Source organism: Thermotoga sp. 38H-to, from assembly GCF_011057665.1.
In the GTDB taxonomy this organism is placed as follows: domain Bacteria; phylum Thermotogota; class Thermotogae; order Thermotogales; family Thermotogaceae; genus Thermotoga.
The window spans coordinates 1-115,343 of the sequence record NZ_LNFZ01000004.1; the positions used below are offsets into that span (position 1 = coordinate 1).

Consider the following 115,343-nt stretch of genomic DNA (forward strand, 5'->3'; position numbering starts at 1 on the left):
GGGAGAAGAAGTCACAAAGAGATTCAGGGAGATCCTTGGAAGGATAGAAGAGATCAACAGCATGATAGAGAACACAGCTGCCACTGCGCAGGAGCAGGGGGCAGCTGCAGAAGAGATGGCAAGTGCCATGGACAACGTCACAAAGATCGTTGAAGGGGTTGTGGAAAGCCTGAACAGGATGGAGTCTCTCATAGAAAACCAGACCGAGTCTGCTGCCAGAGTCTCAGAGGCTGCCGAAAAACTCTCTTCCCTCTCTGAACAGCTCTCAACGCTCGTTCAAAAGTTCAAGGTGTGAGGTGAAAAAATGCAAGCACGATGGATAGGGAATATGATGTTTCATGTAAGAACGGACTCGAATCATGATGTTCTCATGGATGCAAAAGAAGAGGTCGGGGGAAAGGACGCTGCTCCCCGACCTCTTGAGCTCGTTCTCACCGGACTCATGGGATGTACTGGCATGGACGTGGTTTCAATTTTGAAAAAAATGAAAGTGATTGATCAGATGAAAGATTTCAGGATAGAAATTGAGTACGAACGCGCGGAAGAACATCCTCGCATATTCACCAGAGTGCACCTGAAGTACATCTTCAAGTTCGATGGAGAGCCCCCGAAGGACAAGGTTGAGAAAGCCGTTCAGCTCTCCCAGGAGAAATATTGCAGTGTCTCTGCCATTTTGAAGTGCTCTTCGAAGGTAACTTACGAGATCGTTTACGAGAATTGAGGTGGTATTCATGTGGGAATTCTACATGCCCACAGATGTCTTTTTTGGAGAAAAGATCCTCGAAAAAAAAGGAAGCATAATAGATATTCTTGGAAAAAGGGCCCTGGTGGTGACCGGTAAATCTTCTTCGAAGAAGAATGGATCCCTTGATGATCTGAGAAAGCTTCTCAACGAAACAGGAATATCCTACGAGATTTTCGATGAAGTCGAGGAGAATCCGTCTTTCGATAACGTCATGAAAGCTGTTGAGAGGTACAGAAACGATTCTTTCGATTTTGTCGTGGGACTCGGTGGAGGAAGTCCAATGGATTTCGCCAAAGCGGTGGCCGTGCTTTTGAAAGAAAAAGATCTTTCCGTTGAAGATCTGTACGATAGAGAAAAAGTGAAGCACTGGCTTCCAGTTGTGGAGATACCGACCACCGCCGGAACGGGTAGTGAGGTCACGCCGTATTCCATTCTCACCGATCCAGAAGGAAACAAAAGAGGTTGTACACTCATGTTCCCGGTGTACGCGTTTCTCGATCCCGGATACACCTATTTCATGTCTGATAAACTGGCTCTGTCAACTGGAGTTGATGCGCTTTCCCACGCGGTCGAGGGATTCCTCTCCAGAAAGAGCACACCGCCCTCTGATGCCCTCGCGATCGAAGCCATGAAGATAATACACAGGAATTTACCGAAGGCCATTGAAGGAAACAGAGAAGCCAGAAAGAAGATGTTCGTGGCCTCCTGCCTTGCTGGAATGGTGATTGCGCAAACTGGAACCACATTGGCGCACGCTCTGGGTTATCCTCTGACAGTGGAGAAGGGAATAAAACACGGAAAGGCGACAGGTATGGTGCTCCCGTTTGTCATGGAAGTAATGAAAGAAGAAATTCCAGAAAAAGTGACCACGGTGAACCACATATTCGGTGGCAGTCTTTTGAGATTTCTGAAAGAGCTTGGGCTTTATGAAAAAGTAACAGTCTCCTCTGAAGAACTGGAGAAGTGGGTCGAAAAGGGTTCCAAAGCGAAACACTTGACCAACACACCTGGTACTTTCACTCCCGAGAAGATCAGAAACATATACAGGGAGGCCCTCGGGGTGTGAGGAGTTTCTTTCTGTGTTTTTTGTTTGTTCTTGTGTTTATAGCGAATCTCTACAGATTGTTCCCGGATGATTATTACGATTTCATATCCAAAAATTCCAACGATCTCGATCCTCTTCTCATTCAAAGTATCATATGGGTGGAGAGTAGTTTTGATAAAAACGCGGTTTCTTCGCTTGGGGCCTTTGGTCTCATGCAGATCATGCCTTCAACGGCCGTCTGGTTGAAAAAGAAATTTTCTCTGGAGGAGGATTTCAAGGATCCAGAGGGAAACATAATCTACGGAATCGTTTATCTGAGATTTTTGAAAGATCTGTACGGGGATCTCGACAAAGCTATCATGGCTTACAACATAGGGCCAACTGCTCTGGACGAAGGAAGAAATCTGGACAGTGCGAGAAGATACTTGAAAAAAGTGAAGAGGACCTATCTCATATACCGTTTCCTCTACAATGAGAGGTGAGAAAGTGAGAGTGGCAACCGCTCAAGAGATGAAAGAGATCGACGAATTAACGATAAAAGAATACGGCGTGGATTCGAGAATCCTCATGGAACGAGCAGGGATTTCTGTTGTTCTCGCGATGGAAGAAGAACTTGGGAATCTTTCTGATTACAGATTCCTGGTTCTTTGCGGGGGAGGAAACAATGGAGGAGACGGCTTTGTCGTAGCCAGAAATCTCCTCGGTGTGGTAAAAGATGTCTTGGTTGTCTTTCTTGGAAAGAAAAAAACTCCCGATTGTGAATACAATTACGGTCTTTACAAAAAATTCGGAGGAAAAGTAGTAGATAAATTCGAACCCTTCCTTCTGAACGAATTCGATGTGGTGGTTGACGCCATTTTTGGAACGGGCCTGAGAGGGGAAATCACAGGAGAGTACGCTGAGATGATAGATCTCGTAAATAAATCGGGAAAAATAGTTGTTTCTGTTGACATCCCATCGGGAGTAGATTCGAACACAGGTAAGGTTCTTGGAGTAGCGGTGAAAGCGGATCTCACGGTTACCTTTGGAGTTCCAAAGATAGGTCACATTCTCTTTCCGGGAAGAGATCACACGGGAAAACTCAAAGTCGCCAACATAGGTCATCCTGTTTACCTGATGGATTCGATCAATCGATATGTGATAACGCGGGAAATGGTTCGCTCTCTTCTGCCAGAGCGTCCCAGAGATTCCCACAAGGGAACCTATGGAAAAGTGCTGATAATAGCAGGGTCCAGATTGTACTCCGGAGCTCCCGTGCTTTCTGGAATGGGGGCCTTGAAAGTGGGAACAGGTCTTGTGAAACTCGCAGTTCCTTTTCCACAGAATCTGATCGCTATTTCGAGATTTCCAGAACTCATTTCCATTCCTGTGGATACAGAAAAAGGTTTCTTCGGTCCACGGAATATTCAGGAATGTCTGGATCTATCAAAAGATGTGGATGTGGTAGCCATCGGACCGGGTCTTGGAAACAACGAGCACGTGAGAGAATTTGTCAACGAGTTTCTGAAGACACTCGAAAAACCGGTTGTCATCGATGCCGATGCCATTAACGTTCTGGATACCTCAGTTCTGAAGGAGAGAAAATCCCCTGCGGTACTAACCCCACATCCTGGGGAGATGGCAAGACTCGTGAAAAAAACTGTTGGGGACGTTAAGTACAATTACGAACTGGCCGAGGAGTTCTCAAAGGAGAACGGTTGCGTGTTGGTTTTGAAATCTGCTACCACCATTGTAACGGACGGTGTGAGAACTCTGTTCAATATAACGGGAAACACGGGCCTCTCAAAGGGGGGAAGTGGAGACGTTCTAACAGGGATGATAGCCGGCTTTATGGCACAGGGACTTTCTCCTCTCGAAGCTTCCGCGGTTTCTGTGTATCTCCACGGTTTTGCCGCAGAGCTTTTTGAGCAGGATGAGAGAGGTCTCACCGCTTCTGAACTGTTACACCTCATACCCGAGGCTATAAGGAGGTTGAGAGAATGAATGTTCTGGAAAAAATCGTGAGGGATCTCATCAGTGAGAAAAGAATCACCGAAGCAAGAAATTTGCTCTCCCTCTTTCCAGAAGAGTTTCCCCATCTTGAACTGGAAGTAGAGTATGCTGCCAGGAACTGGAAGGCTGTGAAAAGGCTCTATGAAAACTTGCCGGATGAATTCAGAGAGAAATACAAAGAGTACTACGAGTACGCAATGAACCAACTGAATATAGACTATTCGAAAGAAACAGAAGAAGCCCTCAAGGAGATGGAGCGAAAGAATTTTCAGGGAGCTGCCTCCATACTCGAATCGATCGTCAAAGACTATCCTGAACTCGTGGAAGTAATAGCTCTGAGATACAAGCTTGCTCTTCAGAGAAACGAAAAGAGGGCGATTGAAAAGTATCGAAAGCTTCTTTTGAGCCTTGACAGAACGCACCCCGCTCTGATCGAAACCAAAGTTTCCTCTCGGAGGATAGGTGTTTTCGAAGTGTTCACACTTTCTCTTTTGGTTGCACTACTTGTCACAACGATACTCGCTTTTTACATCCTTCCCTCACGCATAGAAGTGAATGTGCCATCCTCTGAGAGTGAGGTAAATATTAAACCTGTCGAACAGCGTATCGAAGATATCTTAGCGAACATCGTTGTTCTCACAGAAAATCTGGGAAAGATAAACGATTCCCTTGAAGAGAATTTCAGCGTCTTGCAAGAAAACATGAGCTCCATCTCTGAGAACATAGAATCTCTTAGAGAGGCTCTGACGAATCTGGAATCCAGACTCTCCAGGATCGAATCCGCTGTAGCAAAAACTTCGAGCGAAGAACCTTCAGTATCTGTTGTTTACGTTACCGCACGGGAAGATCGAATAGAAAGAGCGAAGGGTCTGTGGTTTCTGGGTTACATGTTCTATCTGAGAAGAGACTACGATGAAGCCATTAACAGGTTTGAAGTTGCCATAAAGGAAGTTGGGGAAGACGACGTCTATTTCAAAGATGATGTTTACTATTACAGGGCTTTGAGTTACTACTACAAAGGCGATACATCGACCGCTCGTTCGCTCTTTGAGGAATTCATAAAGCTTTTCCCAGATAGCGAGTACGCGGACGACGCGGAGTACTTTTTGAAGAGGCTGTGAAGAGTGAACTTTTCTACAGGAAACTTGAAAAGTGTGATCTCTGTCCCAGAAATTGTGGAGTGAACAGACTCAAGGGAGAAAAAGGAGCCTGTGGAGTAACAAGCTCTCCCGTTGTTTCTTCCTGGGGGCCTCATTTTGGAGAGGAAAGAATACTCGTTGGCCGTAATGGAAGTGGAACCGTCTTTTTCACCTACTGCAATCTCAAATGTGTCTACTGTCAGAACTATGAAATCAGTCAGCTGGGTATAGGAGAAGAAATAACAGTTGAAGATCTTTTGAAGATATTCATGAAACTTCAGGATATGGGTGTGGAAAATCTCAACCTGGTGACTCCCACTCACCAGGTACCTTTCATAATCGATGCCCTCGAGAGAATGGACAGAAAAATTCCCGTTGTTTACAACTGCGGGGGGTACGAATCCGTCGATACCATAGCTTCTCTTGAAGGGTTCGTCGATATCTACATGCCGGATTTCAAGTACAGTGATCCTGAACTTGGAGAAAAACTCTCTGGTGTGAAAGACTATCCAAGATTCGCTCTGGAAGCCCTGAAGGTTATGATCGATCAGGTGGGAGAACACGTGATGAGAAACGGTGTTATGAAAAAGGGAGTTCTTGTGAGACACCTTGTTCTTCCCGGTTTCCTTGAAAACAGCTTTGGTGTGATCGACCTGCTTTCAACACTGGAGCCAAAACCACTTGTGAACATCATGGCGCAGTTTCACCCGTCGTACAGAGCGAAAGAATATGGACTCAATAGATTCATCACCAGAAGCGAATATCTGAAAGTCGTGGAATATGCGAAAAAGAAAAAGCTCAATCTCATAGAAGTAGAGAGGTGGCTGATGTGGTTGTAACAGAATACGAACTGAAACCTCAAAACTTTCCCAGATTCCCTCTCGACTGGTCTGAAATATTCGGCAGGAAAGCGAAGATAGTGGTTGAGGTTGGTTTTGGAAACGGGGAATTCCTGACAGAACTTGCAAGAAGGCATCCGGAAAAAGACTTCGTTGGTTTTGAGCTATCCATCACTTCCTTCGTAAAAGCACAGAAAAAGTTCAAAAGGTACAATCTGAAAAATGTTCGACTTGTGAAGGTAGATGCCAGGTTTGGTCTGAGAGAACTGTTTCCCGACAGCAGTGTGGAAAAGGTCTACATCAACTTTCCATGTCCATGGCCAAAGAAAAGACACGAAGATCGAAGAATCACCAGCTATGACTTTCTCCAAACGCTCTCTGCTGTCCTGGAGATGGATGGCACGGTGGAGTTTGCAACCGATGAAGAATGGTACGCACGGGAAGTTTTAGACACTTTCGAGAGTTCAGAGTATTTTGTCGTAGATGTGTTCGAAGAGAACTTCAGAAGAGATGTAGAAACCCGCTACGAAAGAAAGTGGAAGTCTCAAGGGAAGAAGACCTATCTGATCGTCGCAAGAAAAGTGAAGAGTGGAATTGTAAAAAGACTGATGGAGGGTGAAAACAACATGGCTCACAGTGTGTTCGAAGGCAATGTCACCTGGGAAAAGCTGAAAGAACTGGAAGGAAAGGTGTTCAAAGATGAAAACAAGATCTTCGTCGTGAAAAAGGTGTACAGAGACAACGATTATCTTCTGAAGGTGATCTCCACTGACGAAGGAGGTTTCCAGCAAATGTACTATCTCAATCTTTCCGGAAGAGACGGCAAATGGGTTTTGAAGTTGGACGAAGGTTCTGATCCCTACAGAACACCTGCCCTGAAATGGTCCCTCAGGAGAATCATCGAGGAGTTAACCGCTCAGGGCTCTTTTTGAAATCTCTCCTATCACTTCATCGATCAGGCTCTTCAGTTGTTTGTTCCCTTTGAGGAGGGAATCTTTGACTCTTTTGACACTGTCTAAAACAACAGGGTGTGACCTGTTGAATTTCTCCGCTATCGTTCTCAGAGAACTATTCAGATGGTTCTTGGCCACGTACATACCAATTCGTCTGGCTGTGAGAGCCTTAACGTTTCTGTTGTTGGAAAGGATCTCTTCACGTGAAACACCAGTTACTTTTGCAACGATCTCTATGAGTTCATCTATTGGATCCATGGCTTTTACTCTGTTTGGCTTTATGAAGTCTTTCAGGAGCAAGATGGCTTCTCTCAGATCGACCTCTTTTCCCGTCGTTTCCTTGTAAACCAGAAGCTTTATAATGGCTCCTCTGAGTCTTCGCAGGTTATCGTCCACGTTCTCTGCGACAAAATTCAGAACTTCTTCAGGAAGTTCACCATGCTCGATTTCAAGCATCTTTTTCGCAATGCTCTTCCTCGTTTCCTCGTCGGGGGGCTCTAACTTCGCCACGAGCCCCATTTGAAATCTGGAAACCAGCCTATCCTGAAACTCACTCAATTTTTGAGGTTCTCTGTCTGAACAAATGACGATTTGTTTTCCGGAATCGTGCAGTTCGTTGAAGGTGTGGAACAGTTCCGTCTGAACCCCTGTCTTTCCTATGAGAAACTGGACATCGTCTATGAGAAGAATATCAACCTTTTTTCTGTATTTCTCCCTGAATTCATTCAGCTTTCCTTCCTTCATACTGTCAACAAGGTCGTTCAAGAATTTCTCACTGGTGATGTACATCACCCTCAGATCTGGTTCGTTCTGGACAACGTAGTTCCCTATCGACTGAAGAAGGTGCGTCTTCCCAAGTCCGACACCACCGTATATGAAGAGTGGATTGTATCTTCCTGGATGTTTTGCCACTTCGAGAGCGGCGTGATAAGCAAACGAATTTCCCGGACCAACGACGAAATTTTCGAAGGTGTAATCAGGATTCAGTGGTGTGAGAAGCACCGCTCTTTTCTTCACAAGAGGTTCGCTGTAAGAGGAGTGAGGTTCAAAGGCTTCGTAAGTGATTTCAAAAGTGGCGTCGTTTCCGAGCACAACTTTCACGGCTTTTGAGAGAACAGAATGATACTTCTTCTCCAGCCATTCTTTTATGAAAAGATTACCGACCGAGAAGACAACCTTGTTACCCTCTATCGATCTCACATCAAAAGAACTGAACCAGAGTTCCCAGCTTTTTCTGTTTACCCTGGTCTTTATTTCCTGGAGTATTCTCTCTTTCATAATGGAGGACCCCCAAACGAGGAGTGACTGGATTAATTATCCAACAGATACACTCGAAAAATCAACGGAGAAAAAGAAACAGATCTGAAAAATTTCTAAAGGGGTGGAACCCCACCCCTTACTTCACTCTTCCACGCTGATAGCTCCGGTTGGACAGCTGTCAGCGGCGTCCTTTGCGCAGGGAAGATCTGTTTCAGGCTGAAGGACCTTTGCCTTTCCATCGTCACTGAGCTGGAAAACGTCAGGACAGAGGTTCTCACAAACTCCACATCCAATGCAGGCATCTGCGTCAACTCTTACCTTCATGTTTCGTCCCTCCTTAAAAGGTTTTTGCACGATATTTATTATAACATCGAAACGAGTACCTCATACATCCTTTTCAATTTTTCCATAAAGTCTTTCACAAAAGATTCCATGTCAAAGTCTTCTCCGAAGAACTGATCGTATCCTATTCTCAATGTGAGAAAGGCCTGTTCCATAGGATTCTGCGCAGGTTGAATTCCCTTTTTCTTCCTCAAAACCACTCCCATTTCATGGAGCAGCGAGATGTGTTCTTTATCTACCCACTCTGGATCTTCAAGAAACACATCAATTCCCTCGTTTCTCAGGATGATCTTCAGCCGCGATTTTAAAAGTTTCATCATCTTTTCCAGATTTTCGTCAGATACCCTGTTTTGAAAGAGAAAGAACTCCATGTTCTTCACTTTTTCCTGAAGGAATATCTTCTGAAGCCAGCTTTCATTTCCGGTAGATCTCAAAACCTTCACCTTCAGTGGCATCCTGAATATTCCCGCGGAAATCGAATCCACCTTTTCGAACAGCTTTGTGTAGAAAGTGACCATGGATTCTGGTACATTTGTCTCCACCCTGTATATGCACGGTTCTCTATCGAAGGGATCTTCAACGGAGAGATTCAGCAGTCTTCTGTCGGACGAATCAACCATGAGAAACAGCGATGGAAACCGATGTCTCTTTATTCTGAGCACAAAAGCATGGAGATGCACGTTGTCAAGCTTACTCTCGTAGTCTTTAAGAGGGTTGTGTACCGATGTTTCCTTAAGAAGAAGTTCCAGTTCTTTTTTCATGAGAGGACCACCACCGCATCTTTTCCGTACATCTTTCTCGCTTCCTTGAGAAATTCTTCGTTGTGATACCTTGAAAGCACGAAAAGGATTCTTCTCCTTGCGATCGGAACGTCGGTGTGACCATCCGTGAAGACAACTGTTCCTTCCGACCTGAGGACCCTTTCTGAGTAATCGATCGCTGGTTGAAGATCGGTGCTTCCTCCTCCCACGATCTCCAGATCCTTCCACTTTCCGGATCTGTACTTCATAGCCGATGTGACGCTTCTGTCAACCTGAACGAGCCAGAGTTCTTCTCCTGCTATATTCGAGATCTTCTCGAGCTCGGAAATGAACTGGTTTAACTCATTCTCCACAATACTTCCGCTGGTGTCCACCACAGCAGCTATTCTTGGAAGGTACTCGCTTCTCCAGCCGGGAAGGTGATCGTACCTTCTGTTTGGCTTCAACGGAGTTGTGTAGCGATCCGCTTTTATCGAAACACCAAAGAACCTCCTGAGGAGCGTCTTCCAGTCCAGTTCTGGATTTTCAAGAGAGAGCGAAACTTCTCTTTTTACTCCGGAGGGAAGAGTATCTCCAAAGAGGTTGAAAGCTTTTTTGGTTCTGTCTTTTGTGAGATCGAGGATCATCTCAACTGGAACGTCTTCCTCGAACAGTCCCGAGTGGTCGTCGACGTTATCCCGAAACTCTGCCACCACTTCCACATCGTACCTTCCGAGTCTTTCCATCTCCTCCAGGATCCATTTGTGATAAGCTTCAGTGTTTTCAAACATCATCCACTCCGGTGGTATTACGAAGAGAGTATCGTTGTCCGTTGCGTGACCCTCTTTCACGAGTACGTCGAGCGGTATCCCAAAGGCTGCAAGCTCCGGGATGTATTGGTTTATAGCGGCATCCATGGAAAGATCCCATATCTTTCTGTCTCTTTCGTCCTTAGGCTTTATTCGAAAGTGCTGGAGAACGATGTGCATGACCTCGTGTATCAGAAGGGCTTGAACCATTCTCAGAGGCTTTTTTTCTATTGCCTCCGGATTGTAAAGCAACATCACGTCTCCGGTTGTAGAGAAAGAGAGCTTCAGATTTCTTATGTTCTTCGATGGCGCCAGCCTGACACCGAGAAGAACGTAATAATAGAACGGTGACTCTTTTCCTATGTTCAGCAAAGCCTTTTTGAGGATATCTTCACCCTTCATAGTTCGTTCACCATTTTTCTCATGTCTTCTCTTTCCAGCATCTTTTCAAGTATTTTATCGAAAATCCAGGACCTTTCTCCTTCTTTCTGGGCTTCATCGACCAGAAACCTTAAAACACCGTAAAAGGATTCCCTGGGCATGGTTTCAGAAAGTCTGACCAGATTCTTCGATACGTCGTCCAGGTGTCTTTCAAGAGTTCTCACGTCCGCTTTGCTGAAGAAATCGACTATCCTGAGAACAAGGGTGTTCGAAGCGTGTATATCTTCCAGATTTTCCATCCTTCCATCAAAGAGAACACTTTCCACAGAAGGAACTTTCGCTCTTTGAAAGAACGAATCATAAAAGGCCTTTGCAGCCTCTGGACCCACGATTCCCGCCGCAACAATGTAGCCGTACCTCTCCTTTTCCTCATCTGTCAAGGTTTTCAACACATTTGAGAGTTTATGCCAGCTTCTTGGAGAAGGTTTCAGAGAGGTTTTCAGAGAGAGACTTCTTTCGGAGAAGAGAAACTCAGGGTAGTTCCTTATGAAGTCTCTCACTTCTTTCGATAAGCTGTTCTTCTCAGCCCATTCCAACCACTCGGAAACGTCCGGGTTCACTTCCAGAATGAAGAAGCGAGATATGAACGCGGGATCTGTGATGAGATCGGCCTGGTCGTACTCTTCCTCTGGGGGATTCATAGCCGCCATGACCCACGTTCCTTCAGGCAATATATGGTTGTGAATTCTTCTATCCACGAGAAGCTGCATGATAGCATTTCTGACAGAACGATGGGCCCTGTTTATCTCATCAAGGAAAAGAATCGTATCACCGCCCTCTGGCCACCAGTCTGGTTTTAAAAAAACGGTTTTCTCTTCCGAGCGAGCAGGAAGCCCTATCAAATCACCTGGTTCCATCTGAGAAAGAACCAGGATGATCAATTCTCTTCCGGTCTCCTTGGCTATGTCTCTGGCGATATCCGTCTTCCCCACACCGAAATGCCCTACCAGAAGCGGTATCTCACCGGCCATCATGATCTTTTTTGCAAGGTACTTTGCCTCTTCTACACGCACCGTTTCACCTTCCTTTCTCCATTTTCAAATGATATCATGTATTTCTGGATGGGGTGGTAAGGTGAAGATACTTGGAATCGTACTTACGGCGATCGTTATTTTTATTGTTTTCATCTTGGATCTGGTTGAGAAAAGGAAAAAGGTCGATGTGGAAACCGTTTGCCGAACTGTAAAAAGATACTACGAAAGCAGAAGATATCAGATCTTCCATAAAACGGTGAACGGTTGTGAAGTGTTTCTGATCAAAAAAGGCCTCAGAAAGATCATCATCTGTGTAGGAGGCGTGAACTTCGATGTGGTAAAAGAAATCCTCTACATGGCGTACATGAACAGAGCACGTGACATCAGAGTGGTCTATTCTTCCATCACGAAGGAATCTCTGGAAGCGTTCGAAAGAATGAGGAGAAATTCGAAAATACACAAAACGAAGGTGAAAGTGAATGATTTACGTCATTTTGAGTCTGTTGTCTTTTAGCCTTCTTGTTTTCCTCGTGCTATGGAGAAGGAGGAGAAAAAAAGACCTCAGAGACCTTCTTGAGGTGGGTCTTAAGAATCCGTATCAGTTTGAAGAATTCGCTAAGGAATATCTGAAAGAGCACGGTTTCAGATCGGTGAGAACGACGCGAAAGAGCAAGGATTTCGGAGCGGATATCGTTGCGAAAAGGAAAGGAAGCACGGTGATTTTCCAGGTGAAAAAGAGAAATTCCACCGTGGAGAAGGAGGTCGTGAAGGAACTCGTAGCAGCGGCCTATATCTACGGTGCCACAGAGGTTGGCATCTTCACGAACAACGAGCTTTCCAATAGCTTGAAAGAAGAACTAGATGGACTGAAAAGATCAGGCGGATTCATAAAGAAGGTTCATGTTATAAAAAACATCAATCCTGAGGAGTTCTGAAACGAACGATCCATATATCCGGTTCGCTTCCTTTACTGTACACGGAAAAGGCTACGAGTTTTCCATCTTCAGAGAAAGCGGGATAGAATGTGTCGTAAGGGATGTTTTCGGTGAGGCACCACACCTTTCCAGAAACCAGATCCTTCGCATAGATTCTGAAAACCCCGTCTCTGTTAGAGGAAAAGATCAGATAGTTTTCAAACACGTCCGGATCGAATTCGTTGTAAGGACTGTCCTCGAGAACCGTCACCGTTCCATCGGGAAGCAATTCGTATATTCCGAAGTTTGACTCTTTGAGTCCCACGAACACGATACCCTGCTTCCCCTTGACCGGCGTGAAAACCCAGTCGAACGGAAGATAGTACGTCTTTTCCTTCATTGCTGTCAGGTCTTTTACAACCAAATGATTCGAAGTTGCATCTTCCTGAACGTAAACCACCATGCTGTTGTCGATCCAGTTCGGATTGTACGAAGCGTACCTGCCGCGTGAGATGAGTTGTATCTTCTTTGAGTAATCAGGTGAGAGCGGCATGTGGTAAATGTTCCAGTTTCCATGGAGTGAGCCCTGAAAAAGCAGGTATCTTTCGCCCGGTGATATTCTCGGAAAGTACTCACTGCTGTCGTAAATGGGCATCGGAATGAGTTCTCCGTTTTGCCTGTCGATCAAGAACAAATTCCTGTTGCCGGAGAGTCTTTCAGAAGAGAAAACCAAGTATCTGCTTGAAAAATCGCAGTACTCATCGAGTGCGGGATGATAGGTGAGCCTGAATACGTCTGGAAATTCGTTTTTGGAAAAGAGGTAGAAAGAGACTTTCTCCAGAGGAAAGGAAGCACATTCCATCAAGAAATCCCTGTAGTATTTGTAGCCTCTGGGATTGTACTCGTACCTTGCAACTTCACCCCCGTGTTTCCACTCTCCCACATAGAGGTTGCCCGTTGCGTCGTAAGAAAGGAAAAACGTCATCGAAAACGTTGCAGTCGAAGAGGTTGTGATCGTTGCCTCTTTCGGCAGAAGCTCCAGAATCTTCTTCTGAACATCTGCGAGAACGGAAGAAGCCTCTTCGGTGCTGAACATACTTAAATTGAGGGTTACAACAGAGAAAGAAAACAGGGGTATAATAGCAAAGATAAACAAAAACATCTTTTTCATTGATCTCTTACCTCCGGAGGAGATATTTTGTTCGAAGATGCCGTTGTTTCACTTCTGATCTTTATAATAGTATACCTCTTCATCATTCTGGAAAAACACCACAGAGCGGTCATCACCATGCTCGGAGGAAGTGCTGCCCTCTTTCTTGTGTTCAAAGATCCCATAGAAGCGCTGGTAAGGTATGTGGATTTCAACACGATATTTCTCTTGATTGGAATGATGATCTTCGTGTCCGTTACAAAAAGAAGTGGCCTGTTTCATTTTTTGGGACTGTACTCTATAAAACTTTCCAGAGGAAGCGTGTTTTTCTTCTTTGTTTCAATAAATTTCCTTGTGGCTCTTCTCTCCTCTTTTTTGGACAACGTAACAACGATTCTGGTGTTCGTCCCTGTAACTCTGGTAGTTTGCGATACGGTGGATTTGGATCCCGTTCCCTTTGTGATATCGGAGATCATATCTTCGAACATAGGTGGTACCGCTACGATGATAGGAGACCCTCCAAACATCATGATCGCTTCCGCGGCAAAACTTCATTTCCTCGATTTTGTGATCAACGTGGCGCCCGCTGCTGTTCTGACTCTCATCGTTACCCTGATCTTTCTTTCCGCTGTTTACAGAAGAGTTATATTCAGAAAAATACCGGTAGAAGTGGTCAAAGGCTTCGATCCCCGTAGGGCCATCGTTGACAAAAAGCTGTTTTATCTCTCCATAATACTGACTCTGATCGTTCTTGTTCTCTTCTCTTTTCAGAAACCGCTTGGACTTGAGAGTTTCGAGGTTGCTTTGCTCGCTGGTTTCCTCTCGCTTGCCTTCTTAAAGAAAAAAGATATAGAGGATGTGTTCAAAGAGATCGAATGGGGTGTTATCTTTTTCTTCATAGGTCTTTTCCTCGTTGTTGGTGCCCTTGAAGATGCCGGTGTTCTCGAAAGAATATCAGAATTCGTTATCAGGCTTTCAAAAGGAAAGATGGAAAGTACCTTGATATCTGTCCTGGGAATATCCGGGTTGAGCTCCGCTTTCGTTGACAACATACCGTTCACTGCCACCATGATTCCAGTGATAAGGAAACTCGCAGTTTTGGCTCCGGAGACGTTTTCTGATCTAAGACCCCTTTGGTGGGCTCTCTCTCTGGGAGCATGTTTCGGAGGAAACGGAACCCTGATCGGTGCGTCCGCGAACGTGGTAGGAACTTCTCTCATAGCAGACAGAAAGCATATAACTTTTTGGGAGTATTTCAAGATAGGTTTTCCTGTGCTCATACTCAGTCTTCTTGTGTCAGGAATCTACCTGCTGATCAGATATTGAGATGGGATCGTGAAGGTGAAAGACGTCTGTAATTGGATCCTGTGTACACTTACGTGGATACACCGTTGGAAAAAGCTCTGAAGTTGATGATCAACAACATACAGGAGATGCCGGTTTTTGATGAAAAGGGGGATAGCTGGAGATCTCAACTCTCTCGAAATTCTCCTTGCTTTATGAAAAGGGTGGGAAAAATGATCATAGGAAATTGTCTGATACTGAAGGATTTTTCTTCTGAACCTTTCTGGGGAGCTGTGGAGATCGAAAACGGCACGATAAAACGAGTGGTCCAGGGAGAACTGAAGGTCGATCTGGATCTCTCCGGCAAACTTGTCATGCCGGCTCTTTTCAACACGCACACTCACGCTCCGATGACTCTTCTGAGAGGAGTTGCAGAAGATCTCAGTTTCGAAGAGTGGCTCTTCTCTAAGGTGCTTCCCATAGAAGACAGATTGACAGAGAAGATGGCCTACTACGGTACGATCCTTGCCCAGATGGAAATGGCAAGACATGGTATCGCCGGCTTTGTCGATATGTACTTTCATGAGGAGTGGATTGCAAAGGCAGTCAGAGATTTTGGAATGAGAGCCCTCTTGACACGGGGACTTGTGGACAGTAATGGGGACGATGGAGGACGACTCGAGGAGAATTTGAAACTCTACAACGAGTGGAACGGTTTTGAGGGGAGGATTTTCGTTGGATTCGGTCCTCACTCACCTTACCTTTGTTCTGAAGAATACCTGAAGAGAGTCTTCGACACTGCGAAGTCTCTGAACGCTCCAGTGACGATTCATCTCTATGAAACCTCCAAAGAAGAGTATGATCTGGAGGACATTTTGAACATCGGGTTGAAAGAAGTGAAGACCATTGCGGCCCATTGTGTTCATCTTCCCGAGAGATATTTCGATGTCCTGAAAGATATTCCGTTTTTCGTTTCTCACAATCCTGCGAGCAATTTGAAACTCGGAAACGGAATAGCACCTGTTCAGAGAATGATAGAGCATGGGATGAAGGTCACCCTCGGCACGGATGGAGCGGCGAGCAACAACTCTCTGAATCTGTTCTTCGAAATGAGGCTCGCGAGTCTTCTTCAGAAAGCACAGAATCCGCGCAATCTGGATGTGAACACATGCTTGAAAATGGTGACGTACGATGGAGCCCAAGCGATGGGGTTCAAAAGCGGAAAGATTGAAGAAGGCTGGAACGCCGATCTTGTGGTAATAGACCTCGATCTCCCTGAAATGTTTCCAGTCCAGAACATAAAGAACCACCTCGTTCACGCTTTCAGCGGTGAAGTTTTCGCCACGATGGTTGCTGGAAAGTGGATCTACTTCGATGGAGAGTACCCGACCATAGATTCAGAAGAAGTGAAAAGAGAGCTGGCCCGTATAGAAAAAGAACTCTACTCTTCCTGAAGCACTCTCTTTATTCTTTCTTCGAGTGTCTCTATTCTTCTCTTCATGTCCTCCAGAGACCTCAATATCTCTCTGAGATAGAGTTTTCCCTGTGGGGTGATCCTGTAAATCTTTCTTGGGGGGCTGACCGTTGTATCCCATTCGGTGCTGAGAAACCCGCTCTCTTCGAGATCGGCGAGTACACGGTAAATGTTGCCCATGTGACCGATTCCAGGTATCTCAATACCAAACTCTGCGAGCCTCTCTGCGAGCTCGTATCCATGAGAAGGTTTCTCCGCTACGAGTAAAAGGATGGTACTGGCAAGCCACCAACCTCGGAATCCTCTCCCGCCTCTGTGTCTCATCCTGCGCTCACCTTCCTCGCAGCGCACCACAGTCTTCTACTGTAGCTGGTCAGAGGTGACTTGCTGAGGAGATCTTCATAAAAAGAAAACACAAAGCCCGTTTCACTCAGTGCAGACGCGATTTCTTTCACTCTGTAGCCTCTTTCTCTGTGTATCTCATCGAATCTTTCCCACAGCCCCTCTTCTTTTCTTTCGAAAACAGTCACATAGAAGGTGGCAATGGATTCCTCCAGATCGAACTCTATAGTTTGAACTTCGAAAATATCCTTTCCATCCTGCTGAATGTACACAGGCCCTTGGTGATTGGCCATCAAAAGCCCGTAAACGGTGTTCATATCGAAAAGAAACGTTCCACCTGTTTTCAAAGCTTCATGAACTCTCTCAAAAGTTTTCTTCAAATCTTTGTAATCCAGCAGATAGTTGAGGCTGTCAAACCAACAGGTGACGATATCGAATTCTTCGTGAAAATCGAGTTCTCTCATGTCTCTTTTCAAAAAAATTACAGGTACGCTTTCTTCCTTTGCCCTTTCTCTGGCAAACTTCAGCATCTCGGATGAAAGATCAACTCCCACCACTTTGAAGCCCTGCTTGGCGATTTCCACAGCGAACGTTCCTTCGCCACAGGCTACATCCAGTACTTTTTTTCCTCGAATGTGAAAGTTTTCCAGAAATTTGGTGAAATTTTTTGCTATTCTTCTCGAGAACGATGTATACGGCCCCTCGTGAAAAACTCGTGCGAATCGCTTGTAAATATTTCCCACCTCCCGTGTTTCTGTAAAATCATAACATATCTTCGCATGATAAAATCTTTCGGGAGGGTGAAACGATGCTGAATATATATCTGAAGTCCAAAATTCACATGGCTAAGATCACGAGAAAAGAAGTTTACTACGAAGGAAGCATAGAGATAGACGAAGAGCTGATGGAAAAAGCGGGTATTAGCGAGGGAGAACTTGTACTGGTGGTGAACGTCAACAACGCCGAGAGATTCGTAACATACGTCATAAAGGGAAAGAGGGGAAGCCGTGAAATAAACCTCTACGGTGCGGCCGCAAGACTCGGTGAAGAAGGTGACAGAGTGATCATCATGGCTTTCACCTTCAGTGACAAACCTGTGAAAGCGAAAACGATCGTTCTCAACGAGAAAAACGAAATCGTTCAGGAGAAATAAAAGTCATGAGAATGGAAGTCACCAGGGAGAATTTCTACAGAAGGCTGGACAAATTTCTGAGGAACCAGCTGAAAGACGTACCCCTTTCGGTGATATACAAACTCATCAGAAAGGGAAAGGTGTATGTCAACAGAAAACGCGTGAAGGATCCTTCTTTCGATCTGGAAGAAGGAGACGTGGTAGAGCTCCGGTATGTGAATCTGGAAAATCTTCCGAAGAGATCTGAGAAGAAAGACCTCACACCAGTTCCCATGAAACTCGACGTGCTCTACGAAGACGATCACTACCTTGTGCTGAACAAGCCACCGAACATAGCCATACATCCAGGAAAAGGTGTTCATGTTGCGACGTTGATAGAAGGACTCCTTTATTACGGTCAGGAAAAGGGGTTTTCACCGTTTCTCGTTCACAGACTCGACAAAGAAACCTCTGGGCTTCTCGTTGTTGCCAAAAACAGAGAGGCCGCGAGAATTCTCACGGAACTGTTCAAGGGCAGAAACATAGAGAAAGAATACGTCACGCTCGTAAGAGGAGTTCCAGAGAACAACATGAAAATCACCATTCCTCTCGATGGGCAGGAAGCGGTTTCTGAGATCGTTTCGGTGAAACCTCTGAAAGATGTTTCGCTTCTCCGCGTGAAGATACACACGGGTAGAAAGCATCAGATAAGAAGACACCTTTCGCAGATAGGTTTTCCCGTTGTGGGAGACGACACCTACGGTGACAGACATTTCAACAGAGAGTTTCGAAAGAGATACGGTTTAAAAAGACAGTTCCTCCACAGCTATAGAATGAAGTTCATCGATCCGTGGACTGAGGAGGAAAAGGACTTCAGGGCACCCCTTCCAGATGATCTTCTCAGCGTTCTGAACCTTTTAGAAGAGAGGAGTGATGAATGGTTAGAAGAATTTCTTTCCTGATTCTCATTCTCTCGTCTCTTCTTTTGTTTTCTAAGGAAGTGCTCTTCAACACTTACAACAACACCGGCATCGTTTCGTTAACGAACAGAACTTTCCCTTTTGAAACTTCACGCGACCTGGAACCCTTCAAAGCCTCTCTTGAGACAATTTACACTCCTCCGAAGGTTCGGGGTATCACCATTGATCTTCCAGACAGCACGACCCTTGTCCTGAGCAACGGTGTGACGATCGGAGTCGATGTGGGGGATATCCGAATTCCCGAGGATGTTTTCGCCGAGCTTCTTGAAAGCACAGATCTCACGTTCGTTTACGACGCATTTCCCGTTGAAGTCTTTTCACGCGACAGGGTCGTTGTAAAGGGATCTATTACAAAAGAGAAGCTCGAGTACTATCTTTCCTTCTTCTTCGAAAAATTCGAGGTTCCAAGGAGAATAGAGGGTACTATAGACGTCACCCCAGAGCCCCCTGAGGTGAGATATACAAAGGTGTGGCATCCTCTTATCGGAACGGTGGTCTTTCTGAATGTGACTGACGATTCTACCTTTGTCACACTCTGGAATGGAAAGGAAGGCAAATTGTGGTTCCATACTTTGGAAGCCACAAAACTCGAGGTAGAAGTGGTGGACTTTCTGGGACAATCCACCAGTCTCTCATTCGAAACTCTCCCTGTTTCTTTCGCGGAAAGATCGTACCAATCTTCTGTTGAGTTCGGTCGAAGCCTCATTCTACCACCTCTTGTGAACTGGTATCTTCCATCAATCGGAGAAAAACTCACCGTGTTTTCTCCAGAGTTTCCGGGTGTCTATCACCTCATCGGTTACGATGAATCTGGAAATTTTTTGAGAATGAAGGTTGATGTGAAAGACACCACTCCTCCACTCGTTCTATCTCCAGAGAAGATAGAAGACGCTTCTTCTTTTCGAGTTGAATACATCTGCGATGGAAGAGAAGCACAGAAAATACCCGACGGGCATCACGTTGTCTTTGTGAAAGCCACGGATATCTTCGGCAATACGAGCACCGCTTTCTTTGTGGTGAACAGACCGCACAGGGTGACCGTGAGAGAAAGGCCCGTTCCCGTGTATCTGGGACCAAAAAGGAAAATCCAGATCGGTGGACTTTCCCTGAAAGGGAGCTTGATCTTCGGCTGGACTCAGGAAGAAGTCGAGGTGATGGTGGGTGAAGAAGTTTACAAACTTGAAGAATAGTCTTTTTCTCATTTTTCTGGTAAGCTCTGTTGTGCTCATCGTGTTCTTTCTCCCAGAAAGATTCTCTTATGACAGGAAAGGGTTGGTGTTTTCTTTTCTGTTCGACGACATGATCGATGGAAAGTGGGTGGTTCTCTTTGACCTTTCAAGTAAAAAAGACTTGCCACCGGAAGCCAAGGTCGTGATTCTCAAAGGTGAACCCCTCTTCTGGGAACCTCAAGAATTGGCAGAAAAGTTGAAAGGAAAATGGGTTGGAATCGTAGAGTTCGATCCCTCTTACGATTTCGCCAGGAAAGTTGCTCTTTTGAAAAAAGACGGTCTTTTCTTTCGTGTCCACACGGTGAAACCCGAGGAGATAGAAAAGCTGAACCTGGACGAAGAAGCGCTGTTTCACAGGTACAAAAGAGCCGTTCTTGAACGAAGTGTGGAGGTTCTCTGGATAAGAAACATAAAAGAAAGAGAAATCCTCGTTCAAAGGCTTGCCAGTTATTTCAAGGGAAAAGTTGTACCGTTTCCGGCACTTCCAGAATCCGAACCGTTCTTTCCAAAGTGGATCTTCTTGATACCTCCCATTCTTCTGATAACCTCTCTGAATCCTCTGCTTCTCTCTGTAGTCTTCGTTTTGCCTTTTTCAAGGGAATGGTTCGTGTCTCTCCTTTTTGTTTCCGGTACACTGGCGGCGTATTTTGTGCCGAAAAAGAAATGGTTGAAAGTGTTGAGTTTTCTCCTTCTGTCGATCTCTCTGTCTCTGAGTCTCAGCGATCTGTACCACCTCAACGGTATCCTGGACTTCCGCGGAGTGAAACTTTCACTCGTACTTCTTCCCGGGCTTCTCTTTCTTTCAGGACTTTGGAAGAACAGAAGAAACTGGAAAAAGTACCTGCCGCTCCTTTTCCTTGCCATTCCTGTGGGTTTCTATTATCTTATGCGTTCGGGAAATTCGGGATGGGTGCTGGAAGTTGAAAGAAAGTTCAGAGACTGGCTGGAGAGTGTTTTGATGGTTCGGCCCCGTTTCAAGGAAATTGTGTGCTACCCGTTTTTCTGGTTGGAAGGATTCAGAGAATACGATTTTCTCAGAGAGAGTTTTGGCAGCGTTGCGCTCGTTTCGATGTTCAACACGTTCTGTCATGTTAAAACACCTCTGGTGGTTTCTATCTACAGAAGCACCCTTGGTCTCGCTATAGGATATACTGTGTTCTTTTTTTTGAAAGTATTTCTAAACCGCTTTTTAACTTCCAAATAATTTGCAATTCACAAGCGGCTGTTATATTTTACGCATAAAGATGCAAAAGAAAAAACCCCTCTGTCCCCGGGGACAGAAAGGATGGCTGTTTTTGTTTTTCACTGGCTTCACCGACTTTATTTCGTGTCTTGGGATATTAATTATACCACAATGATTTTTTGTGTTCAAGAGGAGGTGTTGCTATGACGATTGAAACTATCAAGAGAATCATCGAAGAGGAGAACGTTCGATTCATCAGGCTGCAATTCACTGACATCAACGGAATCTTGAAAAATTTGGAAATAACTCCCGAGATTTTCCTTGATTCCTGGAAAGACGGAATCATGTTCGACGGTTCCTCCATTGAAGGCTTTGTGAGAATCGAAGAGTCTGATATGTACCTCAAACCCGTCCTCGACACCTTTGCTGTTCTTCCATGGACAGTCGACGGTGCAAAGAGCGCAAGAGTCATCTGTGACGTTTACACTCCCGACGGCAAACCTTTCGAAGGTGACCCAAGGTACAGACTAAGAAGAATGATGGAAAAGACATCACAGCTGGGTTACACACCGTACGCAGGTCCTGAGATGGAATTTTTCATCCTTCCTACCAACGAAAAAGGAGAGCCTGTTCCGGAGTTCCTCGATCATGGTGGGTATTTCGATCTTCTCCCGTTGAGCAAAGCCGAAGAGATAAGAAGAGATATCGCCATCGCCCTCGAGAAAATGGGAATAATCGTTGAAGCTACACACCACGAAGTTGCTCCCTCCCAGCACGAAGTGGACTTCAAGTACGACACCTTCCTGAGAACAGCCGATAACGCCCAGACCGTGAAACTCGTTATCAAAACCATGGCGATCTTCCACGGCTACTATGCGACCTTCATGCCGAAACCCTTCTTCGGTGTAAACGGTTCCGGTATGCACGTTCACATGAGCCTCTTCAAAGGTGACCAGAACGCCTTCTACGATCCAAGTAAACCGCTCGAACTTTCCGATGATCTCAGGTACTTCGTCGGGGGAATTCTGAAGCATGCAAGAGCACTCGCTGCCGTTACAAATCCAACTGTTAACAGTTACAAGAGGCTCGTTCCTGGGTATGAGGCACCCGTTTACATCACCTGGTCAGTTGGAAACAGAAGCGCTCTCATCAGAATACCGAAAGCAAGAGGAAAAGCTACAAGACTGGAGTACAGGTCTCCTGATCCATCCTGTAACATCTATTTGGCATTCGCTGCCATTCTTGCAGCAGGTCTGGATGGTATAGTAAACAAAATCGAACCTCCAAAGCCTGTCGAGGAGAACATTTACCACATGACTCCGGAAAGAAGGGAAGAAATGGGTATAGGATCTCTTCCTGGCAGCCTGAAAGAAGCTGTTGAAGAACTCAAGAAAGACGATGTTATAATAGATGCGCTGGGAGAGCACATATTCGAAAAATTTGTGGAGGCAGCGGAGAAAGAGTGGATGGAGTACAGCACTTACGTTACAAACTGGGAACTGCAGCGCTACTTGTATCTCTAATCATCAGTGTTTTCGCGGGTATCCTCGAAACAAAGAGGATAACACTCAATATGAATCCTTTGAGGGGAACGATCAACGAGGGTGTCATCACCCTCGTTGATTCTTTGAAAAGAGAGGTCATTGCGGTGGACGCGCTTTCAAAGAGAGTAACAGCGCGTTTCACAGGCTTTTCCTATCCTGTTTGGGGTATGTACCTTGAAGGAAATTTCTACGTCACCGACATGTTCGAGGGAAAGTTCATTGAAATCACGCCTTCAGGGAAAAGAAAAAGGGAAATTCTTCTTGGTGGGGACCCCACCGTCTTTCTCTATTACAACGGTGTTTTTTACATTTCGTTGTTTTCCCAGAGAACGCTCGTGGGAGTGGATCAACGTTCCTTCAGAGTTGTAGAAAAGTACAGAACGGGTGTTCCAAGTACTTATTTCGTTCCAACTTCGAAAGGAATCGCCTACCTTTGTTACTGGAGAGGCGAAAACGATCCCGATGTAATTTATCTCAAGCGTGGTAGCATGACCTCTGTTTGTCTGGGACTTTCCCGTCCTTTGCGCTACGTGGAGGGTTCGAGCGGTGATTACGTTCTTGACTATCGAAACGGTTGGCTCGTGAAGCTGGTGAACGGGCAATTGGTGTGGCAGAAAAACCTTCCTGATTTTGCTTACGGTATTTCCTTCTATGGACCCGATCTTGCAGTTGCCAGTCTTGTTTCTCCTGTTATCTCTGTAGTTGACAGAGACGGCAGTGTAAGACAAATCAACGTGCCGCATCCTGTGCTCTACCTCGAGGAGATAGGAAACTACCTGGTGGCGCTTTCCATGGAAGCAGAGGAGATATATCTGATAAAAAACGACAGAGTCGTCCAAACGGTTAAAACAGGAAAGTACCCCCTGAAGATTTTTAAAATCTCAGAAAAAGAATTCTCCGTTCTCTGCACCGATTCTGGAGAACTCATCTTCTACACAGTCTACTGAGTCTTCGCCAGTGTTATCAGATTCACCCGAAGGTTGTAGGGAAACCACCTACCTTGTAGTAAACGCCACGTGCAATCCTTACGCTGAACCCAGAATATCATCCACGTACTCTCTTCGCTTTCCCATTTCACAGTTTTCAACGCCCTGAAAAACTCACACAGACACTTCCGATTTCTCGATGGTTATGGGAACGGGTTTTTCGAACTGTTCTATTTCTCCATGAACCACTTTTCTTAACAATCTTCGCTTCTTGAATTTTTCATAGGCACCCTTCCTGTTCAATTTTTTCTCAGAAAGTCCTGTTTCTTTTATGAAGCGAACTAGAATTTTTTCTTCAGACTCATCCAGGTTTCCATCATCTAAGAAATGATCCACCATCTTTTTCCAGGCTGTCACAAGAGCATTCTTCACATCTTTTTCCGTTCTGAAATGATTCCAGGCTATTTGAGAAGCTGGTTTCTGAGAGATTGAAAATTTCCTGCGAAAGACTTCTTAGCAAGGTCCAGCATCTTCTTCCATCCTTCTTGGTGGGTGATCTCACACGTCTTATGTCTGGTCCTCAAGAAAGCCGCGGGCTTTCCACAATATTTCACCCCGCTATTCCACTATCATTTTACTGCAAAGCTTCATCCTCAAACCATTGATTTCCAAAGTGACTCCCAAGAAATACGCTTGATGAAAACCTTCAGGTTTTTCAGGAGGTACCCCGATCAGCGAATCATCGGTTTCTTCCACGCCACGTCTGAGCCACACCGCCTTTCTGAAATCTCTGCTCTTCGATCTTGCAAACCACAGTTCCGCGTCTACAATTTCCGGAATCCTTTCAACGAATATTTTCCCGTCCCTGTAAAAGAATTCCACCTTCGGCAGTTTGGGGTACATCTTGAAGAACGAAGAGAGAGTCTCTATTATTTCTTTCACATTCTTCAGGTTGTGGGGATCGTTTGGAGAATAGAATAGAAAGGTTTCGCCCGGAAGATCATCCACGTAGAGGTTCGCCGAATCCACGGTCCAGTATTCGTCGTTGGTGCCGAGCACAAGGATCTTTGGAAGAGAGAGTCTCAATCTCATAGCGTAAGGATCGACAATTTCAAGAAGCCTTTTTCCCAGATCGTTTTCGAGAATCTCGAAGAGCCCTCTTTCCTGATAATCTCTCAACTTCTCGCTGTAGGTACCATAGTACTCTTTCTGATGCAAAAGCTGGGCTTCTATGTTCAGATTGTCGTACACCATCGGAGCGATGGCGAAAACGCGTGGGTCGAAGATCGCCGTAAGATACGTGGTCCACCCTCTTTTGGAGGCCCCCGATACCATGAAGCCTTTGATTTCCACGCCTTTTTTCTCAAGGAAATCTTGTGCCGTGTCCATGGCCTTTATCACACCGTACGTCATGGGAACAAGGAGGGGAAGAAACGGATCTGGGTTCTCGAGGAACATTTTGAACGTTTCTGCGATCAGGGCATCTTCTCTGAGCCCGAAAATCGGCTGATTTGGAACGTCCCCCACAACTATGAAAGGTGCTTCGAATTCCTTCGCCACCCACAGATTCTCTTTTACGTCTTCCAGAAACGAATCGTAATAGCGTTCGTTTTCTTCCTTTCTGCTTCCTCCCGTTATGAAGAAAAACGCCCTGTCTTTGTAATTCAAGTTCGACGGAAGGATTATGCCCACTCTGTGGAACCACTGGATGTTCTGCCAGTTCATGCCGTAGGATTTCAATATGTATATCTCGTCGCCGTCCTGGGTTGTGGTTGCAATGATCGTCTCGTAGACAGGATTTCCCCTTGCACGAACAAGAAGATCCAGAGGATGTATCGCAAGCACCATGACCGGAAGAATCAAAAGAATTGCCAGAAATCTTTTCATGTTATCTCCCCCCTCCAGTTATAAATCTTACACTGTTTTTTCATTTTTCTTTTACTACTGGACGTAGAATGCACAGGGAGGTGATAGAATGAAGGCGATCTTTCCTGTTATTCTCGCTCTTCTATTCCTTTCTGGATGCTTTCAGATGATATCAGTTCTGCCCCGCGAAAAAGTCTACGCCCTGGTAACAACCGGGGAAGGTCTAGAAGTGTTCGACGTCACAGCTACCCCCGTTAGTATTTCTTTTGTTTCTCTCGCAAACAGCGCTCTCGATGTTGAAGTTTCGGGACAGTATGCGTTCCTCGCAGATGGTCAGAGCGGAATCCACGTTCTCGATGTGAGCGATCCCGAAAATCCCGTTCAGTTGAATCAGCTGAACACCCACTACGCCTACGGGGTAGACCTATCCGGTGATTATCTCTACGTGGCGGACTGGACGAACGGTCTTCTGGTTTACAACGTAACCGATCCTTCTTCCCCTGTGCTGGTTGCAAGACTCGAAGAAGCGGACTGGGCGGAAAAGGTACACATTTCAGGAAACCGCGCTTACGTGGCCTGTTACAATGAAGGTTTGAAGGTGGTGGACGTTTCAAATCCGGCAAATCCTGTATTTCTCGAAAGAGTGAATTTTGGAACGGTGAGAAGTGTCTTCGTGTCAGATGAGAGGATCTACGCCGTTGTCTACGGTGAAGGGGTATCGATCATCGATGCGAACGATCTCTCTCAAATTCTGGGGACCTACGAATCGCAGACACCCTACGATGTGATCGTTTCAGATAGTGTGCTGTATCTTGCAGACTACGCGTTCGGTGTTCAAACGATTGACGTTTCAGATCCTGGAAACCCGTTCGTTCTCGATCACATACCAACGAGTGGAGGAAAGGCTCAGAGTCTGTGGCTTTATGAAGGATTTCTTTACATTGCAGACTTCAACGGATACCTGACTGTGGTGGATGTGAGTGATCCTTCTCACATGAATGAGGTTTTCAACGTCCTCACTCAGGGTTCGGCGAACGCTGTGTCCTTGCTGGTGCAATGATCTGCATGGGAAGGCCGTGTTCATCCAGTGGGGGATCTTCCGGTATCCTCTCAAGAGGAAATTGCTGAGCCAGTGCAAGAACGAGTGAATCGAGCACATCGTGGATATGTATTCTGTACTCTCTGCAAATTCTCTGCAGATTTTCCACATCGAAGACCAGATGTTCTCTCAAGATCTCGATTCTCTGGTTCAAACCCTCTCTGGTGTGTTTCGATTTCATCATTTTGCTTGATATCCTCAGAAAACACAGCTCGGGATGGGATTCTCTGATCTGATCGGAAAGATCTGGATAGCTTCTGAGAAAAACGTCAACCTCTCTCACTTTCTCCACTATGTGCCAGAACTGAACAGGAAATCCTTTCCCCTGGCACTCTCTGTTGACTCTCAGTGCATCCTCGTAGCTTTCTCGATAAACGGCCACTCTGCACGGGACCGTAAAGACACTTGCAGCTCTCTTTGAAAGGATCCTTCTGGTGAGTCTGTCGCACTCTCTCTCGCCTTTTTTCGGGAGACCGATGGGAATATCAACGAGTGTGGGAAAGTCCAGGAACATGAAGTGTTCCATGAATCCTATCTCGAGAACCCTGTCTCCCTCCACTATCGAATACACCCATCCTCTCCTCGTACCATCCACACCGGCTGTGATCATCGTGTACATTATACACAAGGAGGGGGTAATATGGCCTTCAATCCGGTACAAAGAGCCATGGAGATGGAATCGCTTGTCATGAAGGGTGAAAGGCGAAAATACTATAGATTCAGATACTCTCTTTACTACGGGGGAATCGTTACAGCGGATACTGTAGGATGTAAGTTTCTCTGTGCCTACTGCTGGAACTACTTCAGAAACCTCAGGCCCAAGCGTGCAGGGGATTTTCTCTCACCAGAGGAAGTAGCAGAAAGGCTTCTTGAGATCTCAAAGAAAAGAAAGTGTGATCTTTTCAGGATCAGCGGGGCAGAACCGATCCTTGGGAGAAGATCCGCCGAACACGTGAGAAAAGTTATAGAACTTGTGAACAACACCTTCATTCTGGAGACGAATGGTCTGATGTTTGGGTTCGATCCTTCTCTTGTGGATCTTTTTGTGAATCTCAACGTTTTAATCAGAGTGAGTGTGAAAGGCTGGGATGAAGAAAGTTTTGAGAAAATCACAGGAGCAAGCGGTGAGTACTTCCGCTACCAGCTGAAAGCACTGGAGCATCTCCACGGAAAGGTCCATTTCTGGGTCGCTGTTGTCTACGATCTTTTCAGAGAAAAAGGACTGAAAGAGCTTGAAAAAAGACTCCCCATTCCGTGCAGGATAGAGAAGGAGTATCTGGAAATGTATCCGTAGAAATATTATGCTCTTCTTTCTTTCACAGAATCTCTTATAACGATTTCCGTTGGAAGTATGTACTCTTTTTTTCTTATCTTCTTTCCAGAAATAAGTGCAAACAGAACTTTCCCGGCTTGTTTTCCCATTTCATAAAGATCCTGACGAACAGTAGTTAGAGAAGGTTTATAGTATTTGCTGAAAAACATATCGTCGAAGCCTGTTACACTGACGTCCTCTGGAACTACCAATCCTCTCTCTTTCAGAGCTTCTATCACACCAAAGGCCATAAGATCGTTTCCAGCTATTATTGCGTCCGGTATTTTTGACAATCTTTTGGTGAGTTTATAACCACTCTCAAACGTGAATTCTCCGTACAGAACCTGGTAATCCTTTATCTTGTACTTTTTCATACGATCGAGAAAACCTTCCAGACGTTCTTTCGCAGTTGAGGTCATATCTCCACAAAGGTAGGCAAATGACCTATGACCTGTTTCGACCAAATAATCAACCATCCTGGCAACTCCTCCAAAATTATCAACACCAATATAGGGAGCATCGATGCCGGGATACCTTCTATCCACGAAAACCAACTTGAGGTGATATCTCTCTATAAGTTCTTTTAGAGCTTTGTTTTCGTAGCCTGTACATGTTACTATAACACCGTCTACGTTGTGGAATATGAAAGATTCGAGAATCACTACTTCATCTTTCGATTTATGATCGGTTCCTCCTATGATAAATGAATAACCTTTTTTTCTCAGAAAATCCTCTGCTCCCTTAACTATAGTAAGAAAAGCGGGATTCGTTATATCAGGTACGATGAAGCCTATCATTTTGGAATCACCAGTTCTCAACCCCTGGGCTATCTTGTTGGGTTTGTATCCCAGTTTCTTTATGGCTTCTCTTATTCTCTCTCCTAACTTTTCACTGACCTGCGAGGGATCTTTCAAATATCTGGAAACAGTTGAAATCGAAACACCAGCTAATTTCGCCACATCATTTATTGTAGGGCGCCTTTTCATGCTAATTTCTCCTTTCTGTCGAGTACCTCCAATGAAATTTTATCACTGATGAGAAGTCTTACTCTTTTAACCCTCCCATTGCTGCTACTCCTTCAATGATTTTCTTGCTGAAAATCGCATAAATTATAAGAGTAGGAATGAGTGAAACAATCGCAGCACTTGCCATAGCAGGTATATTCATACCGTATCTTCCTTGAAATTGATACAATCCCAGTGTGATGACCCATTTTTTGGGGTTTGAGATAAGTGTTAATGCATATACGAACTCACTCCAAAACATAACGAACGAGAAAACTCCCATAGCAACAACAGCAGGGGAAGACATTGGCAGAATTATCCTCCAGTATATATACCATTCACTGCATCCCTCAATTCTTGCTGCTTCTATATAGTCCTTCGGTATTCCACGCATATAATTTGAAATCACCAATATACTTACAGGAAGTTGGCTTGCAGCTAAAGGAAGTACTAAACCAAATAAATTATCATACAATCCAATTTTTCGGGTCAAAACGAAAACAGGTATCAATGTTGTGTGAATCGGTATGCAAAGTCCCATTATAAATATTAAGAACAATCTTTGTAAGAAATTATATCTGTAAATTGCGAAAGAATAAGAAGCCAAAGTAGCGAAAAAAATCAAAATTAATAAGGAAAAAGAAGCAACTACACCACTGTTAAAAATATACTTTTGAAAACCGACATTAAACACTCTCGAAAAATTTCCAAGAGAAAAACTTTTAGGGGGTTGCCAAGGAAACGACATAAAATATTCATCTCGTGCTTTAAAGGAGTTTATTACTAACAAATAAAAAGGGAAAAACGTCCACAAGAGCCAAATAAAGGCTACAATATAAACAAGTACTTTCATTCCTATGCTCATACAGTATCACCTCTCCTATATACTCTGTACATAAGAATGGAAATCACCAATGATATTCCAAAAAGAAAGAAAGCATATGCACTAGCATATCCCATCCTTTGGTGTCGGAAAGCTAATTTGTACATGTATGTTGCAAGAAGTTCTGATGTGTTTCCAGGTCCTCCTTCTGTCAGTATATAGACCAGATCAAAATATTTCAATGATCCGGTTATGCCCAGTATAGCAGCTGTTATGATGGTTCTTTTTAGAAATGGAAGAGTTATATAAATAAACCTCTTAAAAGAAGTCGCTCCATCTATCATTGCCGCTTCATAAAGCTCTTTTGGTATCTCAGTCAAAGCAGCTGCAAATATTATCATGTAAAATGGTATCCACTGCCAGGAAGTGGCAGCGTATATTGCTTCTACAACTACTTCTGGATCACCTAACCATATTTTTGCTAATTTTTCTAATCCTAAAATTTTTAGAAAGTTATTTAAGAAACCAAGGTAAGGATCATAAATTATTTTCCAGATGATAGCAATAGTTGTTGAGGGAATAAGAAGAGGTATGAAAAATGCTATTCTCATAAAATTCGTGCCTTTAATCTTTGAAGAAATCAGCAAACCTAAACCTATCCCGATCGGAATCTGGATTAGAAGAGTATAGATAATGAACTTAAGGTTGTTTAGAAGTGCTCTCCAGGTAACTTCATTGGAAAAGAGATTGTACCAGTTACCGAACCCCACAAATTTGTCAGGTCTCAAGGAAAAACCTTCCCATCTGAAGAAACTGTAGAAGAAAGTCATAGGAATGGGAATTAAAAAGTAAAAAAGAAACAACGCTACAGCAGGCAGAGTAAACAGAAATGCTGTTATTTTTTTCTTTCTTTTATTGTACACCTTCATCCCTCCCAAAGGGGCAGGTGGTAAACCACCTGCCCTTGATAATATTACTGTCCATATTCTGAATGAGCCTTCTTGTATTCCTCAACAGTTTTATCCATTGTTTCAGCAAATTTCTCTGGGGTTATTTTAAGATCCATCAACTTTTGGAGGTTATCAAGATACACTTCAGCTATCTCTGGTGGTAAGTAAGTGTCCCAGCAGTGCATAACACTCGGTGCTTCCATAGCTGCTTTCACTATTTCGGACAAGAAAGGATCATTTTTAATTGCGGGCAATTCTTCTATTCCATAAACAGGTGGAAGTGTACCTCGTTTCTCTACTTTCATTCTTACAACCTCTGGGTGCAACAGATATTCTCTGAGGAATTTTTCAGCGAGTTCTTTGTTTGAAGAATTTGCTACTATTGAGTAGAACCAGTCTCCAACTATTCCTACCAACTCTCTTGGGTCTCCTTTACCATCTTCCACGATTGGGAATTTAGCCATTCCTAAGACAGGTATTAGATCTGGTCTCTCTTCTTTTATGACCTGATACATGAAACTGAGCTCACAAATCATGGCTGCCTTTCCTACATAGAACAAAGCACGATCTTCTCCTGTGTTAAAATCAAGAGCGTTTACTGCCTCAGGGAATGCTCCTACCTTTATTAATTCCACTAGTTTTTCCAGAGTTTTGAGCATGAGAGGATCCTTCCAACTTCTTTTTCCATTAAGTATCTCCTTTACTACCTCGTTACCACATACTCGTGCAGCGAGTGTGGCTAGGAAATGATCGGCAGGCCATCTTGCTTTATTGCCCATAGTTATCGGTATGTAACCCAGTTCCCTGAGCTTTTTACAAAGTGCTACAAATTCACTCCAGGTCTTCGGAGGCTGAAGCCCATGTTTTTCGAATATGTCCTTCCTGTACCACAGGAAATCACCAAGTATCGAGTTGTTAAATGGAACAGCCCAGTACTTACCTTTGTAGTAAACCTCTTCAAGAGCGCCTGGCCAGAATGTTTTCTTCATCCATTCAACTGTTTCGTCACTAAGAGGATGAATCTGACCAGAGTCAATGTAGGATCTCAACTGGCCTCCGCCCCAAGTGAAAAAGAGGTCTGGTAACTCACCGGAAGCCATGGCAACAGCCAGTTTGGTTTTGTAAGTATCCACAGAGTATGTTACTGTCTTAAACTCTACTTCAGGGAAGTCCTTCTTGAAAAGCTCAATCGCAAGGGCAATGTCGGGGTTGACTTCCGCTCCTTCAACTGCTGGTGAGAGGCTCCAAAGTTCAAGAGTGACTTTACCAAATACCGTTAAGCCGAGAATCGTAAGAACGCAGAGTACGGTGAGACTGACCAACTTTCTCATAAAAACACCCCCTTTGAGAGATTTAGAGGATTATCAAACTATCAATATCTCTTACTCTCTGAATTCTTAAAGCGACATACGATTTCCCCGGCAACCTTATCACAACTTGTCCCTGGAAGATCCCCAGACTATGTATCTCTGTTTCCCAGCAGTCAACTAAATCTACTCTGTACTTACCTTCTGGAAGCTTTAAGGTTCTTTTCACTGGTCTGTTGATATCAAAGTAGATCAGGTAATATTCTCCTTCTTTACCAATGCAATGAACGTCCCAGTCCATCATAGGATCAAGCTTGATAGGTTTAAGAAACGGTGGAGCTTCTTCTATAATCGTTCTCAGGAATGCGATTCTTTTTGGACTTTCACCTTTCAATCTTCCGCCTTTTGACCACCAGAGGACTTCGTCTTCAGAGTAGTAAGTTTCTCCATGTGTCACATAACCTCCAGAGGTAACACCTTCCCAAAAGCGATTCATCATCTCCTGTGGTGGCAGATTACCCCATCCGTACTCAATGTTCCCTTCGTAGCCACATTCATCGATGATAACTGGTTTTTTGTACATCTCGCGCCATTTTGGTATTAAATTTATGCCTATATCTATCTCAGGTTCTCCGCTCCACGATCTCAGTGACCCCTGCCACTGAATGCTGGCGTGTGTTATCCAGGGTTTTGTGTGATCATAAAACTTGAAACACTGATGCACTGATCTTAGATGGTTATAAGGGTCTTTCTCCACTATGAAATGAAAGTATCCATCCCAGTCTTTTTGTGGTTTGATAAGGTCGTATTCGTTCGCCATTGACCACCACACATTTCTGTAAGAAGAAATTCTCGCTATCAGATACCTCAAGTACGCTTTGTCCACTTCTTCCGGCATGCTGCAAAATCCCCATTTGTCATACGGATGGAACAGTATCACGTCCGCTTCTATCCCCATGTCCATAAGTTCCTTCACTAACCTCTCAAAGTGCTGGAAAAACTTCACATTGAACTCTACCTGATATCTCCCGTCTTCCTCTCTCCAGCTCATAGGAAGCATAGGAGGTTCTTCTCTATTGTAAGCGTAGTACTTCGGAAACACACACATCCTGACTTTGTTGAATGGAGAGTTCCTGAGTGATTCGAGTGTCTGCTGAATGAGTTCTTCTCTCTGGTGTACCCACGCATAGAGTGTTGTCCCAAACGGATGGTAAGGTGTCCCATCTTCATAGCAGAAATGATAAGTGTTGCACACTCGAACAGGTCCATGATTCCCTTCAGAAGGGTCAACACACAGAAACTCTCCTTTCATACCGTCAAGATCTTTGATGTCGCTTCTTACCTCGTACTTCCACAAACCAGTCCTGTTCGGCATGAACCTGATCTTGAAGGTATCTTCCCCATCATAAAAGCCTTCCACTTCAAAACTGTCACCAGCTTCGCTTGTAAACACTGCTTTGATTTCTACGTCTGTAAAAGGATTCCCCTCCGCTTTCCCTTTGAGTGTTATTTCGTATGTTCCCCATTTTTCAACATTGTTTTGAGTCATCGAGATCACCCTCCTTATTCATAGAGCATCCAGAACTGGTTTAATCTCTAAACTTCAGCGTTATGTTTATGAACTACTATCCCAAGATATTTTTCCAAAGCTTCTTTCACAGCATCTGCCACTCTCGAGAGATTTATCGCTACATGGTGTTCAAATCCGTTTTCACAGATGTATTTCATGAGTTCCTGGAGCTTCTCAATTCTTGCCACGCCCCTGCTTCCAAAGGTCTTTGGATTTTCATCCAGTATCTGCCCTTCTCCCACATATGCTTTCACTTTTCCTTCGTTATCATCTGTAGTGAGCCTCAGAAAAGTGAACGGTGAGGTCTTTATCTTCCCTGCACAAGCTCCATAGGCCCTTTCTTTACCCACAGTTGTTCCTATTACATCTGCATATTTGATTTCAGGTTTTTTTTCATAGATAGAAGCCGGGAAATTTCCACAGTGGAAGAGAATTGTTTCGTTTTCATCTCTGTAGTTATTGTTCCAGTCAACTATTGCAGATGGCTGTCCAGAAGCTAACTGGAGTACATACATAGAGAGAGCACCGGTGATATCAACCTCGCAGGCGGCAGGTTTTCCTTTTTCGCTGAGAAGGCTCATGATGGTACACGGAGTTATTCCCAAATTCCATTCAAGAGAGGTCCAACATTGAATTGCAAGAGCTTTTATATCGTTTTCCTCAATCCATTCGTCAATGACGGATCCAAACTTTGCCATCAAGAGAATTTTCTCTTCCGGTACAATCTGTAACCTGTAATTTTTCTTTATCTCCTCAAGTTTTCTCCTTACTCTCTCGTCGTCATCTTTGAGATTAGAAACTCTGTGAAGAATCTCCGAGAGGTCTACCGTTTCAACAGAAATGCTCATTCTTTCAAGGATCTTCTCAGAGAATCTCACCGTGTTGAAGGCACTGGGTCTCGCTCCTATTGCTCCAACTTTTATGTTTCTCATTCCCTTAACGATTCTGCACACGGCAGCAAACTTCTCTATGTCCCGTTTAAATACTTCACTTTCTGGATCCTCTGTATGAAGTGTCGTCAAGGAGAACTCTATCCCATATTGCTTCAGGTTGTTGCTTACAGATATTTTTCCACAGAAAGAATCCCTTCTATTCTGAAGGTCGAGCTTCTCCGGATCATCTGGAAACGCATGGACCAGCACAGGAACATTCAAACCACTCAATCTGATTGCCTGAGCTACTCCTTTCTCATCACCAAAATTTGGAAGAGTAACAATAATCCCGTCTATTTCCCCGGCTTTTTCCTTAAAAAGTTCCGCACACTTTTTAGCGTCTTTAGCTGTTTCCACAGCTCCGAGTTTCGTATCAGAGGGTGAAAGGGTTACCACCCTGTATCCCATGCCTTCTAAAACTTTTATTACCCTTTCTCTTCCTTCTTCTACCAGTCTGTCGGGGAAAAATTCCCTGTTTCCGACGATCAAACCAAAGGTCATCTTTTCCATTTCATTTTCCCTCCTTCACTCGGTGAGTAGTTTTCTGATAGCAGTTTTCCACCCTTCATAGTACATTTCCCGTAATTCATCACCCATCCGGGGTTCGTATTTTTCCCTGTAAGTTATCTTTTGCCTTATCTCTTCAAGATCGCTGAACGCTCCGAGATGAAGCAAAGCAACAAAAGCTACTCCTCTCGCTGATACTTCCTCTATGTTGCTTACTAAAACTGGTATGTTCAGAATATCCGCCTGAAACTGCATAAGAAATCTGTTTCTTGTGATTCCTCCATCTGCCCTGACCTCGGTGGGTTCCTTACTGGATATTCTGACCATCTCCTCGAAGATATCTCTCACTTGATAGGCTATGGACTCCAAAGCCGCTCGAACAACATGTTCTTTTCCATGATTCCTTTGAAGCCCCAGAATAGCCGCTTTCACATCACTTCGCCAGTACGGGGCCCCAAGCCCAACGAAGGCAGGAACCAAATAAACCCCTCCGTTGTTTTCAAGAGAGAGTGCTATTTTTTCTGTTTCAGAGGGATCGCTTATGATTCCGAGTTTTTCCTTTAACCAAACAATTGTGTCACCTGCTGAATGAATGTTACCCTCGAGTACATAACTGGAAGTCTCTTTTACGACCCATCCAACAGAGCACACAATGGGCGAATCTGATACATTTGGTTTTTCCCCTATGTTCAACATGGTGGAACTCCCTGTACCGTAGGTAACCTTTATATCCCCTGAATAGAATCCTCCCTGTCCAAAGAGAGCGGCAGAAGAATCTCCCATGACACCGACTATGGGAATTTTTTTCGGTAAAAATCCCAAATCGGTGTAACCGAAGACAGAATCTGAACTTTTCAGTTCAGGGAGGATTTCAGGTGGAATTTCAAAGATCTCCAGTACTTCTTCATCCCATCTCAGTTCATGAATGTTGAGAAGAAGTGTGCGGCTCGCATTTGAAAAGTCTGTTGCATGAACTTCCCCTTTAGTCAATTTCCAGATCAGCCAGCTGTCCACTGTTCCAAAAGCAATTTCTCCTTGCTTTGCCTTGTTTTTTACGCCTTCCACATTGTCCAGAATCCACCTGATTTTACTGGCAGAGAAATAAGGATCAACTACGAGTCCTGTTTTTTCTTTTATCTTCCCTTCCAATCCCCTTTTCTTTATCTCTTCACAGAGAGAAGCCCCTCTCTGACACTGCCAGACCACAGCGTTGTAGACTGGTTTCCCTGATTTCTTCTCCCACAAGATGGTTGTTTCTCTTTGGTTCGTAATAGCTAGAGCTTCTATCTCGAGCGGTTTTATACCCGATTCTTCAATGACTTTTCTGCATGCATCTAAGGTGTTTCGAAAGATCTCCTCAGGATCGTGTTCTACCCAGCCTGGTTTTGGATAGTACTGTTTGTGGTACACCGTTACCCTGTGAACAATTCCTCCTTTCTCATCGAATATAATAGCTTTCGTACCAGAGGTACTCTGATCTATTGCGAGAACGTACATTCTAATTTCCCTCCTTGAACCACTCTAAGACAGTTTTTGCAATCCCCTCTGGCGCAAGGCCGTAGTGTTTTAAAACTTCATCCTGCGTTCCTGTAACCGGATACTCATCGGGTATCCCAAGGATTTTCATAGGAGTAGGTAAATTTTGAGAAAGGAATTCTGCAACCGCTCCACCGAGACCTCCAAAAATGCTATGTTCCTCAACGGTTACTATTCTTCCTGTTTCTCGAGCAGCTCTGAAAACTGCTTCTTCATCCAGGGGTTTAACGGTAAACATATCAATCACCCTTGCACTTATTCCTTCCTTTTCAAGAATCTTTGCCGCTTCCAAAGCTCTCCACACGACTTCTCCTGTTGCTATTATTGTGATATCATTGCCCTCTTTCAATGTTATTGCTCTTCCTACCTCGAATTTTTCGTCTCGTGAATAGATCACAGGTACCGGATTCCTTCCCGTTCTCATGTATACGGGTTTCTCATCTTTCAGTAACTGTTCCAAGATGGCAGCTGCAAGAACAGCATCACTGGGAAGCAATACTTTCAGGTTGGGAATGGCTCTCATAACAGCTACGTCGTGGAGAGCATGGTGTGTACTTCCCAGAGGGCCATAGCTGACCCCTCCACTGACTGCCACGATTTTCACATTGGCATCCGAGTAGGCAATGTCGTTTTTTATCTGCTCTAAATTTCTTGCGGAATAGAAGCATGCAGGTCCAAAGACCCAGGCCTTCTTTCCGCAGAGGGCAAGACCGGCGGCTACTCCAGCTGCTGTCTGCTCAGCTATTCCGACTTCTATTGATCTTTCTGGAAATACTTTGAAAAAGTCCGCAATGGCCGCGGATCCCCGTGCATCAGAGGTTACAACCACGATCTTTTCATCCTGCTTCGCAAGTTCTAGCAATCTTTCACCTATTGCCTTTCTGAGAGCAACTTTCATACCATATCACCTTCTTCTAGCGTTTTCAGCTGTTCTTCTAACTCTTCGATGGCTTTCCTGTATTCTTCATCACTTGGAACCTTGTGGTGCCATTCTACTCTTCCTTCAATGAAGGAGATTCCTTTTCCTTTTATCGTGTTTGCGATTATCAAATGTGGTTTCCCAGTTTCTCTAGGTATGGAGACAAACGTTTTGTAAAGTGACTCAAAATCGTGACCATCAACTTCCAGCACGTTCCAGCCAAATGCTTCCCATCTTTTTGAGAGTGGTTCCAGTTTCAAGACTTCTTCTGTGTGGCCAGATATCTGAAGACGATTCCTATCAACTATGCCTATCAAATTATCAAGACTATAGTGGGACGCCACCTGTGCTGCTTCCCAGACGCTTCCTTCATCCAGCTCCCCGTCTCCCATCAAAACGTAAACCTTGTAGTCTTTACCATCCATTTTTCCTGCTAAAGCCATACCAACCCCGATGGCAAGACCATGACCAAGCGCACCGGTGTTCACCTCAACCCCTGGGACTTTTCTGGTGGGATGTCCTGTGAGCCTAGAACCGTACTTGCAGTACGTCTCGAGTTCTTCTTTCGGGAAAAATCCTTTATCAGCTAAGACTGCGTAATATGCTTCAACGCTGTGACCCTTGCTCAGAATAAACCTGTCTCTGTCTTCCCAGTTCGGATCTTCCGGTTTCACTCTGAGAATTTTGTAAAAGAGTGTTACCAGGATTTCCACGCTCGATAAGGAACCGCCGGTATGCCCTGACTTTGCCTTGTAGATCATATCGAGAATCATCTTTCTTATTTCGATAGCTTTTCTTTTCAGTTCAAGAACCTCGTGTCTGGTCAATGCACCCACTCTTTGATCACTCCTTTTCCCCTCTACCGAGTTTTTCTGCTATCACAGCAGCTATTATTATGAATCCCTTTGCAACCTGTTGCCAGAAAGGAGAAACACCAACGAGTACCAACCCATCGTTCAAAACACCAATTATCAATGCACCTACAACAGTTCCTATGAGAGTTCCTTTTCCACCTGAAAGAGAGGCTCCTCCAATAACTGTTGCGGCTATTGCATCTAGCTCGTACATCAAACCAGCATTTGGCTGGGCTGAATCTAAACGGGCGGTAACTATTAGACCTGCAACAGCCGAGAGGATACCCGATATCGCGTACACCCAGAGTTTCGTCAGTTTTGAATTCACACCAGAGAGAACTGCTGCTTTTTCATTACCTCCAACAGCATATACATATCTTCCAAACTGAGTTTTTCTGAGAATAAAAATGCCTACTCCTGTGGCTATAGCGGCTATCCAGACTGGCATTGGAATCCCTAAAAACCACCCAGAACCTATGAAGTCAAAACTATCACCCAATCGCGTTATAGGATGTCCTTTAGTCAGAAGCATGATGAATCCTCTAACTGCTGTCATTGTTCCCAGTGTGGCCACAAATGGGGGAATATTGAATCTTGTGATAATAAACCCATTGAACAATCCTATTGCAAAACCAGCCAAGACTCCAATTATTGATGCACCAAGAGGATTGAACTTGAGCACGACACCAAACGCACTTAGTATCAGACCATACTTCAAAAGTTTTGCGGTTACAGCCCCCGAGAATCCAAGGATAGAACCAACAGATAGATCTATTCCTCCCGTGAGAATGACAAACGTCATACCCACAGCTATACAGAGGTTAACAGCTGTTTGTCTGAGAATGATCCAGAAATTTTCAAGAGTGAGAAATCGATTGGACAGAAAACTGAACAAGACGATAAGACCAAGAAGTATGAAAATCGACTGATAGCGAGATATCCTTTGATACCACGAAATCTTCGCTCTGGATCTCTCGACCTGCATCTTTTACTCACTCCTCCCTTTGTGTTGTTTCTACCTTCACACTTCTGGGGATTGCTGCTTTCAGAAGATCTTCCTCGGTGACTTCTTCTCTGAGAAACTCAGCTGTTTTCCGCCCCTCAGACATAACAAGAATTCTGTCGGACATGGCAAGTATCTCTGGAAGTTCAGAGGAAACCATAACTACACCCATTCCTGAAACAGCCATTTCACTTATGAGTTTGTAAATCTCACTCTTTGCGTTTACATCAATTCCTCTGGTAGGTTCATCTAAGAGAAGTACCTTTGGTTTTATTGCAAGCCATTTTGCCAGAACTACTTTTTGCTGGTTTCCTCCACTGAGGTTCTCCACGATTTGATAGGGTGAAGGAGTTTTAATGTTTAATTTTTCTATAAACGAACGAACGATTTCTTTTTCGAGTTGACTATCTATTAATCCAAATTTTCTAACGATAAGTTTCATTACCACTGAAGGGAGGGTTATATTATGCAAAACAGACATTTGAAGAATCAGTCCTGCAGTTTTTCTATCCTCTGGGACTAATCCTATCCCATTCTTTACAGCGTCCCTAGGAGAGTGAATTTTTATTTCTTTTCCTCCAATGAATACCTTTCCTTCTGTACGACCTGGATGGGCGCCGAATATAGCCTCCAAAAGTTCTGTTCTTCCAGCGCCGACTAATCCATATATTCCCAATACTTCTCCCTTCCTGACGTAAAAACTCACATCATCAACTAAAAGTTTCTTTCTGTCCAAACTCCACAGTTTAATACCTTCCACTCTGAAAATTTCGTCTGTTATTGTCGCACGTTCTTTTATAAAAAACTGATCTATACTTCTTCCTACCATTAATCTAACAAGTTTATCATGATCAAATTCTTCTATGGGACCCTCTCCTACCTTTCTACCATCTCTCATCACAACAACCCTGTCAGCTATTTCGAATATTTCCTCTAATCGATGAGAAATGTAAATCACAGATTTTCCTTCATTTTTTAAAGATCTTATAATATTGAACAGTTGTTCAGTTTCACGTTTACCTATGGCAGAGGTTGGTTCGTCCATGATGATTATTTTGGCGTCAAGTGAAAGTGCTTTAGCAATAGCTACCATTTGTTGTTGACTAGTGCTCAGATCTTCCACTTTTGTTTTTGGATCGATATTAACTCCTAGCTTTGAAAATAATTTTGAAGCTTGTTCAAACATTTTCTGGTATTCAATCACACCAAACTCGTTGACCGGTTCTCTGGAGAGAAAGATATTTTCAGCTGAACTAAGATTAGGTACAAGATCTAGTTCTTGAGGAATTAAGGCGATTCCATTCTCCTGGGCTTCTCTTGGATTCCTGAATCGAACCTCTTTTCCTTCCAGAAAGATCTGTCCCTCGTAATCCGGATATACCCCGGCCAAAATCTTCATGAGAGTGGATTTGCCAGCTCCGTTTTCTCCAACCAGAGCGCAAACTTCCCCTTTATATATTTGAAGAGTTACATTATTGACAGCGATTACTCCCGGAAAAGTTTTGGTAATATTTCTGGCTTCCAGCAATACTTCCCTTTCTTTTTCTGTGTTGAGCATCATATCAAAAACCTCCCTGAATTTCCAGATAAAGCGGAATCGCTTCTATTGGATACTTAATTTCTTCATCTTTGAGTAGAGTAAAAACGGCTATGAATCTAACAAGAGAACCCACGCTGCCTGCTCCTTTCGAGAGTTGTTTTAAGAAAGAATTGACCACCTCTTCTTTCACTATTTTGTTCAGCTCCGTGGCAGTGAGGTTGAAATCAATGATTCTATCAAAATCTTCCATTTTTGCAATACCAGTAGCGTTGACTATTCCATTGCCAAAAATGTGATTACTTAGAAACAAATCTGGAACTTTGCGGTTTTCTCTGACTTTAACGAGTATTCCATCGTCTTTTATTTCAACAATTTCTCCTACACCCTGTATGATGTAATATCTGTAATTTGAAACGCCAACTACCTTAGCAAACTTTTGATGAGCAAGTTCAGGATTTTCGTCCAATGTATTTAAAACTTCCACCGCATCATAACCAAGTCCCTCGTTCATCATGTCTTGGAGCTTGAACCATAATTCTCTGGCGTATCTTTTGGGATCGAAGCCTTTCTCCATTTCTTCTATAGGAATGACATCACACGAAAGATAGATCAGAAGTAAGATAAAGAAGACAACAATCATGGAAATAACTTTTCTTTTAGTTAACTTCGATTTCAAATTCCATCCTCCTTTCTAAAAGGGGGCACCCGCTCATAGGTCGCGGGTCCCCCTGTCTAGATTAGCTCAGTGATTATTCTTCTTTTCTGCCGTAAGCAGTGTACTTATCGATGTTTTCTCTTGTCACCAGCTCAACAGTGACAGGTACAATCTCCGGGAAGCTTCTTTCACCTCTGAGGTACTGGTCAGCCCATTCAACTGCCAATCTTGCCATAAGTTTCGGGAATTGCATGATAGTTGCTACGATCTGCTTTCCTTCTTTGATGGCATTTATCACGTCTTCTGCTCCATCGAATCCAAAAATGTAGATATCGGTTCTTCCTGCAGCTTCACATGCTTTCATAGCACCGAGTGCCATAGCATCGTTTCCGCACCATATGGCTTTAATTTCAGGATGTGCCTGGAGAATCTGTTCTGTGACTTTGTAAGCTGTGTCTCTGTCAAATTCTGCGGATTGCTGTGCCACCATCTTGAACTCGGGATATTGATCTACAACGCTGTGGAATCCATTTGATCTATCCCAGGTGGGTTGTGCACTGAGTATTCCGAGAAGCTCCGCATATGGGATTTCTTTTGCATCTGGATATTTCTCTTTGAGGAACTTTACAAAGTATTCACCCATAAGCACACCACCATAGTAGTTATCTGAATAAATTTGTGCTACCGCCAGTCCTCTTGCGTTAATTCCCCTGTCTACACAGAAGACAGGTATGCCTGCTTCTTTCGCTCTCTTCACGTTTGCTATCGATCCATCCGCATCGGTGGGATTGAAGATGATGGCATCATATCCGGCAGCTATGATCGCATCGAAGTGAGCCGACTCCTTAGCTGTGTCATTCTGAGAATCAAAGATAGTAGCTTCATAGCCGAGTTGTTCTGCTCTTTGCTTCGCTGTTTCAGCGAGGACAACAAACCATGGATTGTTAAGTGTGGAGATCACAATAGCCATCTTTCCTTTTGGTTTCTGCTGTTCCTGTGCCAAACCTGTGAAGGAAACCAGTAACAATCCAACCAATACCAACACCACAAACAAGCTCTTCTTCATAAAACCCACCTCCCTAAGGAAATTTGAGGTAAAAACAGTATTTTCTTCTTTTCAAATTTAGAAGATAACCCCTCCCACAAGTATTACATTGGAATAAGGAATGTCCGCTCCTGTTCTGATAATCCCCTTCACGTTTTTCGACATTTCCTTAAACTCCTTATGAGGAACTGTAACGACTTCAACTGGTCCATTCATTTTCTCTATAAGTTTCAGAAGTTCCTGTTTAGTTTGTATACTCTTCTCATCCATCTCCTTTGCAAGGATTATTCTCTCCACCTTTAACTCCCGAAGAAGAATTTCTATAACTTCCATCAAGCCAGGCTTTCCTCTATCAACCACCAGATCTACTTTTTTTACTCCCTGCGGGATAGGAAATCCTAAGTCCACAACGGCTAATGTATCCATGTGTCCCATATCCGCTACAATCTTAGAAATTTCCGAATTCAAAATACCAACCTTTTTCATGATTCTGCCCCCTCATAAATTCTTCAAAAACGCCTCTACTTCTTCTCTCGCTGGAATAGAACTTTGAGCTCCCAACCTTGTTACCGATATGGCCGCTGCTGCCGTTCCAAAGATTACCGCCTCTTCGGGATTTTTTCCCTCAGACAGAGCAACGGCAAAAGCTCCATTGAACACGTCCCCCGCCGCTGTTGTGTCCACAGCCTTTACTTTGAAGGTCGGAAAGTGTTTCTTTTCATTTTTGTTCACAAGAAGTACTCCTTTGTCACCGAGCTTCACTATCACATTCTTGACGCCGAGTTCCAGAAACTTCTCAGCGGCTTTCTCAACCGTCAAAAACTCACCGAAGAAATCTTTCGACAGGGCTTCGATCTCTTTTTCATTCGGTGTGAGATAGTCCAGGTACTGAAAGATTTCTTCGTTTATTCCCTGCGCGGGTGCGGGGTCAAAGATCACAATTCCATTGAATCTTTTCGCACATTCCAAGGTGGTTTCAAAAGGAATTTCGTTTTGAAGGAGAAGGATATCACTTTCAGAGAGCGTATTCCAATCAATCAATTCTTTTTTCAGTTCGGCGTTCGCTCCAGGAAAGATGATGATCCTGTTTTGTCCTGTTTTATCGACTTCTATGAACGCTCTTCCTGTAGGAAGACTAACTCTTATATATCCAGTTATTCCGAGTTTTTCGTAATTCTCTATGAGCAGATCAGAGTAATCATCGTTTCCAATGCACGTTACAAAACGGCATCCTTTCTCTCCAATTTTTGCGACTGTTACAGCCTGATTCGCCCCTTTTCCACCCGGAAAAACGTTCATCTCTATCGCTTTCTGGGTTTCACCAGGTTTTGTGAAGTGATCAACCTTCAGAACGATATCTATGTTTGAACTCCCCACGACGGAAATCACTAGAAACATCCTCCCTTGTGTCTTGATGAAATCGTTTTCGAAATCGTTTTCACAAGAATGGTAACACGAAGGAAAATGAAAAGTCAACGAGAGAAAAACAAAGAATCTCGATCATAAAACCCAATAATTCTTATTAATCGATGATAAATGAATTTTTTGGATAATATCCATGAACGAGAATTTTCATAATATAGAATTTCATGGTAACATGAGTAAATGGAAGGAGGGATCCGAGTGAAAAGAGGTCTGATCGTACTGATAGTGATACTCGTACTGGTAGTTGTCATCATTGGAACAACTGTGGGATACTACAACTACCTTGTTTCCCTTGAGCAGGAAGTTCAGGAAAAGTACAGCCAGATCCAGAATCAACTTCAAAGAAGGGCAGATCTCATTCCAAATCTCGTTGAAACTGTAAAGGGCTACGCCGCGCATGAAAAAGAGATACTCGAAGAAATAGCGAACGCCAGAGCGAAGTTGATAGGTGCGAAAACTCCTCAGGAAAGTGCTCAGGCCGATGCAGAGCTTTCTTCGGCCCTTTCGAGACTACTTGCCATAGCCGAGAACTATCCAAATCTGAAGGCAGACGCAAACTTCCGACAGCTCATGGATGAGCTCGCCGGAACAGAGAACAGAATCGCCGTTGCAAGAAGAGACTACAACGAAGCGGTGAAGAAATACAACACCGCTATAAAAAAATTCCCCGGTGTGATCTTCGCGAAGATGTTCGGATTCGAAGAAAAGCAGTACTTTGAAGCGAAACCGGGAGCCGAGGAAGTTCCCGAGGTGAAGTTCTGATGAGAAAGATCTTTCTGTTGATTTTCATTGTTTCATCGGTTCTTTTGCTTTCAGTTGAATTTCCAAAGCCGACCCCGTACAAGTACGTGAACGACTACGTAGGTGTTCTCGATAAAACTACCGTGGAAAAGATCATCTCCGTTGGAAAAGAATTGGAAAACAAAACGACAGCCCAGGTGGTGGTTGTCGTTGTACCTTCCCTCTCCGGCCTCACGGTCGAAGAGTATGCGAATCGGCTTTTCAGAGAGTGGGGAATAGGACAAAAAGAGAAGAACAACGGTGTGCTGCTCCTCGTTGCCATGAACGACAGAAAGGTGAGAATAGAAGTTGGTTACGGTCTGGAAGGTGCCATTCCAGATGGAAAAGCGGGAAGGATCCTCGATGAATACGTGATTCCCTATTTCAAAAACGGAGAGTACTCGAAAGGGATCTATTACGGCTACCTTGCCATCGCGAACGAGGTGGCGAAAGAGTACGGAGTGGAACTCACCGGGACTTCTGATCTTCCTGAAAGAGGAACGGACATCAGCGGTATTTCGATCATTGTAATTGTCATCGCGTTCATCATCTTCTCTTCCATCATGGGAAGAGGAAGGCGCTGGTACAGAGGCCCAAGGTTTCCTGGTGGGTTCGGTGGTTCCAGAGGTGGATCAGGAGGTTTTGGGGGATTCGGTGAAGGATCTTCCGGTGGTGGAGGTGCTTCGAGGGGATGGTGAAAAGCCCTGGCATTGCCAGGGCTTCATTTTTCTATTTCTTCGATCTGTTTTGCCACAAAATCCACGATCTCTCTTATGTAATCCCTCGAGAATTTGAGCTCTATTCCCGCGGTTTTATAAACTTCGTCCACCGGCATCGAACATCCCACGGATAAAAATCTCTGATAGTCTTTCAGTGTTTTTTCTGGATCTTCTATGTAGTTCCTGTAAATTGCCAGGGCTCCTATCTGTGCTATGCCGTACTCGATGTAGTAGAAAGGTACTTCGAAGATGTGAAGCTGAAAGAGCCACCTCGTTTTCTTTTCTTCGTCCAGATCGCTCCAGTCCACTCCCGGGTTGAATCTGTCCATCAAATAAGCGAAGTACTCGTCCCTTTCTTTTGGTGTGTGATCTGGGTTGGTGTAGATCCAGTGCTGGAAGGCGTCCACGATCATGCACCACGGCAGAAAGTAGAGTGCACCTTCGAGTTCTTCGATCTTTGCCTTTTTCAGATCCTCGGGGTCGGTGTAGAACTCGTCCCAGTATTCCATGGAGATGAGTTCCAACGACATGGAGGCGAGCTCCGCAACTTCCATTCTATGCGGTCTGTAAAAGACCGGAAGGCTCAGCGTTTCAAACGAGTGCATCGAGTGTCCCAGTTCGTGAAAGATCGTCCTCACATCCCCCGGTTGTCCCACCGCGTTCATGAAGATGAAGGGAGCTCCCGTCTTTGGAAGCGTGTGGTTGTATCCACCAGGAGCTTTTCCTTTTCTGTTTTCAAGGTCAAGGAGATTCTTTTCCCTCATGAGGCGAAATCTTTCCGCGAAGGTGGGGTTCAACCTTTTGAGTGCTCTCTCGGTTTTTTCCATGAATTCTTCCACTGAGGAAAAAGGTTTCAAGACCTTTCCATCCACATCTACCGCTGTATCCCAGGGTCTGACGCTTTCGATTCCCAGCTTTCTCTGCCTGATTTTTGTTCTTTCCACCAGATAGGGAACGACTTCTTTTTCCACCGCTTCGTGGAAACGGTACAGGTCTTCCGGGGTGTATTCGAACCTGCTCTTAAGTCTGTGCATGTAATCTCTGTAGTTGGAAAAACCCGCGTTCAGGGCCTGCTGGTGCCTGATTTCTTTGAGTTCGTCGAAGAGTTTGTTGAGCTTGTCCCGTACTTCCCAGATTCCTTCGTACCTTTTCCTCCAGGCGAGTTCCCTTGTAGATCTGTCGGGATCTCTCAGGTATACAGAAAGCTGCTGGAGCGTCTTTTTCTCTCCTTTGAAATCGACTTCGATGTTTCCCACGATCGTGCCGTAATTTCTGGAGATGATGCTCTCTTTCACCTGAAGAGGAACGTTTTTCTCCCTGAACAGTTCCACATCGTTTTTGATCACCTTCATCATGTGTTCGTAACCTTGTGGAGCGAAGTGTTCGTTTTCTACGATTTTCTCTTTTATTTTCTGTTCGTAAGGCTTGAGTTTTGCCACGATTTCTTTTTGGAACTCCTCGTAAGCTTTTGCGAACTCTTCCTTGTCTGCGTTCACAGTCATTTTGATGTAGAGCCATCCGTGTTCTTCTCTTATCCAATCGAAGAAGTCCGTCACTTTGTTGATGAAAGTTCTGAACTCTTCGGAGGAACTGATCTGGAAATCCAAAAGTTCTCGAACAATCGGCTCAACTTCTTCCCAGCGCATTGTACATGCCCTCCTTGTTGGGTTCTCCATTATTATTTTGCGGCAAGGATGCTTCGAATCTTCCCAATTTAAATCAACCGTTACTTAGTTCGCATCAGGAATTAGTGTATACTTACTTAAAAAAGACACGGAGGTGCGAATACGATGAGGATACTATATCTCGATCCTTTCTCAGGGATATCTGGGGACATGTTCCTTGGCCTTTTGGTCGATCTTGGAGTGGATCCAGAAAAGATAAAATCCCGTCTTGAGAAGCTCAACGTCGAGTTCGATTTTGTGGTGAAAAAGGTAAACAAAAAAGGAGTAACCGCCACAAAAGTTGACGTTGTTTTCCCTAGAAAAGAGCACCACGAGGATCACATTGTGTCGGATCACGATCACCACCATGGAAGACATCTCTCCGAGATCGTTGAAGTACTCAGCAGACTCGAAGATCCTTTGAAAGAGAAAGCGATAAGGATGTTTGAAGCTCTCGCAGAAGCGGAAAGCAAGATCCACGGCCTCTCAAAAGAAAAGGTTCATTTCCACGAAGTTGGGGCCATGGACGCTGTGATAGAGATCGCGGGAGCTGTAGTTGGATTGGAGCTTCTCGAAATAGAGAAGGTTTTCTGTGGCACTGTCAACACGGGAAGCGGTTTTGTGATGACAGAACACGGCAGATACCCGGTTCCCGCTCCCGCCACCGCTGAGCTGCTGAAAGGCATTCCGATCTATATGGATCAGAAAGTGCGCGCGGAACTGGTCACGCCGACGGGAGCTTTGATCCTGAAGAGCTTAGTTGACGAGTTCAGGACACCGATCTTGAGAGTAGAAAAAGTGGGATACGGAGCTGGGACGATGGATCTTGAAATACCGAACGTTCTGAGGGGGTATCTCGGTTACATCGAACCCTTCGAAAGAACCGGAGATGTTCTCATAGAAACGAACGTGGACGATATGAATCCACAACTGTTCAGCCATCTCATGGAGAGACTGTTTGAAGCGGGGGCAAAGGATGTCTTTTTCACACCCATATACATGAAGAAGAACCGGCCGGCCGTCAAGGTCTCTGTTCTCTGTCACGAGTCGAAAAAAGATGAGATCCTGAAACTGCTTTTCAAAGAAAGCACCAGCATAGGTGCGAGGGTTTTCTACCCAGAAAAGGTAGAGGCGATCCGCACGGTGAAAACGGTGAAGACCGAATATGGAGAGATTCCAGTCAAGATAGCGAGCTTCGATTCGGAGATCGTGAACATTTCACCAGAGTACGAGGCTTGCAAGAAGGTTGCACAGGAGAAAGGAATTCCTCTCAAAGAAGTATACAAAGCGGTCTACAAGAGTGTTTCGGAGGTTCGAAACGATGTTTGAGGATGTACTGAGATCTCTTGCAAGTGGTGAGATAACTATTCAAGAAGCTGAAGAGAAAATTTTGAGTAAATTCTTTGAAAGAACAGACGAGTTGATGCTTGACATGGAAAGAGACAAAAGACAGGGATTTCCCGAAATTGTCTTCGCCCAGGGAAAAACCAAGGAGCAGACGATAGCTGCTGTGGAGAAGTTTTTGGAGAGGAAAAGAATCGCCTTTGTCTCCGGTCTGGACGAAGAGAAGAAGCAGGAGTTGAAAGATAGATTTTCCGGCTACATGATGAAAGAAGCTGGAAGACTCATGGTTTTAAAAAGAGAAGATGCTACTCTGGAAAAGTTGAACGGAAAAGTTGGAGTGATAACAGCTGGAACTTCTGATGTTCCTTTCGCCGAGGAGACTTCTCTCATACTCGAAGAACTCGGTGTCAACGTTCAGAAAGTTTACGACGCGGGAGTTGCGGGGATACACAGATCTTTCTACGCGCTCAGCAAGACAAAAGATTCGGATCTTCTCATAGTCTTCGCCGGAATGGAAGGGATTCTTCCTTCTCTCATAGCTTCTCTCACAGATCTTCCGGTGATAGCCGTTCCAACACCTGTTGGTTATGGATTCGGTGGAGAGGGATTGGGCGCACTCTCCACGATGCTTCAAACGTGTGTTCCAGGTCTTGTCGTGGTGAACATAGGAAACACCGTTGGAGCCGCAGCGGCCGCCGTGAGGATTTTAAGGAGGATAAGGAAAAATGGACAAGCTTCAGAGGATAAGTGAAGCTATTAAAAACAAGAAAAAACTCGTTGTCATGTTCTCCGGTGGGGTCGACAGCACCCTTCTGGTGAAACTGGCATATGAAGTGCTTGGAAATGATGCCGTGGCACTCACGATAGATTCTCCGGTGATTCCAAGAAAAGAAATAGAGGAAGCAAAGAACCTGGCAAATCTCATTGGAATAAGACACGAATTCATCGAACTGAACGAGCTCAAAAGCAGACACCTCATGGAAAATCCTCCAGACAGGTGTTACCTGTGCAGAAAACTGAGAGACAACATCGTAAAGAACTGGGCAAGAGAGCACGGTTTCGATGTGATAGCCGATGGGTTGAATTTTTCAGACCTTCAGGACTACAGGCCGGGTGTGAGGGCATCCACAGAAGACGGCATCTGGCATCCCTTCATAGATTTTGAAGTGACAAAGGAAGAGATAAGGGAGTACTCCAGGAAACTGGGACTTCCAACCTGGGACAAACCCGCCATGGCCTGTCTGTGTTCGAGATTTCCTTACGGATTTGGATTGAACGAAGAGCGTGTTCGAATGGTGGAAGAAGCAGAGAATTTTCTCAGAGATCTGGGATTCAGAGAAGTGAGGGTGAGATTCTTCCCGTACAAAACCGCTGTCATCGAAGTGGGAAAAGACGAGATGGAGCTCCTCATGGGCAAAAGAACAGAAATTGCACTGGCACTTCAAAAGATCGGTTTCTCCTTTGTGACGCTGGATCTGGAAGGCTTCACCAGCGGAAAATTGAACAGGACAATAGAGGGTGTGTCAAAGTAATGTTTTGGTAATGTGGAGGTAATATTAGTTCACAAAATCATATTGCACATAATCAAAAATATTGAAAAATGAAATTTAGAGTAAATTAAAGAACAAAGAACATATTGTTTAATATTAGCTTTGTTTATCAAATATTAACATCTTCTTTGTTTCAAAATCACTATCGTCATTTATTTCATTAAATAATTTTTGGAATCTCAATTCCTTCACTCGCTATCTTCAGGTATATAGAAGTGGTGGAGATGTTTGCGTGACCCAGAAGGGCCTGAATCTTGTTCAGGGGCACACCTCGTTCGATCAGCGCCACAGCGAAAGAGTGTCTGAATATGTGAGGAGTCACTTTTTTCTTTATACCCGCTTTTTTTGCGTATCTTTTGACGGCTCTCTGTATCGATCGAACGGAAGGTTTTTTCTCGAAAAAGCCAGAATTCATGAGTTCTTCTACCAGTTCTTTTGAGACGTTGATGATTCTTTCCTTGTTTCCTTTTCCCTTTATTCTTATCCTGGCTGTTTCGTTCACAGAAATGTCGTGAACTGACAGATTCACAATCTCCGATACTCGCATCCCGGTGTTGGCAAGCACTTTGAATATAGCCCTGTACAGAGGATTGTCACACGCTTCGATAATACGACGGACTTCATCGAGTTCAATGGCTTTTGGTAACACTGTGTGGCGAGGAGGCTCTGCTTCGTTCCAGAAACGTTCTTCCGTGTTCAGCAGCCCTCTATCCGCTTTCCAATTCAGATAGTTCTTCACAACGACGAGTTTGTTCCTCTGGGTAGCAGGAGCGTTCTTCGATATTGTGTTGAGATACTCTTTCCAGGTTTCTGGAGTGACGGGTTCGAACCTGGTGAATTCTTTCAGGATGGATCTGTACTGATACAGCGTCTTTTCATTTCTTTTCTTCACCACTTTGAGGTACTCCAGGTATTCGTCCACCGAAGATCACCTTCCCAATAATTTATACTATAAATCAAAAAACAAGCGGAGGGGTTCGATGTTTGAGGGAAAGCTGGTGAGGCTCAGGGCCTACAGAAAAGAAGACATAGAGAAAGCCCTGGAATTCGCCAACGATCCTGAAGTGAAGAAGTACCTTGTTCCGGGAATTCCTTTTCCATGGAGGAAAGAGGACGAGGAAAAATGGTACCAAAGTTTGAATCCCTTCAGCACGGATTCCTATTCATTCGCCATCGAGAAGTTGAGTGATGGAGAGTACATAGGAGGGTGTGGTATCAAAAAAATCGACTGGAAAAATTCCGTGGCAGAGGTCGGCATACTTCTGGGAAGGCCTTACTGGAACCAGGGATACGGAACAGACGCCATGAGGGTACTGGTGCGGTTCATTTTCAACGAAATGAATATAAACAAGATCAAACTCCATGTGTTCAGTTTCAACGAAAGGGCAAAGAGAGTCTACGAGAAAATAGGCTTCAGAGTGGAGGGTATCTTAAGGCAAGAACTTTTCAGAGAAGGAAAGTATCACGACGTCATCGTGATGGGTTTGCTGAAAAGCGAATGGAAGGATCTCACCGAAGCAGATCTTTGAGTTCAACCAGTTTCACTTCTTCGGTCTCTTTGAGTCCTTCGAAACCGCTTCTGGAAAAGAGACAGTAAACAACGGAGAGATTATCTACTTGAAGATCCTTTAGAAGGTACGAAACTTTGCTTTTCAATCGGTTCAAAACACGAACATCTATTTTCTTGTTTGACCACTTACATTCGCCAACGTAGAGGGTGTTCCCTTTCACTCCTACGATGTCTATCTCTACATCCTTACTCCACCACCTACCAATTTTTTCCACTCCTACTTTTCGGATCATATACTGTCGCGCTATTTTCTCAAAGGTGAACGAAACGTGCTGATCAAAAGTGGCACTTATTTTTTCCAGAGCCTCATTGATCAGACCACGGTATATGAGTTCTTTGTGAGGATGAATGTATCTAAAATAAAACCTGAGATATTCATCGGACAAATGATATCTTGGTTTTCTCTTTGGTTTTCTGCTCAGAGAAAATGGAACTTCCTTTTCAACGAATTTCAACTCCACCAGTCTCGAAAGATAAACGTTGATGCTTCTGATATCTATTCCAGAAACATCCGCTATTTCTGATGGCGAGGTCTTGCCCAATGCTATCGCTTGAAGAATCGAGTAATAGCTCGATGGATCATGAAATTCTTCCAGTGTCAGGAACCGTCCTTCTTCCACAAGATACTCTCCTGGAGTCAGGACTTTTTCAATGAGCGCTGTTTTAAAGTCTTTATATCCCGAAAATTCACGAAGATACAGAGGAACACCGTCTGTGACGCTGTATGTTTTCACATAATCTTCTTTATTTTCAAAATTCAGAAACTTTATAGAATCGAAGAAATCGAGAGGAAGGATCTGGTACTGTCCCGTTCTTCTTCCATAGAGAGGGCTGTTTTGAGCAAGAGCGATCTTTTCGATCATACCAATTTGAGAACCGCAAAGGATCATTTTAACTCCAATCTTAGAGAACACTTCATCCCACCATCTCTGAAGGATACTCATGAAACTTTCGTCTTTCATGGGAATGTATTGAAATTCATCGAAAACCACTACTTTCGAATCCTCTCGTGTTTCAAGGACGTTTTTTAGAAGGGAGAAAAACTCGTCCCATGTAGAGATCTTCAAAGTAGCCGGGAGATTCAAAATAGGCTTTATCTCGTCCAGAAATCGATTCATCAGCTGGATACTACTTGAAAGATCTGCCGTGAAGAACAGAGCTTTTTCAAGGCAATTCTGAAGAAGAAACGTCTTCCCCACTCGTCTCCTTCCATAGATGATCAAAAGTTCTGCTTTGCTGCTTGAAATCTTTCTTCTTAAAAACTCGCATTCTCTTTCTCTGTCAATCAGCATATTCCTTCCCCCTTGAGATTCCTCACAATAAAAATTATAAATGATGATTTGCTAAATGTGAATTTAGTAAATTCAGATTTATATTTTTGGAAAACGGGCTTCAATGTCGTAAAATGTCAATTTTACGACACTACGATTTGAAAAGTATCCACCACTTGGGTTCTGGGGTGAAAAAGCAGCTAGTATTCTGAAAGCCTTTCAAAAATCGGACGAAGAAATGAAGGAAAAACGTCCTGTTGTGATTAAAAAAAGAGGAGCCAAAGGCTCCCCGCATTGTGTGTTTTTCTGCAGATTCACAGCACCATGTCTTTGAAGTTTTCCTTTATCACCGAAAGCAGATTTATAGTTTCGTTCACGCTATCAAGAACAACTTTCAACTGGGAGAAGAAATTCTGTATCGAGGAACTTATTTCTTCTGCTGTTGCTGAGCTCTCTTCAGAAATTGCAAGCAGATTCTGGATGCTGTTTGTTATACCGTTGAGGTTGTCAACCTGTTGATTCAGGACATCTATGAGATCGCTGAGTTTTTGCGATATGGAAGATATAACTTCGCTGGATTCTTTGTTCCTCTCCGAACTCTCGAGGAGCTGATTCGATTGTTCCTTCATCTCTTCAAATTCAGCTTGTATGGTTTGAACGAGTTTGTCGATACCTGTGTTTATGGTCGATAGATACTCTGCTATCTTTGAAGAGGAGCTGCGACTCTCTTCGGCAAGCTTTCTGATTTCATCGGCAACCACCGCAAAACCTCTTCCGGCTTCTCCACTCCTTGCAGCTTCTATGGCGGCATTGAGTGCAAGAAGATTCGTTTGTTCAGCTATATTAGATACGGTTGCGGCAACTTGCATGATCATACCAGCCTGTTCCTGGAGATTTTTGGCCTCTTCAACAAGTTTGGAGAACCTCTGACTCATCTTCACTATACCGTCCGCTGATTGCTCAACGTTATTTGCTGATTGAACAATGAGTGACACGGCCTCATTGAGAGATTTTATGATTTGTGTTTGTTCGGAAATGATCGATGTGATGGTTTCCACGTTTGCTGTAACTGCACTCGATATCCTTTCCGTATCGTTACTTATCTGTACAGCTGTGGTGGCTATTTCACTCGAAAGAGAACTCATGGTTTCAAGCTGTTCCTTCATGGAATTTACTGCATCTACTACTCTCGACGAGTAGGCGTCTATTTCTTGAACGTCTCCCAGTATACCCACTATGATTTCTTTGATCTTTTCTACGGCACTGTTCAGTTCAGCGGAAAGATCAGAGAACTCTTTTAGCCCACTTACTGTAACTGGATTGTCAAAGTTCTTTCGAGAAACGAGTTTTAAAGCTTCTTTCAGAACATTCAATCCCTTTTTGAGGTCTTTCGTGTCAATCACCATTACAAGAGAAATGAGAAGGGCACTTAAAATAGACCTGATCAGGTTTCCGAATGGCAAAAATGTGAAGATGATAAAGATAAAAACGAAACTGAACAGTGGTATCATGAAAACATTTATCGGAACCAGAGATTTCACGAATCCTGCCCCAAGAACGATCAAACTCCTTAGTTTTTCGAATTTTCCGTACTCTTTTGTGGCTTCCACTTCGACTTCGAGGTAGTTTCTACCGTCGATGCTACCTTCTCCCACCACTTTATATTTGATCGGGTCATTAAAAAACTCAGAAGCCGCTTCCATGAGTCCAAGGAAATAATTTTTGAAATTTCGTTTCGATTCATACCTTATCAGCGCTTTACGTGATGAAAGGAGTTTGAAGAAGATTCTCGGAGGTTTCGCTCCTTTGATCCTTCTGGTAAGAACTCTGTGTACCATGTCCATAGCAGCCATGAAAGAAAGAAAACTCGTCTTTTTGAAGTATTCCGGGTAATGTTCGAAGAAGGTTTTCAGGTTTTCTTTACCTGTCTTGTACCAGAGTTCTTCGTAAGTGATCCCTTTTCTTGATGCCAGTTCCCGGGACATATTCACGGGGAGTTCATCGGGGACATCCTCGAGGGGATTGTAAAAAGTATCGGGAACATTGTACTTATTCTTCATTTCTTTTACAACGTCAGCTCCAAAAATACGTGACCAGGTTTGAAGCCAGATGTTGACAACAAAACCCTTCATGTTCCACCCTCCCGAAAATAAAGTTTAAATCATTTTTGACATCAAACTTATCATTTGAATTACTTCATCGACACGATCCTTGAACAGTTCTTCGAACACGTGCTTGAAGGATATCTCTTCTCGAAGGTCCAGGTTGTTTGCTATCTCCTTCAATTTCTGGACGATGAAACCGTCCAGTTTACCATTGATGGCTTCCTGTTCAATTATATCCAGTGCCTCGTGAATTTCCACAGGATCTCGATATGGTCTCTTTTCGGTCAGTGCGGAGAAAACATCACATATTTGTATCAATTTCTGAAGGAACGGCATTTGATCACCTTTCAAGCCAGTCGGGTAACCGCTGCCATCGAGCCTTTCGTGGTGCGCAGCACTGATCAAAGAGAAAAGCCTCAAACCAGCGCGTTCAAGCATGTAGTAGGTATCCACCACGTGTCTCTTCATTATTATCATTTCGCTGGCTTGAAGCCTGCCTTTCTTGTGCAAGATGCTCAGCGGTGTTTTTATCTTTCCTATATCGTGTAAAAGAGAAGCGGTGAAGGCCAGCGCGGCATCTGCTTCTCCTAAAATTTCCTCTGCCAGCAGCTTCGAAACCCTCGCAACAGCAAAAGAATGACTTCTCGTGTATGGACTTCGAAAGTCTAACAATGCGGAAAGTATCATCGCGTAGTGATTGTATTCTTCGAGGCTCAACATTTTTTCCGAGTGAAATTGCGGTTCTTCTTCCAGAAACAGATGATGCTTTGTGAAATCTTTTAACAGATATACAGCTGCTTTTTTCACCTCATCAATTATCCCTTGATCTTTCTGAATAGAAGATATTATTTCATCAATGGATTCTGCGTCCAGCTCTTTATCCGATCCTGTGTATTTTAGAAGTTTGAGTGAGATAACATCCGCCGTTTTTACACAATTGGAAAGGGTCACGATTGAGTCCTTTTCATTTATTTTCTGATAAGGGGTGTGATGATAAAGGATCGATTTTGAACAATCAGAACAGAGCGGTATCTGAGACACTACCATCCACGAAATCACAGAGTGATGATCGTTTTTGTCAAGCGTCAGAACGATCCTTTCCATATCGGGTATTTTTCCAAACATTTCAACGAAGAGTTCGTAGTTACCGATGGAAACTTTCAGGATCAGTCCAACATCGTGCAAAAGACTCGAAAGGTAAACTTCATCTTTTTCGAATGGTAACTTCAAGCGATCAGCTACCTCCGTAGCAATGTTGGCAACCTGGATCGAATGTTTCACAAAGTATCTGTATTCCAGAACTCCCATTTCTCGAAAAAGCTTAACGAAGGATTCAAGAGGAACCCTCATTGTTAGATTCATTTTTTATCCTCCTGACACAGGAGATATCAAACTAAGATTTTTCTGATCCGCCTGGGTTACAACAAAAAGTATTTCTGCAACTGTTAAAACAATTACTGGTACAATCATATACAGAAACGTGGATGATTTCACTAACGACACCTTCTAACGCTAATTTTAACAAATTCATCAACATCAGTCAAAAATAGAACAAAGAATAGGCTTTTTATGTTTGAAAAATATCTCACTGTTTTACTGAAAGTATTTCCAATCCTCGTTTTGGTTATGATGGGATATATTTTAAGGAGATTAAATTTTTTCAAGGAGAAAGAGACAGTAATAGTCTCTTTGAAAAAACTTGTCCTGAACATAGGACTACCTTCGTTTCTGTTCACAGCCTTTTCGACTGCGAATTTCAACCTGGAGTACTTTTCACTCTTTGCTTCAAGCTTTGGAATTTGTATTCTGCTGCTTTTCCTGGGAAAGTTCCTGAAAAAGCCTTTGAAGTTTGATTCTGAATATTTTTTGAAGCGGGGATGATAGGATACGCACTCTACGCGGCTACTTTTGGAGTAGAGAGACTGTACGAATTCGCCCTTCTGAATTTTGGGCTCGTTGCGTTCATATTCTCAGTGCTCGTTTCCTTAGTTTATCCTTCTATTTCCGATCCTTTTCAATTTTTAAGGAGATTACGGTTTCTTTATGTAGATTTTCATCACAGATCCGATCTGTTCAGTGGCCACTTCATAGCCTTCTCTCAGAGAAAAACTTGTGATCCTCTCTCCTGAAAGGGGATAATCACATACTATGATCAAGGTTTCTCCGGGCTGGAGTTTCTCCAGTTCCTTTCTAGTCGTGATCTCTGGAACAGGGCATATTTGTCCCCTCATATCGAGAAGTTTTTTCGATCCAGACGATTCTTCTATCGAGGTGATACTGGAAATCTTCTTTTTCCTTTCCCTTTCGTTCTCGTTGAGCAATTCCACCGCTGCCTCTAACATCCTGAACACCTGAACAGAAGAAAAATCGTACCTGTCACCCTCCGGTGCCTTTACGACTTTGAGAATTCCCACTTTAACCATCTGGTTCAAATGCCTGTAAGCGGTCGAGAGGTTGATATTCAACTTCCCTGCCACTTCCGAAGCGGTGAGACAACTGTCTCTCAAAAGCATTAAGATGTCGAGTCGTGTCTGATTCGATAAGGTTTTGAAAAGTATCGAAACGCTTCCATGCCGACCCACAGGTACCACCTTCTACAAAAGCCGCGGACGAGCCGCGGCCTGTTGTTGACTTAGTGTATTCTTATTTTAACACATCTAAATCTCCTCAGCCGATGAATTTCTCTTCACCCTCCAGAAGATCTATGAATCCGCTGTAAGTGATCAGTGGAACCTTCGAATCCTCTTCGGAATATCCCCTAGCGAGAAAGTCATCTTTGATTGCGTAGACTTTTGCTGGTGTTTCGAGTTCTTCCAGAGCCCAGAAGACACCGTTTTGTATGAGAACTATTTTATCTTCTGCCCTGGCAGATCTTATTTTGAGTTTCTCCACGGGATGATCCTTTCCGTACTTAACGAGCACGAGAGCCATCTCCTATCACCTCACATGAATATGACGTAGTCGAAACTGTGTAAGAACTCTGGAAGATCCGCTTCATCGATCACTTCAGCTCCGAAGTTCTCGTCCAGTTCCTTTACTCTGTATTTCTCAAGGTGCTGTTTGACTGCGTAAACTTTGGTACCGTATCTTTTGATGTATTTATGACAGATCGAAAGAGGAAGCAGTCCCAGCATCTCCGGCTTCGTATTTTTCGATAACGCAACAGAAGCCTCTTCGATTAAGAGAACACTTGGTTCTAGATCCTCTCCGTACATTCCAAAGGCCGTTCTGAACGCTTCGTTGACCCAGACACTTCCAACCGGTGATTGATAGGCTACAAACAGAAGTTTTTTCATGATCCCACCTCAAGCCATCAAATTTATGAATCTGTCGCAGGTAGCGAACAGATTCGCAAGTTCCGGTAGACCGCTGGGTTTTGAGCCATCTATTATCATGTCTGTGGTTATTCCTCTGTAGTCCATACATATTCCACATATATGAACCTCGAAGTTTCCTTTCTGCATCAATTCTACAAGTTTCTGTGGAATGTTTCTGTCGATTCTGATCGGTTTTATGTTCTTGTTGGTACATATGACGGAATCTGCAAAGAGAAAGAGTGTTACTTCGTGACCTTTTTCCATTGCGGCTTCGGCAATCTTTATCGCGGTGTCCAGGTCTTCATAAGTATAGGGCGGAACCATCACCTGTATTCCTATCTTCATGATTTTTCCCCCTTGTCATTTCTGTCTTCCAAACAGGAACCAGGCCATCGTCCAGTTTCCGAGAATAAAGAAGATAGATGCTACTATCGATGAAATGGCCAGTGTCGGGACACCGGTGAGGAAGTGACCTATATTACATCCTCCGGCTGTTACCGCACCGAATCCCATGAGGAATCCTCCCAGAAGAACCTGAGCGTAGGTTTTGGGATTCTTTGGCATTCTCAGTTTGAACTCTTTTCCTGCAATGGCAGATATAGCGGCTCCTATTATTATTCCGAGAATTTCAGCGCCTTCCCAGTTCAGAGAAGCATTGTTTGCGTAAACAGAAACCAGATTTATCCAGCCCCCTGTGATACCAAGACCGTAGTTTCTTCCTGTGCTCGCACTTGCCCACCAGGCTATGGGTGCGAGTATCGCTATGAGAACAGAAGCAGCGATCCAGTTCAATTTGGAAGGCCTCTGAGACTTATTCTTCACTCCGAAGGCATACCAGAGCATGAGCGCAAGGAAGATAATTGAGGCGATCCATGGACTGATACCGAGCACCGTTGCGATAGTTGGCCCAGTCTTTGGAGCGTAAACGGGACTCGTGTTCGAAACTGTCACCGTGTAGTTGTTCAGCCATTTGATCCATCCCGAGAACAATCCCTTACTTGTAGCATGAGCCGTCAAAGCGTAGGCCAGAGCTGCGAACCACGCTGTTGTCATTCCTTCACCAGTTCTGTAAGTCACTCCCGAAGCACATCCGCCAGCGAGGACCATTCCAATTCCAAAGATGAAGCCACCAACGATGTTTCCAATCCAGTTGAGGGGTTTAGGGTTGAGAGTTATGAGGCCGGCCTGAGCGAAGATAAGGAGCGTGATGGATTCGAGTCCAAGTGTCAACGCAGCGAGCCTCATCAGATAGTTGTCCTTGAAGATCAGAACGTCCCTGAAAGCAGAGTTAAAGCAGATCCTGCCACGCTGAAGGATTACACCGAACAATACTCCGATCAGTAGACCGGTCCAGATCATGATGTCTGCACCTCCTCATTTCACTTTGATGTAGATTTTCCATTCGCTTGGGCCCACTTCTTCGATTTCTAAGACTTCGTGGCCGAGTTTTTTGACAGTTTCCGGGATTCTTTCTTTCGACATTGGATAGTCAATCCATACCTCGAGGATTTCCCCTGGTTTCATGTTCTGTAGAGCCCTTTTGGTTTCGACATCGGGCACTGGACAAACCTCTCCTCTCACATCCAGAGTCTTGGTAACCTGATACTTCGCCATACTGCACACCTCCCCTTGAGTTTTTGTGAAAAAAATCCCGATCCTCGTGAAAATGATAACATTCTAATGTTACATAGACGTTGAATAATGTTACGATATGGTAAATTTACCAAATGATCACGTTTGAAAATCGAGCTTCTGCTTTTCTTTCGTTAAGTGGTATCATAGAATTAACATTTTAAAAATGTGAAAGAGGGGGATGGGTATGAAGAGATTGATTTTCTTAGTTTTTCTTCTGGCCGGTTTCAGTCTTTTTGGAGGATACGCCTATTTCTCCAGATATCCCACTCTACATCCAGATGAGGGGCTCTCTTTTGTGATCTCAGATCTGGAGGATGTCACCCTGAACGTGTGGAAGATAAATGAAGAAGACTTTTTGAAGGCAGTCTTTGACCCAGAAAACTTCAATTTTTCGCTGTTAGAGATAACACGCCCCACCTACAGTAAAAAGTTCTCCTCAGAGGAGTGGAAGGAATTCTCATTTCCACTGAAAAACAAAGGATTCTACTTTGCGACACTGGTTTCCAACGAAGGAACAGTTCTCAGAAGAGTGATGGACAAGGGTCTTTTCATCGTCACCGATCTGGAGGTGATCTACTTCTCCGACAGTGAAAAATTGAGACTCCACGTGTTCGACTCAAATGGTGATTTTGTAGAAGGAGCGGAGGTTTTTCTCTTTGAAGATTCGAAACTGATCGACAGAGTTTTCACCGGCAAAGATGGTGTTGTTTCTATCACGAAACACTTCGACACGTTCTACATCAGGTACGGGGATTCTCGATTTTTTGGAGAAGTGTACTTTTCTGGTGGAGGACTTGAAAAAGAGAAGCTCTTCTTCGTCACGGACAGACCGATCTACAAACCGTCAGACACGGTCCATTTCAGAGGGCAGATCTTCTCTTTTGAAGAGGGTCTCTACAGGGCCTTTGAAAAGACGAAGGTCACCGTTTCCATCTTCGACACGAAGAACAACGAAGTTTACAAATCGGAGCTTGAAACCGACGAACTCGGTGGATTCAACGGTTCCGTGGAACTTCCAGACACAGCCCCGGTTGGACTCTACAGAGTGAAGATCGAACATGGAGGAAGATACTACTACGAAAACTTTCTGGTGGAAGAGTACAGAAAACCGGAGTACAAAGTCGAAATCGAAACGGACAAAGACGTGTACATATCGGGTGAAGTTGTGAACTACCTCGTCAGGGTGAGGTACTTCAACGGCCAGCCCGTCGCGAAAGCGCAGGTTGCCTACTACGTTCGAGCCTTTCCCGAAGAGGGAAGTGGCTATCTTGTCTACAGGGGAACGGACTTCACGGACGAAGAGGGAAACCTCAGGTTCGGTGTGAAGACAGAAGAAGGATTTCAGGGCTTTTACCGGCTGGAAGTGATCGTAACGGATGAGAGCCAGCGTCAGATCGAGGAAGTCAAAACCGTGGATGTGTACGCCGACAACGTTCTGATATCTCCGCTGACTCGGTACGTTTTTACCTCGCCGGGCAGACTGGTGAGAGTGAAGGTGAAAGTGACGGATCTTTCAGGTAATCCCTTAGATGGTTTGCTCACCGTCTCTTCCAAAGATTCAACGAGTACGGTGGTCGTGGAAAACGGCGAAGCGATCGTTACTTTCACTCCAAAAGAACCAGAAAGTTACAGAATCGAACTCTCCTTTGGAAAGGCGAAAACTCGTCTCTACGTGTACGCTTACTACAGTGCAAGAATGAGTAACGAGTTCGTCATCAACCCGGCAACGAACACGGTGAAACCCGGAGATGAACTTTCGGTTCAGATCCTTGCACCTGGTAAGGTGATGGGAGTTCTGGGAATTGTCTCAAGCAGGGTTTACGACACCATTCCCGTTTCTTTCACCGGCTCTGTCAACTTGCGCGTCGGAATACCGGAAGATATCCCCGAGAAGAATCTCTTTCTCAGCTTTGTCGGACGCGACGACACGGGTCGGATCTACAGACTGGAAAGGCTGAACGTTCTGCTCGACACGAACTTCACCACCATGAAGATACTGTTCGACAAAGATCAGTACGAACCGGGGAAAATAGCACAGATCACGATCGAATCGAACGTGGACAGAGTCTGTCTTTTCCTGGTTGATGAAGCGATATACGCCATGGTTGGAACAGAACCACCAGTGCTCGAAAATTTCCTCTACCCTTACATGAACTATCCTCAAACAGAAGGAGGATTTCCACATTACTGGAAACTCTACGTTTCAAGGGATTCGTTCCGAAACAAACTCGCTTCCCTTCCAGAGGAGAAGACCTTCGCCGACTTCAAACAGAACGCTTTCCCATCCAGGCTGAACGTCAGGGAGTACTTCCCCGACACGGCCCTCTGGATCCCTTCGCTGGAGCTCCACAACGGAACGGCAAAGGTGAGCTTCAAGGTCCCGGACAGCATCACCTCCTTCAGGGCAACGGCCTACGGTTTCTCAAAGGATCGATTCTCCCAGGCAGAAAGTGGAATTGTTGTTTCCAAAAAGTTCTATCTGATGCCGCACCTTCCGTCTTTCCTGAGAGATGGAGATGTGATAAGAATATCCGCGACCGTTTTCAACAGGACTTCGAAAGCCCTGCCTGTTGACCTCATGATAGAACTTCCCGAAAACATAGAACTCCTCGAGGGGAGTTCCTCAAGACACTTTTTGATGGAGGCGAACTCATCACACACAGAGACCTGGACAGTAAGGGCTGTCTCTGCTTCTGAAGGAAGTTTCGTGAAGTTCGTTGCGATCGGAGGGGATTTGAACGACGCGGTTTCCATGAGGCTGCCCGTTGAAAGATTCGCTTTCGAAAGGGAATTCTACAGGATTTTGCTTTTGGACGGGAAAGAGACGCTGGAAATTCCGAAGGGGCGATTTGTTTCCTCGAGGATAAGGTTTCTGGAAAGCATCGTTCCGCTCATCGAGGATAGCTTGAAGAGACTGATAGACTTCCCGTACGGATGTGTTGAACAGACCATAAGCCGGTTCTTCCCGGCCGTGGTTGCAGCAAGCGTAGGAATAGAGGTGGAGAACCTGGAGGAGATCATCCAGAGTGGGCTGTTCAGACTCTACTACTACCAGCACAGCGATGGTGGCTGGGGATGGTTCAGATTCGACGAATCCAATGATTTCATGACCTGCTACGTGATGGAAGGATTGTATTTCACCATGAAGGCGGGATACGATGTCGCAGAAAGCGTTATTCAGAGGGGAATAGAGTATCTCAAGAAGCATCCGTCGGCCTACGGATCGTACGTTCTCGATCTGTACGGAGTGGACCACGAGCCGTTCAAGCCAGAAAGCGAAGCGGATCTGGTGTTTCTGAGTTTGAGCTCAAAAGAGGCTCTGAAACAGCTGATGAACCACGTTGTCCAGGACGAGCAGAAAGCCTATCTGAATGTATCTTCTGATAACCCACTCATCAGTGATATCCAGCTCAACAGTGTCTTCCTCAGGGCTCTTGCGAAGTGGAAGGAATTCCCGGAACTGGAAAGAAAACTGACAAATTACCTTCTTCTGAAAAAAGACAGCGCTTTCTGGACTTCCACAAAAGACACATCTTTTGCCATCCTGGCTCTCCTCGAGTCGATGCCGGAGTACACTTCAACCACACTGAAGGTAGTCAACTCCGAAAACACCTTCGAACTGAAGCCAGGTGAAGAAAGATCTCTCGTTCCCGGTTCACTGATCGTTTCTGGAAAAGGCATCGTGGAGGTGGAGATAACCTACGTCGAAGTTCCGAAAGAGTCTGTGAGTGAAGGCCTGGAGATAAAAAGAGAATTCTACAAAAGGTACGAACTTCTGATAGAGGAGAAAAGAATGATTGTGGATGCCTTCGTGCCGATCGGGAGAGGATACGTGCCGATCTCAATGCATTCTGTCGAAAGAGACCAGGAAGAGGAACTCTACATCCTGCCGTACGAGTACTGGAAGAAGAGAATTGAATACAAGGGAGTTCCCCTCGAGATAGACGGTGCAAAGGTGAAAATAGGTGATGAGACTTACACGTTCTCCAGGATCGAAACGTTCAACGGCCTGATTCTCGTTGTTCTCAAAGATGAAGTGCTCGTCTACGATACGGAGAAGAACACCATCACCAGGTATCTGGACGTGATGGACGCAGGTTTCATGAAGAGTGGTCTTGTCTTTCTCATGAAAGGATTCGTGCTGATCGGTGATGAAAAGATACCCGTTCCCGAAGACGTCACGGGGCTGTCCTGCACGATGGATGAGATCCTGCTGAGGGGAGAAAACAAAACCTACTGGTACAAGAACGGAGAGTTCGTGGAACTTCCGTTCGTTGCCAGAAGGGTCTTTTTCTGGGATGGGAAGAGGCTGGTGGCGGAGAGCATACGTTTCGCTGGCTCTTCGAAGACGCTCTGGGACAGAGTTTTCGAGGTGGTCTTCGACGTTGAAGACGTGAAGATAGAGTTGGGAGACATAATCAAAACGGTGGTGAGGGTTGAAGGAGACGGGAACTACCTCATAGTGGAGGATTTCATTCCGTCCTGCGCGCAGGTGCTCTCGAACTACAGAGAAAAAGGTATCGAAGAGAACAAGTTCTCGTACAGCTGGTACTTTTCATGGGACGCGTGGTACTCTGGAAGGGAGATTCGCACTGACAGGGTGGCGCTCTTTGCCCGATACCTTTACGGTGATAGTTTCGACTACGTCTGGAGAGCGACCGCAGAGGGGGTGTTTCATCTTCTTCCGGCGCGGGTTTATCCGATGTATTCTCGTGGTCTCTACGCTCATACAGATCCAGATGTGCTTTTCATCGGGACGAATCTTGTCGATGGAAGAGATGATCAACCTTGAGCTGGGAAGAGACTTTCTGGATCGCTTTGCGAAGGTATGCGAATTCTTGAGGGTCGAACCGAACCTGGACGTGGTGGTCTTCGAGTGCGGAAGTCTTGAAGAGTTCCGCAAAATTACGGGTATGCCGTATCACACGGGTGGAGTTTACCACGAAGGTGTCATCTACACCCAGCCGTTCGATGTGCTTCGAAGGAAAAACTCTCTCGAAGGGACGATTCTCCACGAGCTTCTACACCATGTGTTGGAGACGTATTTTGATCTACCGCGGTGGATGGAAGAGGGTGTGATCCTTGCCGTGCTCGGCGTGAAACCGGAAGAGGTCTATGGCTATCACAGGGACTGTCTTTTGAGATTCATGGAGAAGGTGCGTTATGAAGAGATACCTGATCTTGTTGATCGTTACAGGCGTTCTTCTGTGGAACGTCGTTGAGGTTTTGAGGTTCAGAGTGGAGTTTTCTGAGGGCACTTTCGTTTTGAAAGACGTCCAGGACGTTTTCGTTCCTCTTGAAGTCAGGGGAGCGAAGGTGGAGTGTTCTAAAAACTTCGTGCTCGAAGAAAACGGTGTTCTGATTAAACGGGTGAGGCCCGGCGAGACCGTAACTCTGCACTTTGAAAGCGGTGGTATCTTCAGGGTGGAGAAGGAACTGAAGATCGAAGCCAGAGCCAGCGAGGAAGACAGCGACGGCGACGGATACCCGGACTCTCTGGAGCTCGACAGTGAAGACAGCGAGAGGTTCAGAAACTGGTTCATCTGGATAGCACTTTCGGCATTCAAGAACGATCCCCCGCTCTGGCCGAAAGAGGAAAGAGACTGCTCGGGTTTTGTCAGATACTGCGCAAGAGAGGCACTGAAGAAACACACAGGAAGCTGGTTTTCTCTCTCAGGTTACGACGGCCCCCTCTGGGAAGACGTGGAGAAGTACAACTACCCGAATCTTCCACTGGTTGGAACGAAGATGTTCAGGATAGAGAAGGGGCCTTACAATGGAGTGGAGGACTTTTCGGGCTTTGCGGTTGCGAGGATTCTTGTGGAGTGCAGCATGGAGTTTGTCACAAAGAGTGTCTCGGAAGCGCTCCCGGGCGACATAGCGGTTTTCTTCCATCCAGAAGACGTCGAGATGCCGTACCACCTCATGATATTCGTCGGGAACCTGAACCTCGCTGATCACGAAGGGTGGTTCGTGTACCATACGGGTCCGATCGGAGAAAGCCCGGGAGAGCTCAGATTCGTCAGATACTCCGAACTTGTGAACTACGACCCCTCCTGGGCACCCCTTGAGATAAATCCGTACTTTCTCGGGTTTTACAGGTTCAGGTTTTTGGAGTGATAGTCAATCGCTTACTGGCTTAACTTATGGATTTCTTAACACCAAAAAATAACGAAGCTACTTCTCTTCCTCGATCTTAATATTCGCTTGATTTAGTGCTTCCAGTATTTTGTCTTCATATTCTGATTTACTGATCCTTCCATTGGTTGCTCTTATGGTAATCTTCACTTCACACTGCTCGAATTTTCCTCTCAAATAGTTTATGATTTTGACCACCGATGATATCTGACCAACCGGAACATCGAGTTTCAAGTACATTTCCGTACGTTCTTGTTCGAATATTTCATTTTCTCTTTCTTTTTCTCCTTCAGTGATTTCCTCGCCAGTATCTTCAACACCTGATCGTCCTCTATCAATTTTCTCTTCTACTTTTTCTTCTTCCCTGCAAAGTTCCGGCTTGGTGATAATTTCACCTTCATAGAGGTCGATTTCTACGTCTTCTCCTATGTATTTGCAAACGGGCGCATCATCTTCAAGATATCCGAACCCGAATAGTCCGTTTTTAACACCTTCTTTAATCCCATTTATAAATCCTTCTTTAGAAACTATTAACTCACCGGGGGTTTTCAAGAAGGATTCGTACAGTGTTTTGACTTCTATGAAATCTCTCTCAGAAAGGTATTTACTCTTGATTACCTTGGGAGATATCTTTTCCAGAATTTTCTCCTGATTCCTCAAATAGTTGTAAATTTCCTCATCAATTTTTGATTCATCAAAAGTTGGTAAACTTAGATCGAATTCTTTGAATCCATTTCTATCAGGAATGAACAATTTTCTGTAAAACTTTCTCAGCTCTTCATATTCTCTGTTTTCGTGGTTTTTTACCTTATTTTTCAACTCACTCTTTTGAGCATCTGATAAATTCAGCTTTTTGTCCTGCTCTATCTGCCTTAGAGTGATCAGCCTTCTCACATAAGAGTAAAAAGTTTCTTTTTGATTCTCGTCGGTACACAAGAATATCAGTGTGTTTCTGTATACCCTTGGACTTTCGCCACGACTTTCCAGAAACTCCCTATCCGGATAACTCGAATCGAGGATCACCAGTTTGAGATTTTCGTCGTCTGGTACATCCTTTGAAAACTTCGGATGAATGTACACCTTGAATTTTGTTTCCCGTGATATGTGTCTTTTTATCATTTCCTTCTCTTCCTCACGAACCTCTTCATCTGAGATGTTTTCCTCTCTTGAAACAATGATCTTGTTGAGATTCGGCTGATTGACGAAGAAAAGACCCTCATCTGAAAGGTAGAAAAGCTTTTCCTTGAGGTAGTTTATTACGGTATCTATAACGTTACTTGGGAAAGAAGGCTCAACAGTGCTCAATTTGATTTCTTTTATTCCCAGACCCCTTTCTCCTCTTCCTGAAAACGATGTCATGAATATAGTTCTGCTGACCACAGTTCCAAGTTTGTAAGATAAATAAGAAGATCCGATCATCTCATCTACCTTTCTTGCTCCGGAACCTTTGGAAGTTATATCCTGAGCGATGATGCTGTCCCACTCTTGACCGATATGTTTGATGAGTTCGCGTCTCAGTTCCTCGTTATCGAGGTTGAAATCCCCCAGGCGAATAAATGGAACGTTTTTATCGAGTAAATCGTGGACAACAATGGAAAGCAGTCTCAGAACTCCTCTCGTCCGCTGGAAAGTGGCAAATGAACCCCACCTTTTGTACAAAACATCGATAACCTCTGGCTTAAACGGATAGCTTTTGAGAAATCTTTCTTTGTACTCAGATATCTCTTCCTCAGAGAGAAGATTCTCTTTCCTCGCGTAATCCACAAAGTAATCAACAATCTTTTTTGCTTCTTTTTCATCAACTTCTCTGAACAATCTGGCTCTTATCACGTGTTCTATTTCATCATCTTTTACAGGCGCGTAGATCTTTTCTATCCTGCCAGTTATCTTCTGAAGCTGTTGAAACATTCTTTCAGCATTCTCATCATAATGTTCCAAAATACTTGAAGGTAGTGTGAGAACCAGAAGAGCGTTACCCACGGCTGAGACAGCACCTGTGAGTTCCTGAATGAACGCGAAGGTCTGTGCAGCAAGATTTGAGTCTCCAACCTTTATGCCAGCTGCCTTCGTTATGTACTCAAGAACCTCATCCATGAGAACGAGTACTGGAGAATTCTCAGATAGCAGCTTCAGTAGTACTTCTTTCCCTGGAGCAATTTCCCCTGCTGTGATCTCAATCTTACCTGTAAGTTGTTTTTCGAGTTCTTCCCAAAGCCTTATTTCCTTTGGATTGAGGGCAGTACCATCAAGAACAACGACCTTTGCATTCCATTTTTTCGCTTTGTGATAAAGGGCAATGAGCGTGTGGGTCTTACCTCCGCCGAAAGGTGTCTGGAGTTGAATTGTGGAGTCTCCAGTTTTTCCCTCAAGTCTATATTTTGCAATTTTCAGTATATTCCTCAAACCTTCTGTGATATAGGTTTTTTTGAAGAACAGATCGGAATCCTGATAATCTTCAGGAGCTCTTCCGTTTGCCACCTGCCATAAATCCGCAGCGAAGACGTCCATGGTCAGGCGTCCTTCAACTATATCTTCATGAGGGATCGCTATCTGGGTGAAAGGTTTCATTCAAACCACCTCCAGATTTTTCCTCAGTCAAAAGAGTTTCCCTTGACCGTTCAAGTTTCTCAGCTCATCTTTTATCCTGTCTTTCCCACTCAAAAAACCATCGAGGAGTTTCTTTTCTTTGCTTTCGGTCGGTAGAGTTTCAGAGATCGCTTGAGCTACCTTGTAGAACGCTTCTTTTGTTCCAAAGCCCGTTTCTTTCAATACTTCCTTTATTTCTTCCTTTCTGTTTTCTTTCCACAAAAGCAGAACTTTGTGGAGAACGTCTATCATCTCCCGGGATTCCTTGAGTTCATCGAGTTTTCTGTCCTGCGGACCGAGGATTCTTATGTATTCTTTTTCTTTCTTTATGAATCCTTTGTTCCACTCCTTTTCCAAGTCCACTCCGATTGATTGGGCAAGCTTTCTCGCGTCATCGAAATGGACTTTTGATTCTCCATAGGTCCATCTCCAGAGAAGGTAGAACCTTGTGAGTGGTGAAAGCTCAGCGGATATGCCGTTATGTAAGATCTGTTTCACAGCGTAATCGGTCACGACCTCACGAACATAGTTCAGGAGTTTTTCGGTACTCACCTCGTTCCCCTCGTAATCCATTATCTTCTTGTACTTCCCGAATATCTCAATGGCAGAGCCAATGGCAGAGATGAAATAGTCAGCACCACTCACACCTTCTTCCCAGAGCATTTCAAGCTTTTTTGTTATGTGGCTCTTTATTTCCTCCTTTACCTCGTTCAGCCAGCCTGTTTCCTTTCTTTCCACTTTGCGGCACACAAAATATATAGAAGAGGAAAGGGCAGCATTACCTTTTGCAAGTAATCTTGCCTTCATCTCCGTGTCAATAGGCCAGGAGGCAGTTGGAACAAGTCCAGAATCAAGTAGAGAATTAATAAGCGTCTCCCAGCCAGAGGTTGATTTATGGGTGTAAACAATGGTAGCAATGCCGCCCGGTTTTAGAACTCTGGAAATCTCTTTGAATGCCTGCTTTAACATCTCTTCAAAAAATTTCTTTGCATCATTTTTTGATTTAGCTCTTGCAGGATCAGCGACGATCTCTTTTGATTTTGGTGTGAGGAGTGTCATGAAGAGATCTGGATGGAGCTCCCCTATACTCCTTTTGAGCCAGACATAGAAGAAATCAGAGAGAACAGAGTAGTTGATATTGTCGTAATAAGGTGGATCAGTGAAAACAGCGTCGAAGTAGTTGTCGGGATAGGGTAGTTCTGTGGCAGAGGCTTGTTTAACGGTAGGAATAATCTGTTTGCCCTCGTCTTCTACAGGTGGAATTTGGGAGAGGTGGGAGAGGACATTGAGAATCCAATCCAAATTCTGTTCTACTCCTCCGGTAGCTCCACTAAAAGGATTTATATCTATAAAATCCCACATCATTGGGAGTGCTTGTCTTCCAAATACATTTGCTGGAGTTTCTCTCATAGGCTCCCATCGTGTTAAAATAGAATAGAAAGGAACAGAACGGCTTATCATAATTCCCAAATAACTCACCACCGCCTTTGCATACTCTTCCCCATACCCTTCCTCAATCATCTTCTTGTACGCCAGTTTAACCTTTTCAGTGAAAGTTATCAAAGCCAGCTTCTGGCGGGCGTTGAAGAGGTCGCCCCATTTGAGCATGCCGTACATTGGCATTCTGTCAACTTCGTGACACTTTTTCAAAATTTCCTCATCCGGCACAGGGTCAATTCCCCATTCCTCCATCAATTTTTGCCTCTTTTCTTCAAGATACCTTTCCGCTTCTTTAAATATCTCCAAATCCTTTTCTGTTGCCAGCCTGTATCTCTTTCCCTGTGTTCCTGGTTTGTGCAAAACCACAGCGACCATTCTTTCTCCTGCTTTCCCTTCTCTAAAGAGTTTTCTTGTTGTTTTGTCATCAACAACTGATCCGCAGACGGGGCAAGTTGCAACCGCATTTGAGATTGTTCCCTTTGATGGGTCAAATCCTTCTGGCATTTTTTCATACCCATCCCCGACGATTTTGAACTTAACTTCGTTTCCTTCGACGTATGGGTACAGCGCCACTTTCTTGTTACTCTTCTTCGCAAGCCAGAATTGACGCATCAGTGGAATTTCAGCACCACAGGCAGGATTCTGGCATGGAATTGTTCTCGCCCAGATATAACCAACCGGTATTGATCCATCCTCATCAGAAGGATAGAATTTACCAATCTCCTTCTTTGCTTCTTTCAGAATCCATTTTCCCCATTTCTTCACATCTTCAAGTAATGGATTGACTTCTATTTCTGCTTCCAATCCCATACCATTTTTTACATTTTTCCTCACAGGTTTTCCGTATTTTTGAGGATACTCAAGAGTACATTTCAAAATGAGGGTGGCTACCGGGTTGTATTCGACTGCGTGAACTTCGCAACCAAGTCTCAAGGCTTCAAGAGGTATGGATCCACCTCCTGCAAAAGGATCGAGCACTCTCGGTGGTTTTTCTCCGCTGGCTCTCAAAATATCTTCCCTTGCTTTTTGAATAATCTGGTGGTTTAAGCTGTTTTCCCACTTTGAAAGATCTATTATGAACTGCCGTTTCTTCTCCCATTCCACAGGATCATCTGTTGCGGGGATCAAGGCTGCATAATTCGTCGCCCTCGACGAGGCCAGAGGGCGGCGTGCCCACCAGATATGTAAAGTTGATATATGCCCGTGCCTTATGTTCTTTTCTTTTGCAGAGATTTCACCAACTTCTTTAATTGGAAAGCTTTCTTCGATGTATCTTTTATCAATCATACTGTCCTTCCCCTCGCTTTCGGATCTTTTTGACGATCTTTAAATATATGATAAACCGCTTTACTGGTTTTTCTGATTCTTCGGGTATGGTGATATGTGTAAAACACAATGTGTCAGCAAACGCGCAGAGAGTATTCAAAAATCTATCATTTCTGAATTATTCAAACTCACCTACTCTTTTATCCCTCTATTTTTCCACTCTTCAACAGGAATTATGAATCTCACAACCTCTACCTTCTCCTGTACCTTCAGATTCTCAACGGGATTCTGTACGATGTACAACTCAGGATTTGTCGCAGCGTTTACCACTATGTAAAGATAATACTGGTCCTTGAATCTTTTCGCTTTAAGCCACTCGTTCGGAGTCAAAGCAACATCTCCAACACCGGCTCGCGCTTTCACTTCTATGTATCTCACTTCTCCCTTTCCCTTCGAACGAATGTCGAATCCCAGATTTTCTGCGGAAACATCCTCTGGTTCTCTTCCATGCCTTTTTTCGTATTCCATCGCTATTTTCATACCTATCTTTTCGATCTCTTTGCTTTCGACCATGTCTAACTTCTCAGGGATTATCCGTATGACAGTGAAAAGTTCCGGAACAGTTGTGGTAAGACTTTGCTCTCGTTCTATTTCTTCTTCGAGTTCCTTTCTTGCTTCTTCGTACCTTTTCTTTCGTTCCTCTTTGTTTCTTATAGCAAGATCAACGTTCTCTCCCTTAGCTTGCCTCTCATAAAGTTCAACAAGCTCTTCATCAAGCTTTGCAATTAGATAATCAAGGGATCTTAGCCCGTACTTTTTCTTGATTTCAGCCTGTCTTTTTCTCTCTTTCAGGATTTCGTTCTTGTATTTTCCAACAAGATCAATGGCTACTTCCAATGCTCTCTCTTCATCAGAATCAGAAATACTCTCATTGATTTCCTGCTTACACGGAGAAAGATCCCACAGAATTGCAGGATTGACCTCTCTAAAATCCCTTCCGTCGTCGTATATGGCCAAAATTTTTCTTCCCGCCACTGTGCCTTTTCCATCCTTGACTTCTCCAACGTAGAACCAAATGAATCCATCAAGATTCCCTGAAGGATCCTTGAATACAGCTCCTTTCTTAGCATCATCTGCAAAATTCTTGATTATCCACTCAAGAAGAGCCTCGAATAACGGATGGCCAAACGAGATGAATTCGGCGTCAGGATTCTTGAAAGCAATTTCCTTGTCAAAGGCTGCTTTCGGATATCTTCTCATTATCACACCGTATCTGTTTTTGAACTCAACACTCTCTGCAATCTTTCTTATTTCATACGGGATAGAATCTATAGCAATGAGGCCTTCCTTCAAATTTCTTATTTGTCCACCGAGTTTCTGAAAAGCCTTCTTAAAGAATTCCTCCACAAACTCCGGAATCAATCGATATTCCCTTGCCCTTTCCGCCATCTCTTTTATTCTCGTGTAGTCTATGAACCTCGTTGCAAGGCTTTCTCCAAGTATTTCTTTTATCTTAGAGATATATTCTTCGTCAGGTTCTATATCCAGCTCCTTCAGAATTTCATCCATGCTTTTTGCATTTGTAATTGCGTCGATTATCAGCTGGTAGAGATTCTTACCTTCAAACACATCTCCGATAACATCAAAAACCCTGTCACTTCCAAGTTTGTTTCTAATCTCTTCAAGTTTTTCGAAGAGCTTTGCGAGAACTTTACCTTCCAGGGTGTCTTCCGCTACGAGGTTAAAAATATAAACATCTTTCTGTTGTCCGTATCTATGAATTCTTCCCATCCTCTGCTCAAGTCTGTTGGGATTCCATGGTATGTCGTAGTTTATCATTATATGACAAAACTGAAGATTTATGCCTTCTCCAGCGGCTTCGGTCGCAACCATGATCTCGGTTTCATCCCTGAAAATCTTTTCTGCCTTTATCCTCTCATCTATGTTCATGCCACCGTGGATGTAGTTTACCCTGTAACCCCATGATTTTATCTTCTCAACAAGATAATTGAGAGTATCTTTTGATTCAGTGAATATGAGTATTTTCTTGTTTCCTTTCATCTCTTCAATTTTCTCGAAGCCTTCTTTAATAGCTCTCCTTAATTCTTTAAGCTTGACTTCCTCTTCGCTGGTTATAACATCCTTTGCCATCTCAATAAGCCTCTCAAGCGTCTTTATCTCCCTTTTTAACTCATCCGGATCTTTTGCAATCGTCACAGTTTCCTATTCTTCTTCCTTTTTCCATCTTTCGCTTTCTTCCATATCATCCAGCTCTTCGAAATCATTGGAAATTACCATCTCTTTTGGCTTTTTGTTACCCTTTAAGATCCGTTCGAGTCTTTCCTTCCTTCTCTCAAGAGATTTCAAAAGAGCATACGTGCTGGATGCCATCCTCCTCTGGAGTATCATCAAAGCAAATGCGATGTTTCTACTTTTGTCAGATTGCATCGCTCTGTTGTATTGCTCGATTACATACCTTGACACTTCATTGTAGAGTTTTTTCTCAGACTCTGAGAGATGAAACTTTATGGTTACCGGGAATCTTCTTGTGAAAATTGGTTTTCCTTCGAAGTCTTTCAGATCTTCTTTCAATCTTCTTATGAACAGAGGATTGTCTTTATTTTTCAGAGATTCTTCCACCATTTCGTTTGTAGCGAAAAAACCGGGCATGAGAAGATCCAGAAACAATCTGAAGTTTTCTGGATCTCCTCTATGCGGAGTGGCAGTGAGGAAAATGAGATGATTTGACGTTCCAGATAGAACTTCTCCCAGCTTGTAACGTTGAGTTTTCTTGGTCTTATCTCCGTATCTATAAGCTGACATTTTGTGAGCTTCATCGACTATTGTGAGATCCCAATGAACTGAACTTAAACTCGCTACTATTTCATCTTGTTTCGCGAAATCAATGGAAGTTATAATCTGATCGTACTTTTCCCATGGATTTTCTCCGTAATGGGAATTGAAGGCACCTCTGTCAAGAACTACGAACTTCTCATCGAACTTCTCTTTTAATTCCCTTCTCCACTGGTCCTTCAAATGTCCTGGAACAACTATCAGAATCCTGTTTGCCAATCGTCTCAATTTCAGTTCTTTTATGACCAGTCCTGCCATGATTGTTTTTCCTGCACCCGGATCATCGGCAATCAAAAATCTTATATGCGGTTGTTTTAAGATGTAACCGTACACGGCCTCTATCTGAAATGGTAGTGGATCTATTTTTGAAACATTCATTGCAAGCAATGGATCAAATAATGAAGCGTATTTAAATCTTGTTGCTTCTATTACAAGAAATGTATCCTGTGGGTTAGCTGAGAAGTCAATCAATGCTTTCATGATTCGCAATTTACTTAAATCATCTCTTTCAAGTATATCGTTAACATACTTTTTTGAATAAATAGTTGATCCTTTAATATAAACACGATTCATTATTTCTTTTATTTCATCGACCTTAACTGGTTCATCCCAGAAAGGTCCTTCGATAATATTTCCTTTTTTGATCATACTTTTTCACCTCGGTAAAAAAGTCAATTCCCCATTTCTCTTTAATCGGATTATAGCATTCTCAGACCAGACAATTTAAGAGTTCATCAAAGACATTGCGTTGTATCAACATATTAATTTTAATCTTCATAACGAAGCTGTTTTTTCTGAGTCAATCATCCTTATTCAATTAGACTCTCAAACCCTTTCCGAATGATTTCTGCCATCCGGCGTCGGCGTTCCTCCAAAAATGTCCGGTAGTCCATGTTGTACCAGCCCTCGGGCAGTGCATGGTACCAGTACATTTCTTTGAGTTTGTCGGGTGGGAAACGACGTTCGTATTCAGGTGCGTAGTCTGAAGGAGGGCGATCTCCTATATCAACGTTGTCGTGCCATTCTACCAGAGCGAAATTGGCAACCTGGTTTATGTCGTGTTTATCTTTGATGCCCAGTTTTTCAAGGTGTTTGCGCGGAAAGAGATGGTGCCTTTCCAGCGCTGATTTGTGCGATTGTGATGTGGGATCGAGAAGGTCACGAACCTTCATAGAAGAGTAGAGTACCGGAGCGTCGAGCAAACAGAGAGCTGCAAAGAAAGCGTATTGTCCCGGATTGCGAGCGGAAGCTGTGGCCAGTTCGTTAGGGAGCGTGACAGTCCAGTAATCATTTGTCAGGACCGCCGATATTTCCTGTTCCAGTGTCCGAATGAACTCTTCTGAACTGGAACAGTTTCGTATCAATGCGAGATCCTGTTCCATACGAGTTTCAGGAGAAGAGGAGTAGCGACTGGTGAGCGAACTCATGAAGAACCATCGTGCCATCAGATTGCGGAGAGTGTGCTGGTCCAGGCCAAAGTCTTGCTTGCCAATGAGCCAGAGGGAGTAAGTGTAAACCAGCGCCATTTCAGAGGTAATAAGACTGGGATGGATATATCCGGCACGCTTTATCACTTTCAAAAAGTCGTGCCAGTTTTGTAAGCTGAGGACATCATCCTGTGCTTTTTCAGGAGAGCGAACTGGGCATCGCGACGTTCCGGTGAGAATTCACCAGTTTGAAGGTCCTTGCCCCGTAGAATGGAATACACGTGTTCCAGCCGGGCACGACGAAAAGCCAGTACCACATCGATTCTCAATAGTTGATCCGGCTGGGGTTTGAAGTATGGGTTGTAAGGTGAAGGACGATTATCCGAAGGAGGATGCTTGGCCTGCCGGCAGAACTCTTCCAGTTGTTTGCGCCCTTCATCCCAGAAAACTGACATCAACGTCAAGATGAAATCGGCCTGATTGAGTGTACGACCTCTGCTGTTTATACGAACAAATATCTCAGAAACCTGTTCTTCTGTGGCGCTGGCGGAAATTTCCAGAGCGGTCATCGGATAATTGACGAGGTTGACCAGCTTTTGAATGGATTGAGGAATTCGCTGTCGTTCCTCTTCGGTTAGACCACGCCGTTCTTCCAATCTCTTCATGAAACTGGAGATGAAATCGTACGGCGCGAAACCTTTCTGCCACAGGATGCTGATATCAGATATCCAGGTAGGATCGCGCTCAATGGATGTATTGGTGACCTCGAATTTTTCCTCCATCGGATTAAAGGCTATTCTCAAGCGCCGCTGTTGAAAGTTCTTATCTACGATGGGAACTCCCTTCATCACGGAGTAAAGGGCAGTGAGTCGCTGTTGACCATCCACAACGAGCAGGCGAGGCACTTTTTGCTTGGTACCTATCCCAATAGTACGGTGTTCACCTGGAAAACCATTTTCCCAGAAAAGAAGAGTTCCTATGGGATAACCACGGTACATAGAATCAAACAGATCACGCACACGGGTTGTATCCCAGACAAAGGGCCGTTGAATATCAGGAAGGCCTATTTCACCGCTATCGATGCTCTCCAGCAGTCCACCCACACTGTAATCTACTTTCTTAAACAAAAGATTGTTCACGATTTTTCCCCCAATCCCCTGAGAGTGATAGATTCTTCATTCCTGAACTGGTCAAAGCCTTTATTCCTGACTTTTCGAGTTCGAGGATATCTCACGATCTGTTAGAATTTTAGCACTTGAAAACTTGTCAAATCTATAACTCCCCCTGAGTTTTTCACAAGTACACCGGTTGGTGTCAAATTATATGACTGATACGATTTTCTTTCCGAATTTCGTTGAACTGTGGGGGGAGATATGTACATGAAACAAAAGACTCAGAAATTAATTGATGAAATAAGTGAAGAGTATGTAGAAAGGCCTTGAAAAATTCAGAAAAACTGGAGAAGAAAGTAAGGTCAAACTCGATTTTGGCTAAAAATGGACGAAAATTCTGTCGAATCTTTTGAAAGATTGGTACAGTGGAGAGTACAAAACTCCGTGGAGAGTAATAACAACGATAGTGTTCATTATCCTGTTATAGGATTAGCAGACGATGCCGCAGTTCTCAGTTTTGTGTGGAACAGACCCATCTCAAAAGACGTCAGGGATTACGCCGTATGGGAAGCGAAAAAGAGCATGAAAAAACTCTTCAAAGAGGAGGGGATGATACAAACAAAGCCGCCTGAGAAGGCGGCTTTATCTTAAACAGAGTTCTGTTTTAAGCCTGCTGAAGTACCTTTTTGACTTCATCCAAAGATGGAATTCTGCCAGAGATGACAACTTTTCCGTCCACCGCTACCGCAGGAGTTGCCACGACACCTCTTGAGATGATCTCGTCTATGTCCTGAACCTTTTCAACGACCGCATCGATTCCCAGTTCTTCGATTGCCATTCTCACGATTTTTTCTGTCTGTTTGCACCTCGGACACCCTTTCCCAAGTATCTCCACTTTCTTTGCCATACTATCCCTCCTTTTAAATCGCTCCGTATATCAGTCCAAACAGAGTCGAAAAGATGACCACAAGACCAAAGTAGGTGAAGGCCTTTTTCCTTCCAAGGAGTTTTGTGATAACGATCATGCTCGGAAGGCTGAGGGAATTACCGGCCATGAGAAGCGCAAGAGTCGGTCCCTTTGCCATTCCAAGTTCTCGCAGAGCTTGAACTATTGGAACCTCCGTAAGAGTGGCAAAGTACATGAGAGCACCTATGACGGACGCTACGAGATTGGATAAAAAGCCGTTGCTTCCAAGAAGCGCCGTTACCACCTGCTGTGGCAAAAGCCTGGTCAAAACACCCGCGAAAAACACACCGATGAAGAGATACGGCAGTATCTTCTTTGCAAAATCCCAGGTTTCGTACAGCCAGTTTTGAACGGTGTCCCTTTTGAAACCAAACAAAGCCATGAAGAGTGCAGAAAGCCCAAGTACTGTCATTAGGGAATATTTGAAGGTCTGGTTGATACCAAGAGAACTCGTTACCAGAAATCCAAGCTGTATCAAGAAGAATATTATTCCTCTTACACCGTACTGATCGTCATCGGAGGTGAACGCGAGTCCACCTTCTCCCCTTTCCTGATAGATCATTTCCATGATCAAACCTATGAGGACAGCCGCTGTTATCGTTGCGATGAGACGGGCAAGTCCCAAATCCCATCCGAGAACTCGTGCTGTCAGAAATATCGCTGCGATGTTTATGGCAGGCCCAGCAAACAAGAAAGTGGTTGCAGGGCCTATACCCGCACCTTTTCTGTAGATCCCTCCAAAGAGCGGAAGAATGGTGCAGGAACAGACGGCCAAAATACCACCGGAAATCGCAGCAACAGGATAAGAAATGATCCTTCTAGCGTTTGGGCCAAGGAGTTTCAAAACGGCGTCCTTTTTGAGCATCACCGATATCGTTCCCGCGATGAAGAACGCGGGAACAAGACACAGGAGAACATGTTCACGTGCGTATTCGTGGAGCAAATAGAACCCGTTCAGGATACTCTGATCAACAATTGGATGCCCGAACGGAACGAAATAGAAAGCCACAAAGATCAGTGCGATCAGGATGAAGGTCGCCAAATTTCTCACTCCTTATTTGATAGATTTGGTAAAGAACAGGAGTTAACGGTCTTAACATCATATTCCTTTCTCGCACGTTCGAGAATAGTGAAAAGGAACGGATATTCTTCGATGAATCTTTCATCGATCGAATAGTAAACGAAGGAATCTTCTCTGCGAGATTTGACAATGCCGTGGTTTCTGAGAACATGGAGATGCTGTGAAATGTTCGGCTGAGTTGTTCCTATATTTGCCAGTATCTGACAAACGCACATCTCTTCCTCCAGAAGAAGAGTTAAAATCTTCAGCCTGGTTTCGTTTGAAAGGATATGGAACAACTCATGAAGCTTCATATAATCACCTTCTTATATAATTTATCACTTATATACTATCAGAAAACATAAATTTCATCGTTTAAATTGGGCAACAAAGAGAAGACCTATGGGTTACAAAACGAGTGATTGAAAAAAGCGCAGGAGAACCTGCGCTTTTTCAGTCTTTCCAGTCGAGGAGCCTTTTTTCTCCTTCGAGTTCTTTTATCCTTGTGATGTCCTGCACCACTTCCAGTGTTCCCAAATAGTTTCCCTCTTTGTCCAGGACCGGGAAGTATCGTATGTGGATCTTTCTGTCACCCATGTTGATCCAGAACTCCGCAGGTTCTTTTCTTCCCTCTTTGAAAGCCTTGAGAATTTTGTTCACGATATGAACGCTCCTTGGGGGATGACAGAACTGGACCGGTCTTCCAAGAACGGTGGGAGCTCTGTGGAAGATCCTGTGACCTCCAGAGAAGAAACGTACTCTTCCGTGTTTATCCACAAAGGTTATATCGAACGGCAACGTTTTGAAAATAGCGTTCAGTTCTTCCAAAGACAGATAACCACTTTCTATTTCCATATCGTTGTCTCGAACCAACGAGTATTCGGTGTCTGGAGTGAGCATTCCGGCAACCCTTTTGATCTCATCGGGAAGTTTCTCGTAAGTTTCAGGGGAAACGGTTGGATCCATCTGGTGTGGAAGAACAGGCTCCGCTGAAGTTTCCCACTCGTCTGTCACTTCAATCTTGTAGTATCCTATGTCTTTCTCCAGCAGCTTTATCGCTTTCCACTCACCTTCAGAGAAAAGAACCTTCAGTGTCGGATAGAGTATGTTGTTTTCTCTGAAGACCATGTCTGAGAGCATCCTTGAAAGTTCCAGGGCTTCTTCTTTCAGCCGTTCATCAGATTCTTCTTTCTTCAAAAGATTGAGAAGGAGTCTTATCTTCAATCTGATCTCGTCGTGTTTGGACCAGAGGACTGTTGGAACGGCTGTGATACCTCTTCTCTCGATGTATGGGAATATCAGCATCTCTTCCCTCGTGTAATGGGTGAGACCTATTCTGTGAAGCCCTGAGACGTGCTGCACGAGTTTTTCGTAGAACTGTTTCCTGCGAGGATCGTCTTTTGGAAGAGAGAACGTGCTGGAAGCAAGCAAACTCAAAGCTTCCGCATCTTTTAGTATCTGTTTGTTCTCCTCGTAGAGCGTCCTTAGCGGGTGTCCATTCGGGAGCTTTTCTATTTCTCTGCCGGCTTCTGACACGGCTCCCCTGAAGAACTCAACATGAAGATCGCACATCTTGATGATGTCTCTTACGTCTATCTCACCGCTTTTTATCAATTCCTGCTCGATGACGGGTATCTCGAACGGTGGAATCTGCGAGAGCAGTTCTCCGAATTGTTTTTTCAAAGATTCCACGTTCTCACCTTCGTGGAGTTTTTTCAGCACTTCCTTAAAAAGTTCCACTTTTTCTCTTTCCATAGGAATCTCCCCTTTTTAATTATTCTCACCTAATTACCGACTCCGAGCATATTATAGCACAGAAGCACCATCATCTGCAATCAATAAAGGATCCTCGTGTGAGGTTCTTCCCTCAGATTCTTTGCATCCTGTGAAGGAGAAACACCGAAGAATCTTTTGTACTCTCTGCTGAACTGAGAGAGGCTCTCGTATCCCACCTGGTAGGCTGCGGTTGTGACATCGTTTCCTGCCATGAGAAGCTTCCTTGCCTCGCACAATCGAAGCTTTTTCTGGTACTGAAGAGGAGTGATGCCGGTGAGAATCTTGAAATTCTGATAAAAAGTCGACACGCTCATTCCGACGGTCTCGGCAAGCTTTTTCATGTTCACGGGTTCGCTGAAGTGTTCTTTCAGATAATTCAATGCTGCTATCACATCGTTCTTTCCAGAGAGCGCAATCTGGATGAGTTTTGATCCCTGTTCGCTCACAAGGAGCCTGTAGATGATCTCTTTTTTTATCACGGGAAGGAGTGCGGAAATGTGTTCCGGTTCATCGAGGAGATCCAGCATCCTTTTGAAAGCGTCTAAGAGCTGGTAAGTGACCTTCCCCAGCGATGTACCGCGGGATGACGCGGTGGGTCTTGTATTGAGCTTTTGCTCAACAACGATCTCCATGAGGATCTCCATGTCTATCTCCCAGGTTATTCCGATATAAGGTTTTTCCTTAGAAGCTTCTATCACCTGGGCAATCACGGGAATGTCGAAAGAGTTGAGAAGAAAATTCTCCACGTCATAAATGTAGTACTCTTCTCCAATGAGAACGCGCTTTGCACCCTGAACTGCGATGCATATCGATGGCGGAAGAATGTAAGTGGAAGGTTCTGTAGGAGACTCCCTCCTGCCCACAGTCAGACCCGGAAGTGGTCTCACCACGGGTTGTTTTTCTGTGAGATGTAAAATCCTTTCAATCAGCTTTCTCCGAGTGTGATCGAATTCATCCATGATTTTTTTCATCTCCTTTCTGTTAAGATTTTACCCTTTGATGGAAAATCAGGCAAATATTCGAGAATATCTTTCTAACGTTTCCGGAGCAGATAGCGGTATGTTTTAGAGCGAAAGGAGGGGAAAACATGGGCATTCCGAAGAGAAAACTTGGAGAGAGAGGACCTGAGGTTTCTGCCGTAGGACTCGGCTGTATGAGAATGAGCTTCGGCCAGAAGAATCTTCCAGACAGAAAAGAGATGATCAAACTCATCAGAACAGCCGTGGAGCTTGGTATCAACTTCTTCGATACTGCGGAAGTTTACGGTCCTTACACAAACGAGGAACTCGTAGGCGAAGCACTCGAGCCGTTCAAAGGTGAGGTCGTGATAGCAACGAAGTTTGGTTTCGAGCTGTACGAAAATGGAAGGCCAGGCTGGAAAGGTCTGAACAGTAGGCCGGAACACATTAAGAAAGCAGTGGAAGGTTCTCTAAGAAGGCTCAGGGTGGAAGCCATAGACATTCTTTACCAGCACAGGGTGGATCCGAACGTTCCAATAGAAGAAGTAGCTGGGACTGTAAAGGAACTCATAGAAGAGGGTAAGGTGAAGCATTTTGGACTTTGCGAAGCTTCCGCCGAAACGATAAGGAGAGCTCATAAAGTCTGTCCTGTTGATGTGGTGCAGTACGAGTACTCCATGTGGTGGAGAAAACCTGAAGAGGAAATACTTCCCACCTGTGAAGAACTGGGAATAGGCTTTGTGGCTTACAGTCCTCTGGGGAAAGGATTCTTTACAGGAACGATAAACGAAAACTCCAGGTTCGATGAGGAAGATATTCGAAGCAGGATTCCACGCTTTCAGAAAGAGAATTTGAAGGAAAATCTTGCACTCGTAGAACTCCTCAAAAAGATCGCTGAGCGGAAGGGTGCGACACCATCACAGATAGCTCTCGCATGGCTTCTTGCACAGAAACCCTGGATCGTTCCCATACCCGGCACAACAAAACTGAGACACCTTCTGGAAAACATCGGAGGGGCTTTTGTTGAACTCACACCGGAAGAGCTCCAGGAAATAAACGATGCTCTCTCAAGAATAGAAATAAAAGGTGGAAGATATCCTGAGGATATGGAAAAGATGACGTATCTATGAAACATTCTGTGCTGTTGGTGTCCGTTATTTTTGTACCTTCTTCGATCTTTTTCACGGTAGCGGGAAAGGTTGGTACGAGAACTTCAGAAGCATGAATTCATCGATGGGAGGTGTTACCATGCAGGTTCCAAAAGTCACTTTGAACAACGGTGTAGAAATGCCTATTCTGGGATACGGAGTTTTCCAGATACCACCAGAAAAGACTGAAGAATGTGTCTATGAGGCCATCAAGGTGGGTTACAGACTCATCGATACTGCAGCAGCCTACATGAACGAGGAAGCTGTGGGAATGGCCATCAAACGGGCTATCGAAGAAGGACTCACCTCGAGGGAAGAACTCTTCATCACCACCAAGCTCTGGATACAGGACGCAGGTTATGAGTCTGCAAAGAGGGCTTTTGAAAAGTCTCTGAAGAAGCTTCAGCTTGAGTACATCGATCTTTATCTCATTCACCAACCCTTTGGAGATATACACTGTGCCTGGAGGGCTATGGAAGAGCTGTACAGAGATGGTTTGGTAAGAGCCATAGGTGTGAGCAATTTCCATCCTGATCGACTGATGGACTTGATCGTTCATCATGAGGTGATCCCAGCGGTGAACCAGATCGAGATTCATCCGTTTTATCAGAGGCAAGAGGAGATCGAATTCATGAGAAATTACAACATCCAGCCTGAAGCCTGGGGTCCTTTCGCTGAGGGAAGAAAAAACATTTTCCAGAACGAAGTGCTCAGATCGATCGCGGAAAAGTACGGCAAAACGGTTGCGCAGGTCATTCTGAGATGGCTCACCCAGAAAGGAATCGTTGCCATTCCCAAAACTGTGAGAAGAGAGAGAATGATAGAAAACATCAGTATCTTCGATTTTGAACTCACGCAGGAAGACATGGAAAAGATCGCAACGCTCGATGAAGGGCAGAGTGCGTTCTTCTCCCACAGGGATCCCGAGATCGTCAAATGGATTTGTTCACGGAAAATATAGTTTTCTGGGATGATAAAAATGAGAAATATTTCGATGATTGTGCTGACCCTTCTTGTGTGGACTCTGGGCTTTGGAAGTGATAATGTGGCATCAGAAGTAATAAACATAAAGATTCCTCAGGAATTGAAAGAGATTCCAAACGAATATTTCAGACCATCATCTCAACCAGGAACATTGGTGGAATTATATTATGACACTTATGAATCTTTCTCCTATTCTGAAAAATCAAAGATCATTAAAAAACGTGCAATCGTATATCTTCCTTATGGCTATGATAAAAACCGAAAATACGATGTCTTTTATCTGATGCACGGTGGTTGGGGAGATGAAACCACCATGCTCGGCACTCCAGATAGACCCTCTCCGCTTAAGAATATCATTGATAATGCAATTGCTGCAGGAGAGATCAGGCCACTGATCATAGTATGTCCGACTTATAACAACACGAATGAAAATGGACTGGATTCTACCAGCTTTTCCCTGGCAATGCAGTTGACAAGGAACTACCATAATGAATTGGTGAACGATTTGATCCCTGCGGTGGAAGGGACCTACAGCACCTATGCTGCAAGCACGTCAAGAGAGTACCTAATCGCTTCCCGTGACCATCGTGGATTCGGAGGGTTTTCCATGGGTGCGGTTGCAACCTGGCGAACATTCCAATACGCCCTCGATTACTTCCGCTATTTCCTGCCGATGAGCTGCGGTACCACTCTGGATGATGAGGAGATCTTTGCCACAGCTCGTAGACATGATCTGAATGATTATTTTGTCTTCATTATTACAGGAACAAATGACTTTGCGTACAGCTACGATAAAGCCAGAGTAGAGCTTATGGAAATGTCCCCTTATTTTATCAATATCGATGAAAGACATGACGGTAATTTTGCGTTTCGTGTTAAGGAGGGGTATTCTCATGATATGAAGGCTGCAATGGAGTATATCTACAACGGGTTGAAAGCATTTTGGGGTGTTCAAAATAATATCAAAAAAGGTTTGTCGGAGGCTGAGACGAATTTGCAGAAGAGCCAATCTCAAGAGGATTTTACTGTAAATACAAAAATTGAAGAGGTAATTAAATATCCAGCTTTTAAGGATTTTGGTAGACTTCTTTTTCCAACAAACAAAAATTACTACAGTGGAGATACTCTTGGAGAACTTTCTCTCATGTGGTATAGCAATATCAACCCAAGTAAAACGGTAGAAATTGTTAATTATCTTAAAAAACGGGCTGATGCAGGGGAAACTATTTTCTATGATATCTACTCCGATGAAGAAAAATTAAAGGATCCAAGCAAAAAAGACACAGGGTTGTTTTTCTTTCGTGGTAATGAAGGTGCAAAGACAGCTATTATTGTTGCGGGTGGAGGATTCGTATATGTCGGAGCAATGCAAGACAGTTTTCCACATGCTCTTGAACTCAGCAAAAGAGGATACAACGCTTTTGCTTTAATTTATCGTCCAGATCCTCAAGCTGCTTGTGAAGATCTTGCAAGAGCAATTGCGTTTCTATATGAGAACGCCGATGAACTTGGAATAGACATGCAGGATTATTCATTGTGGGGAGGCTCTGCTGGAGCCCGTGTTGTAGCGTGGGTCGGAAGCCATGGTACTGAGAGTTTTGGAGAAAAGAGATATCCACGTCCGGCAGCTGTAATAATGCAATATACTGCTTTGACAGATGTTACTGGGAAAGAACCACCAACATTCGCAGTTGTAGGAACAAGCGATCCAATCGTACCTTACAGGGTTATGATGGACAGGATCAAAAGGATTAAGGCAAATGGAACTGATGCAGAAATAATTGTTTTTCCTGGGCTTTCACATGGTTTTGGGCTTGGAGAAGGTACCATTGCGGAAGGATGGATTGACAAAGCAATAGAATTCTGGGTGAAAAACATGAAAAACCACTAAGAGGAGGTACAACCATGGTGGATGATATCTTTGAAAAGGGTTCTAAAGGCTCGAGCGACTTCTTCACTGGGAACGTCTGGGTGAAGATGCTGGTTACTGACGAAAACGGAGTATTCAACACACAGGTATACAACGTGGTGTTCGAGCCAGGAGCGAGAACACACTAGCACAGCCATCCAGGAGGGCAGATCCTGATCGTGACCCAGGGAAGAGGCTTTTACCAGGAAAGAGGAAAACCCGCAAGAGTTTTGAAAAAAGGTGATGTGGTGGAGATACCACCGAACGTGGTTCACTGGCATGGCGCGGCCCCCAATGAAGAACTCGTACATATAGGTATCAGTACACAGGTTCATCTCGGTCCTGCAGAGTGGTTTGGACCTGTTACAGAAGAAGAGTACCGGAAAACCACGGAAGGAAAGTAGCGAATCTCTCCGTTTCATTCGCTCAAAATCTTCTCAAAAACCGGATCAACTATTCTGTATCCGTTCTGTGTTTTTTCTATGAAGGACATCTTTTCCAGAGTTTCGAGGAGAGAGTACAATCGGGAGTCACCGATGAAGTCGCCTTTTGCGCGAAAGATGTTTTTCAGAGCAGACCAGGTGTTTATACCTCTTGAGATCTGTCTCAATATGAACGGATACCTTTCGCTCCTTTTTCTGAGCTCTTCCATTTCCTTTTCAAAAAGGGCCTTCACGGCATGGAACACCTCTTTCAGCGCTTCATCTTTGTTCTTCTTTTCGAGGTACTTCACTCCAAACAGGACGAGATACCCCACTATGCCGTCTATTTCTCTCACGATTTCTTCCACGTCGAAGTTGACCTTCTCTCCCACCTCTCGAAAGCCTTCCATGAGGAAGTCCACGGATTGATCGAAGGTGAACGGTCTCACCGTGAGAAAACCTATTCCACGGCCGTGGAGGGGTGAGCTGTAGTCTTCGAGTTTCAAAAAATCGTGGAGAACGCCGACTTCTGAACCGCTGATGATGAAGCGTACGTTTTCGAAGTTGTCGTAGGAGTAGGCAAGGAGTGCCAGAAGATCGCTTCCGCCGCGAGAGCCGTAGTATCTTAGATACTGCGCCTCATCGAAGAAGATGACCATCTTTTTCTTTCGCCTCTTTGCCGTTTCGTTCAGCTTTTCGAGAAGATCAGAGAGACTGAACTCCTTTGGATTGAGTTCTATCGATGTTCCACTCACCGTGATCCCACGGACCCTCTTGAGAACGTTCATAAGTTTCTGAGATTTCGATATTCTGGACAGCTCTTCTCCGAGAAATCTTGTGAGATGATGGGATGAGATGTTACCTCCCGATGTTTCGTAGAGTCTTCTTCCGTCCACGGTTATGTGTAAGAGATCGCTTTCGTTCAGAAAGACTTTCACGAGGGAGGACTTTCCAACCCGTCTCAGACCGGTGATCACAACGATCGGGTAGGTTTGGAGCAGTTTTTCGAGGTCTTTCAGTTCTTTTTCTCTGTCGAAGAGATCTTCCTTTTTCGTCTTGGGAGTGAGGGAGAAGAGCAAGTCGATCACCTCCATCTTTATTATATCACTTCCGGGGTCGGAAGTTGCTTTCGGGGGCGGAAGTTACAAAAGTTTCTCTTTTTGACTTTCTGGAGTGATAACATAATGGTGAAAAGTATGATTTAGATGAAAAGCTGTCTGGGGAGATGAGAAGATGATAAGGCCCGAATATCTTCGCGTTCTTCGTAAAATATACGACCGACTGAAAAATGAGAAAGTGAACTGGGTAGTTACAGGTAGTCTCAGTTTTGCGCTGCAGGGAGTTCCTGTTGAAGTTCACGATATCGACATTCAAACTGATGAAGAAGGAGCTTATGAAATCGAACGCATTTTCTCTGAGTTCGTAAGCAAAAAGGTCAGGTTTTCTTCCACGGAAAAAATCTGTTCTCATTTCGGTGAATTAATTATCGATGGAATAAAAGTTGAAATTATGGGAGATATTCGAAAACGGCTCGAAGATGGAACCTGGGAAGATCCCGTAGATTTGAACAAATACAAAAGGTTTGTAGAAACACATGGAATGAAAATACCGGTTTTATCCCTGGAGTATGAATATCAGGCATATTTGAAACTGGGCAGGGTAGAGAAAGCCGAGACGTTGAGAAAGTGGTTAAACGAAAGGAAGGGGTGATACATTGATCAAGAGGTTGTTTTTTGCCGTCGTTCTTTTACTTGTTGCAGAACTCTTCTCCGGTGTTCTCCACTTCGAGCACGCGGATGTTGTTTATCCAGAAGGATACTTTGAAAACGCCGTTCTTGTTGGAAACATCTTCGAGGCGATCAGGCCGAAGGTGATAGAGCTCGTTGGAAACGACCCGGGACGGATAACTATTGTCCTCAAAGACAGGGGCACCATCTCGAATGGCTACACGATGCCTTTCTTTCATAAAACGATTGTGGTCTACCTGTGGCCCCCTGAAAGCTGGCTTTCCTTTCGCCTTTCTCTCGAGGACTGGTACGCTTACGTTCTCATTCACGAATTCTCCCACATGTGCCATCTCACCTATCAGGACGAAATAGGAAAGACGGTAACAAAACTCACGGGAATTCCTCTTTATCCCCAACTCTTCAGCGACCTGGTGGAGGGTGTTACCGTTTTCAACGAGAGCTCTTTCTCGATCTCATCTGGAAGACTAAACAATCCTTTTTTCTCGAATGGTCTGTTCTACTACTCACTTCCCAACTTTCCATCTCCTGGTTACATAAAAGTAGCACCCGATGACGACTACAGAGACGGGCTTCTGTACTACAACTTCACAGCCGGGTTTTACAGCTACCTTGTGGAGACGTACGGCCTTGAGAAAGTGAAGGAGTTTTTCAGGGAAACTTCCAAAACGTTCAGTACTTTTGCCTTTGAGGGTTTCAAGGACCCATACGAGAAGGTCTTTGGAAAAACGCGCGAAGAGATCTACACGGACTGGATCTATTCTCTCACAAAACACGAGTACCCTCAGGGAGATCTTGTATACAGCGCAAAAAACACCTGGCTTCACAAGATCGATTTGTACGGGGACCATCTGGTTGTCCTTTCGGAAGAGTACGGGCCCTCCACTTCGTACACGGGGATGAAAAAACAGATTTTGAAGATCCTTGACCTGGATGGGAAAGAAGTTCAGAAGATTCCCGTGAGAAACGTTCTGGACGTGAAGATCGATGGAGAGAAGATCTACGTGCTCACCAAAGAAAAATCTTTCAACCGTTACGAAAATGTCCTGTGGGATGTGAAGGGTGGAAGACAGATTTCAAAGGGGAACATAAGCGCTTTCGATGTGGAAAACGGAAAGGTTTACCTTGCCTTTTACGATACGAAGACAGGAAAAGCAACAATAGAAGGATCGGAGTTTCACACCACGCTCGACGAATTCATAAGGTACATGGACGTATCAGATCGTTTTGTGGCGCTCTTCACAGAGAAAAACGACATTATCGTTCTGAAAACAAACGGAGAAGTCATCCTTGAACTGAAAAACGAAACAATGAAAGGACCGTACGTGAAGTTCTGGAAAGATGGAATAATATTCGTTCAGGTGGAAGGAGAACACACCGTTCCCTGCTACTACGATCTTGAGAAGAAAGAACTCCACAGACTTTCATCGAAGAGCCTCGTGGAAGATTTTGTGATCCAGGGAAGTGAAATTTACTACATAAGTTACATCCCATACGGCCAGACAGGGGGAACGGGTGTTTACAGAAAAGATCTGAGTATGGAACCTGTGGTGGTCGAAGTGAAAAAGAGTGAACCTTTTGTGATAGAAGGCAAAAAGTTTTCCACTGGAAACGAGTTCGGCTTCAGACTGAGAAAGTTTTTCCAGCCTGCGATGTGGTTTCCAGTGTATTTTGACAACGCTTTCTCTCTTTTCCTCATGTTCTCGAACGTGGAAAACAACACCTTCCTGTTTTTGATGCCGTCTGTTGATTTGAAGGGAAATTTCAATCAATACACCGGCTTTGTGGCTTCCAGGGACAATTTCACAGCGTACGGTGAATACTCCTCTTCTGGGGATTACAGTTTCGGTTTGACGGGGGTTTTAGGTGATTTTCCTGTTTCCGCAAACACACGACTCGACGTTACCTTTGAAATGAACTTCAGTTCGACCCAAACATCTCTGAACAGTGAAGCAGGAGCCGCTAACAACATTGGAGTGGGTGTCGATCTCAGAACGTATCTGCTGGATATGCCTTCCTCTTTGAAGGTGTCCCTGAATCTTCTCAATGACGACCTCTCACACCTTTTCGATCTGAACAGTTTGTTCTGTTTCGCTGGCCTGACTTCAGCGCTTGGAAAAGACGGAAGTTTCTCCGCAAACATCAAGTTTCAGCTTTTAAACTCGGAGGATTTCTCCTACGACGTGTCTTTTGCCCAGACGCTTTTCAAAAACAGTGCAGAGCTTTTCGATGGTTTTATTCTTCTCAGAAACACGGGGAACACGTTGGGAATCGCTCGACTGAGATTTTCCAATGGAGAAGAGGAGCACGTTATCTATGATCACCTTTTCCAAGAGGTGTACATGGAAGGGCTCAAGTTCTATATCACAGTTGGCGGATTTTTGAACATGAACGATATTTCCTCCGGTAGTTTCTACGTGGGAATAAGTACCAGTCCGAATGGATTACCTTCTATTTCACTTTTCATAAGAAACTGAGTGGTAAAATATTAATGCGAGAAGACACATAGAAAAGGAGGTGGCATTAATGATTGTAACAAAAAGGCATGCGATCGTGCTGAAGAAGCTCTACGAGAAGGGAGAAGAGTTCAGCGTAAAGGAATGGGAGGACTTCGACAGAGAAACGCTGTGGCACCTTGAACTTGCTGACCTGGTCAAACCCGTCGGTGTTGAGATGTACGATCTGACCTTTTCTGGTAACATCCTTGGAGAACTCCTCACGGACATGATAAGAGAAGGTGTCTTGAAGAATCCTGAGGAATGGGACGACTCGTTCAGGTGGATCGGTTCCGAAGTCATTTCCATGATCAGATACTCCAAGCTGGCTCAGTCGAGGGTAAGAGGAGAAGTCGCTAAAGCGCTTGAAGAGAGAGGCTTTGCGAAGGAAGGAAACCTCACACCTCACGCTTACACTCTCGATGAGGTTTACCACGCTTCACATCCCAGACTGATCGTAAATTCGAAAGTTGCGAAGTACCTGAGAAAGATGGTGGAGGGCCCGGGGGAGTCCAGTACGCTTCCAGTAGAGGGAGATGAACTTCTCCAGCTCGAAGCGATGAGGATGATAGCCTTCTCTGTTCCGAAGTCCGACATTTACGCTCTCACAGGACTCGGACAGCAAATCAGAGCGGCGCTCAGAAAGGGTCTTGTTGTGACGGATGAACTGATCCTCGACGAACTCGTTCTGGACACCGTTGCGAAGGCTTACGAAGGTAACCGGTTGAGTGACTTTGAAAGGAACGTACTTCTTGAAAGGGGCCTCATCGACTGGACGGGAGAACTTCACCCAATGGCGGAGCATCTCTACCTCGCGTGGAAGATATACAAAAAGGGTCCTTACCTCATAACTCCCGCTTTCCAGATCTCGGAGGACGAAGCAAGACTCCTGGAAGTGATCGTCAAGCTCTGGAAGAGGCATGAAAAGGAAGAGGATGTCTTCCCAGAACCAAAGCAGATAGAAAAGGCAGTAGACTGGGAATGGAAGAGAAAGGACCTCACCGTGAAACTCGCACTCTACAATCTTGAAGGTTTCGGCCTTTTGAAGTCGAGAGAACACAGACACGGAGCAAGGAGAACACTTGTGTACGAGTTGACCAGCTATGGTGAAGAAGTGCTCGAAGATCAGAGAAAGAACCTCAGGAGTATCACAGCTGTCGGTGTGAAATCAATCACCATGACAAAGAAAGAGTTCGCAGCTCCAAACGTGGAGTGGTACGAACAGGCAAGAAAAGAAGGTCTCGTCAGCGATGCAGCTCCCACTTCTTCTGGTCGCCTCTACGCGAGGCTTTCTGTCGAAGTTGAGAGAAGGCCACTCATAACGAACGTGGAAATGAAGGTTCTCAGAAAGGTTCCGTACAAAGCGGGTGTCTTTATCGAAGATATGAATCTTTCAGAGGAGGAAAGAATTGCACTCGACAGTCTCGAAGCGAAGAATCTGGTGGAGATTTTGCCCACAAACGTTGTCACGCTCACAGAAGCAGGTCAACTCATGAAGAGAGCTCTCTCTGCTGTTTCCGACGACGTGGAAGCACCGGTGACACCCCTTGTGATCAGGCTTCTTCAGGCTATAAGAACACACGGTGGACTTCATATGAGGGAGAAGAGGATCAGGATAAACCCGGAGAGCTGGAAAGCTGTAGAAAGAGAACTCGGTGTTGATCCGGAAACCTTCGATGAGACTGTCAACCTCGCCAGGATATCCAAATTCATAGCAGAAAACGCACTGACAGAAGCGGGAGTGGCACTCCTTCAGGCGGTGGATGAGCTTGCAAGAAAAGAGTATCCATGGGTTGAAGTTTGATAAATACGAAGCCCCACCGACCGGTGGGGCTTTTTTCACGGATAGATACCTCTCTTCTTTGTGGCGTACGCAACACGATCGATCGCGAGAATGTAAGCAGCAGTTCGCATGTCGACGTTGTATTTCTTTTTTACCTTCATAACATCTTCAAATGCTCCTTTCATCATCTTTTCCAGAGCACTTCTTATCTGGTCAAGATCCCAAAAGAACTCCTGAAGGTCCTGAACCCATTCGAAGTAAGAAACCGTGACTCCCCCAGCGTTGGCGAGTATGTCTGGTACCACAAGAACACCCCTTTTCGACAGAATCTCATCAGCTTCAGGTGTTGTGGGACCGTTTGCTCCTTCCACCACAGCTTTTGCCTTTATTCTTTCCGCGTTTCCAGCATGGATAGCACCTTCCAGAGCAGCAGGGACGAGAACATCAACATCCAGTTCTAAAAGTTCTTCGTTGGTTATTCTTTCACCCTTTGGATATGTGACGATCGTTCCGTGTTCTTTTTTGTATCTGATCAGTTCTTCCACGTCGAATCCTTCGGGATTGTAGATACCTCCTTTACTGTCACTCACTGCAACTACCTTTGATCCGAGTTCCTGAGAAATCAGAAGGGCGGCGAACTGACCAACGTTTCCAAATCCCTGAACAGCAACAGTTGCCTTCCTGGGATCTATTCCAAGAACGTCCATTGCAAGTCCTGCGCACACTTTAACGCCACGTCCTGTAGCTTCTTCACGTCCCTTGGATCCTCCCAGTTCCACAGGTTTTCCCGTGACAATTCCCAGAACGGTGTGACCTACGTTCATACTGTACGTATCCATGTACCACGCCATCACATCTGCATTTGTGTTCACATCCGGTGCGGGTATGTCGTTGTACGGTCCTATTATCACCTGAATCTCTGAAAAGTACCTTCTTGATAGTCTTTCAAGTTCGCTTCTTGAAAGTTTTTTCGGATCTACTTTGACTCCTCCCTTCCCACCACCGAAGGGCAGATTCATCACAGCCGTCTTCCATGTCATCCAGAATGCGAGGGCTTTCACCTCATCGAGGGTGACATCCGGGTGGTACCTGATGCCACCTTTGGCTGGGCCCCTTGCGACGTTGTGTTGCACGCGATATCCGGTGAAGACTTCGACGTGGCCGTCATCCATTCTCACTGGAAATTCAACGATCAAAACTCGCTTTGGCCTCCTCAGAACCTCTGCAAGGTCCGGTTCCAGATCCATGAGCGATGCGGCACGGTTGAACTGTTCAACTGCCATTTCATAGAGGCTTTTTTCCGACATGTATTTCCCCCCTCGAATAGGAATATGCGATATAAACCATATCGTTACCTATTGTATCATTTTTGTCCATAATACAGAAACATTTTGTGCTCGTGGAATGTAACTTGGCTTCATTCGAAAGGGGGGAGTTTTAAGCGGGAACGGATTTTTTCAGGGAGTGTTTTTTAAAAAAACCAGTAGATGAGAATATTTACTACCGTTAGTGGAAGGCCAATTTTTGTGAATTCCCAGAAAGTGATTGTGTCTCCCGTTCTTTTTTCGGCGCTCTGTATGATTATGACGTTGCTGGCAGCACCAAGTATGAACAAATTTCCGGCCACTGTGCTACCAGCAGCAAGTGTAACGAGTTCTTTTACACCAGCACCAGCTTCAAGAAGTATTGGAAGATAGAGTGTAACCATGGGTACATTTGAGATGAATTGGCTCATGATAACACTCACCAGTAAGATCGCAGATACGGAAAGAACATCAAAATTCAGGCGTTCGAAGATAGATTGGAAAATTCCAGTTTCCCAGACACTTTGCATCAGAACAAACATAGAAGCAAAAAAGATAAGAGTATGCCAATCGATCTTTTTGATGATTTCATTTCTCTTCTTGCTGAAAATAAGAATGGGTAAGGCAGAGAGAAGTGTGATATGAACCAGTTCAATGTTCAAAGAAGACTTCAAAAAAGCAAGAATGATTTTGAGAATGATCAGGGAAAAAAGAAGAACAATCGAAATCTTGGAAATTTTTGCGAGTTCAACATCTTCAATTGAATCTTTGATATGGTTAATCGTTTCATTTACGAAATGTTTCCTGTAGAAAATTCTCACCATGAAGAACACTACCAGGAGATTAAGAACAGTTGGTAAGGCGAGATATCTAAAGAAGTCCAAGAAAGGATTCTTTATAACTCCCGCCGTGGCTATAATGAAATTCTGTGGATTACCGAGAGGGCTCATAACACTTCCAACAGTCACGGAAAAAGCAAGAGTGATCAAAAGAATCGACGGTTTTATGTTGTTTCTTCTCGCAAGGTGAAGAACAACGGGAGTACCAATGATTGCCGTAGTATCGTTCATAAGAAACGCTGACAAAATACCGAACACAAAAACGATTGAAAAGATCAGTTCTGTTTTGTTGCGAGTTCTTCTAAAGATGATGTAAGAAAGATGATGCAGGTATCCACTTTCTTCAAGAGCGGTCCCTATAATGAACATGCTGAACAAAAACAACATAACTTCAAGGTTTATCGACTTCAAAGCACTGGAGATAGAAATTTGTCCTGTTAATACGACACAAAGTGCCCCAAGAAGCATTATCTGCCACATTTGAATTTTTACTTTACCAAACTTTCTTACACTGATGAGAGCAAAAACTACTATCAGAACAATCGCAGGGATCAAGAGAAACCCTCCTTGGCGGATTCAGGTGTACGACTACTGTGCCATCATCTATTTTCCATTTCCAATGTTTCCTTCTGACTCTCTATTCTGGAAACTCTAAGTGAATCAGTTTTTAAATCTCAGACAACTGCTTTGCACTTTAAATCGCGTCTATTGCAAGGTAGGAGTATGGCTTTTGACCGGCCTGGAGTGGTTAAGGCTCGTAAGCTGAGCACACCGCATGAAGAATCCCACCCTCTTTAGGGGATTGGGGAGGAGATAAAGATTCCCACTGGGTATCTTCAGAACTCTTCGTGATAATTTCTCCAAATTTTTCTGAACCTGGTGTACTTTCAGGAGATTCAAAGAAGATATCAACTTACACATCTGGAAATTCAAGTCTTCAACTTCGAACATATCTTTTTCTTCAACGGGGACAACTATACCTTTTCTAAGTGTTGGGAACAATAGTAAATCGGGATGAGCAACACACAATTCATAGCTATCGGGTTCTCGCTCGAGAGAGACAATATACAATTTGTTCAGTCTAGAGAAAAACATGTAGATGAAAAATAGTTTCAAGATCTCCCTTAAATGTCGATTAGAAGCGTTTTCAAATTTCGTGAAGACGTCGGAAAGATTGTCATTGGCAGGAGTATCACATAACCAAGGGCCTATTTCTATTTTTCTCAAATTTTTCACTTCCTATTCTTGAGTGGAGGGAATATTTTTTTATTTCATCTAATTTGTAAATTTCTTCTAAGACTTCATTTAGAGTCATCTCCCCATACTTTTGCAGTACCTCATCTAATATTTCTTTTTCTTCATTTGAAAGGTTAATTTTTCCTGTTTCAAAGGGACCAGGTTCTATAATATGTTCCTCCGTGTGGATAAGACCTTCTACATACATTTTATTCAATACAAGCTCAAAATTCTTATCATATGGACCATAAAAATATTTCTTGTAATCTAAATCGGTTATTTGTTTCCCAATTTTTTTGATCGCATAATAATCAACAAGGAAAAGTAATTTCAATAGTTTTGTCTTCAGTATAGGTCCTGTCTTCCGAAGAATTGCGCGTATTACCTCGTAAGTTTTCCTCATCAATTCACCTCCTTCGCAAGTATTCTATTACAAGACTATATTTACTCCTTACGAACCGCCATTGCGATTATAGAAACGATTATCAATCCCATCCCTGCAATCTGTTGAATTTCCACCGTTTCGTTTCTGAAAACAACCCCAGCTATCACAGAAATCACCGTTGTGAAGTTGGAAAAGAGGGTGGTGAAGATGGGAGACATTTTCCCTATGGCGTAGTTGAGAAGGAAAAACGCGACGGTGGAAGAAAGAACACCGAGATACAGGGTACCGATTACCACATGGACGTTGAACACCGGTCTGAAATCTCCTGTTGAAAGACTCAAAAGTGTGAAGAAAACTGCTCCGGTCATCATCATGAAGAAAGTGATTTCAGCAGGTGTGAACTCTTTTGAAAACTTTCTCGAAAGCACACTGTACATCGCTCCGGAGAGAACAGCTAAGAGTAAGAAGGCTTTCCCAATGATGTTCCCAGGCGTGATGTTGAAACCAACTATCAACGAAACTCCAAGAAAACCCATTCCCACAAGAAAGTAGTGAAGAAGATCTCCCTTCTCTTTGAGTATGAAAGGAGCAAGAAGGTTGACAACGACCGGGATGAGGGCAATGATCATACCCGCTTCCGAGGAGTTCACCCTCTGAAGGCCGTACGTTTCGAAAAGAAAGTAAAGCACAGGCTGGAACAGGACGAGTTTCCAGAGCTTCCAGTAGGGTTTCTTTCCAAGCTTCACAACGCCGGTTATCAAAAGAAGAAGGTAAGTGAGAAAAGCAACGCTGAATCTGAAAGAAAGAAAAGTCAGGGGAGTCACATGATCGAGAGCGTTCTTCGTGAAAAGAAAAGAAAGTCCGAATATCGTGGAGTAGGAGAAACCCGAAAGGAGAACCTTCAGATCCATGCTGTACCTCCACTCTCTGGGAGTTCAAGAAGAAATATCTTTGGCCAGCTTCATCATGCTTTTCTGAAGTCTTTCCACGTCCCTTGTGAAGTAAAAAACCAGAACAAAGAGCAGCACCGCACAGATAAGCCAGAAATAAGCGGAGACTTTCAAGGCAGCTCCGAGAGATCCGAGGGCAACGGACATCACTCCTCCCGCGAATTTTCCAAATCCCGTTCCGAGCGAATCGGTGAGGTTGAATATGGAGAATATCCTTCCTCTTTCCTGTGGTTCGTTGACGTTCAGAAGCATGAACTTCACGTTCGGACCCGTGAGACTCGCGGTGAAAGAAGCGACGAAACCAAGTAACATGAGAACGAGAAGACTTCCCACGTAGTCCAGGGTCATAACGGTGAAGAAAGTTCCAAGAGCGGTTGTGATCGAGCAAAACAGCGGTAGAAATGGCCTGGATTTCGCGTAGATGCTCGCTCCCCACAGTCCTCCGAGGATGATTCCAGCGATGTTTCCAAGACCGAACACGAGGAAAACAAGGGTAGCCGTCTCCACCGAAAGACCTCTTTCTCTTCTGAAGAATTCCACAAGAAAGTAAGGAATGGCACCCCAGGGAATAGTCCCTGCTATACCCTGAAAGAACAAAAGAAGATTCGTTTTCACCTTCACAAGTTTTGCGTAATCAGAGAGTTTCGGCGCTTTCGGATACTCGTACCCGGATTGAACGAGTTCACCGATGCCTTTTTCAAAGGCACCTCTTTTCGGTTCTTTCAGAACGAAGATGGATAAAATCGCAAGGGCGATGTTTGGAACAGAAACCACGATGAAGGGAACTCTCCAACCGTATTTCGGTCCCAAAAAACCCCCAACGATCATCCCAAGAACGCTTCCTATGGAGATCGCAGAAGATATAAGAGCCACGACCTTTCCTCTCTTTACCTCGTCGAACATGTCTCCTATCATCGAGTAAACAATGGGAAAGGACGCTCCCACACCTATTCCGGTGAGGGCTCTCCAGAAAAAGAGTTCTCCGTAGGAGTGAGAAAACGCACTCATGAGACAGGGAATCTCACCAACGAGAATGGAGTAGATGAGAAGGTTCTTCCTGCTGTATCTGTCGGCAAGGTACCCCCACACAAGGCTCACAAGAGCCCCTATCACCGTGAAAGACGACGCAACGAGACCTATCTGAGCATCAGTGATGTTGAACTCCTGTTCTATCGCTCCTATGTTCGGAGACATCACCATCTGATCCGCGTTCAGGAGGACCATGAGAATCAGAATGAATATCACTGCCATCTTCATTCCCCCTTCAGCCATTCTATGACCGCCTTAGTGACATCTTCCTTCTCCACGTCGTTGCTCAGAACGTGACCGGATTTTTCAAAAACAAGAAGCTTCTTGTTTTCTGATCTGATGTTGTTGTATATGAACTCGGTTGCCTTCATGGGAACCATGTTGTCGTTCTTTGCCGCAACGACGAGAGTGTCCGATGTGATCTTCGAAACACTCTTTCTTGCCAGTCTCATGAGTTTGTAGAGCTCCGCTGCCTGCTTGGGCCAGTTGTAAGACCAGTACTCTTTTCTCAGGTATTCGATGCCCGGATCTTCGTACTTTTCTGTGCTTTTGCGGGGCATCTTCTTCGAAAAGAGCTTCAAAAGAGGCGTGAGGACTATCCTTTTGTCGAAAACATGTGTTGCCGCGGCAAGTGTGACCAGTTTTGGAGGATTCATCTGAGATGCGAGTATCAGGGCGATCACACCACCCATGGAAAGTCCAACCACATGGACTCTATCGCATATGGCTTTTAAATCGTAATATGCATCGAAGACGCATCTCAGCCAGTCTCGAGCGGTTGTCATCAGAAAATCTTCACCACAGGTTCCGTGTCCTGGAAGTCTCGGAACGGAAACGGTGAAACCCACTCTGTTCACCTCTTTTGCCATGTACTCGAAATCGTGGGGTGATCCCGTGTAACCGTGGATGAATAAAACACCTTCGTTTTCACCCTTGAGGAAGATCGGGAGCGACTTCTCCACAGTTTTACATCGTGGAAAATTCATAGGAGCACCCCCTGATGAGTTTTTGGGTGCAACAATATTTTAACATTTAGTTATAGGAAGTACGAAACGATGGTAGAATTCCTGTTGAGGTGATAGGATGAAAAGATCTTTTTTGATTCTAATCCTGATATTGATATGGATCGGTCTTGTCTTTTACTTTTCATCGCAGCCCCCTGATGTTTCTGGAAGGCAGTCCGGGAGCGTTTATAAGTTTCTCAAAAAGATAGATAGTGTTCTTGATTTCACACGGACAAATTGGTACAAAAATCTGAGATCTCTACTCGAAAAATGGTGGTTCCCTGACAAAAAACCAACGGGGGAAGATCTTGTCAGAAAATCTGCCCATTTTGGACTTTATTTTATAATGGGCATTCTTTCTTTCACGTTTAGTTATACTTATCTTAGAAAGTATGTGTTTTCTATTTTGTTGGGAGTGTCTTTACCTACATTGATAGCCGTTCTCGATGAGTACAACCAGGTTTTTCACAACAGAGGATCTTCGCTGTACGATGTGTTCATAGACATGAACGGTGCTCTGTTTGGAGTGGTGATTGCTCTTCTGATTCTGGTCGTTGGGAGGTTGATCACCCGCACATACAACGTCCATCGGGGTGAGAGGTAGTATGAAAAAAATTGTGGTGTTGATGATGTCTTTCGTTCTTGTCTCGTGTTTTGCCCAGGTGCCAGACTTACTCTTTTCTTCGAAATATCCCGTTCCTGAATGGATCAGGGCTCGTGGTTACATGTCAGCATGGTTCGATTGGTGTGAAGAGAACGAAGATTTACTCAAACGGGAATTTTTGAGAAGAATAGAAGAAAAAGAACCTTTGAATCCATTCTTTGGTTCGTGGTATGAACTTTTTGAGAAGCAGCTCCTGGGTTACTGTCTCGGGTACAAATTCGTTTGCTGGCTTGAGGATGAGTTTTCACTCGAGAGAATAGCAAAACTGAAAAGAGAAAAGATCGAGAGTAAAATTTTAGAGTTTCTTCGATGATGAATGCTTTCAATTCAGGAGATTTATCTCATCCCACAAAGGCATGTTGACATGTCTGATTTTATTTTGTTAGAATTTGACTGACCAGTCAATCAAGGAGGTGTAAACGTGTCGGTGATCGAAGTGAGAGATCTCACTAAATACTACGGAAAGTCCAGAGGAGTAGAAGGTGTAACTTTCTCAGTTGAAGAAGGAGAGATATTCGGCTTCATCGGACCGAACGGTGCCGGGAAGACAACCACCATAAGGCTTCTTCTTGGTTTGATCTTTCCGGATTCTGGTCTGGCAGAGGTTTTCGGAAGAGACGTTCTGAGAGAAGGAAAAGAAATAAGAAAGAACATCGGTTACATTCCAGGAGAGGTGAGCTTTTATCCGGAAGTGACGGTGGAGGAATTTCTCAGGTACTCTGCCAGTTTCTACGAAAGGGTAGACTGGGATCATGTGAAGGAGCTCTGTGGTGTTTTCTCGCTCGACATGAAAAAACGTATCAAGGAACTCTCCATGGGAAACAAAAAGAAAGTGGCTATCGTTCAGTCTTTGATGCACAGGCCAAAACTTCTTATCCTGGATGAGCCCACGAATGGACTCGATCCTATCGTTCAAAACACCTTCTTTGAAATTCTGAAAAAAGAGAAAGAAAAAGGAACGACCGTGTTTTTCTCTTCTCACATACTGAGCGAGGTGGAAAAGCTGTGTGATCGTGTGGCGATGATAAAGGATGGAAGAATCATCAGGGTAGAAAAGGTGGAGAATCTCAAAGGGGAAAGGTACAAGGTGGTCCGGGTCAAAGGAGAAAATCTGGAAAAGCTGAAAGATCTGGCTGAAGTGAATCGACTGAAGTTTGAAAACGGCACAGCAGAGTTCCTCTTCTCAGGAAGTGTTGAAAGACTCATTGAAATTCTTCGTAGCTTGAAACTGTCCGATTTCTGGGTGGAGGAACCTTCTCTTGAAGAGATATTCATGTCCTACTATCGGGAGGGAGAAAAATGAACATATTCAAATGGGATATGAAGAGGTACATAAAGAGCACGATCGCTTGGACGGTCGTTCTCATTCTCCTTCAGCTCATGTACGCCGCGTTCTATCCGAGTATGGTAAAGGAGACAAAGTTCATAACAAAGTGGATGAAGGTAATGCCAAAAGCGTTTGTGAAACTCTTTGGGTTAGAAGACATGGACTTTTCCAACATCATGAACTACCTCGCCATGGTGTCCAGTATCTACGTAACACTCGTTGGAGGAGTTTTCGCTTCTTTGGTAGGTGTGAGGAGTATTTCGAGAGAAGAAAACGAAAAGACCGTTGAGTTTCTCTTGTCGAAACCTGTTTCGAGGCTTGAAGTTGTGATCTCGAAGTTTTTTTCATCTTTGACACACGTCCTCGTGTTCGATGCGCTCTTGTTCAGCAGTCTGTTCGTGTTCGCAAATATCTACAGTTCAAGCCCGGTTGAAGTGGAAAAGTTTGTTGCCTTCGCTTTTAGTCAGGTTTGTCTCCACTTCACATCGATGAACATATCTTTCTTTGTGGGTACCACAAAATCAGACGGAGCACTCTCTCTTGGGCTCGGTACTGTGTTCGTTCTGTACATTTTGAACATGATATCGAAGATCACGGACAAAGCGGAGTTTTTGAAGTATTTCACTCCGTTTTCCTACGCAGATCCCTCCACTGTCATAAGGCACGGTTTTCCGACGTTCTCCGGTCTTTTCTTTGTACTTGTGAACATAGCTCTTCTGATCAGTTCGATCGTTCTGTTTTCAAAGAAAGACATTCTTGTGTAATGGAGGGATCGTGTTGTCGAAGAAAGATGCGATATTGAAAGCGGCGATCGAGGTTTTTGGAAAAAAAGGTTACGATCGAGCCACAACAGACGAAATAGCGGAGAAGGCCGGAGTAGCCAAGGGATTGATCTTTCACTATTTCAAGAACAAAGAAGAACTGTACTACCAGGCATACAGGTATGTTGTAGAGAAACTGCAGAGGGAATTCAAGAATTTTCTCAGGGAGAACAGAAATAGAGACATCTTCGATTTCATGGAACGATGGATAGAAAAGAAACTGGAGTACTCTGCTTCTCATCCCGAAGAAGCGGATTTTCTGATAACACTTGTGAGTGTGGGTGAAGATCTCAGGAAAAGAATACTTCTCGACCTCGAAAAATCACAGAGGGTCTTTTTCGACTTCGTAAGGGAAAAGTTGAAAGACTTAGATCTCGCAGAAGATGTAACGGAGGAAATCGCATTGAAATTTCTGATGTGGTTCTTTTCCGGATTCGAAGAAGTCTATCTGAGGACCTATCAGGGTAAGCCTGAACTATTGAAAAAAGACATGAACGTACTCGTTGAAGAAGTGAAGGTCATGCTCAGGATTTTGAAGAGAGGTATGACAAAATAAAGCGGGGGAATCCCCCGCTTTTCACGATATTCCGAGGATTCTGTCGATTTTTGCTTTGTCGAATCCGATGACTATCTTGTTGCCGATCTCGATCACGGGAACTCCCATTTGTCCTGTCTTCTTCACCATGAGCTCGGCTTCTCTTGGGTTTTTTGTTACATCGACTTCTTTGAACTCGAGCCCCAGCGATCTGAAGTATTCCTTTGCTTTTCTACAGTACGGACAGGTGGGGGTTGTGTAGATTTTGATTTTCAGGTGCTGCATCGGTTCACCTCCATTTTCTACTTTTTTAGTCCAAATTTATTCTATCACAGCTGACGAATCATTTCAATTAATTCTCACAGAACTGAAAAGTTCAGGAAGCGAATCAATATGTTACAATTCCTTCTATGCAAAGGAGGGAACTTTGTGCGGTACAGACTCATGTCGATAGAATTCTTTGTCTACGGCACGATGGCCGTTTATTCACTGTTGAGTCAGTTTCTGGCAAACGAAGAACTCTCGAAATCTCAGATAGGCATTCTGATGTCTATCCTGCCGATCACATCACTCTACGCGAACCATCTAAATTTCGAAATCGCCTCTACCATAGGAAGAGTGAACTGGCTGAAAAAAGTGATTCTGTTCGCTGGAATCCTCTTCTGGGGGCTGTTTCTGTTCGAGGAGTTCTACCTGAAACTCATATTCATGTCAGTGTTCGCTTTCTTCTTCTCTGCGGTGACTCCTCTTGCTGAGTCCGTTATCGTGGACATCACACACCAGATGAAAATGAACTACGGCAGGATCAGGTTGTTTGGAACCTTTGGGTTCTCTTTCACAGCGCTTTTGATGAGCGGACTCATCAGACTGGGTTTCGTCACGATATTTTACGTTTTCACTGCCTTGATGCTTTTGACCTTTTGGATACTGAAGCCGATGAAAGAAGTAGACCTCGGTGAGGAAGAAAAAAGAAAAAGCAAAAAACCTCTTCCCACTTTCTTCTGGCTCCTTCTCCCTGTAGTGATCTTTGGTATAGCGGCAAACAATTTCAATTTTGTCTTTCTACCCGTTTTGATGAAGGAAAGAAACTACGACGTGTCTCTTGCGAGTATAGCCCTTTCTCTCATGGCCATCACAGAGACGCCGTTCCTCCTGTGGGCCGATGAGACAGTGAAAAGACTCGGTGTGGGTTTCATGCTCGCTTCGGGTGTGTTCGTTGTGGGTCTCAGAAACCTGCTGGTAACTCTGACAAGTTCTCCAGCTACTCTGCTGATGGTTCAGCTCTTGCAGGGATGGACTTACATAGTGATCTATTACTCCATGATGTTTCTCATTCGAACGTTTGGTCCCGCAAGGATCAGAGCACAAAAGTATTTCTGGGTCGCTATGGGAATAGGGCCGTTCATAGGCTCATCGGTAGGTGGTGTGCTCGCAGAAAATCTTGGTCTTATCGATTCATACAGGATTCTCGGTTTGGTTCCCATGATCGTTTCTCTTTTTGTCTTTCTTTTCCTCAGGAAGTACGAAAGAGCTTCTTGACCACCTCTCTCACTTTTTGAGCATACTCTTCTTTGCAGATCAGAATCCCGTTCGGTGTGTCGACCACGATCAGATCAGATAGCCCAACAACCGCTATGGGTTTGTTGTGGGTTTTCACGAAGATGCGTTCACTGTCGATGAGTATCACTTCGTCCGATTCTTCTGTGTATCCCTCTATTTCTCTCACGGAAGACCAGTTTCCCACGTCAGACCACTCGAAATCCGCCTTCACAACCCGCACCTTTTCCGATCTCTCCATGACAGCGTAGTCCACGCTGATCGAAGGTACTTTTTCGTAGGCTTTTTTGAGCTCTTCGAAATTTCTTGGATCGACATCCTTCAGGTTTTCGTATATGGATGGTTCACACACCTTCGCTTCTTCGATGAATTCTTTCGCTTTCCACAGGAACATTCCGCTGTTCCAGAGGAATCTTCCACTTTCGACGAATCTTTTAGCCGTTTCAAAGTCCGGCTTTTCCCTGAACTGAGCAACTTTGTGAACTCCTTCTTCCAGTTCTTCTCCGATCTCTATGTAGCCGTAGCCGGTTTCCGGCCTTGTTGGAACGATGCCGAAAGTGAAAAGACCGCCGTACTTATCCAGGGCATCGAGTGATTTCTTCACCGTTTTCCAGAATTTTTTTGTGTCCGGTATTCTGTGGTCCGCGGGTAGAACAAGCACCGGCTCATCGTCATCCGCCAGCTTTGTTCCTATGAAACAGGCTGGAGCGGTGTTTTTCTTCGTTGGCTCTGCGATGATGTTCTCATCAGGGATCTCTGGAAGTTCTCTTTTCGTTCTCTCAACGTAGTCTTTGTGAGTTACAACGATCACGTCTTTTGGGTCCATTTCCTCCATAACACGTTCGAAGGTCCACCTTATGAGACTCTTGTTTCCAAAGAGTTTCAAAAACTGTTTTGGAGTCTCAGGAGTGGAAAGGGGCCAGAATCTTTCTCCAGATCCTCCTGCGAGAATCAGAGCTTTCATTACTTCACCTCCTCGTGTACAATTTTAACAGGAGGTGGAGGACGTGATCAGAGTTCTCAGCGTCTTCGGAACAAGACCCGAAGCAATAAAGATGGCACCTCTCGTGAAAAAACTCGAAGAAGAACGAAACGTGGAAAGTTTGGTCTGTGTCACCGCTCAGCACAGACAGATGCTGGACCAGGTGCTGGAAGTTTTCGATATAAAACCGGATTTTGACCTGAACATAATGAAAGAGCGGCAGAGTCTTGCCGATATAACTGTGAACGCACTGTCGGGTCTCTACGATTTGATTGAAGAGTTAAAACCGGATATCGTACTGGTTCAGGGAGACACAACGACTACGTTCGCAGGAGCACTCGCGGCCTTCTATCACAGGATCCCGGTTGGCCACGTTGAAGCAGGCTTGAGAACAAATGACAGGTACTCCCCTTTCCCAGAGGAGATCAACAGAAGACTAACGGGTGTTCTTTCTACACTGCATTTCGCACCTACAAAGAGGAACAGAGAGAACCTTCTTAGGGAAAACGTCATGGGAAAGATCTACGTGACTGGAAACACGGTGATAGACGCCCTCAGGTACACCGTGAAGGAGAACCACGTTTTTGAGAATCCGGTTTTGAGGAATATGGATTTTTCCGACGGAAGGTACATCCTTCTCACTTCCCATAGAAGAGAGAACATCGGAAAGCCCCTTGAAAACATCTGTAAAGCAGTGAGAAGGATCGTTGAAGAATTCGAAGATGTGAGGGTGATTTACCCGGTTCACATGAACCCCGCCGTGAGAGAGATCGTCTTCCCGATGCTCGAAAACATGGAGAGAGTCTTCTTGATCGACCCCGTGAATGTGATAGACATGCACAATCTGATGGCAAGAAGCTATCTCATCATGACGGACTCTGGAGGAATACAGGAAGAGGCACCGGCCCTCGGAAAGCCGGTGATCGTTCTGAGAAGGGAAACTGAAAGGCCCGAAGCGATCGAAGCGGGTGTTGCCGTTTTGGGAGGAGTGGAGGAAGAAAGAATATTCGAACTCGCAAAAAAGCTTCTTTTGGACAGAGAAGAATACGAAAAAATGGCGAAAGCCGTGAATCCATTCGGGGATGGCAGGGCTTCAGAGCGCATAGTGAAGGCGATTCTCCACGAATTCGGGCTTTCAGATCCACCGGAGGAATTTGGCTGATCACTTTCTTCTCTTTTCGAGCTCCTTCATGACATCCTGGATAGTGACACCAGCGTCGACCATGAGGACGGTGAGGTGGTAGATCATGTCCGCTATTTCCCAGACGAGGTTTTCTTTGTCATTCTGGAGATACCCTGTGATCACCTCTACCGCTTCTTCACCGAACTTTTTGGCAATTTTTCCCTTGCCTTCCCTGAAGAGCTTCGACGTGTAGGAACCTTCCGGCATCTCTTCTTTTCTTTTTTTAACGAGTCTGTAGAGATCCAGCCAGAAGGTGGGAGAGCCCGTTTCTTCAAATCTGTGTTCCACCTTGAAAAAACAGGATCTGTTTCCCGTGTGACACGCCACCTTGTCTTCTGGAAAATCGACGATGTACAGGTAAGCATCGTCATCGCAGTCTCTTCTTATTTCAACCACTCTCATCGTGTTTCCAGAGGTCTCTCCCTTTTTCCAGATTTTCTGCCTCTCCCTCGAAAAGAAATGCGCGTATCCCGTTTTCTTGGTGAGCTCCAAAGCCTCCTCGTTCGCGTAGGCCAACATCAACACTTCACCCGTTGTTCTCTCCTGGACCACCACCGGATAGAGCGTCATCGCAACCCCTCCAGTCTCACGTTCACTCCGTGTTTTTTGAGATATTCTTTCAATTCTCTCACATCGATCTCTCTGAAATGAAAAACAGAAGCCGCAAGGGCAGCGTCGGCACCCGCCAGAAACGCTTCAAGGAAATGTTCCATTTTTCCCGCACCACCAGAAGCGATGATGGGAAGCGTAGTCAGTGGTCTCACAAACCTTATCATCTCCGTGTCGTAACCTGCTTTCGTGCCGTCTCTGTCGATACTGGTGAGTAGAATCTCTCCTGCCCCTCTCCTTTCTACTTCAACCACCCAGTCTCTCAGAAGTATGCCCGTGTTCTTCTTTCCGGAGTAGGTGAAGACCACGAACTCTCCATCCACCCTTTTTGCATCTATCGCCACGACGACGGCCTGGCTTCCGAAAGTTCGGGCGATCTTCGTGATCAGGGAAGGATCCTCCACAGCCGCCGTGTTTATGCTCACCTTGTCCGCACCCCGGAGAATGAGCTCCGAGGCCGTTTCGAAGTCGTGGATACCTCCTCCAACGGTGAACGGAATGTCGATCTGCTCGGCCACCTTTTCGACCAGTTCCAGCATGGTTTTCCTCTTCTCAACGGACGCGGTGATATCCAGAAAAACGAGTTCGTCTATTCCAATTTCGGAATAGAACTTTCCCAGTTCGACAGGATCACCGCTGTCCCTGAGGTTTTCGAAGTTCGTTCCCTTTACCACACGGCCGTCTTTCACGTCGAGACACGCGATTATTCTTTTAGCGAGCATATCTCTTCATCACCTCAACTGTGAGAATTCCCTCCAGAAACGCCCTTCCCACGATCACACCTTTGAGAAGCCCGTTCGTTTCTATGTGAACCTTCTGCGCTGTTTTCAAAGAGCTCTCTGAAGAGATACCACCCGCTGCGAGTACTTTCACCTCAGCTTCGATCGCTATCTTTTTGGTGAGAGAAAAATCGTGCTCCTGAAGAGTGCCATCTTTTTCGATCTCCGTGTGTACGATCTCTTCAAGACCGTATTCTTTCAGTCTCTTCAGAAGAGAAACAGGATCGATCTCCTCTTCCGCCAGCCACCCTTTGAACGCGACTCTGCCACCTCGAGTGTCCAGGCTGAACACGGGCTCCACATCGATTTCTCTCAGAGATTTCAGGAAAGAAGGATCTTCCAGAACCTTTGAGCTCACGATCTGTCTTCTGTATCCCAGCTTTCGGAGTTTTTCCGCGTAATCGAGCGATCTGATCCCGCCTCCGATCTGTATGTGCTCGGCAAATTCGGAGAGTTTCTCGAGAACTGGAAGATTCTCGCCGCTGTTTTCTATCGCCTTCGAGAGATCCACCATATGAATCAGTGTGAATCCTTCTTCGATGAGTTTTTCCACCAGTTCTACGGGATCTTTTTCGTAAAATATGGTGTTCTCTTTTCTTCCTTTTATCATTCTCGCTACTTTTCCTCTGAAGAGATCTATCGCCGGGACAACGAGCATTCGATCACCTTCTCAAGCAGTTTTCTTCCGATTTTTGAACTCTTTTCGGGATGGAACTGAAAACCCAGAATTCTCCCCTTCCTCACCGCGGATGGAAAGATCTCACCGTCGTATTCCGTTGTTCCCAGAACGTGTTCCTCTTTGCACACGGCTCTGTAGGTGTGGACGAAGTAGTAATACCCGTTCGGAAACGTGTCTTTGAAGATCACCTCGTTCCAGCCCATGTGTGGAAGTCTTCTACTCTTCAGTTTCACGACGTTTCCTTCTATGAGAGAAAGACCCTTTACGCCGGGTGCCTCTTCGCTCTCTTCAAAAAGGAGCTGCATTCCAAGGCAGACTCCGACCACGTATTTTCCATCTTCGACGTGTTTTTTTATGAACTCAACAAGACCGTTCTCTCTGAGTCGTCTCATTCCTTCGCCGAAGTGTCCTACACCCGGGATGAACAGAAGATCGTACAGATCGTCTTGAGGTGACTCCACGAGTTCTATCGAAACATCCTCAAAATTTTCTGATGCCCTCTTCACTCCACGGTACAGGTTCATTATGTTTCCCGGACCAACAGAGATTATTCCGATCCTCAATCTATCACACCCTTAGTGGTCTTTTTTTCCGACCCCTCCAGAGCCCGGGCGATCGCGAGTCCAAAAGATTTCATGGCAGATTCAGAAATGTGATGGTCGTTCTTTCCAAAGAATTTGAAGAAGTGGACCGTGATCCTTGCATGGTTTACGAATCCGCACATGAACTCCTCGAATCCTTCGACGGGCATGTCTTCTATCTTTTCAACGGAGAATTCGAAATTCTTCTGGAAGAAGGGCCTTCCGGAAAGATCCACGTAGCATCCCACCAGCGCTTCGTTCATGGGAACGGTGGCTTCACCGAATCTTCTCACTTTCGTGTAGTCGAAAAGCTCCCTGAACGCGAGACCCAGTGAAATACCGAAGTCCTCTATCAGGTGGTGAAGGATGCCGTCTTTGCTTTCGCAGGTGCTCACTCTGAGACCTAAGCCAGAGTAATGACAGAAGGTGTTCAGAAGGTGATCGAAAAACTTCACCCCCGTGCTTCCTTCGAGTTTTCCGTGTACCGTGTCGAGCGTTATGGAAATCTCGATCTCGTTAGTGTTTCTCTGAACGATCACACCGTTTTCCAATCTTTCTACCGTCATTTGAACACCTCCAGTTCTCTGAGAATCATATCGTTCTCTTCACGTTTTCCGATAGTGATTCTAACACCTTCCCTGAAACTGCGAACGGCGATGTTCTTCGCCCGGAGGTGTTCGAGAAGTCTTTCTTTTTCTTCCTTCTCCATGAATACGAACACGAAGTTTCCTCTGGAATCGGCGATTCGGTATCCCATTTTTCTGAGGGCACTCTTCATTCTCTCGCGTTCTTCCACGATGAACTTCGTTCTTTCTTCAAAGATCTCTCTGTGATCGAGAGCTACCTTTGCGAACATCTGGGAGACGTAGCTCACGTTGAAAGGAAGTCTCACTCTGTTGTAAGCGTCAATGAACTTCTCCGAGGCCACAACGTATCCGATACGTTGCGCTGCCAGGGAAAATGCTTTCGAGAAAGTCCTGATCACAGCGAGATTTTCGTATTTCTTCAGAAGATCCACATAACTTTCTCCGTGGAATTCGTAGTAGGCTTCGTCCAGCGCAACGAAGGCACCCGTTTTCAGGATTCTTTCTATTTCCTCTCTTTCGAAGACATGGCCCGTTGGATTGTTCGGGTTCGGAATGAAAACAACGTCTCCTTCTCCCACATTCACCTCAGGTATCCTCAGATCTTTCGTGAGCGGCACTTCCAGGAATTTCGCTCCAACTGCCTTCGCAAAGATTCTGTAACAGCTGTAGGTCGGGGGAAAGAAGACGGAACGGTCGAACATGAGCATCATCACGTAGATGATCTCATCCGCTCCGTTTCCCACAGAGACGTTGTTTTTCGAAAGGAAATCGGTGTCGAGGTATGAGAGTATCTTTTCTATTAATTCTTCATCGGGGGAGTCGTAGTAGATCCTCAGGGCGTCGCTGTTCAATCGTCGAAACACTTCATCCACGAGGTCCTCTGGAAAGGGAAACGGATTTTCATTCAGCGCAAGGTAGGTTTTGTCTCTCTTTTCGGTTTCGTATGGATACGCCCTCTTTGCAATCAAATCGAGAGGATTCACAGCTTTTCCCTCCTGATGTCTATCGCCCGAGCGTGGGCTTCAAAACCTTCCCAGCGCGCCATCTTCGAGTAAAGCTCGCCCTTTCTTCTGAAATCTTCTTCGGAGAGGTGTGTGATGAATATCTTCTTCGTGAAATCGGAAACCCTGAGTCCAGAGGAGAACCTCGCGGATCTGAAGGTGGGAAGAACGTGGTTCGGTCCCGCACCGTAGTCTCCCACAGACTCGCAGGTGTACTTTCCGAGGAAGACAGATCCCGCGTTCTTTATGTATCCCAGTGACTCAAACGGGTTTTCCACGAGGACCTCCAGATGTTCGGGGGCGATGAGGTTGGAGATCTCAAAGGCCCTTTTCAGACTGTCCGTCAAGATGATGGTACCGAAATTTTCCGTTGAAATCCTGGCCGTTTTTCTTCTCTCTTCTGGAAGAGCTTCCAGGTGTCTTTCAATGACCTGAGGTAATTTTTCGAAGACTTCTTTCGAAGTGGTTATCACCACACTCATCGCGTTCTCGTCGTGCTCTGCCTGGGAGAGGAAATCCGCGGCTATGAGATCCAGGTCGGCACTGCCGTCTGTCACGATCGCAATCTCGCTGGGACCCGCTATGGAATCGATTCCAACGTCTCCGTAAACGTGTTTCTTTGCGAGCGTGACGAAGACTCCACCGGGTCCCACGATCTTGTCAACGGGTTTCACTGTTTCCGTGCCGTATGTGAGGGCGGCTACCGCGTGAGCCCCTCCCATCCGGTAGATCTCCTTCAGACCGAGGATTTCGCAGGTTTTCAGGATGTATGGAGAGATGCCTCCGTTTTCATTCGGTGGTGTTGTGACAGCGATCCTTTCCACACCAGCAACGATAGCGGGAACCGCGCACATGAGGAGCGTGGAAAAGTACGGAACCTTTCCCCCAGGAACGTAGATTCCCACACTCTCGAGAGGAACAACCATCTCTCCAAGGAAGCTTCCACCCTTCGTCGTGAAAAAGAAAGATCTTTCCTCCTGTCTTCGATGGAATTCCTTCAGGTCTTCTATCACGATTTTTATCGTTTCAACGAATTCTTCCTCTACTTGGGCTTCCGATATTTCCTTCTCTGTGACACGAAGGTTCTCGATGCCCACCGGGTGCTTCTCGAACCTTTTGAGGAATTCCTCGAGGGCTCTGTCTCCTTCTTCTTTCACTCTCCTGATGATTTCTTTTACGGTCTCTTCCACCTGCGATACAGATTCCATCCTTTGTTTCAATAGTCTGAGCACTTCTTTATCCCCGGGATTGTTCATTAGAATCATGTTCGATCACCTCCTGGAGCTTTTCAAGGAAGGAAACCACCTCTTCTCTTTTCGTTCTGTAACTCACCGGATTCACCACAACATGGGTTCTTATGACGAATATTTCATCGAGAATCTCCAGGTTGTTCTCTTTCAGTGTTCTTCCCGTTTCGGTGATGTCCACGATGAGATCTGAGAGTCCGGCTATTGGAGCGAGTTCGACAGAACCCTTCAGTGGTATTATGCGACAGTGCCATCCTTTGGATTCGCAGTATCTCTGAGTTACGTTCGGAAACTTCGTGGCGATTCTCTTTTCACCCTCTGGTATTCCCCTTCCCTTCGGACCGGCAAGAACCATTCTGCTAATGTTTGTGGGAATGAAGAAGGGCTGAATGAGACTAGTTTCTTTTTCGAGGAGTACATCGGTTCCACAGAATCCAATGTCTGCCACTCCGTGAACGAGATACGTTGGTACATCGAACGGTCTCACCATGAAACAGACGATATCCTTCCCTTCCCGAAGAATAGAAGACTCCCTTTCGAAAATAACTCCCGTTTTTTTCAGGTAGGTCATCACCTTCTCTTCTAACCTTCCTTTGGGGATTGCCAGTTTCAGCATGTTTTTCCCTCCAGAAAGATGGATCCACCCACACCTTTTTCTCCGTTCACTGTGTACTCTCCGCCGGCAGCTACGAGTCTGGAAGAAGATGTGTCGTAGATGGTGAATATCAGGCCACAGTACTCTTCGATCGTTCTCGCAAGGGTGAGATCGATCTCAACGGAAACGGTGGGGAACTTCTCCTGAAGGAAGGAAGATGCCGAAAGCAGATCTTCCCTCACTGAAAGCGGGAGATCCATCGTCTTCAAATGTTCCGGTGATCTCCGGTATATGCTGTCTTCGATAATCTTCTCTACCCTGGAAAGATCAATTTTCTTCATGTGAGAGAGAAACTCGATTTCCGCGAGGTTTTTCGTGTCGATGAGATTCAGAACCTTCTCGTGGAGGTCCTTCGGAATTTCTTTCAGTAGATCCTCGTAAACACCGGTGTGTCCTATTTCCACTATCACCGGACCTTCAAAAAATTCCGATGCACTTTCGACGATGATCTCAAGAACTTCCAGCGAATCGTCCAAGGAGTTCCTTGGAACCTTTTCGAGTCCAAGTTGATACTCCGCCACCAAATCGCTTCCCGAGTATCTGTAAACGAAATCGGCGTACCAGACCTTGATTTGAGAATCGGGGGAATATCTTTTACGATGGTTGAGGACGGTTTTTGTGAAATCTTCTCTGATGGAGAAAAGATTGCCCTTTCTGTCGAGGAAAAAATTCCCCGCCGGCTCTTCTGCCTTTTCGAGCGCTGGGACGAAGAACGGTGAGAATCCTTTTTTCGTGGCTTTACTGTAGAACGAAAACACCTTCTCGAAATCCAAGAAATCCACCTCCCTAACAAACGAAAAGGCCACGTCTTCTCGACGTGGCCCGTGCGATCTCCCACCATCACACACCCGGTGGAGAAACCGCCGGGCCGTAGCAATGATGGTGGTGTTCACCGAAAAACATTTTCATGATTGCATCCCACATTTTCATACCCTTTCACTCCTTTGGTTTTTATTCTACCATTCTTGCCGTGGAATTCACTTTTTTGAATAATAATTTTAAAAAAACCGGTGTTAGAATAATCCCGTGACAGGGAGGCGAAGAGTATGAACGAAGCAATGTTAGTTCTATTGTTTGCGATCCTCGCTTACTACTTCATCATATTCGGAAAGATCGCCAAATCCGTTGTAACCCTGCTCATTGCACTCGTTCTCATGGCAATAAAAGTTGTCGAAGGCCTCGATCTTAAAAACATAGGTGAAGTGGTCGATTTCAACACACTGGGGCTTCTCTTAGGAATGATGATCATCGTTCACATATTGAAGGGGACTGGTTTTTTCGAATATCTTGCAATTTCCGCTATAAAGATTTCCAGGGGTAGATTCTGGCTTCTGTTCGCCTTCCTTATGGTACTCACCGCTGTAACCTCCGCGTTCCTCGACAATTTGATCACCATCATTCTCGTTTCTCCTATACTGTTTTTGATCCTCGATACGATGGAAGTGAATCCCGTGCCTTTCTTTCTCTTCACGATCTTCATAGACAACATCGGAGGAATGTCAACACTCATCGGAAGTCCTTTGAACATCGTACTTGGTTCGATAAGCGGACTCAGCTTCAACGATTTTCTGAAGAACATGGGGCTTGTAACTGTTCTCATGTTTGTAGTCGTCTTTTTCCTCTTCAAGAGGTACGTTCGCATCGATGAAAAAGCCTTTGAAAAGCTTAGAAATCTTCTCAGCGTGGACCCGAAACGATCGATCACAGACCCGGTGGTTCTCAAAAAATCGCTGTTTGTTTTCCTCTCGACTCTGGTGTTGTTCGGTCTTCATTCCTTCGTGGAAGTAGAGCTTTCGTTGATAGCGCTCATAGCTGCCTGTGCGCTTCTTCTCATGCTTGGAAAGAATTTCGAAAAAGTGTCAGAAGGAATAGACTGGGACACGCTGTTCTTCTACACAGGCCTCTTCATCATCTCGTACTCTCTGGAACAAATCGGTGTTATGGAAGTCATAGCCAGTTTCCTGAAAGCTCTATCTTTCAACAGATTCCTGTTCGTTGCCACGGTAACATGGATCTCCATCCTTTCCACTGCTTTCCTGAGTGCTGTTCCCGCAACTCTCATAATCGCTCCCACACTGAAAATTCTCGTCTCGCAGGGTTTCCCCGCTTCACTGTGGTGGGTGTACGCCGTCGGTGCGAATCTTGGAACGAACCTGACACCTCTTGGAGCCGTTCAGAACATAGTTGGTCTTTCCCTTCTGGAAAAGTACACGAAACACACGGTGAGTTTCAAGGAATTTTTCAAGGTGGCGTGGAGCTTCATGTTCATACCGTTCATAATCGCAACGCTTTACTCACTCATCATCTATTAAGAACCTCACCACTCTTTTTGCGATGTATCTCCTGAAGAAGTAAGAACCTTTATGACCCGATGGAAGATAAACGGTCTTCTTGTTCTTGAGAAGCTTGTGAAGGCACGCGTAAGACTGGTATGGTATCACACGGTCGAAGAGCGCCCAGAAGAATAGCACTTTCTGGTCAACGAACGGAGCGAAAGATGCCGGGTCGTAGAAATAGCAACCCACCGGTGGTTTTTTTCTGATATCTTCGATGGAGTTGAACGACTTGATAATCTCAGGGGCATTCCTTCTGTTCTTGATACAATCCTTCTCCGATCTACAACCGTATTCGTTTCCATTCTTCCTGTAGAGTTCTCTCAATCTCTCCGTGTAAGGTGAATACCAGTTGATCCATCTCCAGTCTCCACCAGAACAGCAGATAACACCCTTTTCGATTCGTTTTTCACGGGCGAGTGCTATGGTTGTTATCATTCCTCCGAAGCTGAAGCCCATCAACGAAATGGGCTTGTCATTGTCTCTCTTCACAACATCAACCAGATCGATCACGTCCTGCACAGCCTCGTCGAATCGCTTCACACAGAAAGAGGGTGAAGAGTGGTAGAAAGGCTCTCCTCCAGACCAGTTCTCCGGTGCACGTTTTTCGTGATAGGGAAGGATGAGAAACCAGGTTTTGATGTTGTACTCTCTGAACTTCTCTCCAAACCAGAGAAGGTATGGAATATTTCCGTTTCCTATCCCGTGAAGGAAGATCAGATTGCGTTCAATCTTCTCCGGTTCAAAGACATAGACCCGCACAGTTTTGCTTTCTTCAGCGATGGGATCGTACGAAGCATCGAACGTTATCAGTCTCATTTCAGACACCTCCGATTATTATTTTAAACATGATAGAATCTAAAGATGAGGTGATAGGAATGGTGGATTTCAAGATGACAAAGGAAGGCCTTATACTCCTCATAAAAGATTATCAGAACCTCGAAGAAGTCTTGAACGCGATCTCCGCTCGCATTACACAGATGGGGGGATTTTTTGCCAAGGGAGACAGGATCTCTCTGATGATCGAGAATCACAACAAACACTCTCAAGATATCCCAAAGATCGTTTCTCACCTGAGAAATCTCGGTCTTGAAGTCTCACAGATACTCGTTGGAAGCACTGTTGAGGGAAAGGAAAACGATCTGAGAGTGCAGTCACGAACGACGGTTGAAAGCACCGGTAAAGTGATAAAAAGGAATATTCGATCCGGTCAGACTGTTGTTCATTCCGGTGATGTGATAGTCTTCGGAAACGTGAACAAGGGAGCT

At 44.6% G+C, this 115,343-nt stretch carries 110 protein-coding genes and 4 pseudogenes (1 of these 114 running past the window's edge); 47 read left to right on the forward strand and 67 right to left on the reverse strand.

From position 1 onward, the window contains the following. The 8 genes and pseudogenes from AS158_RS08565 to trmB all read left to right on the forward strand — a co-directional run. Positions 1-295 (forward strand): annotated as a pseudogene (locus tag AS158_RS08565) (methyl-accepting chemotaxis protein); the annotation flags it as partial. Between the two features lie 9 nt (positions 296-304). Then, complete coding sequence (locus tag AS158_RS08570; protein ID WP_011942715.1) at positions 305-721, forward strand: OsmC family protein; 417 nt, start codon at positions 305-307, stop codon at positions 719-721. A 10-nt stretch (positions 722-731) separates the two neighbouring features. Further along, positions 732-1,811 (forward strand): iron-containing alcohol dehydrogenase family protein, encoded by a 1,080-nt coding sequence (locus AS158_RS08575; protein WP_011942714.1) that lies wholly within the window; start codon positions 732-734, stop codon positions 1,809-1,811. Beyond that, a complete protein-coding gene (locus AS158_RS08580) occupies positions 1,808-2,272 on the forward strand; it encodes a lytic transglycosylase domain-containing protein (protein WP_038053768.1) in 465 nt (154 codons plus the stop codon). Before AS158_RS08575 ends, AS158_RS08580 begins: the two co-directional genes overlap by 4 nt. 4 nt (positions 2,273-2,276) lie before the next feature. Further along, on the forward strand, positions 2,277-3,773 hold the full coding sequence (locus tag AS158_RS08585; RefSeq protein ID WP_165304863.1) for an NAD(P)H-hydrate dehydratase: 1,497 nt from the start codon (positions 2,277-2,279) through the stop codon (positions 3,771-3,773). Continuing rightward, the gene (locus AS158_RS08590; protein ID WP_038053762.1) at positions 3,770-4,903 is read left to right on the forward strand and encodes a tetratricopeptide repeat protein; all 1,134 of its coding nucleotides are present in this window, start codon (positions 3,770-3,772) and stop codon (positions 4,901-4,903) included. The genes AS158_RS08585 and AS158_RS08590 overlap by 4 nt, the downstream gene beginning before the upstream one ends. Continuing rightward, a complete protein-coding gene (locus AS158_RS08595; RefSeq protein WP_038053760.1) occupies positions 4,900-5,760 on the forward strand; it encodes a radical SAM protein in 861 nt (286 codons plus the stop codon). The genes AS158_RS08590 and AS158_RS08595 overlap by 4 nt, the downstream gene beginning before the upstream one ends. Then, positions 5,751-6,692 (forward strand): tRNA (guanosine(46)-N7)-methyltransferase TrmB, encoded by a 942-nt coding sequence (gene trmB, locus AS158_RS08600; RefSeq protein ID WP_038053757.1) that lies wholly within the window; start codon positions 5,751-5,753, stop codon positions 6,690-6,692. Before AS158_RS08595 ends, trmB begins: the two co-directional genes overlap by 10 nt. On the opposite strand, the gene dnaA is transcribed toward trmB, so the two are convergent. The 5 genes from dnaA to AS158_RS08625 form a co-directional block, all read right to left on the reverse strand. Then, positions 6,669-7,991 carry a chromosomal replication initiator protein DnaA gene (dnaA, locus tag AS158_RS08605; RefSeq protein ID WP_011942708.1) on the reverse strand — a complete coding sequence of 441 codons (1,323 nt, stop codon included), beginning with the start codon at positions 7,989-7,991 and terminating at the stop codon, positions 6,669-6,671. The genes trmB and dnaA overlap by 24 nt on opposite strands. Before the next feature lie 123 nt (positions 7,992-8,114). After that, positions 8,115-8,297 (reverse strand): ferredoxin, encoded by a 183-nt coding sequence (locus AS158_RS08610; RefSeq protein WP_038053753.1) that lies wholly within the window; start codon positions 8,295-8,297, stop codon positions 8,115-8,117. Positions 8,298-8,335: 38 nt separating this feature from the next. Next, the gene (locus AS158_RS08615; RefSeq protein ID WP_038053751.1) at positions 8,336-9,076 is read right to left on the reverse strand and encodes a DUF4895 domain-containing protein; all 741 of its coding nucleotides are present in this window, start codon (positions 9,074-9,076) and stop codon (positions 8,336-8,338) included. Further along, positions 9,073-10,266, reverse strand: coding sequence for a VWA-like domain-containing protein (locus AS158_RS08620; protein WP_038053750.1), 1,194 nt, complete (start codon positions 10,264-10,266; stop codon positions 9,073-9,075). The genes AS158_RS08615 and AS158_RS08620 overlap by 4 nt, the downstream gene beginning before the upstream one ends. Further along, complete coding sequence (locus tag AS158_RS08625) at positions 10,263-11,318, reverse strand: MoxR family ATPase (protein ID WP_038053747.1); 1,056 nt, start codon at positions 11,316-11,318, stop codon at positions 10,263-10,265. The genes AS158_RS08620 and AS158_RS08625 overlap by 4 nt, the downstream gene beginning before the upstream one ends. 67 nt (positions 11,319-11,385) lie before the next feature. Here AS158_RS08625 and AS158_RS08630 point away from each other — a divergent pair, with 67 nt between their 5' ends. Both AS158_RS08630 and AS158_RS08635 read left to right on the forward strand, forming a co-directional pair. Next, a complete protein-coding gene (locus AS158_RS08630) occupies positions 11,386-11,793 on the forward strand; it encodes a hypothetical protein (protein ID WP_038053789.1) in 408 nt (135 codons plus the stop codon). Beyond that, entirely contained in the window at positions 11,759-12,214 is a 456-nt protein-coding gene (locus AS158_RS08635; RefSeq protein ID WP_038053745.1) for a restriction endonuclease, read from the forward strand. The genes AS158_RS08630 and AS158_RS08635 overlap by 35 nt, the downstream gene beginning before the upstream one ends. On the opposite strand, the gene AS158_RS08640 is transcribed toward AS158_RS08635, so the two are convergent. Continuing rightward, positions 12,195-13,364, reverse strand: coding sequence for a PD40 domain-containing protein (locus AS158_RS08640; protein ID WP_038053743.1), 1,170 nt, complete (start codon positions 13,362-13,364; stop codon positions 12,195-12,197). The two genes, AS158_RS08635 and AS158_RS08640, sit on opposite strands and share 20 nt — an antisense overlap. 27 nt (positions 13,365-13,391) lie before the next feature. Here AS158_RS08640 and AS158_RS08645 point away from each other — a divergent pair, with 27 nt between their 5' ends. Continuing rightward, a complete protein-coding gene (locus AS158_RS08645) occupies positions 13,392-14,669 on the forward strand; it encodes an ArsB/NhaD family transporter (protein WP_038053740.1) in 1,278 nt (425 codons plus the stop codon). Positions 14,670-14,860: 191 nt separating this feature from the next. Next, positions 14,861-16,081, forward strand: coding sequence for a 5-methylthioadenosine/S-adenosylhomocysteine deaminase (gene mtaD / locus AS158_RS08650; protein ID WP_165304907.1), 1,221 nt, complete (start codon positions 14,861-14,863; stop codon positions 16,079-16,081). On the opposite strand, the gene AS158_RS08655 is transcribed toward mtaD, so the two are convergent. Continuing rightward, positions 16,069-16,425, reverse strand: coding sequence for a PadR family transcriptional regulator (locus AS158_RS08655; RefSeq protein WP_004080625.1), 357 nt, complete (start codon positions 16,423-16,425; stop codon positions 16,069-16,071). The two genes, mtaD and AS158_RS08655, sit on opposite strands and share 13 nt — an antisense overlap. After that, positions 16,422-17,186, reverse strand: coding sequence for a class I SAM-dependent methyltransferase (locus AS158_RS08660; protein ID WP_165304864.1), 765 nt, complete (start codon positions 17,184-17,186; stop codon positions 16,422-16,424). The genes AS158_RS08655 and AS158_RS08660 overlap by 4 nt, the downstream gene beginning before the upstream one ends. A gap of 65 nt (positions 17,187-17,251) precedes the next feature. Between AS158_RS08660 and panD the strand changes: the two genes are divergently transcribed. From panD to AS158_RS08690, 6 genes are all read left to right on the forward strand, one after another. Beyond that, the gene (gene panD, locus AS158_RS08665; RefSeq protein ID WP_165304865.1) at positions 17,252-17,596 is read left to right on the forward strand and encodes an aspartate 1-decarboxylase; all 345 of its coding nucleotides are present in this window, start codon (positions 17,252-17,254) and stop codon (positions 17,594-17,596) included. Between the two features lie 5 nt (positions 17,597-17,601). Next, complete coding sequence (locus AS158_RS08670) at positions 17,602-18,516, forward strand: RluA family pseudouridine synthase (RefSeq protein WP_004080622.1); 915 nt, start codon at positions 17,602-17,604, stop codon at positions 18,514-18,516. Beyond that, positions 18,492-19,724 (forward strand): hypothetical protein, encoded by a 1,233-nt coding sequence (locus AS158_RS08675; protein WP_165304866.1) that lies wholly within the window; start codon positions 18,492-18,494, stop codon positions 19,722-19,724. The genes AS158_RS08670 and AS158_RS08675 overlap by 25 nt, the downstream gene beginning before the upstream one ends. Beyond that, positions 19,696-20,967, forward strand: coding sequence for a DUF5693 family protein (locus AS158_RS08680; RefSeq protein WP_165304867.1), 1,272 nt, complete (start codon positions 19,696-19,698; stop codon positions 20,965-20,967). Before AS158_RS08675 ends, AS158_RS08680 begins: the two co-directional genes overlap by 29 nt. A gap of 182 nt (positions 20,968-21,149) precedes the next feature. Further along, positions 21,150-22,469, forward strand: coding sequence for a type I glutamate--ammonia ligase (gene glnA / locus AS158_RS08685; protein ID WP_165304868.1), 1,320 nt, complete (start codon positions 21,150-21,152; stop codon positions 22,467-22,469). A gap of 50 nt (positions 22,470-22,519) precedes the next feature. Beyond that, complete coding sequence (locus AS158_RS08690) at positions 22,520-23,437, forward strand: hypothetical protein (RefSeq protein WP_165304869.1); 918 nt, start codon at positions 22,520-22,522, stop codon at positions 23,435-23,437. 153 nt (positions 23,438-23,590) lie between these two features. Here the strand turns inward: AS158_RS08690 and AS158_RS08695 are convergent, their stop codons facing one another. After that, positions 23,591-23,848 (reverse strand): hypothetical protein, encoded by a 258-nt coding sequence (locus tag AS158_RS08695; protein ID WP_165304870.1) that lies wholly within the window; start codon positions 23,846-23,848, stop codon positions 23,591-23,593. 186 nt (positions 23,849-24,034) lie between these two features. Next, positions 24,035-25,303 (reverse strand): PhoPQ-activated protein PqaA family protein, encoded by a 1,269-nt coding sequence (locus AS158_RS08700; RefSeq protein WP_165304871.1) that lies wholly within the window; start codon positions 25,301-25,303, stop codon positions 24,035-24,037. 88 nt (positions 25,304-25,391) lie between these two features. Here AS158_RS08700 and AS158_RS08705 point away from each other — a divergent pair, with 88 nt between their 5' ends. Next, positions 25,392-26,342, forward strand: a complete 951-nt coding sequence (locus AS158_RS08705; RefSeq protein WP_165304872.1) for a hypothetical protein — start codon at positions 25,392-25,394, stop codon at positions 26,340-26,342. Here the strand turns inward: AS158_RS08705 and AS158_RS08710 are convergent. Beyond that, complete coding sequence (locus AS158_RS08710; RefSeq protein WP_004080615.1) at positions 26,299-26,952, reverse strand: DUF429 domain-containing protein; 654 nt, start codon at positions 26,950-26,952, stop codon at positions 26,299-26,301. The two genes, AS158_RS08705 and AS158_RS08710, sit on opposite strands and share 44 nt — an antisense overlap. A gap of 69 nt (positions 26,953-27,021) precedes the next feature. On the opposite strand from AS158_RS08710, the gene AS158_RS08715 reads away from it, so the two are divergent. After that, positions 27,022-27,675: a radical SAM protein gene (locus tag AS158_RS08715; protein WP_004080614.1), complete on the forward strand. Its 654-nt coding sequence runs from the start codon at positions 27,022-27,024 to the stop codon at positions 27,673-27,675. Between the two features lie 5 nt (positions 27,676-27,680). Here AS158_RS08715 and AS158_RS08720 read toward each other — a convergent pair whose 3' ends face one another. The 15 genes from AS158_RS08720 to rbsK form a co-directional block, all read right to left on the reverse strand. Further along, on the reverse strand, positions 27,681-28,679 hold the full coding sequence (locus tag AS158_RS08720; protein WP_004080613.1) for a LacI family DNA-binding transcriptional regulator: 999 nt from the start codon (positions 28,677-28,679) through the stop codon (positions 27,681-27,683). Positions 28,680-28,737: 58 nt separating this feature from the next. After that, positions 28,738-29,562, reverse strand: coding sequence for a carbohydrate ABC transporter permease (locus tag AS158_RS08725; RefSeq protein WP_165304873.1), 825 nt, complete (start codon positions 29,560-29,562; stop codon positions 28,738-28,740). Then, positions 29,559-30,443 (reverse strand): sugar ABC transporter permease, encoded by an 885-nt coding sequence (locus AS158_RS08730; protein WP_165304874.1) that lies wholly within the window; start codon positions 30,441-30,443, stop codon positions 29,559-29,561. The genes AS158_RS08725 and AS158_RS08730 overlap by 4 nt, the downstream gene beginning before the upstream one ends. Positions 30,444-30,493: 50 nt before the next feature. Then, the gene (locus tag AS158_RS08735; protein WP_165304875.1) at positions 30,494-31,801 is read right to left on the reverse strand and encodes an extracellular solute-binding protein; all 1,308 of its coding nucleotides are present in this window, start codon (positions 31,799-31,801) and stop codon (positions 30,494-30,496) included. Between the two features lie 22 nt (positions 31,802-31,823). Beyond that, complete coding sequence (locus AS158_RS08740) at positions 31,824-33,326, reverse strand: DUF5605 domain-containing protein (RefSeq protein ID WP_206516530.1); 1,503 nt, start codon at positions 33,324-33,326, stop codon at positions 31,824-31,826. 47 nt (positions 33,327-33,373) lie between these two features. Then, a complete protein-coding gene (locus AS158_RS08745) occupies positions 33,374-34,789 on the reverse strand; it encodes an L-fucose/L-arabinose isomerase family protein (RefSeq protein WP_165304877.1) in 1,416 nt (471 codons plus the stop codon). A gap of 15 nt (positions 34,790-34,804) precedes the next feature. Further along, positions 34,805-36,283 carry a glycerol kinase GlpK gene (gene glpK, locus AS158_RS08750; RefSeq protein WP_004080610.1) on the reverse strand — a complete coding sequence of 493 codons (1,479 nt, stop codon included), beginning with the start codon at positions 36,281-36,283 and terminating at the stop codon, positions 34,805-34,807. Position 36,284: 1 nt separating this feature from the next. Then, positions 36,285-37,220: a transketolase family protein gene (locus AS158_RS08755; RefSeq protein WP_008193258.1), complete on the reverse strand. Its 936-nt coding sequence runs from the start codon at positions 37,218-37,220 to the stop codon at positions 36,285-36,287. Then, complete coding sequence (locus AS158_RS08760; protein ID WP_004080608.1) at positions 37,217-38,077, reverse strand: transketolase; 861 nt, start codon at positions 38,075-38,077, stop codon at positions 37,217-37,219. Before AS158_RS08760 ends, AS158_RS08755 begins: the two co-directional genes overlap by 4 nt. Before the next feature lie 7 nt (positions 38,078-38,084). Further along, positions 38,085-39,080 carry a hypothetical protein gene (rbsC, locus tag AS158_RS08765; protein ID WP_004080607.1) on the reverse strand — a complete coding sequence of 332 codons (996 nt, stop codon included), beginning with the start codon at positions 39,078-39,080 and terminating at the stop codon, positions 38,085-38,087. A gap of 7 nt (positions 39,081-39,087) precedes the next feature. Then, positions 39,088-40,659 carry a sugar ABC transporter ATP-binding protein gene (locus tag AS158_RS08770; RefSeq protein ID WP_004080606.1) on the reverse strand — a complete coding sequence of 524 codons (1,572 nt, stop codon included), beginning with the start codon at positions 40,657-40,659 and terminating at the stop codon, positions 39,088-39,090. Between the two features lies 1 nt (position 40,660). Further along, on the reverse strand, positions 40,661-41,314 hold the full coding sequence (locus AS158_RS08775) for a DUF2291 domain-containing protein (RefSeq protein WP_004080605.1): 654 nt from the start codon (positions 41,312-41,314) through the stop codon (positions 40,661-40,663). A 73-nt stretch (positions 41,315-41,387) separates the two neighbouring features. Beyond that, positions 41,388-42,359, reverse strand: a complete 972-nt coding sequence (locus AS158_RS08780) for a D-ribose ABC transporter substrate-binding protein (protein WP_004080604.1) — start codon at positions 42,357-42,359, stop codon at positions 41,388-41,390. Positions 42,360-42,416: 57 nt separating this feature from the next. Continuing rightward, positions 42,417-42,824 carry a D-ribose pyranase gene (gene rbsD / locus AS158_RS08785; protein ID WP_004080603.1) on the reverse strand — a complete coding sequence of 136 codons (408 nt, stop codon included), beginning with the start codon at positions 42,822-42,824 and terminating at the stop codon, positions 42,417-42,419. A gap of 12 nt (positions 42,825-42,836) precedes the next feature. After that, positions 42,837-43,727 (reverse strand): ribokinase, encoded by an 891-nt coding sequence (gene rbsK / locus AS158_RS08790; protein ID WP_004080602.1) that lies wholly within the window; start codon positions 43,725-43,727, stop codon positions 42,837-42,839. A 234-nt stretch (positions 43,728-43,961) separates the two neighbouring features. On the opposite strand from rbsK, the gene AS158_RS08795 reads away from it, so the two are divergent. Together AS158_RS08795 and AS158_RS08800 are read left to right on the forward strand one after the other, a co-directional pair. Beyond that, positions 43,962-44,525, forward strand: a complete 564-nt coding sequence (locus AS158_RS08795) for a LemA family protein (RefSeq protein WP_004080601.1) — start codon at positions 43,962-43,964, stop codon at positions 44,523-44,525. Continuing rightward, the gene (locus AS158_RS08800; protein WP_004080600.1) at positions 44,525-45,241 is read left to right on the forward strand and encodes a YgcG family protein; all 717 of its coding nucleotides are present in this window, start codon (positions 44,525-44,527) and stop codon (positions 45,239-45,241) included. The genes AS158_RS08795 and AS158_RS08800 overlap by 1 nt, the downstream gene beginning before the upstream one ends. A 23-nt stretch (positions 45,242-45,264) precedes the next feature. Here AS158_RS08800 and AS158_RS08805 read toward each other — a convergent pair whose 3' ends face one another. Next, positions 45,265-46,908 carry a M3 family oligoendopeptidase gene (locus AS158_RS08805; protein WP_165304878.1) on the reverse strand — a complete coding sequence of 548 codons (1,644 nt, stop codon included), beginning with the start codon at positions 46,906-46,908 and terminating at the stop codon, positions 45,265-45,267. A 144-nt stretch (positions 46,909-47,052) separates the two neighbouring features. Here AS158_RS08805 and larC point away from each other — a divergent pair, with 144 nt between their 5' ends. Genes larC through larE form a run of 3 tightly spaced genes read left to right on the forward strand, consistent with a single transcriptional unit; the run spans position 47,053 to position 49,802 of the window. Then, positions 47,053-48,255 carry a nickel pincer cofactor biosynthesis protein LarC gene (larC, locus tag AS158_RS08810; RefSeq protein ID WP_165304879.1) on the forward strand — a complete coding sequence of 401 codons (1,203 nt, stop codon included), beginning with the start codon at positions 47,053-47,055 and terminating at the stop codon, positions 48,253-48,255. Further along, positions 48,248-49,021 (forward strand): nickel pincer cofactor biosynthesis protein LarB, encoded by a 774-nt coding sequence (larB, locus tag AS158_RS08815; protein ID WP_038053696.1) that lies wholly within the window; start codon positions 48,248-48,250, stop codon positions 49,019-49,021. The genes larC and larB overlap by 8 nt, the downstream gene beginning before the upstream one ends. Continuing rightward, a complete protein-coding gene (gene larE, locus AS158_RS08820; RefSeq protein ID WP_038053694.1) occupies positions 48,996-49,802 on the forward strand; it encodes an ATP-dependent sacrificial sulfur transferase LarE in 807 nt (268 codons plus the stop codon). Before larB ends, larE begins: the two co-directional genes overlap by 26 nt. Positions 49,803-49,980: 178 nt before the next feature. On the opposite strand, the gene AS158_RS08825 is transcribed toward larE, so the two are convergent. Then, positions 49,981-50,742, reverse strand: a complete 762-nt coding sequence (locus tag AS158_RS08825; RefSeq protein WP_038053692.1) for a tyrosine-type recombinase/integrase — start codon at positions 50,740-50,742, stop codon at positions 49,981-49,983. A 58-nt stretch (positions 50,743-50,800) separates the two neighbouring features. On the opposite strand from AS158_RS08825, the gene AS158_RS08830 reads away from it, so the two are divergent. After that, positions 50,801-51,349, forward strand: coding sequence for a GNAT family protein (locus tag AS158_RS08830; RefSeq protein ID WP_038053690.1), 549 nt, complete (start codon positions 50,801-50,803; stop codon positions 51,347-51,349). On the opposite strand, the gene AS158_RS08835 is transcribed toward AS158_RS08830, so the two are convergent. The 9 genes from AS158_RS08835 to AS158_RS08875 form a co-directional block, all read right to left on the reverse strand. Then, positions 51,330-52,682, reverse strand: a complete 1,353-nt coding sequence (locus AS158_RS08835; protein ID WP_038053688.1) for an ATP-binding protein — start codon at positions 52,680-52,682, stop codon at positions 51,330-51,332. The two genes, AS158_RS08830 and AS158_RS08835, sit on opposite strands and share 20 nt — an antisense overlap. A gap of 293 nt (positions 52,683-52,975) precedes the next feature. Next, positions 52,976-54,793, reverse strand: coding sequence for a heme NO-binding domain-containing protein (locus tag AS158_RS08840; protein ID WP_011944170.1), 1,818 nt, complete (start codon positions 54,791-54,793; stop codon positions 52,976-52,978). Positions 54,794-54,817: 24 nt separating this feature from the next. Continuing rightward, entirely contained in the window at positions 54,818-56,128 is a 1,311-nt protein-coding gene (locus AS158_RS08845; RefSeq protein WP_165304880.1) for an HD domain-containing phosphohydrolase, read from the reverse strand. 668 nt (positions 56,129-56,796) lie between these two features. Further along, positions 56,797-57,348 (reverse strand): sulfurtransferase TusA family protein, encoded by a 552-nt coding sequence (locus tag AS158_RS08850; protein WP_038053683.1) that lies wholly within the window; start codon positions 57,346-57,348, stop codon positions 56,797-56,799. Positions 57,349-57,433: 85 nt separating this feature from the next. Beyond that, entirely contained in the window at positions 57,434-57,697 is a 264-nt protein-coding gene (locus AS158_RS08855; protein ID WP_012896670.1) for a DsrH/TusB family sulfur metabolism protein, read from the reverse strand. Between the two features lie 11 nt (positions 57,698-57,708). Further along, positions 57,709-58,062, reverse strand: coding sequence for a hypothetical protein (locus tag AS158_RS08860; RefSeq protein WP_012896669.1), 354 nt, complete (start codon positions 58,060-58,062; stop codon positions 57,709-57,711). A 9-nt stretch (positions 58,063-58,071) separates the two neighbouring features. Continuing rightward, positions 58,072-58,428 carry a DsrE/DsrF/TusD sulfur relay family protein gene (locus AS158_RS08865; protein WP_038053680.1) on the reverse strand — a complete coding sequence of 119 codons (357 nt, stop codon included), beginning with the start codon at positions 58,426-58,428 and terminating at the stop codon, positions 58,072-58,074. Between the two features lie 15 nt (positions 58,429-58,443). Beyond that, the gene (locus AS158_RS08870; RefSeq protein WP_008193303.1) at positions 58,444-59,442 is read right to left on the reverse strand and encodes a YeeE/YedE family protein; all 999 of its coding nucleotides are present in this window, start codon (positions 59,440-59,442) and stop codon (positions 58,444-58,446) included. A 15-nt stretch (positions 59,443-59,457) separates the two neighbouring features. Further along, complete coding sequence (locus tag AS158_RS08875; protein WP_004080581.1) at positions 59,458-59,697, reverse strand: sulfurtransferase TusA family protein; 240 nt, start codon at positions 59,695-59,697, stop codon at positions 59,458-59,460. A gap of 199 nt (positions 59,698-59,896) precedes the next feature. On the opposite strand from AS158_RS08875, the gene AS158_RS08880 reads away from it, so the two are divergent. From AS158_RS08880 to AS158_RS08890, 3 genes are read left to right on the forward strand one after another with little or no spacing between them, the layout of a single operon-like run. Further along, positions 59,897-64,510 (forward strand): alpha-2-macroglobulin, encoded by a 4,614-nt coding sequence (locus AS158_RS08880; RefSeq protein WP_156105089.1) that lies wholly within the window; start codon positions 59,897-59,899, stop codon positions 64,508-64,510. Next, positions 64,488-64,940, forward strand: coding sequence for a hypothetical protein (locus tag AS158_RS08885; RefSeq protein WP_038053677.1), 453 nt, complete (start codon positions 64,488-64,490; stop codon positions 64,938-64,940). Before AS158_RS08880 ends, AS158_RS08885 begins: the two co-directional genes overlap by 23 nt. Continuing rightward, a complete protein-coding gene (locus tag AS158_RS08890; RefSeq protein ID WP_165304881.1) occupies positions 64,882-65,838 on the forward strand; it encodes a DUF1175 domain-containing protein in 957 nt (318 codons plus the stop codon). The genes AS158_RS08885 and AS158_RS08890 overlap by 59 nt, the downstream gene beginning before the upstream one ends. Before the next feature lie 57 nt (positions 65,839-65,895). Here AS158_RS08890 and AS158_RS08895 read toward each other — a convergent pair whose 3' ends face one another. The 5 genes and pseudogenes from AS158_RS08895 to AS158_RS09365 form a co-directional block, all read right to left on the reverse strand. Then, on the reverse strand, positions 65,896-68,424 hold the full coding sequence (locus tag AS158_RS08895) for an ATP-binding protein (RefSeq protein WP_165304882.1): 2,529 nt from the start codon (positions 68,422-68,424) through the stop codon (positions 65,896-65,898). A 27-nt stretch (positions 68,425-68,451) separates the two neighbouring features. Next, the gene (locus AS158_RS08900) at positions 68,452-71,169 is read right to left on the reverse strand and encodes a DUF1156 domain-containing protein (RefSeq protein ID WP_165304883.1); all 2,718 of its coding nucleotides are present in this window, start codon (positions 71,167-71,169) and stop codon (positions 68,452-68,454) included. Between the two features lie 171 nt (positions 71,170-71,340). Beyond that, on the reverse strand, positions 71,341-73,365 hold the full coding sequence (locus tag AS158_RS09265) for a helicase-related protein (RefSeq protein ID WP_206516531.1): 2,025 nt from the start codon (positions 73,363-73,365) through the stop codon (positions 71,341-71,343). A 6-nt stretch (positions 73,366-73,371) separates the two neighbouring features. After that, entirely contained in the window at positions 73,372-74,649 is a 1,278-nt protein-coding gene (locus AS158_RS09270; RefSeq protein WP_206516532.1) for a DEAD/DEAH box helicase, read from the reverse strand. Between the two features lie 161 nt (positions 74,650-74,810). Beyond that, positions 74,811-76,567, reverse strand: a pseudogene (locus AS158_RS09365) (DUF262 domain-containing protein). A gap of 417 nt (positions 76,568-76,984) precedes the next feature. Here AS158_RS09365 and AS158_RS08915 point away from each other — a divergent pair. Next, the gene (locus AS158_RS08915) at positions 76,985-77,191 is read left to right on the forward strand and encodes a hypothetical protein (protein WP_165304885.1); all 207 of its coding nucleotides are present in this window, start codon (positions 76,985-76,987) and stop codon (positions 77,189-77,191) included. Between the two features lie 13 nt (positions 77,192-77,204). Here AS158_RS08915 and AS158_RS08920 read toward each other — a convergent pair whose 3' ends face one another. The 5 genes from AS158_RS08920 to AS158_RS08940 all read right to left on the reverse strand — a co-directional run bounded on the left by AS158_RS08920 (position 77,205) and on the right by AS158_RS08940 (position 81,302). Next, positions 77,205-77,447: a thioredoxin family protein gene (locus AS158_RS08920; RefSeq protein WP_011944156.1), complete on the reverse strand. Its 243-nt coding sequence runs from the start codon at positions 77,445-77,447 to the stop codon at positions 77,205-77,207. Between the two features lie 13 nt (positions 77,448-77,460). Continuing rightward, positions 77,461-78,549, reverse strand: a complete 1,089-nt coding sequence (locus tag AS158_RS08925; RefSeq protein WP_011944155.1) for a permease — start codon at positions 78,547-78,549, stop codon at positions 77,461-77,463. Between the two features lie 5 nt (positions 78,550-78,554). After that, positions 78,555-78,881: a metalloregulator ArsR/SmtB family transcription factor gene (locus AS158_RS08930; protein WP_011944154.1), complete on the reverse strand. Its 327-nt coding sequence runs from the start codon at positions 78,879-78,881 to the stop codon at positions 78,555-78,557. Positions 78,882-79,020: 139 nt separating this feature from the next. Beyond that, entirely contained in the window at positions 79,021-80,322 is a 1,302-nt protein-coding gene (locus AS158_RS08935) for a DUF438 domain-containing protein (protein ID WP_038053664.1), read from the reverse strand. Positions 80,323-80,402: 80 nt separating this feature from the next. Continuing rightward, on the reverse strand, positions 80,403-81,302 hold the full coding sequence (locus tag AS158_RS08940; protein WP_206516533.1) for an AraC family transcriptional regulator: 900 nt from the start codon (positions 81,300-81,302) through the stop codon (positions 80,403-80,405). Positions 81,303-81,430: 128 nt separating this feature from the next. Here AS158_RS08940 and AS158_RS08945 point away from each other — a divergent pair, with 128 nt between their 5' ends. From AS158_RS08945 to AS158_RS09380, 5 genes and pseudogenes are all read left to right on the forward strand, one after another. Beyond that, positions 81,431-82,432, forward strand: coding sequence for an aldo/keto reductase (locus AS158_RS08945; protein ID WP_038053661.1), 1,002 nt, complete (start codon positions 81,431-81,433; stop codon positions 82,430-82,432). Positions 82,433-82,550: 118 nt separating this feature from the next. Then, complete coding sequence (locus tag AS158_RS08950; RefSeq protein ID WP_038053658.1) at positions 82,551-83,411, forward strand: aldo/keto reductase; 861 nt, start codon at positions 82,551-82,553, stop codon at positions 83,409-83,411. Between the two features lie 33 nt (positions 83,412-83,444). Next, positions 83,445-84,056, forward strand: a pseudogene (locus AS158_RS09370) (alpha/beta hydrolase-fold protein); the annotation flags it as partial. A gap of 276 nt (positions 84,057-84,332) precedes the next feature. Continuing rightward, a complete protein-coding gene (locus AS158_RS09375) occupies positions 84,333-85,325 on the forward strand; it encodes an alpha/beta hydrolase (protein ID WP_346774454.1) in 993 nt (330 codons plus the stop codon). Positions 85,326-85,339: 14 nt separating this feature from the next. Continuing rightward, positions 85,340-85,747 (forward strand): annotated as a pseudogene (locus AS158_RS09380) (cupin domain-containing protein). 14 nt (positions 85,748-85,761) lie between these two features. On the opposite strand, the gene AS158_RS08965 reads toward AS158_RS09380, so the two are convergent. Continuing rightward, positions 85,762-86,859: an ATP-binding protein gene (locus tag AS158_RS08965; protein WP_156105084.1), complete on the reverse strand. Its 1,098-nt coding sequence runs from the start codon at positions 86,857-86,859 to the stop codon at positions 85,762-85,764. Positions 86,860-86,998: 139 nt separating this feature from the next. Here AS158_RS08965 and AS158_RS08970 point away from each other — a divergent pair, with 139 nt between their 5' ends. From AS158_RS08970 to AS158_RS08980, 3 genes are read left to right on the forward strand one after another with little or no spacing between them, the layout of a single operon-like run. Beyond that, positions 86,999-87,475 (forward strand): hypothetical protein, encoded by a 477-nt coding sequence (locus AS158_RS08970; RefSeq protein ID WP_004080525.1) that lies wholly within the window; start codon positions 86,999-87,001, stop codon positions 87,473-87,475. Between the two features lie 4 nt (positions 87,476-87,479). After that, the gene (locus AS158_RS08975; protein WP_004080523.1) at positions 87,480-89,987 is read left to right on the forward strand and encodes a hypothetical protein; all 2,508 of its coding nucleotides are present in this window, start codon (positions 87,480-87,482) and stop codon (positions 89,985-89,987) included. A 49-nt stretch (positions 89,988-90,036) separates the two neighbouring features. Continuing rightward, positions 90,037-91,809 (forward strand): DUF505 domain-containing protein, encoded by a 1,773-nt coding sequence (locus AS158_RS08980; protein WP_165304887.1) that lies wholly within the window; start codon positions 90,037-90,039, stop codon positions 91,807-91,809. 35 nt (positions 91,810-91,844) lie between these two features. Here the strand turns inward: AS158_RS08980 and gdhA are convergent, their stop codons facing one another. The 7 genes from gdhA to AS158_RS09015 all read right to left on the reverse strand — a co-directional run bounded on the left by gdhA (position 91,845) and on the right by AS158_RS09015 (position 98,517). Beyond that, positions 91,845-93,095 (reverse strand): glutamate dehydrogenase, encoded by a 1,251-nt coding sequence (gene gdhA / locus AS158_RS08985; protein WP_011944141.1) that lies wholly within the window; start codon positions 93,093-93,095, stop codon positions 91,845-91,847. A gap of 164 nt (positions 93,096-93,259) precedes the next feature. Further along, the gene (locus AS158_RS08990; RefSeq protein ID WP_241241286.1) at positions 93,260-94,486 is read right to left on the reverse strand and encodes an SLC13 family permease; all 1,227 of its coding nucleotides are present in this window, start codon (positions 94,484-94,486) and stop codon (positions 93,260-93,262) included. 150 nt (positions 94,487-94,636) lie between these two features. After that, complete coding sequence (locus tag AS158_RS09345) at positions 94,637-95,158, reverse strand: hypothetical protein (RefSeq protein ID WP_235280331.1); 522 nt, start codon at positions 95,156-95,158, stop codon at positions 94,637-94,639. Beyond that, positions 95,124-95,570 (reverse strand): type II toxin-antitoxin system antitoxin SocA domain-containing protein, encoded by a 447-nt coding sequence (locus AS158_RS09000; protein ID WP_011944139.1) that lies wholly within the window; start codon positions 95,568-95,570, stop codon positions 95,124-95,126. Before AS158_RS09000 ends, AS158_RS09345 begins: the two co-directional genes overlap by 35 nt. A gap of 41 nt (positions 95,571-95,611) precedes the next feature. Then, on the reverse strand, positions 95,612-96,463 hold the full coding sequence (locus tag AS158_RS09005; protein ID WP_011944138.1) for a DMT family transporter: 852 nt from the start codon (positions 96,461-96,463) through the stop codon (positions 95,612-95,614). Positions 96,464-96,487: 24 nt separating this feature from the next. Beyond that, positions 96,488-97,753, reverse strand: a complete 1,266-nt coding sequence (locus AS158_RS09010) for an MFS transporter (RefSeq protein ID WP_011944137.1) — start codon at positions 97,751-97,753, stop codon at positions 96,488-96,490. A 2-nt stretch (positions 97,754-97,755) separates the two neighbouring features. Continuing rightward, positions 97,756-98,517, reverse strand: coding sequence for a carboxylesterase (locus AS158_RS09015; protein ID WP_165304888.1), 762 nt, complete (start codon positions 98,515-98,517; stop codon positions 97,756-97,758). Between the two features lie 97 nt (positions 98,518-98,614). On the opposite strand from AS158_RS09015, the gene AS158_RS09020 reads away from it, so the two are divergent. The 5 genes from AS158_RS09020 (at position 98,615) to AS158_RS09040 (ending at position 101,903) form a co-directional block, all read left to right on the forward strand. Beyond that, the gene (locus AS158_RS09020) at positions 98,615-99,139 is read left to right on the forward strand and encodes a VanZ family protein (RefSeq protein WP_011944135.1); all 525 of its coding nucleotides are present in this window, start codon (positions 98,615-98,617) and stop codon (positions 99,137-99,139) included. 1 nt (position 99,140) lies between these two features. Beyond that, on the forward strand, positions 99,141-99,512 hold the full coding sequence (locus tag AS158_RS09025) for a hypothetical protein (protein ID WP_011944134.1): 372 nt from the start codon (positions 99,141-99,143) through the stop codon (positions 99,510-99,512). A 108-nt stretch (positions 99,513-99,620) separates the two neighbouring features. Then, complete coding sequence (locus AS158_RS09030) at positions 99,621-100,502, forward strand: ABC transporter ATP-binding protein (RefSeq protein WP_011944133.1); 882 nt, start codon at positions 99,621-99,623, stop codon at positions 100,500-100,502. Then, entirely contained in the window at positions 100,499-101,290 is a 792-nt protein-coding gene (locus AS158_RS09035; protein ID WP_165304890.1) for an ABC transporter permease subunit, read from the forward strand. Before AS158_RS09030 ends, AS158_RS09035 begins: the two co-directional genes overlap by 4 nt. 10 nt (positions 101,291-101,300) lie before the next feature. Continuing rightward, on the forward strand, positions 101,301-101,903 hold the full coding sequence (locus tag AS158_RS09040) for a TetR/AcrR family transcriptional regulator (RefSeq protein ID WP_156105083.1): 603 nt from the start codon (positions 101,301-101,303) through the stop codon (positions 101,901-101,903). Positions 101,904-101,924: 21 nt separating this feature from the next. Here AS158_RS09040 and AS158_RS09045 read toward each other — a convergent pair whose 3' ends face one another. Further along, positions 101,925-102,167, reverse strand: a complete 243-nt coding sequence (locus tag AS158_RS09045; RefSeq protein WP_011944130.1) for a glutaredoxin family protein — start codon at positions 102,165-102,167, stop codon at positions 101,925-101,927. Positions 102,168-102,311: 144 nt separating this feature from the next. Here AS158_RS09045 and AS158_RS09050 point away from each other — a divergent pair, with 144 nt between their 5' ends. Beyond that, positions 102,312-103,421 carry an MFS transporter gene (locus tag AS158_RS09050; RefSeq protein ID WP_011944129.1) on the forward strand — a complete coding sequence of 370 codons (1,110 nt, stop codon included), beginning with the start codon at positions 102,312-102,314 and terminating at the stop codon, positions 103,419-103,421. Here AS158_RS09050 and AS158_RS09055 read toward each other — a convergent pair. Then, a complete protein-coding gene (locus AS158_RS09055; RefSeq protein ID WP_038053638.1) occupies positions 103,396-104,403 on the reverse strand; it encodes a mannose-1-phosphate guanylyltransferase in 1,008 nt (335 codons plus the stop codon). The two genes, AS158_RS09050 and AS158_RS09055, sit on opposite strands and share 26 nt — an antisense overlap. A gap of 43 nt (positions 104,404-104,446) precedes the next feature. Between AS158_RS09055 and wecB the strand changes: the two genes are divergently transcribed. Beyond that, on the forward strand, positions 104,447-105,583 hold the full coding sequence (gene wecB, locus AS158_RS09060) for a UDP-N-acetylglucosamine 2-epimerase (non-hydrolyzing) (protein WP_165304891.1): 1,137 nt from the start codon (positions 104,447-104,449) through the stop codon (positions 105,581-105,583). Here the strand turns inward: wecB and hisIE are convergent, their stop codons facing one another. The 9 genes from hisIE to AS158_RS09105 are packed head-to-tail and all read right to left on the reverse strand — an operon-like array spanning position 105,584 to position 112,524. Next, positions 105,584-106,174, reverse strand: a complete 591-nt coding sequence (hisIE, locus tag AS158_RS09065; RefSeq protein ID WP_165304892.1) for a bifunctional phosphoribosyl-AMP cyclohydrolase/phosphoribosyl-ATP diphosphatase HisIE — start codon at positions 106,172-106,174, stop codon at positions 105,584-105,586. Continuing rightward, entirely contained in the window at positions 106,171-106,935 is a 765-nt protein-coding gene (gene hisF / locus AS158_RS09070; RefSeq protein ID WP_038053631.1) for an imidazole glycerol phosphate synthase subunit HisF, read from the reverse strand. Before hisF ends, hisIE begins: the two co-directional genes overlap by 4 nt. Beyond that, positions 106,925-107,650: a 1-(5-phosphoribosyl)-5-((5-phosphoribosylamino)methylideneamino)imidazole-4-carboxamide isomerase gene (gene hisA / locus AS158_RS09075; RefSeq protein WP_165304894.1), complete on the reverse strand. Its 726-nt coding sequence runs from the start codon at positions 107,648-107,650 to the stop codon at positions 106,925-106,927. Before hisA ends, hisF begins: the two co-directional genes overlap by 11 nt. Beyond that, positions 107,629-108,234 (reverse strand): imidazole glycerol phosphate synthase subunit HisH, encoded by a 606-nt coding sequence (gene hisH / locus AS158_RS09080; protein WP_038053628.1) that lies wholly within the window; start codon positions 108,232-108,234, stop codon positions 107,629-107,631. Before hisH ends, hisA begins: the two co-directional genes overlap by 22 nt. Beyond that, positions 108,231-108,818 (reverse strand): imidazoleglycerol-phosphate dehydratase, encoded by a 588-nt coding sequence (locus tag AS158_RS09085; protein ID WP_165304895.1) that lies wholly within the window; start codon positions 108,816-108,818, stop codon positions 108,231-108,233. The genes hisH and AS158_RS09085 overlap by 4 nt, the downstream gene beginning before the upstream one ends. Beyond that, positions 108,815-109,822, reverse strand: a complete 1,008-nt coding sequence (gene hisC, locus AS158_RS09090) for a histidinol-phosphate transaminase (protein WP_165304896.1) — start codon at positions 109,820-109,822, stop codon at positions 108,815-108,817. Before hisC ends, AS158_RS09085 begins: the two co-directional genes overlap by 4 nt. Further along, positions 109,819-111,105: a histidinol dehydrogenase gene (hisD, locus tag AS158_RS09095; protein WP_165304897.1), complete on the reverse strand. Its 1,287-nt coding sequence runs from the start codon at positions 111,103-111,105 to the stop codon at positions 109,819-109,821. Before hisD ends, hisC begins: the two co-directional genes overlap by 4 nt. Then, the gene (gene hisG / locus AS158_RS09100; protein ID WP_004080478.1) at positions 111,077-111,703 is read right to left on the reverse strand and encodes an ATP phosphoribosyltransferase; all 627 of its coding nucleotides are present in this window, start codon (positions 111,701-111,703) and stop codon (positions 111,077-111,079) included. The genes hisD and hisG overlap by 29 nt, the downstream gene beginning before the upstream one ends. Then, positions 111,697-112,524, reverse strand: coding sequence for a HisS family protein (locus AS158_RS09105; RefSeq protein ID WP_010865251.1), 828 nt, complete (start codon positions 112,522-112,524; stop codon positions 111,697-111,699). Before AS158_RS09105 ends, hisG begins: the two co-directional genes overlap by 7 nt. Before the next feature lie 264 nt (positions 112,525-112,788). Here AS158_RS09105 and AS158_RS09110 point away from each other — a divergent pair, with 264 nt between their 5' ends. Continuing rightward, positions 112,789-114,054, forward strand: coding sequence for an ArsB/NhaD family transporter (locus AS158_RS09110; RefSeq protein WP_004080471.1), 1,266 nt, complete (start codon positions 112,789-112,791; stop codon positions 114,052-114,054). Here the strand turns inward: AS158_RS09110 and AS158_RS09115 are convergent. Further along, a complete protein-coding gene (locus tag AS158_RS09115) occupies positions 114,037-114,894 on the reverse strand; it encodes an alpha/beta fold hydrolase (RefSeq protein ID WP_012896631.1) in 858 nt (285 codons plus the stop codon). The two genes, AS158_RS09110 and AS158_RS09115, sit on opposite strands and share 18 nt — an antisense overlap. Positions 114,895-114,953: 59 nt before the next feature. Here AS158_RS09115 and minC point away from each other — a divergent pair, with 59 nt between their 5' ends. After that, positions 114,954-115,343, forward strand: the 5' portion of a protein-coding gene (minC, locus tag AS158_RS09120; RefSeq protein WP_012311327.1) for a septum site-determining protein MinC. It continues 243 nt past the right edge of the window; 390 of the gene's 633 nt are visible here — the first part of the coding sequence; the start codon lies at positions 114,954-114,956; the stop codon falls past the right edge of the window.

Coding starts and splice junctions, on each gene's coding strand:
- AS158_RS08725 (WP_165304873.1), bottom strand. CDS start 29,562: ATGAGCATAGGAATGAAAGTACTTGTTTATATTGTAGCCTTTATTTGG.
- AS158_RS08880 (WP_156105089.1), top strand. CDS start 59,897: ATGGGTATGAAGAGATTGATTTTCTTAGTTTTTCTTCTGGCCGGTTTC.
- AS158_RS08770 (WP_004080606.1), bottom strand. CDS start 40,659: ATGATGCTCAACACAGAAAAAGAAAGGGAAGTATTGCTGGAAGCCAGA.
- AS158_RS08640 (WP_038053743.1), bottom strand. CDS start 13,364: ATGAAAAAGATGTTTTTGTTTATCTTTGCTATTATACCCCTGTTTTCT.
- AS158_RS08780 (WP_004080604.1), bottom strand. CDS start 42,359: ATGAAGAAGAGCTTGTTTGTGGTGTTGGTATTGGTTGGATTGTTACTG.
- AS158_RS08570 (WP_011942715.1), top strand. CDS start 305: ATGCAAGCACGATGGATAGGGAATATGATGTTTCATGTAAGAACGGAC.
- AS158_RS08575 (WP_011942714.1), top strand. CDS start 732: ATGTGGGAATTCTACATGCCCACAGATGTCTTTTTTGGAGAAAAGATC.
- AS158_RS08835 (WP_038053688.1), bottom strand. CDS start 52,682: ATGCTGATTGACAGAGAAAGAGAATGCGAGTTTTTAAGAAGAAAGATT.
- hisG (WP_004080478.1), bottom strand. CDS start 111,703: ATGCTGAAACTGGCAATCCCCAAAGGAAGGTTAGAAGAGAAGGTGATG.
- AS158_RS09110 (WP_004080471.1), top strand. CDS start 112,789: ATGAACGAAGCAATGTTAGTTCTATTGTTTGCGATCCTCGCTTACTAC.
- larE (WP_038053694.1), top strand. CDS start 48,996: ATGGACAAGCTTCAGAGGATAAGTGAAGCTATTAAAAACAAGAAAAAA.
- AS158_RS08590 (WP_038053762.1), top strand. CDS start 3,770: ATGAATGTTCTGGAAAAAATCGTGAGGGATCTCATCAGTGAGAAAAGA.
- panD (WP_165304865.1), top strand. CDS start 17,252: ATGCTGAATATATATCTGAAGTCCAAAATTCACATGGCTAAGATCACG.
- AS158_RS08945 (WP_038053661.1), top strand. CDS start 81,431: ATGGGCATTCCGAAGAGAAAACTTGGAGAGAGAGGACCTGAGGTTTCT.
- AS158_RS08860 (WP_012896669.1), bottom strand. CDS start 58,062: ATGAAAAAACTTCTGTTTGTAGCCTATCAATCACCGGTTGGAAGTGTC.
- AS158_RS09020 (WP_011944135.1), top strand. CDS start 98,615: ATGAAAAGATCTTTTTTGATTCTAATCCTGATATTGATATGGATCGGT.
- AS158_RS08670 (WP_004080622.1), top strand. CDS start 17,602: ATGAGAATGGAAGTCACCAGGGAGAATTTCTACAGAAGGCTGGACAAA.
- AS158_RS08870 (WP_008193303.1), bottom strand. CDS start 59,442: ATGATCTGGACCGGTCTACTGATCGGAGTATTGTTCGGTGTAATCCTT.
- AS158_RS09375 (WP_346774454.1), top strand. CDS start 84,333: ATGAAGGCTGCAATGGAGTATATCTACAACGGGTTGAAAGCATTTTGG.
- AS158_RS08940 (WP_206516533.1), bottom strand. CDS start 81,302: ATGGATGAATTCGATCACACTCGGAGAAAGCTGATTGAAAGGATTTTA.
- AS158_RS08930 (WP_011944154.1), bottom strand. CDS start 78,881: ATGAAGCTTCATGAGTTGTTCCATATCCTTTCAAACGAAACCAGGCTG.
- AS158_RS08965 (WP_156105084.1), bottom strand. CDS start 86,859: ATGGAGGTGATCGACTTGCTCTTCTCCCTCACTCCCAAGACGAAAAAG.
- AS158_RS09025 (WP_011944134.1), top strand. CDS start 99,141: ATGAAAAAAATTGTGGTGTTGATGATGTCTTTCGTTCTTGTCTCGTGT.
- AS158_RS08620 (WP_038053750.1), bottom strand. CDS start 10,266: ATGAAGGGTGAAGATATCCTCAAAAAGGCTTTGCTGAACATAGGAAAA.
- AS158_RS08800 (WP_004080600.1), top strand. CDS start 44,525: ATGAGAAAGATCTTTCTGTTGATTTTCATTGTTTCATCGGTTCTTTTG.
- AS158_RS08690 (WP_165304869.1), top strand. CDS start 22,520: ATGAATCCTTTGAGGGGAACGATCAACGAGGGTGTCATCACCCTCGTT.
- AS158_RS08740 (WP_206516530.1), bottom strand. CDS start 33,326: ATGACTCAAAACAATGTTGAAAAATGGGGAACATACGAAATAACACTC.
- AS158_RS09045 (WP_011944130.1), bottom strand. CDS start 102,167: ATGCAGCACCTGAAAATCAAAATCTACACAACCCCCACCTGTCCGTAC.
- mtaD (WP_165304907.1), top strand. CDS start 14,861: ATGATCATAGGAAATTGTCTGATACTGAAGGATTTTTCTTCTGAACCT.
- AS158_RS08715 (WP_004080614.1), top strand. CDS start 27,022: ATGGCCTTCAATCCGGTACAAAGAGCCATGGAGATGGAATCGCTTGTC.
- AS158_RS09270 (WP_206516532.1), bottom strand. CDS start 74,649: ATGATCAAAAAAGGAAATATTATCGAAGGACCTTTCTGGGATGAACCA.
- AS158_RS09115 (WP_012896631.1), bottom strand. CDS start 114,894: ATGAGACTGATAACGTTCGATGCTTCGTACGATCCCATCGCTGAAGAA.
- AS158_RS09005 (WP_011944138.1), bottom strand. CDS start 96,463: ATGGATCTGAAGGTTCTCCTTTCGGGTTTCTCCTACTCCACGATATTC.
- rbsC (WP_004080607.1), bottom strand. CDS start 39,080: ATGCAGGTCGAGAGATCCAGAGCGAAGATTTCGTGGTATCAAAGGATA.
- AS158_RS08830 (WP_038053690.1), top strand. CDS start 50,801: ATGTTTGAGGGAAAGCTGGTGAGGCTCAGGGCCTACAGAAAAGAAGAC.
- AS158_RS08885 (WP_038053677.1), top strand. CDS start 64,488: ATGGAAGAGATGATCAACCTTGAGCTGGGAAGAGACTTTCTGGATCGC.
- AS158_RS08610 (WP_038053753.1), bottom strand. CDS start 8,297: ATGAAGGTAAGAGTTGACGCAGATGCCTGCATTGGATGTGGAGTTTGT.
- AS158_RS08805 (WP_165304878.1), bottom strand. CDS start 46,908: ATGCGCTGGGAAGAAGTTGAGCCGATTGTTCGAGAACTTTTGGATTTC.
- larC (WP_165304879.1), top strand. CDS start 47,053: ATGAGGATACTATATCTCGATCCTTTCTCAGGGATATCTGGGGACATG.
- dnaA (WP_011942708.1), bottom strand. CDS start 7,991: ATGAAAGAGAGAATACTCCAGGAAATAAAGACCAGGGTAAACAGAAAA.
- AS158_RS08950 (WP_038053658.1), top strand. CDS start 82,551: ATGCAGGTTCCAAAAGTCACTTTGAACAACGGTGTAGAAATGCCTATT.
- AS158_RS08900 (WP_165304883.1), bottom strand. CDS start 71,169: ATGATTGATAAAAGATACATCGAAGAAAGCTTTCCAATTAAAGAAGTT.
- AS158_RS09085 (WP_165304895.1), bottom strand. CDS start 108,818: ATGACGGTAGAAAGATTGGAAAACGGTGTGATCGTTCAGAGAAACACT.
- AS158_RS09000 (WP_011944139.1), bottom strand. CDS start 95,570: ATGAGGAAAACTTACGAGGTAATACGCGCAATTCTTCGGAAGACAGGA.
- hisIE (WP_165304892.1), bottom strand. CDS start 106,174: ATGACGCTCTATCCGGTGGTGGTCCAGGAGAGAACAACGGGTGAAGTG.
- gdhA (WP_011944141.1), bottom strand. CDS start 93,095: ATGTCGGAAAAAAGCCTCTATGAAATGGCAGTTGAACAGTTCAACCGT.
- hisD (WP_165304897.1), bottom strand. CDS start 111,105: ATGATTCTAATGAACAATCCCGGGGATAAAGAAGTGCTCAGACTATTG.
- AS158_RS08920 (WP_011944156.1), bottom strand. CDS start 77,447: ATGGCAAAGAAAGTGGAGATACTTGGGAAAGGGTGTCCGAGGTGCAAA.
- AS158_RS08970 (WP_004080525.1), top strand. CDS start 86,999: ATGATAAGGCCCGAATATCTTCGCGTTCTTCGTAAAATATACGACCGA.
- AS158_RS08895 (WP_165304882.1), bottom strand. CDS start 68,424: ATGAAACCTTTCACCCAGATAGCGATCCCTCATGAAGATATAGTTGAA.
- glpK (WP_004080610.1), bottom strand. CDS start 36,283: ATGTACGTTCTCGCAATAGATCAGAGTACCTCTGGTACGAAAGCTATT.
- AS158_RS08890 (WP_165304881.1), top strand. CDS start 64,882: ATGAAGAGATACCTGATCTTGTTGATCGTTACAGGCGTTCTTCTGTGG.
- AS158_RS09015 (WP_165304888.1), bottom strand. CDS start 98,517: ATGAATTTTCCACGATGTAAAACTGTGGAGAAGTCGCTCCCGATCTTC.
- glnA (WP_165304868.1), top strand. CDS start 21,150: ATGACGATTGAAACTATCAAGAGAATCATCGAAGAGGAGAACGTTCGA.
- AS158_RS08745 (WP_165304877.1), bottom strand. CDS start 34,789: ATGGAAAAGATGACCTTTGGTTTGATCGTCGGAAACAGGGAATTTTTC.
- AS158_RS08865 (WP_038053680.1), bottom strand. CDS start 58,428: ATGAAGATAGGAATACAGGTGATGGTTCCGCCCTATACTTATGAAGAC.
- AS158_RS08655 (WP_004080625.1), bottom strand. CDS start 16,425: ATGAGACACAGAGGCGGGAGAGGATTCCGAGGTTGGTGGCTTGCCAGT.
- AS158_RS08635 (WP_038053745.1), top strand. CDS start 11,759: ATGATTTACGTCATTTTGAGTCTGTTGTCTTTTAGCCTTCTTGTTTTC.
- AS158_RS08855 (WP_012896670.1), bottom strand. CDS start 57,697: ATGGCTCTCGTGCTCGTTAAGTACGGAAAGGATCATCCCGTGGAGAAA.
- AS158_RS08615 (WP_038053751.1), bottom strand. CDS start 9,076: ATGAAAAAAGAACTGGAACTTCTTCTTAAGGAAACATCGGTACACAAC.
- hisF (WP_038053631.1), bottom strand. CDS start 106,935: ATGCTCGCTAAAAGAATAATCGCGTGTCTCGACGTGAAAGACGGCCGT.
- AS158_RS08755 (WP_008193258.1), bottom strand. CDS start 37,220: ATGAAAGTTGCTCTCAGAAAGGCAATAGGTGAAAGATTGCTAGAACTT.
- AS158_RS08675 (WP_165304866.1), top strand. CDS start 18,492: ATGGTTAGAAGAATTTCTTTCCTGATTCTCATTCTCTCGTCTCTTCTT.
- AS158_RS08840 (WP_011944170.1), bottom strand. CDS start 54,793: ATGAAGGGTTTTGTTGTCAACATCTGGCTTCAAACCTGGTCACGTATT.
- AS158_RS08735 (WP_165304875.1), bottom strand. CDS start 31,801: ATGAGAAAGTTGGTCAGTCTCACCGTACTCTGCGTTCTTACGATTCTC.
- AS158_RS08700 (WP_165304871.1), bottom strand. CDS start 25,303: ATGAAAAGATTTCTGGCAATTCTTTTGATTCTTCCGGTCATGGTGCTT.
- AS158_RS08875 (WP_004080581.1), bottom strand. CDS start 59,697: ATGGCGAAGTATCAGGTTACCAAGACTCTGGATGTGAGAGGAGAGGTT.
- AS158_RS08845 (WP_165304880.1), bottom strand. CDS start 56,128: ATGAATCTAACAATGAGGGTTCCTCTTGAATCCTTCGTTAAGCTTTTT.
- AS158_RS09055 (WP_038053638.1), bottom strand. CDS start 104,403: ATGAAAGCTCTGATTCTCGCAGGAGGATCTGGAGAAAGATTCTGGCCC.
- AS158_RS09035 (WP_165304890.1), top strand. CDS start 100,499: ATGAACATATTCAAATGGGATATGAAGAGGTACATAAAGAGCACGATC.
- AS158_RS08720 (WP_004080613.1), bottom strand. CDS start 28,679: ATGAAAAGGCGCCCTACAATAAATGATGTGGCGAAATTAGCTGGTGTT.
- larB (WP_038053696.1), top strand. CDS start 48,248: ATGTTTGAGGATGTACTGAGATCTCTTGCAAGTGGTGAGATAACTATT.
- AS158_RS09010 (WP_011944137.1), bottom strand. CDS start 97,753: ATGGCAGTGATATTCATTCTGATTCTCATGGTCCTCCTGAACGCGGAT.
- hisA (WP_165304894.1), bottom strand. CDS start 107,650: ATGCTCGTTGTCCCGGCGATAGATCTCTTCAGAGGAAAAGTAGCGAGA.
- rbsD (WP_004080603.1), bottom strand. CDS start 42,824: ATGAAAAAGGTTGGTATTTTGAATTCGGAAATTTCTAAGATTGTAGCG.
- AS158_RS08705 (WP_165304872.1), top strand. CDS start 25,392: ATGAAGGCGATCTTTCCTGTTATTCTCGCTCTTCTATTCCTTTCTGGA.
- AS158_RS08980 (WP_165304887.1), top strand. CDS start 90,037: ATGATTGTAACAAAAAGGCATGCGATCGTGCTGAAGAAGCTCTACGAG.
- AS158_RS08935 (WP_038053664.1), bottom strand. CDS start 80,322: ATGGAAAGAGAAAAAGTGGAACTTTTTAAGGAAGTGCTGAAAAAACTC.